The following is a 95,272-nucleotide window of genomic DNA, read 5'->3' as shown; positions in this document are numbered from 1 at the left end:
GATGATGTACGGTACGCCAACCTGACGTGAAAGCAAGATGTGCTCACGAGTCTGTGGCATTGGGCCGTCAGTTGCAGATACTACTAGGATTGCGCCGTCCATCTGTGCCGCACCAGTGATCATGTTTTTAACATAATCGGCGTGACCTGGGCAATCTACGTGTGCGTAGTGACGGCTGTCTGTGTCATATTCTACGTGTGAGGTGTTGATTGTGATACCACGTGCTTTTTCTTCTGGTGCTGAGTCAATAGACGCGTAGTCTTTGGCTTCACCACCAGAGGTGATTGCAGCTACGGTTGCGATTGCAGCGGTAAGGGTTGTTTTACCATGGTCAACGTGTCCGATTGTACCGACGTTGACGTGTGGCTTGTTACGTTCAAACTTGGCCTTTGCCATGGGTATTTCCTCTTTTTTTGGGGTTCAAGACTTAACTCATATAAATATGATTATTAAGACGATTTTGACCACATTAAGATAATTGTTAAAAGGTTGCACATACTAATGTGCAGATATTATAAGAAAATCGCGGCCAATAACAAGTCTTTTAACAAGTTATTGGTGTATTCTTTAGTGACAATACACAGACGTACTCTATATTGTCACTTTCAGTAAGCTTTATTTACTCGTCATCATCTTTAGAGTTGAACTTAGAGATGATTTCAGCAGCAACTGATTTTGGAATTTCAGCGTACTTTTGGAATTCCATTGAGTAAGTTGCACGGCCTTGTGACATAGAGCGCATTTGAGTGGCATAACCAAACATTTCCGCTAATGGTACTTCAGCACGAATCTGTTTAGTACCGCCAGGTAGATCTTCCATACCCTGTACCAAACCACGACGACGGTTAAGATCGCCCATGATGTCGCCCATGTAGTCTTCAGGTGTTTCAACTTCTACTTTCATTACTGGCTCAAGTAGTGCTGGATCAGCTGCTAAGAAACCTTTTCTGAAGGCCATAGAACCAGCCATCTTAAATGACAATTCATCAGAGTCAACGTCATGATAAGAACCATCATACAAGGTCGCTTTTACGCCAACTACTGGGTAGCCTGCAAGTACGCCGTTTTTCATGCGCTCTTGGATACCTTTATCAACAGCACCATGGAATTCTTTTGGTACAGTACCACCAACAACTTCTTCAGCGAATTCATATTCAGTGTCGCCAGCTGGATCAAGTGGCTCAAGACGTAACCATACGTGACCAAACTTACCACGACCACCTGTTTGACGTACGAATTTGCCTTCTTGTTCAACAGTGTTACGAATCGTCTCACGATAAGCAACCTGAGGTGCACCGATGTTTGCTTCAACGTTGAATTCACGCTTCATACGGTCAACAAGAATCTCTAGATGTAGCTCACCCATACCACTGATGATTGTCTGACCAGATTCTTCGTCAGTGTGTACACGGAACGATGGATCTTCTTTTGCCAAACGGCCAAGAGCGATTGACATTTTTTCTTGGTCAGCTTTGGTCTTTGGCTCAACAGCTAGAGAGATAACTGGATCTGGGAATTCCATACGCTCAAGAGTGATCACGTTGTCTTCATCACATAGCGTATCACCAGTAGTCACATCTTTCATGCCGACTAGAGCTGCGATATCACCAGTACGAATCTCTGCAAGCTCTTCTTGAGAGTTTGCCATCATCTGTACGATACGGCCAACACGCTCCCGCTTCATCTTAACTGGGTTATAAACACTGCTACCCTGCTTCATTACACCAGAATAAACACGTACGAAGGTTAAGTTACCAACGAATTTGTCATTCATGATTTTGAACGCTAGTGCTGAGAAAGGTGCTTCATCTGATGCTTCACGGCTGCCTTCGCTTTCGTCTTTGTCATCAAGAATACCTTTAATAGCAGGTACGTCGATTGGTGCAGGTAGATACTGAATAACGGCATCTAGCATCTTCTGTACACCTTTGTTCTTAAAGGCAGTACCACAAAGAAGCGGGATGATTTCGTTATCGATAGTTAACTGACGAATAGCACCGTGAATTTGTTCTACAGTCAATTCACCGTTTTCTAGGTATTCGTTCATCAACTCTTCGTTTGCTTCAGCAGCGTTTTCTACAAGATGCTCGCGGTATTCTGCTGCTTTTTCTTGTAGTTCAGTTGGGATTTCGCGCTCATCATACTGCATACCTTGAGACGCTTCGTCCCAATAGATAGCTTTCATGGTCACTAGATCAACAACGCCTTCGAAGTCATCTTCTTTACCGATTGGAATAACCAATGGTACAGGGTTACCGCCTAAGCGAGTTTTGATCTGTTCGATAACACGATAGAAATCAGCACCAACACGATCCATTTTGTTTACAAATGCAAGACGTGGTACTTTATATTTGTTCGCCTGACGCCATACGGTCTCAGACTGTGGCTGAACGCCGCCTACTGCACAGTAAACCATGCAAGCGCCATCAAGTACACGCATAGAACGTTCAACTTCGATCGTGAAGTCAACGTGACCTGGGGTATCGATGATGTTGATACGGTGTTCGTCAAACTGTTTAGCCATACCTGACCAAAAACAAGTTGTTGCCGCTGAGGTAATAGTAATACCACGCTCTTGTTCTTGCTCCATCCAGTCCATAGTGGCTGCGCCATCATGTACTTCGCCAATTTTGTGGCTAACACCGGTATAGAATAAAACACGCTCTGTAGTGGTTGTCTTACCAGCATCGATGTGCGCTGAGATACCAATATTGCGATAGCGTTTTAGGGGAGTTTTACGAGCCATAGTGTTTTCCTAGGAAAAGTCGTGTATATAATAATGTATTGTGTCTCTACCTCATACTCTATGACAAAGCGTTCAGCTTCGTAATATTACTTACTGATTATTGAGCCTAATACGGACAAAAAAAGAGCAAATACTAAGAATAGTGCGGCATCAAATTTGGGATGCTCTCCAGCAAAAACTGTATTTGTTAAGAGAGACATCTGGATAGATGTCCGCCACCTCAGTCATCAATAAATAACATTTATATATGACCGAATGATGATGGCGGCAATCAATAGAATAAACAACAATGTAAGATTAAATGGCTTGAGCCTCTAATCTCAGGCTACTATTAAAAAGTAGCTTAGAAACGGTAATGAGAGAATGCTTTGTTAGCATCTGCCATGCGGTGAACTTCGTCACGCTTTTTCATAGCAGCGCCTTTGCCATCAGCAGCATCATTCAATTCGCCAGCTAAACGCAAAGCCATTGATTTTTCAGAACGCTTAGCAGCAGCTTCAGCTAACCAACGCATAGCCAATGCAGTACGACGGGAGGGGCGTACTTCCATTGGTACTTGATAGGTTGCACCGCCAACGCGGCGAGCTTTTACTTCTACCATTGGGCGTACATTTTCTAGCACTTCTTCGAAGAAAGATACTGGATCTTCAACTTTACGCTTCTCACTTACTGTCTCAAGTGCACCGTAAACGATACGCTCAGCAGTAGATTTTTTACCATCACTCATTACATGGTTGATGAATTTTGCAACAGTTTGGCTACCAAACTTAGGATCCGGTAGGATCTCACGGGCAGCAACGACGCGACGTCTTGGCATAATAAATTTCCTTATCTTCAGGAGTGTCTAACATTCACAACATCTACTACTTATCATTAGGATATAGCAGTGAGTTATCAGTTAGCCTTACTGCATGGTGGTATGTTTTAAAAGCAAATCACAGATATATATTTATATAAAAGCGATATTACTACTGACACCAAACCCATGCACAGTTATTGGGTAGTGCAAAAAGCTTATCTAATAACGTTTAGTTATTAAACTTTAGGCTTCTTAGCACCGTACTTAGAGCGACCTTGCTTACGGTCTTTAACGCCTGCGCAATCTAATGCACCGCGAACAGTGTGATAACGTACACCTGGTAGATCTTTTACACGACCACCACGGATTAGAACAACACTGTGCTCTTGTAGGTTATGACCTTCGCCGCCAATGTAGCTTGATACTTCATAGCCTGAAGTCAAACGTACACGACATACTTTACGCATGGCAGAGTTAGGTTTTTTTGGCGTGGTAGTATATACACGAGTACATACACCGCGACGCTGTGGGCACGCTTCCAACGCAGGAACTTTTGACTTTTCCTTGATGGTTTTGCGACCTTTACGAATCAATTGGTTAGTTGTTGCCATAAGGCATCCTTCTCCCGTTTGGTATAAAACAAAAAAATGGGCCAATGCACCATCTATCTGACAATAATTGCAGATTTCGGGGCACCCATTTTTAGGACAGTGTATTATAAAGAGTTGTTGCTGCTATTTCAACCACTTATGAATGGTTTCGCTTTACAACATTTGACAGATATGCATTCAGCCTCTCATTGTATCACTTTATCGTTTTTTCGCCGAAAAATAGCGTAATAAATAAAGCAAACAAAGCGAGCTCAAGCATCATTAAGAAAAGATGTTTAATATTGAAATGGTACTTGATAGTAACTAAGTGGTGGTATTTATCCTAATTTTCAAGTCGTATTACTCAATCAAACTAAGATAAATCCCATCGTACTTATAAATATATAACCCAACTAGCAAATTATATGTCTATTACTTGGCTTTTTTATCAGACGTTTGCTTGTCTGCGTCTTTTTTACTGCTAGTTTTTTCTTTACTAGCTTCTTCTTTATCAGAGACCTTTTCTGAATCACTGCTTTTTTCTTTGCGCTCTGTGTCTTTTTTCGCCTCATCAGTACTAGTCTTTTCTACTTTAGCCTCACTGCTGCTGTCATCGGTAATGGCACGATTAGCCAATTTTGCTTCTGGTGCAAAGGTCGCCTGAGCAACGCCAATAACTTCGTCGATCAATTGGCTGTTATAGTGCATGCCGATCGCTACGGCGGTGACAGGAATAAAACGACGAACCCATGATAAATTGATCTGATCTAAATCTACACCTACTTGGCTTGCGACTTTGTCTATTTGCGCAGCATAGAAATTTACATTTTTATTTTTTAGACCGAGATTTTTAAGTTCACTATGTAATCCGTTGCTTTGAGCATTATCAAGCAAACCTTTACCAATACCTAGACCAGCTAGTAGCGCTTGTTTTTCTTGCATTTTGCTCAAATCAGCGTTTGATAGTAGTTCGTACGCCATCTTGACGCCTTGCTTACCTGTCAGCGGCTTATTATATACAGCAGCAATCTGATAAACTGTACGTAATGAAACCAATAATAGCCACAATGTATCAGCTAGCAAACCTGGTAGACCTGCCAAACCTGTCAAACCACCCATCATTGCAAGCGCGCGGTTTTGATTAGCGATATCAGTAGCTAGCGCATAACGCTCTTCGTCATCTAAAGTGGCAATATTGGCAAAACGATGTTCATTAGGTAAGTCTAGTTGACTCCAGTTGGCAGCGAGGTTGGCCACTTGGGCAAATGCGCCGTCAACTGTCGACTGGAAAAAACTATTCGGCACGACTTTCTTGGCATATTTACCATAAGTAGCAAAGCGTGGTCCTAATAATTGCTGCGTAGCCTTTAGCGTTTGCTCACGAAACAAGTCTTGTTGGTAGTCTTCATCGCCTAGGTCTACAGCTTTATATTGACGCGGTTTGCCCGTTTTAGCGTTTACGCTATCAATCATAGCCCCTACACGCTCTAGATTGTTTCGAGTAAAAGAGCCAATGGTATTGATGCTTTTAGAAAGAGTGCTACGCTTTGCCATCGTGATGTCCTTAATATGATGAGTTGGTTTTTTAATATAATTGTATTTTAATATGATAGTTAATTATTAATAATAATGAATCTATTATTCTAGCCAGTTATCGTAACTGGTGTCAGTGCGAACAATGTTATTAGAATCACAAATTTTGTATCTAAAGTATAATTCCGTCCATAGTCAGTAGCTAGTCTTACTTCTCATCTCTTTACTCAAAACTCAGTCATAAGTGTTATTTTGTCGTTATTTTACACTTGTCCGAAGATTTCCAGTGCTTGATACGTTATCATGTGCCATAACTGAGAGCATAATTGTACACTGAATTTATATTGCCTCTGATAGACCGTTAACAGAATTTCGTTACCTAAATTCATGATATCGTTATCTACATAGACTATTTTTTCATTATAATGCTCGAATTAACTCATAGTTAAACATCATATATAGATTTACCACGATTATTGCAACCAACTGCTAGCAAGTCGTTACTTATAAGGAATAGCATATGCGCCGCGTCGTTATTACTGGAGCAGGGATTGTCTCTTGTATTGGACATGATTTAGATACTGTCACCACTGCCCTCAAAGAGGGTCAGTCTGGCATCACATTTAACGATTCTTATGCTGAGCACGAGTTTAAATCACACGTGAGCGGTAGTATCAATCAATCAGAACTTGATACCAGTGGTATCGATCGTAAGCTGAAACGGTTCTTTAGTGACGCCAGTCTTTATGCTTATGTTAGTGCGCTAAATGCGATTGAGCACTCTGGCCTGTCACTTGATACTATCAATAACAACCCACGAGTGGGTGTAGTGGCAAGTTCGGGCGGCGCATCAACAGAAAATATCGTCAATGCTATCGATGCTATGCGCGAAAAAGGTCTACGCGGTGTCGGCGCAATGGCAGTACCAAAGACAATGGGCAGCTCAGTATCAGCTGCTTTAGCAACTGGCCTCAAAATCCAAGGCGTCTCCTACTCTCTCGCCTCTGCTTGCGCGACTTCAACACACTGTATCGGTCATGCTGCTGAGCTTATCCAATTGGGTAAAGCCGATGTGATATTGGCTGGTGGTAGTGAAGCTGAGCATTGGACGCAGTCTTGTATGTTTGATGCAATGGGCGCAGTTAGTACTCAATATAATGACACACCAAAACTTGCTTCAAGAGCCTATGACAAAGACCGTGACGGTTTTGTGATTGCTGCTGGTGGCGCGATGGTAGTTGTAGAGAGTCTAGAGCATGCTCAAGCACGCGGTGCCAATATTTTGGCTGAAATCGTTGGCTATGGTGCCAGCTCTGATGGTGCGGAAATGGTTGCGCCAAGCGGTGAAGGTGCTGTTCGCTGTATGCAACAAGCCTTGGCTGAAGCGGGACTAGAAAGCGTTGATTATATTAATAGCCATGGTACTAGTACACCACTGGGCGATATTACTGAGCTTAAAGCGATTGCTAAAGTATTCGATAATGACGTCAGTAAAGTACCTGCTATCAGCTCAACCAAATCAATGACAGGTCATAGCTTGGGCGCTGTTGGCGCACAAGAGCTGATTTATTGTCTACTAATGCTACAGGACGGCTTTATCGCTCCAAGTATCAATGTTGATAACTTGGATCCTGCTGCTGAAGGTTTTGATATTGTCACCGAAATGCGTGAAGCAAATCTTGAAACATTGATGAGTAATAGCTTTGGTTTTGGTGGTACTAACGCTACGCTAATTATCAAAAAGTTTGACGCTTAACCCATGCTTGTATCAAATCACAATACAACTGAGCAGACAGATTCTGCGCCATCGCTAGCTAGCAAACCTAGCTGGCGTTTTGGTGATTTGTCTGCTGCCGAACTGATGCCGCAGCTACAGCGTCACTTGCTCGACCAAGATATTAAAGCAAACTGGCAGCTTGTTTGGCTTAATAACGATGGTCGACCAGTAATCGGTTTCCTCCCAAAAGTCAGCTGGTCTGTTTATCCCAATGATAAGCAAGCTCTTAATAGTTCACCCAATATTTATAAGATGATTAAGAGTTGTCGCAATACTGACTTGAGTCGCGATACTAATGTAAATAGCGTTGATAATAGTTATGCTAGTACGACAGCTTATATAAGCTATCTAGAGTGGCAAGAAGAGCTAATCGCTTATAGTAATGCTCAAGAAGTTAATCACGACACCTCATATATCAATAACGAAGAAAGCCCAAAACCCAATTATCATCATGGGCTAATCGGTTTTATTGGTTATGATATTGCGGCTCATGAGCTAAGTCCTACCGATAGGATTGAATTGGCAATGCAGCCGTGTGCCTCGTTGGGACATTATGATATTTATCTAACGCCTACAGCACATGCTGATACAGGTTGGACGTTAAAGAGTCATCTGACCGATGCTGACGTTTCTGAAAATATTGGTCATAAGACAAACGATACTCTTATAAATACTCTTACCTCTTACCTAGACGAACTGGATCAAAAACTGTCTGATAAATATCTCAATCAACCACAGTTTAAAGATGCATCAAGCATCACTCCCCTAGTTTTAAGTCCGCGATGGAGTAAGCTTGATTATCAACAAGCATTTAATCGCACACAAGACTATCTACAGCAAGGCGACTGCTATCAGATAAACCTGACACAGAAATGGTCTGGCAGTTTAGCGTGTAAAAATAACGATGTTCAATCAGCCTATTCACTTATTGACTATTTGCCTGCGCTATATCGCAATACAAAAGCGCCTTTTGCAGGATATGTGAGCGTTGATATCAATGATGGTGATTACCTAAATAGAAGCAACAGCTTTAACGCAGACAGCAATCATTTTGAATTGTTAAGCTGCTCACCTGAGTTGTTTTTTACATTCACTAGAGAAATCGACACTGGCAAACACTCTATTCGCACCAAGCCTATCAAGGGAACCATGCCACGAGGTAATACTAACGAGCAAGATGAAATGTATAAGCAGCAACTGGTCAATAGCGAAAAAGACCGTGCCGAAAATGTCATGATTGTAGATTTACTGCGTAATGATTTGGGTAAATACGCTAAAATTGGTAGCGTTAAAGTACCACAGTTATTTGCGATTGAGAGCTTTAGCAACGTGCATCATATGGTGAGCACCATCAGCGCCGAACTCAAAACTGATACTCATCCGTTGGCTGTATTGTTTGGTAGTCTGCCTGCTGGCTCGATCACTGGCACACCAAAAAAACGCGCCGTCGAGATCATCGCTGAATTGGAATCTACACCACGCGGTGCTTATTGCGGCACTATGGGTTATATGAACTTTGATGGTAGTGGTCAATGGAATGTACTCATTCGTACATTGCAAGCCAATACTTATTCAAATGACGGCCTTAATAAAAAAAGACACATCAACCTGTGGGCAGGTGGTGGTATTACAGTCGCGTCTGATTGTGACGCTGAATACCAAGAATGCTTAGATAAAGTAGGTAATTTATTATCAGTGCTGGCTCAAAAAACCTAAGATAGCGAACTCAAACATTATTACTAATTTGAAATTAAAAAGCCTGCCAACGTTACGTTAGCAGGCTTTATTTTTAAGACTTATCGATAGTGCTTTACGTGATGAGTAAAGAGACTTACCTATTCACATTCTACATTAAGCTATCAATCTAATATTATTCAGCAGCAACGCTAGCATCGACTTGCAAGGCTTTTAAAGCATCAATCAAACGGTTGTTCTGCTCTGCCGTACCGATAGTAATACGCAAGTACTCTGCAATACGTGGCTTATCAAAATGGCGAACGATAATGCCCTGCTCGCGTAACGCACTCGCGACAGCACTTGCATCGCCATCTTTTGGACGAGCGAATACGAAGTTAGCATGTGACGGTAGGACCTTATAGCCCAATGTCGTCAACTCTGCTGTTAGCGACGTACGTAAATCAATGACTTGCTGACGGGTCTGCTCAAAATACTCAGTATCTAACACACTCGCAGTCGCCCCAGCTTGAGCCAACTTATCCAATGGATAGCTGTTAAAGCTATTTTTCATACGTGTTAGTGCTTCAATCAACGATGCATTACCAAAAGCCATACCAACGCGCAATCCAGCAAGCGAGCGTGATTTTGAAAAGGTTTGGGTCACGATAACGTTATCACACTCATTGATTAGGCTAACTGCTGAGACTGGCAGGTCTGCATTGCTTTCATCTATCTGAGCAAAATCGATATACGCTTCGTCAATAACAATGACCGCATTAGAATGCTCACTTGCAAGTTTACGAATATCAGCAAGTGATAATAGCAAGCCCGTTGGCGCATTAGGGTTGGCGATGATAATGCCGCTACAAGGCTGACGATAAGCATCAGGGTCAATGCTAAAGTCTTCTTCTAGAGGAATCTGTACAAGCTCTACACCGAACGTCTGTGCATATACTGGATAAAAACTGTAACCAATATCAGGTGATAGCAGCGGACGCTCTTTTAAAAAGAAGCTAGCAAAGACTAACGCCAAGACTTCATCTGAACCATTACCAACGAATACTTGATTGATATCAAGGTTGTATGACTGTGCTAATGCAGCACGTAGGTCATTAGATTCAGGAGCAGGATACAAACGTAACTCATCAGCTTGCTGTTCCAAGACCTTGGCAATAGCCTCCCCTACTTTTGGCGAGGGTGGAAACGGGTTTTCATTGGTATTTAGTTTGCATAGATTGTCGTGTTGCGGCTGCTCACCTGGAATATAAGGTGACAAGTTGCGCGCTTTAGACGACCACAATCTGGTGTCTATCTTTGACTCACTCATAAATTATCCTACTATTAGCCACAAAGACTATTAAAAATAAATATCAAAAGTAAAAGCTAAAAATTCAAAATCAATTACTGATAACGATAACGAGCTGAACGCGCATGGGCTTCTAAGTCCTCACGCTGCGCTAAAATATCAGCTGTCTCAGCCAAAGGCTTACTGCCGGATTCACTGCAATAAATGATGGATGATTTCTTTTGAAAATCGTACACACCTAGCGGCGAAGAAAAGCGAGCAGTGCCTGATGTTGGCAGTACATGGTTCGGTCCTGCACAGTAATCCCCAATAGCTTCAGGTGTATGACGACCCATAAAGATGGCGCCAGCATGACGAATATCGTTTAACAGTGCGTCAGGATTATCAACAGATAACTCTAAATGTTCAGGAGCGATACGATTGATAAGCGCCATACCTTCGCTACGATCTTTTACCAGTATCAGTGCACCGCGATTTTGCAATGAGTCACGCGCGATATCTGCTTTTGGCAGTTCAGCCAGTGCTTTTTCTATTTCTAGCGCTACTTCGTTGAGCTGCTTTTCGCTAGTCGTCACAAAGATAGCTTGTGCAATACGATCATGCTCAGCTTGAGACAATAGATCCATCGCTAGCCAGTCTGTTCTATCTTGTGCTTCGCCTTCTGCATATACCAATACTTCTGAAGGTCCAGCAATCATATCGATACCAACTTGACCAAATACTGCGCGTTTGGCTGCTGCGACATATTTGTTGCCTGGTCCTGTAATTTTGTCCACGGCTGGAATCGTCTTAGTGCCATAGGCCAAGGCTGCTACTGCTTGAGCACCACCAATAGTGAAGACGCGATCGACTTGGGCCAGATGGGCCGCTGCCAATACTAACGGATTAAGCACACCTTTAGGCGCTGGTACCACCATGATAACTTCAGTGACGCCAGCTACCTTAGCAGGAATGGCATTCATCAATACTGAAGAAGGATAAGAAGCTAAACCACCAGGCACATAAATCCCAACGCGATCAAGTGGTGTAACTTTTTGACCCAATCGGTTGCCTAGCTCATCCTCATACTGCCAGGTTTCTTGTACTTGGCGCTCATGGAATGTCTGTACCCGAGTCGCTGCTGTGGTCAACGCTGTCTTCACTTTTTCATCAAGATTGGCAAACGCTTCAGCAAGCGCTTCTTTAGACAACTCTAACTCTTGCATCGACGTTGCTGGATGCTGGTCAAACTGCTGAGTCAATGCCAATACGACGCTATCACCATCAGCACGTACTTGGGCGATGATATTATCGACGGTATGTAATAGTTCAGCATCATTGACTGTTTCAAAGGCAAGCAATTGTGTCAACTGGCTATCAAAATCGGTATCTTGGGTACTTAACTGGCGCATGACCTAATCCTATATCTGAGCATAAAATACTGCTAAAAATAAATGAGGTAAACATAACTAACGTATGCTTAATTTTTATAAAATTACGGCTTATTCGCTGTCTTCTACTGTAGAGTTTACTTATATTTTATTTTTTGACAAACCAAGACAACAAAACCAGTTTAGCACGCTGTATCTATCATAGAGCGCCAAACTGGTTTAAAAATTTGTATAACCGTGCTTTATATTACCAATGATTAACACTGGTATATTAGGCATTGGCAATACTGTCTTTAAAGCTGTCTAAAATTGGTTCTAGCAGGGCGAATTTGCGCTTGTAGCTGACCTGATTAACGATAAGACGTGATGAGACATCACAGATATGGTCGCGGGCTTCGAGCCCATTCGCACGTAGCGTATTACCAGTATCGACCACATCAACAATCAAATCACCCAGACCCACCAGTGGCGCAAGCTCCATCGAGCCATACAGCTTGATGACATCGACTTGCTGACCTTGACTGGCAAAATAAGCGCGCGCCACGTTGACGTATTTGGTCGCGATGCGTAGGCGACGATTGGGTAGCGGCGCATCTTTCACACCAGCGGTCATTAGCTTGCACTGAGCAATTTTTAAATCGAGCAGCTCATATACATGATTGGCACCATGCTCAAGTAGCACATCTTTACCCGCCACACCAAAATCAGCTGCCCCATGCTCGACATAGGTCGGCACGTCACTGGCACGCAAAATTAATACGCGTACATTTGGGTTTGATGTCGGAAAAATGAGCTTGCGAGAGGCTTCAGGGTCTTCTAGTAAGTCAACGCCAGCTGCACGTAAAAGTGGCATGGTTTCTTCTAGAATACGGCCTTTTGACAACGCTAAGGTTAGACCTGAAAACGCATCGTTTACTTCGTTTAATAAACCACTGGCTGGTAAAGGTTTGCTTGTCTCAGTCATAATGACATCATGTCCATGTACAGTTGATACCTCCCCCTAATTAAAAATGATAAAAAGGTAAGGAGATTTTAATTTATGGTGTAATTTGCCCAAAAGTTAGCATCAATCTGATGATGCTAATCGTTGGTATTCACACGCTGAATATTGACACCAAGGTTACGCAGCTTTTCTTCGACATGCTCATAACCGCGATCAATATGATAAATACGGTCGATTAAGCTCTCGCCTTCTGCAGTTGCAGCCGCCATTACCAATGACATAGAAGCACGTAAATCCGTTGCCATAACTGGTGCTGCAGTAAAGTTTTCCACACCTCGTACTACGGCAGTGTGACCGTCAACCTGAATAGACGCGCCCAAACGATTGAGCTCTGGTACATGCATATAGCGGTTTTCGAAGATATTTTCAATAAAAGTACTTGTACCGTCAGCTAAGCAAGCAATCGCCATTAGCTGAGCTTGCATATCCGTTGGGAAACCAGGATGTGGCTGTGTACGGATATCAACTGCCTTTGGACGACCTTTCATTTGTGCGCGAATCCAGTCATCACCACTCGTGATAGTTGCACCCATGTCTTCGAACTTCTCTAGCACTGGCGTCAATAATAGAGCGGATGTTTTTTTGGTCAATACGTCACCACGTGTCATCAAGGCACCAGCAAGGTATGAGCCTGTTTCGATACGGTCAGGGACAACTGAGTACTCACAGCCGTGTAGACGCTCTACCCCTTCAATAGTCATCGTTGATGTACCGATACCGCTTATTTTGGCACCCATTGCAACCAACATATTGGCCAAATCTACTACTTCTGGCTCTAACGCACAGTTGCCTAAGACAGTTGTGCCTTTGGCCAATGCTGCTGCCATGATGACGTTTTCAGTACCGCCGACGGTAATCATATCAAATGAGAAATTACAGCCTAACAGCTTGCCACCTTTTGGTGCTTGGGCTTTTACATAGCCATTCTCTACACTGATTTCGGCACCCATCGCTTCAAACGCTTTTAGATGCTGATCAACAGGACGTGAACCAATCGCGCAGCCACCTGGCAATGAGACTTCAGCTTCGCCAAAACGTGCCAGTAGCGGCCCTAGCACCAAGATTGACGCGCGCATGGTTTTTACCAAGTCATACGGGGCATAAAAGTTATCGATACTCTTGGTATCGCAAGTGACTGTATCATCTTGCTTTTGGATTTTGATACCCATACCACCGATCAATTCAATCAACGTTCGCACGTCTTGTAGTGACGGCACGTTATGCAGTGTCGTTGGCGTCTCAGCCAATATCATAGCTGCGAGTAACGGCAAAGCGGCATTTTTGGCGCCTGAGATGGTGACTTCCCCTGCGATACGACTACTACCAGTGATTAAAAATTGATCCATAAAGGTGACAACCTAGCGATGAGTATAGAAAATTATGAAAACCAGAATTACGACTTTCAACCATGCATATGGCCGATTCAGTAATATCTAGTCATATAGACAGCTATTTAATTAGCCTTTTGATTGAACGTCCCACTCAGCAGGCGTCAGCGCTTGGATATTGAGTGCGTGAATATCGCCACTCGCAATCTTATCATTAACTAACGCATATACTGCTTGCTGACGTTGAACCGCGCGTTTGCCTTCAAAGCTGGCATCGACCACGCGTACGTCAAACTTATTACCTTGGTTGGCAGCTTGAATAAAAGCGTCTGGGAAGTGAGTCTGTAAAAATGCGATCAAATCGTCAGCGTTCATGCTCATAGAATAGTCTGCCTTAAAGTTTAGAATAGGGTATAGATTTAAAGTGATGACATTATAACAAGAGTTTGCATATCTTACAGTACTGTCTTACTCAAGTGTGTTTAAGCATTAAGACAGTACTATCAATTAAATGGTCAAAAGTCGTCGATATGCATAGTGATAAGCTATTTGAGCGTTTTATCCAAGTAGGTCAATACTTGCGCACGTACATCATTGACCCAGCGCAGCGGCGGTGCCATCGCGCCAATACTGGTTGCATGACTGGCCCCTTCGATTTCGCCCGTTTCAACGGTGACGCCTGCTTTTTTAAACGCTTCTGTCATTTTGATTGTATTCGTCACATGTACAATTTTGTCTTTTTCTGCCGTTAATAATAAATATGGCGGCTGCGCGCCTTTAATCTGACGATCTGGCATCACCTCATCAGGTGTGGCATTAGGGCCAAACGCTGTTGCACTACTGAACTTGCGGAAATCATAGCTATAAGGGCCCGCAATCCCAATAACGGTTGCAATATCTGTTGGCTTAATACCATAAGGCGCCAAAAAGTCTTCGTTGGCAACGGCTGCTACTGCATTAAACGCGCCAGCAGAATGCCCTATCACCGCTAGGCGTGACGGATCAGCATGGAGACTGGTCGCATTTTCAATACTCCAAGCAATTGCCTGAGCCGCATCTTTGACATAATCAGGATAGACATGCTCAGGCGCTTTACGGTAATTAATCACTGCGGTGACATACCCTGCTTTGGCTAAGCTCTGACCGACAAAGGCGTATTGTTCTTTATTACCACTCTCCCATGAACCACCATGGACAAATACCACCATAGGATAGCTAGTATTAATAGCATTTTGAGATTTCATTGCTTGTGCTAGCGGTTTTGGATAATAGATATCTAAGTCTTGTGAAGGCTGATCACCGTATAAAATATCCTTACTCACTCCAACGCCACCACTAGAAGTAATCCCATTGACGATAGCCAATGGCGATAATGCCTGTGCGTTCTGCGTGGCTAACGCGATACTGCCCAATGCCAATATTGCCGCACCACCAAATCTCAACGTTCGTGTTTTCTTATGAGCAGGTTTATTGTGTATGCCTATATTACCAATGGCACTTGTCTCTTCATTTGGTTGTATATTTGCCTGTGCATCCTTCATGACCAGTATCCTATTATATTTATTTATCAATCAGTAGTAACAGGCTAACAGCGATAATGGTTCATCCATTAGCCAATGATGTTTTTGATATTAGTATCATTGACCAACACGCTGACTCTGCTACCTCTTGCTATTGATATAGTACTCACTGGCTGAGGATTTCTCGTGCCTTTACTGTTATTACTATTTAGGCTTATTGTGATTAACGTCATTTATCGCTTGGCGAACTAGAGTGCCTACTGGTTCTGATAAAGGTCGATATAAGGGCTTGAAGACGGCTGCGCAGTAGTGGCCTCTTCTTCCGTTATGACGATAGGCGTTGCCGTGCTGATAGTATTATCTTGAGCAGCTGGCGCTACTGCAGGATTGGCCAAATTATTCTCATACATGATGTCATCATTATTTATTTTCACCCCTCTATCGTCAACGACAGTTGTCAGCAATACTAACTCAGTGACCCCAACAGTACTATTAGCGATATCAATCAGATGACTCTGCTGAGTGGGTGTCATACGGCCCATAATGTAGACCACGCCATTATTAGTAACGGCTTTAATTTGTGACGCACTCACACCATCGCTAGCGGCTATTTTCGCCAGTAGCTTTGAAGTGATATAACCATCATGAACCGTTGAGCTATACCCTTTTGACGCACTCACTTCCATCTCATTGTAGACACGGCGTACATCTGGCATAGAGCTAACGACTTTTTCTACTTCTGCTTTGAGCGTTTCAGTTGGCACTTCACCTGTGAGCAGTACTTCGCTATTGAAGCTATCGATACCCATACGGCTGGTTTGCTGCAAGTCTTCTTTTAGCCCGTATATATTGATTTTGGCAGTATGTTCAATACTACGATCGAGCAGACGCTGCGGAATCGTGCGCTCAGTCATTGGCACACCATAAGTCCCTTCTGTACTGTTGGTCAGATAGTTGGTGGCACAACCTGTACTGACAACGCAGGCAGCAATCATAATGCCAGTCGTAATACGGCGTGATGAACCAAAAATAGCAGTGCGCAAATGCATCCGTGTCATTATTTACCTCTTAGAACATGGTTGTGACAATTTTATAAATTGAACAAATCTTAATCTAGGTCGTATCTTCATTGTAAAGAAAACACCCTCTAGTAGTGAAGAGCTAGAAATAGCTATAAGCTAATACTGTATCTAATTTATAGGAAGTTGACTATAACCGCTACTTTACTTAATTTTGGCCATCAGCGGTTAGCTTTTTAGTAACGAACCTTACTTATCAGATATGGTTAGATGCTTTACTTGGCAGCATCTATCTTACTTACTCTATTACCATGCACTGGCTATAAAAGCATTTTGAATCCATTCTGGCTGATTGTCTAACTGCTCACTTTTTAAATTTAACTTACTCATCGTGTTGTAAGCAATGACATCAAACCGGCAATCATAATGAGCGTACTCAGGATGCTGCTGCAAAAAGGACTGCGCTGTCTTAATAACTTTGCGCTGTTTGCTTGCTGTCACGCTGAGTGCTGCATCGCCATAATTCGAGGACTTGCGCTGGCGAACTTCAATAAATACCAGTGTTGGCCATGCTGAACCTGTCTCAATCATGACCAGATCCAACTCACCTACTTTTGGCTGTTGCCAATTTTGTGCGACCAACCTCAACCCTTGCGCTTGTAAATACTCACACGCCTGCTGCTCAAACCGACTACCTTGGCGTTGTTTTGGTGAAGTTAATATTAAGGGCTTATGATTCGGCATAAGGTTAATTGGTCTGATTAACATTTGAGAATTATCATAGCACAACATGCTAAACTAGCTACTTCTGCGCATTCTACTCTCAAAATCTATCGATTGCCTCATTCGTTATTTGACTGAAAAACCATAGATAACGACTGTACATACTAGCGCACTATTATTTTTTAATGTCTTTTTAACGACTCGAGGTTTTCATGTCTACCCCTACTGCGATGCCAGCTTGTCTCTATATCGTTGCCACGCCGATTGGCAATATGTCCGACATGACTTCGCACGCAATTGATGTCTTAAAGCAGGTCGCCATTATTGCCTGCGAAGACACCCGCACCTCAGGTAAGCTACTGTCGCATTTTGGCATCGATACCAAAGGCAGTAAAGGTGACGAGACAAAAGACTCAGAGACTCGTCCTGCCAAAAGCAGTATCGAAAATGATGACACGACTACAAAGCAAAAAGGCCACAATAAGCTATGGGCCTATCACGAACACAATAGCGCCATTCAAACGCCCAAAATTATTGAAATGATTGAGCAAGGTTATTCAGTTGCCTTGATTAGTGATGCTGGTACACCTCTAGTCAGCGATCCAGGTTATCAACTGGTGCAAGCCGCGCATGAAGCTGGCGTGACCGTATCACCTATCGTTGGAGCTTCTGCTGCCATTGGTGCATTGTCAGTAGCAGGATTGCCTTCTGATCGATTTAGTTTTATTGGGTTTTTGCCCGCCAAAACCCATGGTCGTCAAAAACAGCTGAGCGATCTAATCGCACGTACTGAAACTTTAATCTTTTATGAAGCGCCGCATCGTATCGTAGCTAGTCTAGAAGACATGGCAACGATATTTGGTGCAGACCGCGCAGTGACTTTTTGCCGTGAATTAACTAAAACCTTTGAAACGGTACACAAGAGCACCCTTGGCGAGTTGGTTGAGTTTGTCAAAGCAGATGACAACCAGCAACGTGGCGAGATAGTCGTGGTCGTCGCTGGCGTCGGTGTGGCAAAAGATACTGACGATATCAGTACGCATGATAAATTGCTACAGCGTTTGCTAGAGGATTTATCAGTCAAGAAAGCGGCCGCACTGGCCTCTGATATCACTGGCGTGAAGAAAAATGCGCTTTATCAGCGTCTGCTAGAGTTGCAAGCTGACTAGCTTTTAATCATAAAAAGATAACTGTTTATAAATGAATTGAGGAGAGATAAGCAATGTACGATGTAATGGCAATAGGTAATGCGTTGGTTGATCACGAATATGTGCTGTCAGATGCGGCACTAGAAGAGACCGAGCTGACCAAAGGTAATATGACTCTGGCTGGTATTGAGGAGCAGCAGCAACTACTGGCTTACTTTAAACTGGCTGAGATTGAGCCATCAAAACAAGCAGGCGGCGGATCAGCAGCAAACACCATGTTTACCTTTGCAAGCTTAGGCGGTAAGCCTTTTTATGCTTGCCGCGTTGGTGATGATGATCAAGGGGCGTTTTATCTCAGAGACTTGCACGAAGCAGGTGTCGCGACTTCAGACAAATCTATTTATGCAGGCGGCGTGACCGGCTCATGTGTGGTTGCCGTTACCGAAGATGGCGAGCGTACCATGCAGACCTATCTTGGCACCTCAAGTGAGATTGCCGCTGACAATGTTGATTTTGACGCGTTGACACAAGCAGATTGGCTATATATCGAAGGCTATCTGGCGATGTCTGAGAGCATCCAACCAGCGATGACTCAATTACGTCAACAAGCCGGTATCCATAATGCAAAAATCGCGGTGAGCTTTGCTGACCCTGCGGTAGTAAAATTTGCCAAAGATGGCTTGCTCAATATGCTCGGCAACAAAGTCGCAGTGATATTCTGCAATAGCGAAGAAGCCAAGCTATTCACCGATAAAAAACAAGTCAAAGCAGCGGCGCGCGCCCTGCTTGAATACTGCCAAATTGCCGTCGTCACTGATGGTGCCAACGGTGCGGTCATCGCCCACCAGCCTAATGACGAAGCAGAAGTTGAAGTCCATGACGTTGCAACGCCAGCAGTGGCCAATGTCATCGATACCAATGGTGCAGGTGATAACTACGCTGGCGCTTTCTTATACGCATTATCGCAGCAGTATAGTCTGCCAGAATGCGGTCGTCTTGCAAGCGAAATATCAGCACAAGTTATTCAGCAGTTTGGACCGCGTCTTGCCTCGCAGGATTATCGAGATATCGCGCAGCGTGTACTGTCTGCTTAATCGTTAAGTACATCTGTTGGACGCAAAACAAAAAGCCCATATCAAATCGATATGGGCTTTTTTTATATCATTCAGACTTGTTCAAACAGTTTGCTCAACTTAATAAGCGCTTGTTGTTAAGCAGAAGCTAATGCTTGGGCAAGATCGGCTTTGATGTCTTCGATATGTTCGATACCAATCGACAGTCGTACCATGTCCGTACTGACGCCTGCATTTTCTAGCTCTTGCTCATTTAACTGACGATGCGTGGTCGTCGCTGGATGGCATGCTAGTGACTTCGCATCACCAATATTTACCAGACGAGTAATCAGTTGCAGCGCATCAATAAAGCGCGCCCCAGCTTCCAGACCGCCTTTCACCCCAAAGGTCAAAATAGCAGAAGGCGTGCCCTTCATGTATTTTTTGGCAAGCTCGTGCTCAGAATGGCCAGACAGACCTGCATATTTAACCCAAGCAACTTTATCATGATCACGCAGATATTCTGCAACGGCTTGTGCGTTTTGCACGTGACGCTCCATACGTAGACTTAGTGTTTCCATACCTTGCAAGATACCAAAGGCATTTAGCGGGCTGAGGGCTGCGCCAGTGTTACGTAGTGGTGCAACGCGAGCACGGGCAATAAAGGCTGGCGCGCCTACGTCTTTGACGAAATTTACCCCATGATAGCTGTGATCTGGCGTGTTCAAGAGTGGGAAACGCTCAGGATAATCACCCCAAGCAAACTTGCCACTATCGACAATTGCACCACCGATTGACGTCCCCGTACCACTCATGTACTTGGTCAATGAGTGAATCACAATATCTGCACCGAACTCAAATGGACGACATATCGCAGGCGTCGCCACCGTATTATCAATCACGACAGGTACGCCGTATTCATGAGCGACATCACTGAGCGCTTGAATATCGACGATATTACCTAGTGGGTTACCGATACTCTCGGCAAATATCATTTTAGTTTTATCATCAATCAAGTCACGAATGGCTTCTGGGTCTTTATGATCAAAGAAGCGCACTTCGATACCTTGACGCGGCAAAGCATGGGCAAATAAATTATAAGTACCGCCATATAGCGTTGATACAGCGACGATATTGTCGCCTGCTTCACAAATGGTCTGAATCGCATAAGTAATGGCAGCCATACCAGAAGCTACGGCAAGCGCACCGATACCGCCTTCTAACGCAGCCACACGCTCTTCTAGCACCGCGTTGGTTGGATTCATAATACGAGTATAGATGTTGCCTGCGACCTTTAAATCAAATAGATCTGCACCATGCTGAGTATTATCAAAGGCATATGAACTGGTATGATAAATAGGCACGGCGACTGCTTTGGTCGTTGGCTCTACACTATAGCCGGCATGAATCGCTAAGGTCTCAAGACGTTGAGGGGTCTCTAATGGTTGGGCTGTCTGCTGGTCTGCTGATCCATCACTCATAGTACATTCCTTTATTTTGATAAAAGATGATTTGTTGACGACGTATCGCTCAAAAACCACCTTAAAAAACTGTCTGCTAAATCATAGCAATAAAAAAAGCTGAGTTCATCATAACTCAGCTTCTTTATTAAAAGAATAGCAAAATACTCATCTCTTCATGACAAATATTCATAAGCAGCAAACCAAACAGGCATATCTATAATAGAGATATGGTCACCTTTATAGCTGCCAATTGACTTTTATCTACTCTTATTTTTATTTGTAATAAGCATTCTCTGTACGAGTATGGTCAGTCTCGTCAACCACTTGGGTCAATTCTGGAATTTGCTGTTTCAACTGTACTTCAACGCCTTGGCGTAAAGTCATATCAACCGCTGAACACCCTTGGCAACCACCGCCAAACTTCAATACAGCGGTTAAACCAATACCTTCTTCATCAATCAGCTCAAGTAACTGTACGTCACCGCCATGCGCTGCCAAACCAGGGTTAATCTCTGACTGCAATACATAGTTGATGCGCTCTTCGACACTGGCATCAGCGCCTACTTTAGGTACTTTAGAGTTTGGCGCGCGGAAAGTCAGCTGACCACCGAAACGATCTTTATTATAATCAATGACCGCATCTTCTAGATAAGGTACTGACGCCGCTTCAATAAAGGCAGAGAAGTTTTCATACGTAAAACGCAAATCAGCGCTGTCTTCTTCGCCCGGCTGGTTATAAGCCATGCAACACTCTGCACGCGGTGTGCCAGGATGCTCAACAAAAATACGCACGCCGATACCATCGGTATCTTGCTTAGATAACAAATCTGCCAAGTAGCCTTGAGCTGACTCAGTGATAGTAATGTTACTTTTCGCTTCGACTTGCTCGGTATCTAGGGCTGATTCATAGCCAGCAGTTTGGTCTAGTTGGTTATCAGCTTGGTTTTGCTCACTCATAATGTTTCCTATGCGTTATGACACAAACGCTATATCTATTATGGCTACTGTGTCGTGAATTTGGATTTTTGAAATGTTTACGATTTATATAAGGCATGCAGACTGGCAATGATTAGTATTTATTATTGTATGACATTGGCCGACATGAGTATAAAGTTTAATCCATCTATAGCAGTCATTATACCTGAATCAAGCATCAATTCCGACCACGCTACTGTGAATTGAACTGAGGCTATTGTAAATGGTCGTCATTGGTTTTTCTAATGATGCTAACAGATGGCAAAGTAACTTTATATTTAGATGAGAAACCACAAACACACTAAATGATTAAGTCGGCTGCCAAGTTATTCTCTATATAAAGACAGCTGTGCCATTTATCAAGCGCGCTCAGCATTTTCGATATGCCATACCGTTCACATCTAGTCCGAGCAAGTCATCTGGTTTTGACGTAGTATTGATAATTTGAATGATTTTATGCATTAGCGTTATGAGCATAGTAGCTTTTAATCGCCTTGTATAAGTATAAGCTTGTATAAATATCAGCTTGTATAAAGATTATGTGTTTTTTGGATAGGATCATTTTATGATGATACGGACGTTGCACCTAGTAAGTACCAAGGACGATGAGAAAATTGCCGTTTGGAAAGTAGTTGATAATTCAGAAGAAGATACGATAGCTAACACATCAGAAAACAGCCTGCCTAACACTACACCGCAAAACATATTTTTGACGCATGGTACGTTTTCTGACAAGCAAACTTGCCTCAAAATCGCCGAATATTTTGCAGGGCTTGGTCATCATTGCTACATCATGGAATGGCGTGGACATGGTGATAGCTCGCTACCGAAAGAAAAATTCAACTTTGAGACTGTCGCCACTTACGACTATGAAGCGACTTTTCGCTATTTCTTTGAAGAATTAAAACTCGATAACCTGCACTGCGTTACTCATAGTGGTGGCGGTGTTGGCTTGACCATGTTTCTCGTCCAAAACCCAAGCTATATCGATAAGGTCAATAGCATCAGTATGTTTGCCTGCCAAGCTTTTGGCGCGGCGCAAGACTCGACCAGCTACGCGAAAATCCTTACGGCCAAGATAGTTACGCGACTGGTTGGCTTCATACCCGCTAAGCAGTTCAAGGTAGGCCCTTTTAACGAAAGCTACTATACGATGACCCAGTGGTATGATTGGAATTTGGGTAAAAACTTTAAAAGTAGCTTTTTGAACAAGGCTAATTTTGAGAAAGGTAGAGCGAATATAGACGAAATGAACGAAAGCATTAATCAGCAGAAAAGTACTGGCGATGACTTTATCGACTATCGTCATCATATGCCACAGATTACCATTCCTGTTTATTCTATCAGTGCGAAAGGCGATACCTTCATCTCCCCTACTCGTGGCTGTCGTTTGTTTTTTGATAGCTTTGATAATTCAACTAATATCTTTCGAGAGTACTCGCTCAGTAACGGCGATTTAGATGACTATACGCACAGTCGCATCATGATCAGTCGCAATGCTGCCACAGAGATTTGGCCAACGGTGACGGCATGGATAGAGAAGTATGCCAGTTAAAGTAGAGATTTCGTTTGGATGATTTCGATAATGACACACCCCTAAACATCTTTATACTTGTCAGAAAGTCATAGGCTGTGTCAGTATTAGCGTCATTAATTTTTAATCAATAAAAATAAGTCGTAGGAAGTTGGCGTCTATGAGTGAATTATCAGAGCAACAGTCAGATAAGCAAAACCTAGATCAAAAAAGCAGTAAACACTATCGTTATCTGGTCTTTATCGGACGCTTTCAGCCGTTTCATGCTGGCCACAAAGCCGTCATCGATGAGGCACTAAAACGCTCAGACGAAGTGATTATGCTGATCGGCTCAGCCAACCTGCCACGTAGCTTACGCAATCCGTTTAGCGTCGCTGAGCGTGCCGCAATGATCAAAGGCGCCTACTCTGAAGAAGAAGCCGCACGCATTCACTGTGTTGGTCTAGACGACGCACTCTACAATGACACCCGCTGGCTACAGTATGTGCAGGCAGGTGTAAAATCTGTCACTGGCGACTTGCAGACGGATATTGGTTTGATTGGTCATTCAAAAGACAGCTCATCGTACTATTTATCACTGTTCCCCAACTGGGACTCTGTGTCAGTGCCCAATTATCATAACTTATCAGCCACTCCTATTCGTGATAGCTATCTGATGGGTGCCACGCCGACGCCCGAGCGTACGCCTGAGTCGACGCGCAACGTCCTCGATGCATTCAAACAAACTGACGATTATCATCAGCTGCATGAAGAAGCAGACTTTATTGATAAATATAAAAGACAGTGGGAGTCCGCACCATACCCGCCTACCTTTATGACTGCCGATGCATTGATTGTACAGTCAGGCCATATCTTACTGGTTGAGCGACGCAGTATGCCAGGACGCGGACTGTGGGCGCTGCCTGGTGGATTTTTGAATCCAAAAGAGACGCTATTTGATGCTTGTATCCGTGAACTACGCGAAGAAACTCGCCTCAAGGTGCCTGAGCCAGTATTACGCGGCTCATGCCATAGCCAACATACCTTTGACGACCCATATCGCTCAGCGCGTGGTCGCACCATTACTCAAGCGTTTTATTTTCAACTCAAAAACGATCCAAAAGGTCTGCCAAAAGTAAAAGGTGGCGACGATGCGACCAAAGCATTTTGGTTACCCTTAGCTGAGCTCGATGCGAAGATGATGTTTGAAGATCACTATGCAATTATTACCAAGATGGTGGGCTTGTAGTTCGCTGCTAATCGCTTTTTCTAGTAGCTTTCTTTAGTAGCGTTTTTTAGCAGCTTTTTATAATAGCGACTTGAGCAAGTTATTATCAAAACAGCTATCACTAAATATCTCACTAATAACCTGATTCCAACGCCGATAGACGGCAATCAACCGCCGCCACTGCTCTTTTATTAAGACAGCTGCGGCATTTCAAAGCAGAGGAGTTCTGTGATGTATACCAGCAATCTAAACAACTTAATCTTAAATAGCGACAGCTATAAGACTTCACATTGGGTGCAATACCCAAGCGGTAGTGAATATCTGTCAAGCTACATTGAGGCGCGCAAGGGCGACTACGATGTGGTGTTCTTTGGTTTACAAGCCTTTATCAAAGAGTACTTAAGTACGCCTATTACTCATCAAGATATCGATGAAGCCGAAAAGGTCATTCAAGCGCATGGCCTGACCTTCAATCGTGCTGGCTGGGAACATTTAATCGAAAAACATGACGGCTATTTGCCACTGCGTATCCAAGCCGTACCCGAAGGCAGCATCGTGCCTGTGTCCAATGTAGTCTGCCAAGTGATCAATACCGATCCTGAGTTTTACTGGCTACCCAGCTATATCGAAACAGCGTTATTGCGTGCGATTTGGTATCCATCCACGGTCGCTAGTGTTTCTCACTATTGCAAAGACATTATCCGTCAAGCATTAGAAAAATCAGCGGACAATACAGAGTCCCTGCCTTTTCGCTTGCATGACTTTGGCGCGCGCGGGGCATCAAGTCAAGAAACGGTTGCACTTGGTAGCTTAGCGCATTTGGTCAACTTTGCTGGTACTGACTCGATGACAGCGCTTATTGCTGCTAGTCGCTGGTATCAGATGGGTGATGATATGCCTGCATTCTCTATTCCAGCGGCCGAGCACAGTACGATGACAGCTTGGGGACGTGATAGCGAGACTGCTGCTTTTCACAATATGATCGAGCAGTTTGGCGGTAAAGACAAAGCCTTTTCGGTCGTTTCAGATAGTTATGATTTATGGAATGCCATCGACAATATCTGGGGCGACGCCTTAAAAGACGAAGTCAAAAATATGGGCGGCACTTTGGTCATTCGTCCAGACAGCGGCGAACCTACCAAAGTCGTCCGTGAAGCGTTAGAGCGCTTGGCAGTGAAGTTCGGTACGACCATAAACAGCAAAGGCTATAAAGTGCTACCCGACTACGTACGCATCATCCAAGGTGATGGCATCAGCTCGCAAAGCTTAAGTAAAATTATTGATGTGGTCATCAAAGCAGGCTTTAGCATAGAAAACGTGACATTTGGTATGGGCGGTGGTCTATTGCAGCAAGTCAACCGCGACACCATGAGTTGGGCAATGAAATCTAGCGCTATCTCTATCGATGGCGCATGGAAGGATATTTATAAAGATCCTGTCACCAGCCGCTCAAAACGCTCGAAAAAAGGACGATTGGCACTGGTAAAATCCGATAGCGGCCAGCTAACAACCATAAAAGAAAATGAGATGAGCGACCCAACTGACAATCTATTACGTGATGTCTACGTCGATGGTAAATTGTTAATTGAAGACAGTCTTACGACTATTAGGGAACGTGCAGGATGGTAGATACTAGTAAGCTGACATCAGTCGCAAAGGACGTTTTACTTGCCCCTGTCTACCTCTATCAAGGCCGCAAAATCAAGCGTGATACAGTCCGCTTGCCTGAACCACATGGCGAAAGGCACGGCGTGATTGACCTGCCTCAAGCGAATAATGAGGTATCAACGCAAGACGCTAAAACCTTTAACCTTATGGTCGTCGGTGATTCGGCAGCAGCAGGTGTGGGTAGCCAAACGCAGCAAGAAGCGTTGGTCGGTAAGCTCATCCCGATACTGGAACAGAACAAGGCTATCCAATCAAATTTTGCTCGACTCAATTGGTCGTTGCAAGCGACAACAGGTCATACCAGCTTTGATATTCTACGCAGGTTATATGTCCTACCGGCTCCTGAGCAGCCTATTGATGTGATGTTGCTAAGCGTAGGGGTTAATGACACGACGTCCAATGTCTCTGTACATAAATGGCAACAGCAAATTGAAGACATTATCAATATCGCACAGCGCAAATTTGGCGTACGAGAATTGGTTTTTTTAAGTTTGCCGCCGATGGCGCAAATGCCTGCAATCCCTGCCCCGCTCAATAACTTTGTGGGCGCAAAAGCATCGATACTTGATGGGATATTACAGCAGGTCTGTGCGGCTCATGCTAGTGTCACTTATATGGCAACCGACTTTACAAGGATGCTAGAAGAGCATGCAAATGGTTCGGCTATAGATATCAATGTGATGTTTGCCAGTGATGGATTTCATCCTAGCAGTCTGATGTACGGCTATTGGGCACAGCAGATAGTAGAGACTATTATCCAATTATTAGATTCTATTCAGTTATTAGACTCATCTACCACTGAGTTTGAGCGCTAAACAGCCTGTTAGCTTTATTTTTAGACAATAGAAAATTAAACCAAAAAAAACCGCTGAATAATCAGCGGTTTTTTATTGCTTAGCGAAATATATTTACACCATAAGTGTAAATTATTCAGCAGCGTCTGCAGCTTTCTTGCTACGGCCACCAAATGCGCCAAAGCGTTTGTTGAAGCTTGCAACACGACCTTCAGTAGAAGTTTTACGTTGCTCACCAGTATAGAATGGATGCGACGCACTTGAGATATCAAGTGGGTAGTATGGGTATTCTTTACCTTCGTATTCACGAGTCGCTTTAGTCTTAGCAGTTGAGCGAGTCAAAAAGAACACGTCAGCGTTAGTGTCGTGGAATAAAACTTCTTGGTAATTAGGATGGATATCTTTACGCATAATATACTCTCTAGGTCCGATGTATGTACAACGTCTAAATACAGCATCAGCGATGATGTATCAAACAAATGATGACATACGTAACTGAGGCACTAAGGACATTACAAGTATGGCAACTGCGTCACTGGCTTATTCCAGCACCCAACACCACCCTTCTGTTCGCTTAGCCTTTCCCCAGCGGGAAAATTAAACCGCGATTTTAACGGTTTTTGACGTAAGACGCAAGGAGCAGTTGTGATAGAGATATGTGATAAGTTGTCAATAATAGAGAAATAGTGTTGAGATGTATGAGTTAACCCAGTACAATGTTTTGGTTAGATATATTAATCAATTACATTTTTATATGTAGTTAATCTAACCAAATATAGGTTGGCTGCGCTATTTATTTATCGCAACTCTAGGACACATAGCTACAATATATTTACTCATTTTTTACAAAAAATGTTTTCTTCTTTGTTCATCGGCGAGCACCAATACCCTAATACTATGTAAGGACTATTCAATGAAAACCACTACAAAAGCCCTATTGATCAGCTCAATACTTTCTATCACTACCATGGCAAGCGCTGCACTGCCGACTCAGTGGCAACTAGATAACTCTCACACTCGTGTCGGTTTCTCAGTTGATCACATGGGATTTTCTACGGTCATGGGACACTTTAGCGATGTAGACGGTACCGTTAAATTTGATCTAAAGAACCCTAACCAAACCCAGCTGAACTTTGTCATTGATACAGACAGTATCGATACTGCTTGGGCTGCCCGTGACAAACATTTAAAAACGGAAGAGTTCTTTAACGTTAAAAAATACCCTACTATGAGCTTTAAATCTACTCAGGTTAATTTTGTAAATCCGCAGCAAGCAAAAGTAACTGGGGACTTTACTTTACTGGGTCAAACCAAGCCGCTAACTCTTAATTTAACGCTGAACAAAATCGATAACAGCCCTCTGACCAAAGAGCCAGTCGTTGGCTTCCGTGCTACTGGCACTATAGACCGTGCAGCTTATGGTATGACAGCCTACTCTGCTGGTATTACGACCAATGTTCCTATCCAAATCGATGGCGAGCTAGTAGAAAAAAAATCAAAGTAAGCTTATAGCTCTCTAATAGCTTTCGACCAGAACGAGAAAAGCAGCCTACCCTCATTTATAGAGGCAGGCTGCTTTTTTATTTCCTATAGATTCTTCTACGCTCTAATAGTATATTCATTATTTTACATAAAAGGTTTTTATATACTTGAAGGCTTCATAATTTGTTGTTATATTCGTATATACGGATTTACGAATATATAACGCAACACTGAGGGAGCAGCAACGTGGATACAGTACAAGTTGATTACATAGCGATAGATGCTGAGTGGGATAAGAAGGTATCAAATCATCATTTTGATATATATCACTTATCTGGTTGGATTGCGGCCTCAGCTGTCATCGACAAAGGCAAGCCTCAAGGCATCATCGCTCACTATAAGAACAAGGAAGTATTGTTACCTATCATAGTTAGAGACATTGACTCAGAGCACTGGGATGCTACTTCCACTTATGGTTACGGTGGCCCGTTGATGGACAAAACCCTCACTGATGCCGAGTTAGACATCATACTGGATGAGATAAGAGCTTTTCTTTGCGAGAGAGGCTGCGTGTCTTTGTTTATGCGGTTGCATCCGATTATTAATAAAGAATGGATACCCACAGTTGGCAAAGCACTGACTCACGGGCTGACTCTGGTGTCTGATTTGAGTAAGTCAGAAGAAGAGCATTGGAGCGAAACACAAAATCGACATCGCCGCGGTATCAAAAAAGCCATAAAAATGGGTGTCGTGACAAAAACAGAATTCTTAACCCGACAGAACGCGATGGTGTTCTCAGACATTTATAAAGAGACGATGCGACACGTCAAGGCCAGTGATTATTACTTCTTTGATGATGATTATTTTTTTAATTTGCTTGAAAACCTTCAAGAAAAAATACTGCTGATAACCGCCTATCAAGACGATAAAGCAATTGGGTCTTCTATATATACGCTCTGCCAAGAGTCTGGCGTTATGCAGTTCCATCTTGGCGGCACGTTAAACGCCTATACACATCTGCAACCTTCTAAACTTATCACTCATGTCGCTCGCAATTGGGGACGAGAGAACCGTTATGAAGTGCTACATCTTGGTGGCGGCGTTGGCTCCAATTTAGATTCTTTATATGAGTATAAGAAAGGCTTTAGCTCACAAGAGTTACTATTTAAGACTTACAGGCTCATCGTCAACGTAGCAAAATATACAGAGTTAGTAGCGGATATCTGGTTCACGGAAAGTGATCTGCTCTCAGACTTTTTTCCTTTATATAGAAAAGAGCCTAGCAAAGAAGAAGTGTTAGAGACCATTCAGGTTGAGCCTTTAGCAAATGTGACATAGTACAGGTCACATCTATTATTAAAGAATATACGCACGGTAGTATTCTCGATAGCGGAAAATAGAACCAAACAAACGAAAAGCAGCCTGCCTCTATACTTGAGGATAGGCTGCTTTTTTACCTTAACGTTTTCGAGTCAGTCTATATCTAATGCGTACTATTTACTTGGGATAACGTGCCAAACGCCAAGTTTATCATCACCGTCTTTGTCACCAACTTTTGTATCGTTAGCATAGAAGTATAAAGGCTTACCGTTCATTGCCCATTGATATTTGCCATCTTCACGCTTAAAGGCAGCAAACTGACCTGAAGCTTTAGCATCGCTAGGCGCTTTGAAAATTGGCCACACAACTTGGCAAGCTGCACCGCAATCTGACTTGTTCATAGAGTCTTTATCAAACGTATATAACGTCATATGGTTGGTAGCATCCACCAACACCCCATTCTTGCTAGTGACTGGTGCTGTATTATTGCTCGTTGCCTGTACTTCATGCGTACCTGACATATCATTACCGACTACGTTTTTTAAGGTAGTACAGCCAGTTAGTGCCAATACACCTGTTAGTGCCGATAACATCATTATATTTTTCATCATAACTTCCTTGTAATTTTAGTCGTATTTTTTATAGCGATAAGCCTGTTGTCGTTTACTTTGTCGATTGTCCCTGTTGTTGATTTCAACATTTGTAATTTTGAACAGTTATCAAAACAGAACCTACGCTTCTTGTTAAGCAAAATAAATATAGCATATGGCTTTATATTATCTTGGTAATCAATATACACGCTTACAAAAGTGGTCGAATTTTACAAAACAATAAAACGAGCTTATTTTCGATTTCACAGGTTTGCCACTTCTCTCGTTTACTCTATTTTTAGACAGGCTCGTTTGTCTGAAAAACTTCACACATATAGCGACTCGTTGACAAAACTCATGCATCTTCTTACGTATTTCCCATCATATTGTCTGTAGTTCTTCGTAAAATAAACCTATAGAGATGAAGAACGGCTAAACAATAGAAAAGATGACTATTGAAGTTCAGATTTGTGTGTTGAACTTAATTACCTTCGCACGCATATCAAGAAATATGGAACATTGAATAAATATACCGAGCACGGCCTAATACAGATGCTATTAAGGATACAACGACGACAATGACTCAGTCTTTTGATAAAAACTACGCTCAATCCTTTAATCGTGACGCTCATTCTGGGGTGTTATCTTATGGGGCACTAAACACTCAACCTAAAAAACGTGTTGGCATTTTGGGCGGCGGTACTGCGGGATCGACAATTGCGATTCGACTTGCTGCATTAGGATTAGAGACCTACTTATTCGAGAAGAAAAAATCACTCATTGATGGACCACCTATGTGTCATTTGCACGCAGGTGGTAACTTGTATCGTGAAATACCGGACGAGGATTGCGTAGCACTGCTCAAGCAATGTATCGATATTTTGCGTTTATATCCGCACACTATTGACGTTCGTCCTACTGTGTTTGCTGTACCGACACGTGACGAAGGACTGCCTGAAGATTTACTACCGCGTTTAGACATTTTGACCGATGCTTATCAAGAATTGATCGAGCAAGATGCTAATAATAAGGTATTGGGTGAGCCTGAAGATTACTATCAACTCTACAGCCATGAGCAATTGATTGAGCTGTCTGAACGTGAGCAAGTCGCTGTACCAAGTACGGTTGATGAGTGGATGATTCCAGTCGCTAGATATTTGGATTTGAACAAGGTTAAATTTCCATTAATTGTCGTTCAAGAATATGGCTGGAATATTTTTCGTTTAGCCGCTTCTGCTAAGCTTGCGCTCGAAGAGTACGACAATGCGCACGTATTTACTGAAACTGCGGTACAAAAAGTCGTGCCGGTAGATTGTGAGAACTGTACCAACGCTGACCATCATGTCACTAAATGGCGTATCGACTATCAACAAATCCATAATCAAGAACACGCCTCTCAGCCTGAGTCTATCGAAGTTGATTATTTAGTCAACGCTTGCGGATTTCGTACAGGTGTCATCGACGATATGGTTGGTGTCGAAGTAACACGTATGGTCGAGTTCAAATCGTCTTATGTGACCCATTGGGGTGATGCTGGTGGACAGATACCAGAGATTATCGTTTATGGTCAACGAGGAACGCCAGAAGGCATGGCGCAGCTTACCCCCTACCCTGGCGGATATTTTCAGATCCACGGTATGAGCAAAGCCATTACTCTGTTTGATGATGGTCTTGTCGCATCAAGTGAAGACAGTGCGCAGCCCAAACTGCCACAGCAATATGTGCACTATATTGAAGATGGTTGGGATAAAGCGCCCCTACAGGCACGTAGTCAGCAAGCGATTGAGTATGTGGCGGAGTTTGTACCGACATTTAACAGCGCACGTACTGTTGGTAACGCGCTATACGGTGGGCAGCAGATTCCTGGACAGGATGATACGCTGCGAGTCGCTGATGTGAGTTTATACTCTAATATACGCTATGCCCGTGCAGAAAACGTCAAAGCATCTTCGACCTTGATTGCCGCTGATCAAATCGTTAATGAGCTGACAGATCTAGGTTTGATAGAGAACGATACGCCTATGAATCGTAGTCGCTATGCTCACGAGTGGTCGTACCTTGTCCATAACGATAGCCTCGCTGTCGATGAGGTTGCTCGTGAGCTCGCTGAGCAGCGTGGATTTCCAATCGCTATGGCTCATGTTAATCATAGTATTCGTGAAGTAGCATTGGACGATCTCACGCCTGCTGATGCCTAATAGACATGATTCGCTGATAGGTTGTTAATACATATAACAAAGGAGCAGATAACCGAGATTTGGTTATCTGCTCCTTTTTTCGTCATAGCTTTTAATATTTAAGCATTTGCTATGTATAAATAGCTATACGGCTTAACTATTACTGCCTGCCATCTTCTCCGTATCCACAGCATCATCTATGGTCACTACTGTCTGTAGCATATCAATCGCTTCGCTGATGGTATTGCACACTACTAGACGATCTAAATCTTCCTGCTTCATAAAGCCTTGCTCAGTGGTATATTTCAAATGCTCAATCATACGGTCATAAAAACCATTGATGTTCAAAATAATCATTGGTTTTTCGTGCTGGTACAATTGACGCCACGTGGCGATTTCCATAATCTCTTCTAATGTTCCTAGCCCGCCCGGTAGCGTGATAAAGGCATCGGCATACTCTGCCATGACGGTCTTACGCGTGTGCATAGTGTCAGTCAAATGCAAGCGAGTCAGCTGCTCATGAGCGATTTCGTGCTTGAGCATAAAGGTTGGAATCACGCCCACTGCTTGCGCGCCGCCATTGATTACTTCATCCGCAACTGCGCCCATCAGACCGATACTAGCGCCACCATATACTAGCCCCATGCCATTATTTGCCAAAGCACTGCCAAGCTCGCGTGCCGCCTGTTCATACACGTCGCCATTGCCCAAGCGTGAACCGCAATACACAGCCACGAGCGGCATTGATAGGGCAGACTTGTCGACTGCTTTTTCAATATTTGTAATGTCTTTGCTTGTGATTACGTCATAAGTATCATCGTTAATTTTCATTTGCATATAGCTTCCTTAATTACCTGTCAGTTTTTATTGAGTGCTTGTTATTAGTGAGGGCTGCATACTGACACCTATCATTTATATTGTCATGCACATGATTCATAAGACAAACTCAGCCAAGCTATATAAAACTTGGAAGTCATATTTGAGCAACTGTCTTGCCAGCATTTATCTTAACATAAGCAATGCTACCACATAGTCACAACGATTTATCACTACGCAACGACTACACTTTCAAGATGCGCATTTATTGTTCATCATAGTTCGATATTCATTATCTACTAATAAAAATACTAAGGTATACCCATGGATAATCATAACGCCTCTCATACTGCCGAGCTATCAAGCTCTGTGGTTAATAGCACTCTCACTAATAAAAGTAATGTGAATGACGCGAGTAATATTGACACTTACTCATTAAGCATCATGACTGATCGCAACCAAGCATTGGCAGCCACTGTCTATCGCCCTAAAGATGCGACAAAAAAAGCCGTCATGATGGCACCCGCCACAGGTATTAAGCGCCACTTTTATCATAACTTTGCGACCTACCTAGCAGAGAGCGGCTTTGGGGTGCTGGCCTTCGATAACGAAGGAATCGGTGAGTCATTATCGACCGATCTGGCAAAATGTAGCGCTTCTTTGATCAGTTGGGGTCGCCACGACATGCCTGCCGTACTTGATGCCTTACAAGATGAGTTTCCTGATGCCTCTTATCATCTTATCGGTCATAGCGCGGGCGGTCAGCTCATTGGCTTGATGCCTAACTATCAGGCGATTGGCTCAGTGTTCAATGTCGCTTGCTCGTCAGGGCGTATCAAAAATATGGGCATGCCATATAAACTCAAAGCTATGGGCTTTATGGATGCGTTTATTCCATTCACTAATTTAACACTAGGCTATACGCCGTCAGACAAAATCGGTATGGGTGAGCCGCTACCACGCGGAGTAGCGCGTCAATGGCGTGAATGGTGCAATGGCGAAGGCTATATCAAGACCGCATTTGGCAAAAGCATACACACGCATTTCTATGATGAGCTCAGCATGCCAGCACTGTGGCTTGGCTTTAGCGATGATGATATCGCCAACAGTGAAAACATGGACGATATGATAAGGGTATTTACAAAAATGCCCGTAGAAAAGCGTTTCTTGGACCCTGAGGATTTTGGTCTAAATCATATTGGTCATATGCGCTATTTTAGCAGTAAGACCAATATCAAAGCGCCGCAGCTATGGCAGATGGCGGTGACATGGTTGCACGACCAACCATAAGCTTAGCACCATGTCGCACCATACATGGTAGACCCTCGATAATTCAGGTTACTTTTTTGCATTTTCTGCTTCTTCCAGTTTTAAGCGTTTAGTCAGTGCCGAATACAGGGACGGCTGCATATTATGAATATTGCCTATCATCCATTTAACATAGCTGATGGGCACGTCTTTGATCGGCTTGCCTTTATGCTTACCAAACGGCATCTTGCTCACAGGGGTCGCTTTATTAGAAATAGCATGTGCTGCTGCAAAATCTGTCGGCGCAATTTCTAGACGCTCGCAGCATGCTTGATACAGCAAATAGCACATTCGAGCATCGCCAAGCGCATCATGAGCGGCAATCGTCATTGCACTCGCTTCACCCTTACCCAATAACTGTTCGATACACTTAGACTGACCGTAAGCACGCCATTCTGGAAAGGCGGCCCGCGCAAGTCTCACCGTACAAATCAGCTTAGCAGAAGGACTGCCAATCACTCGCCAATCAAAACGTACATTGTGACCAATCAAGTACTCTGGCAATTCAAACTGTTCTAGCTCAAAGCGCTCAAGTCCAGCCACATCAGCATCGGTAATACCATGCACCTTTATGACAATGGGTGAGATAGATCGACCACTGTTAAAGTATTTCATCCATTCAAAGCCAGTTGCTACATTGATAGTAGCAACTTGGATAGGTCTAGGATCACTGCCCTGATCTGTTTCAGTATCGATAACCAGCGCTGTTTCGCGCGTGGCAAAAATATCAGCAGGATTAAAAGCATCATTCATAAAATATTAACCATCAGTAGCAACTGTCTATGCTCAGCAGAAATGTTAAGTAGATAAAACTGTATTTGCTGTTTATTTCCTTAACCATAAGGATATCTATTGGGGTAAAAACGATAGATAACAATGCGATACATACGTTATCAGACGAAGCTTTTATAATAAAATCTCAAATGACATAAAATATATATGAGACATCAATGCTAGCAGATGGAAATAACCAGCCTCCCAGACCTTCTTTTTTTAGTCGTTTAATAAGCCTATTGATTAAGGCTATCGTATTGCTAGCACTGTTATTTGTCTTCGATAAGCTACTACCTAGTATTAGCCAACAGACGCAGTCATTTGTGGTTGCCAAATGGCAGCAATTGAGTCTATTGCAACAAGAACTGCCGACCGAAAACAGCTTGCCCAGTCCACTATCAGAACGAAACCTGACAGATACTTGGGGCGCGGCACGTAGTCAAGGCCGCTCCCACGAAGGTATCGATATCTTTGCGCCGCGTAATACTCCCGTGCAGTCGACTACGCAAGGCGTAGTAAGCAAGGTTGGTGAGAACACATTGGGTGGGCGCGTGGTTGTGGTGGTAGGGCCTGGTGGCGCAGGACATTACTACGCTCATCTAGAAGACTATGCTGACATCTCCCCCAATGACTGGGTCAATCAGGGCGATGTGATAGGTTATGTGGGTGATAGCGGTAACGCAAAAGGAACACCAACACATGTACATTATGGTATCTATATTAATGGCAGTGCGGTTAACCCTTATCCACTTTTGCAAAAGGATTAACGAATACAAAAAAGTATGTCGTTATCCTAATTTGAAGTCATGCTAGGTTTATATTAATCAAGAAACTGAAACCGAAAAACCAACGCTAATACAGACTAGAAATCGTATTAATTGGCAGTAACGGATCTGACATAGTTTGAAGGAAATACCACACTAAATGTCGACCCTTCCCCTTCTACTGAATCGATTTGCAATTGCGCTTCGTGCTGGTGCAGTACGTGTTTTACAATCGCTAATCCCAACCCCGTACCACCTGTTGCACGGCTACGACCTTTGTCGATACGATAGAAACGCTCTGTCAAACGGGCGATATGCTCTGACGCAATACCGATCCCATCATCTTCGACCGCGAAACGGCAGCCATCAGACGTCCTTGTCCAGCTGATAGTGATATTGCCACCCTTTGGCGTATATTTGATCGCATTGATTACTAGATTGGATAGCGCACTATTCAAGTACATCTCTGACCCGTACAGCCCATCATACGTATCTATATGCAAATGAATGATGTGTTTGTACGCTTGGTTGTAGGCCTGTGCATCGTCATAGATATTGGTCAGTAGCTTAGTCATATCTATGTAATGCAGCTCGTGTGACTCTTCGATTTCAATCTTAGACAATAGCAGTAAGTCGTTCACAATTCTGTTCATACGGGCTGTTTGCTGGGTCATCAGCTCAAAACCACGACGCCATTGCGGCGGCATATCTGGCTGATCGGAGAAATTTTCTAGGTAGCCCATCATTACCGTCAATGGTGTTCTAAGCTCATGCGAGACATTTGCGACAAAATCCTGACGCATTTGCTCTAAGTGCCGCAAGCGGGTCACATCATATACAAACAGCAGTTTTTCATCACCGAAAGGGGTCAGTTCACACTTTAAGTAGCGACTAGGATCTCGCCATGATTCTATATGGACGCCATCGTTGGGTATCGTTGTACCTTCATAATACTGACGGAACTCAGGTACAGTAATAAAGTCAAAAATGTTCTGACCTTTATCTTCTGGCTGTAGCAGCAATAAGTCTTGTGCCGCCTGATTCCACCATTCTAGTCCATCATTATTGTTGAGCAAAATCACTGCATCGCGCAAGGCTCGTAGTGCACTGCCGATTTTTTTGAGTTGCTCCGCTGTACTTTGAGTAGATATTTGCTCTAATAGAGCTGATTGCTCACTTTGTGCTGGCGCTATCTTGTCCATCTCTTATCCTTACCACTATCCGCGGCCTTTATATCGCTGCGGCATTATTTGTACAAGATTAACTTGGCTCAATCAGGCTAGAAAATCGGTAGCCTGTTCCACGTACCGTCTGTATCAATGTATCACAGTCATAAGGTCGCAGTAATTTACGTAGACGTTTGATATGCACATCGATGGTTCGGTCTTCGATGTATACATTGCCGCCCCATACCTGATCGAGCAGCTGCGTTCGTGTATAGGCGCGCTCAGGGTGACTCATAAAAAATGCCAATAGGCGATACTCTGTGGGCCCAACATCAACGATTTTACCGGCAGCTGTCACGCGCTGACTCTTAGTATCTAGACTTAACTGTCCAATTTCGATAGGTTTATCGCTGCTCATCGCGCTACTGCGGCGTAGTACGGCTTTGATTCTAGAAATCAGCTCACGAGTCGAAAAAGGTTTGGTCATATAATCATCTGCGCCTGCATCAAGACCGTGCACCTTACTATCTTCTTCGCTTTTTGCCGTTAGCATAATGACTGGTATTTCAGAGAGTAGCTCATCGTTTTTGAGCATACGACAAAAATCCACACCGCTCTTGTCACCCGGCAACATCCAATCTAATAGTATCAGTGATGGTCTATGATCGACCACTTGCTGATGCGCCTCTGACACGTCAGCTGCTTGCAAGCTATCAAACCCAGCCATCTCTAGCGTCATGACAACCATTTCACGAATCGCAGGCTCATCTTCAACAATCAAAATTTGCTCATTATACATAGGACATTCTCGGTGTTAGCGGACAAAATCTAGCATGTAAAAAGGCGATATATACTCACCAGTCTCTACCTATTAAACGGATTAATTATGACAGCTTGATGACACTCTAAAATCAGATTTCTAGTAAAAAATTAAGCGGCCCATCATTGACGCTCGACACTTGCATATCAGCACCAAACTGACCAGTTGCCACGTTCGGGTGCTTAGTTTTGGCATAATCGACCAGTTGTTCAAATAACGCTTGCGCCGCAGCAGGTGCCATTGCTCCACCAAAGTCTGGTCGGCGTCCTTTGTCAGTTTTTGCCATCAAGGTAAATTGCGAGACCAATAATAGCCCACCACCAATCTGCTGAACGTTTTTATCCAGTTTACCAAATTTGGCCGGATCTTCGTCATTTTCAAAAATGCGATAGGTCAGTATTTTGTCAATCATACGCTGTGCAGCGGCGAAATCGTCTTCATGCCCTAAGCCAATATATGCCAATACTCCATGCTCAATCTCACCAATACACTGTTGATCGACGACCACACTAGCGTGCTTCACCCGTTGTATGAGTGCTTTCATTTACTAATTCCTTAACAGATTATGGCCATACAATAATATACTGTCCATGATAAAATACCGTCATTAACTTAACTATTATTAGGGCGTGTTTGATATTCACAAATAGGTACTGCGGATCGCTAAAACTGTTCCAGACAAGGCGTAAAACGACGATAATGCTCATGCCTTATCTAGATTTACAACGTAGTATGGCGCAATTTTAGCCACTGCCAGTGCTATGGTCGAACTTCCAACACGCCCCTATTATATTACACCTTATTTTGGTAGCCTTATTATGAATGTATTTACCACCTTACAACAGCTTGTGCCGCAGCAAAAGCTCAGTAAAGTCGCTGGACGTTTGGCCGCCAGTCGCCACCCTTATGTCAAACGCACCTTTATCCGTAGCTTTGCCAAAGCTTATAATATCAGCTTAGACGAGTACGAACGCCAAAGCCTTAACGCTTATGAAAGTTTTAATGACTTTTTTACCCGTGAGTTAAAAGAAGATGCTCGTACTATCGACGCCACGGCAAACGGTATCGTGAGCCCTGCGGACGGTATTATCTCTCAGCTAGGACAAATCGAAGACCATAAACTACTACAGGCAAAAGGTCGTCACTATGATGTCGGCCAACTACTTGCTGATAGTGAAGATGGCAGTTATTTCGCTGATGGTAGTTTTGCAACTATCTACTTAGCGCCTAGTAATTATCACCGTGTGCATATGCCGTTTACTGGTACATTGACCAAGACTCGCTATGTACCTGGCACCCTGTTTTCGGTCAACAATACCACGGCGGCTAACGTGCCAGACTTATTTGCGCGTAATGAGCGTCTGGTCTGTATGTTTGATACCAAGTATGGCAAAGCAGCTGTCGTAATGGTTGGTGCTATGATCGTCGCTGGTATTGAAACTGTCGCCACTGGCAAAATTGCTCGTACTGACGACATATTCGAGTCCGATCATGATATGCAGTTTGCAGCAGGCGAAGAGCTGGGACGCTTTTATTTGGGCTCAACGGCTATCGTAGTATTACCAAAAGCAGCAAAGGCTGACTGGCTAGATAGTATGCAAGCCAACAGCGTTGTGCAAATGGGTCAATTGCTAGGAATGGCAAATGCTCAATAACACGCCTGTATAAGAGTACTGAAAATATCAGCCCAGTTAAGCGTAAATCATAATGCTTAATTGGGCTTTTTTTATGCCTGTTACTTACGTAGATTTATGCATCAATCAGCCAGCCTTGCTGAGTTGCGTATGCAATATTATGTGAGAGCCAATCATGGATAGGAGGAAAGCTGTCTTTGATAAATGCATGCGCACCCGCCACTTTCGAACGCGTGACACCAAGCTCAATCCACGTTTTACCGTTGGTATTCAGATTGAGTAAAAACGGCAATAAGCGATCAACCACTCTGAGCAACTGACTTTCTTTGCTATTTCCTGTTTCCTGCGCTTCCCAAACCTCGCTTAAATCACTAATGCCATTGCCTCGCTCACGTTGCAATCTAGCAATGCCTGCACGCTCTTCGACGTGTGCATCAGTACGCGTATCGGCATATAAAAAAGTATCACCCGCATCAATCTCACCCAAATCATGAACCAGTGCCATCTTCAGCAATTTTTCATGATTGACGTCTAGTGCAAATAATTCAGCAATTGACCAACAGGCCATCGCTAAATGCCAAGAATGTTCGGCAGAGTTTTCTTTGCGAGTGGTCTGTGTCACATAGCTACGGCGATTCACGCGTTTGAGCGCATCTAACTCCAATAAGAAATGAGTGACATCGTCGATGTCGATATGTGAAGTAGATTCGGAATGAGTGAGTGATATAGAGCTGGCTTGCGACATTGATTTTCTCTGGTTTTCTCTAGTTATTGGTTTTAATACTTATGAGTTCTAGCTATTTTAAGTTTCATTGCTCAAGATATTATAATTGGTTTGATATATAGCAATGGTTAAAAGAATATTACCGTTACCAAAAAAATAGCGCTTATTTTACCAAGCGCTATCTATTCTAAGTTAGAAGATAAATGGTCAAATTGACTCCCTATTTATCCAAGTTTTTAACCACCTACTTAATCAAATTGATAATCGTTTTAAATGCAGGGTCTTCACTGCTACGGCATAGCTCAAATAAGATTGATTCGACAGTGCTAATCACCCCACCTGCACGGCGAATACGGCGAATTGCTTGCTTTTTGTCATAAGGAAAACGAGAACCCACCGCATCCCCAATAATGACAGGCTGCATACCATTATCCAATAAATCCAGTGCCGTTTGCATAATACAAACATGAGCTTCAGCACCAAAAAGCAACACGGTACTACGGTTCTGCTGCGCTAGATGGTGCCATGAATCATTGTTATCGCAGGCACTAAACGTAACCTTTTCAAAGCTCTTGGCATTGTCTCCTTCGAGTACGTCGCGCAGCTCTGGTAAAGTATCGCCCAAGCCTTTTTTATATTGTTCATTGAGCATGATTGGAATATTGAGTGCCTGTAACCCTTTAATCAAGGTAACGGTTTTTTTGACAATATTTTCGTGGTCATAGATATGCGGCGTTAAGCGCTCTTGCACATCAACAATCATCGCTTGGGTATTCTCACGAGCGATTCGATAGGTGCGATCATTAATCATAGTAGACATAGTACACTCCTTGTACGGCTGACAGTTGCAACTAAAAACTATTTTAGAATTATCATAAACAGTGCCATGGTTCATCTTTCTCTTATTTAGTCATAGTTTCATGAATGCGTCAATGGAGATAATTTTTAATCGCCGTAATACTGTGTTTTTCGACTCTGTGATCTATTAGCTTACCAACTATTAATTTGACCCATAAAAAAACCTCTAGCCGTTATGACTAGAGGTTTTTCGTTAGCGAGTAGCTACTTGTTGAGTGTTCAAATAATCTTGTTTATACAAATAAGATTAAACACGCTCAATAATAGTAGCAATACCTTGGCCAAGACCGATACACATCGTCGCTAGACCAATTTCAGTATCTGACTGCTCCATTGCGTTTAGCAATGTCACTGTGATACGAGCACCTGAACATCCTAGTGGATGACCTAGAGCAATGGCACCACCGTTGATGTTAACGATATCTTGCTTATCAGATAAATTTAGACCTTTTAATACCGATAGACCTTGAGCAGCAAATGCTTCGTTTAGCTCGATGGTTTGCATATCATCGATGCTCATGCCAGCACGCTTCAATGCTTTTTTGGTAGCAGGTACAGGACCATAACCCATGATAGCAGCATCACAACCAGCCACAGCCATACTACGAATACGAGCACGTGGCTTTAGACCTAGATCTTTGGCTTTTTGTGCGCTCATGACTAGCATCGCTGACGCACCGTCAGATAATGCAGATGAGGTTGCCGCTGTTACTGTACCGCCTTTTGGATCAAACGCTGGACGTAGCTTTTGCATTTGCTCCATCGTTGCATCTGGACGAATCACTTCATCAACCGTACATAGTTGCAGACGACCAGCAGCATCATGACCTTCGATACCGATGATTTCATTGTCAAAACGACCTTCAGTGGTTGCAGCCCATGCACGGCGATGTGACTCAAGACCAAACGCGTCTTGCTCTTCGCGCGTGATGTTGTTCATACGACCTAGCATTTCAGCAGTCAAGCCCATCATGTTTGACGCTTTTGCATAATGCTTAGAAGCAGCAGGGTTTAGATCAACACCGTGCATCATGCCTACGTGACCCATGTGCTCAACACCACCGATGATGAATACATCACCTTGGTTGGTCATGATTTGTGCAGCAGCAGTATGTAGCGCCTGCATAGAAGAACCACATAGACGGTTAACCGTTTGGCCACCAGCAGTCTTTGGGATACCAGCTAGCAAACCGATGTTACGACCGATGTTCAATCCTTGCTCTAGCGTCTGGTTGACACAACCCCAGATAATGTCTTCGATATCATTGGTATCAAAGTCATTACGTTCTACTAGCGCACGTACTAGTTCCGCTGACATGCTGTCAGCACGTACATGACGGAACATACCGTTTTTGGTTTTGCCCATTGCCGAGCGTACGCCATCTACGATGACCACATCTTTTGGACTTAAAGTTGTCATACCATATTCCTTTTCAATTTTTATTGTCAGTGTAGTCAGCCCAATTTACGACTATTACCTTGTTAATCCCACTCAAAGTACAATAGGTACATTTTCGCTTGATTTACTCGTACTAGCATTAAACTGAACCAACTATGATCGTACGTTCGCTATTGGAGACGATTCATGTCTCAACTACTTTTATGCAAAATAACAAACGTACTGCACTTCATCCTAGTAATGACTGACTATTACGCTGTTGCGTAAAAAGTCTCGCCTGCGGCTGCCATGTCGCGAATCTTTTGTGGCGCTTCATAAGCTTTGCCAAGATGTGCGTATTTTTCACATAGTGCCAAGTAGTTATCTAGACCCATTTGATCGATATAACGGCATGGGCCACCACGGAATGGAGGGAAACCTACGCCCATAATCATCGCCATATCGGCCTCGCTTGGTGTGCTTACGATGTTGTCTTCTAAGCAGCGAACCGTTTCGTTGCAGAAAGCAATCATAGTGCGATCAATGATTGCTTGATCGTCAAAGGTTTGTTTTTCGCTATCGGTCGTGGCTTTTAGCAGCTCGTAAGTGGCTTCGTCAGCAACTTTCTTTGGCTTACCGCGCTTGTCCATTTCGTATTTATAGAAACCGATACCGTTTTTCTGACCCAGACGCTCATTGTCATATAGATGCTGAATCGCACCTTTATAATCAGGCTTCATACGATCAGGGAAACCATCAGCCATCACTGCTGCGCCATGTACACCTGTATCTAGACCGACCACGTCGATTAGGTATGCAGGGCCCATCGGCCAGCCGAATTTTTCCATAACTTTATCGACATGAGCAAAGTCAGCACCTTGCTTCAGTAGCAAGTCAAACGCGCCAAAGTATGGGAACAATACACGGTTTACCAAGAAACCTGGGCAGTCGTTAACCACTACTGGCACTTTACCCATTTTAGAAGCGAGTGCAACAGTAGTCGCGATGGCTTCTTCAGATGACTTCTCACCACGGATAACTTCTACCAATGGCATACGATGTACTGGGTTGAAGAAATGCATACCGACGAAGTTTTCTGGACGCTCAAGCGCTTCTGCTAGGAACGTAATAGAGATAGTCGAAGTGTTTGACGCTAGGATACAATCATCTTTTACCAAGCCTTCTACTTCTTTTAGTACCGCACGCTTCACGTTTGGATTTTCTACAACAGCTTCGATTACGATATCAGTCTCAGCAAAATCACCATAGTTCAAAGTAGGACGGATACGGCTTAAGGTTTCACCCATTTTTGCAGGGGTCATCTTGCCGCGTTCTACCATTTTGCCAAGCAGTTTGCTCGCTTCGCCCATACCAAGGTCTAATTGCTCAGACTTGATATCTTTCATAATGATTGGCAAGCCTTTGCTGGCTGCCTGATAAGCGATACCGCCACCCATGATGCCAGCACCTAGTACGGCGGCTTCACTGATGTCATGTGCTAATTTGCTATGCTGTTTCGCTAACTTTTTAACCAATTGATCGTTTAAGAACAAACCAACCAAGCTTTCTGCTTGTGGGGTTTTAGCCGCTTTTGCAAAACCAGCCGCTTCTACTTCGATTGCTTTGTCACGTGGTAGGTTAACGTGTTTTTCAATAGCTTCGATTGCTAGCGCTGGTGCTGGGTATTGCTTAGGATTGGCTTTAGCGAAAATAGCACCTTTGGCACTGTTGAACGCCATTGCTTGCTCAAGCTGGTTTAGCTTAACTGGCGCCAGTTTTTCTTCACGTTTTGCTTTCCAATCAAGCTCACCTGAGATACATTTTTTGACTAGATCAATCGCTGCATCTTGCAAATCATCAGCAGGTACAGTCGCATCAACCAAGCCTAGCTTCAATGCTGCCAATGCTTTCTTTGGGCTACCAGTCGCGATCAGCTCAAGTGCGTTATCGATACCGATGATACGCGTACTACGAACTGTACCGCCGAAACCTGGGAAGATACCTAGCTGAGTTTCTGGTAGACCGATGATGGCTTTGTCACTCATGACACGGTATTCACAAACCAAAGTCATTTCACAACCGCCGCCCATCGCCGCGCCATTGATAGCCGCAACTTTAGGGAATGGCAAGTCTTCAAAACGATTGAAAGCGTCATTGACATGAACGACCCAATCTTTGATCTCGCTTTCTGATTTTTTGAAAGAACCGACGAATTCTGTAATATCAGCACCAGCGATAAACACGCCTTTGGCTGAAGTAACGATAAGACCTTTTACGTTGTCGGCTTTTTCTAACGCACTAACTGCTTCACCAAACTGTTTGTTGGTTTCGGCATCAAATTTGTTCACGCTCTCATTTTCGGCGTTGTACTGCATGTTGGCGATGCCATCCTCTAGCATTGTCACCGTGATGCGATTTCCTTGGTATACCATTTGAAACTCCTTTCTATATAACGAAAGCTACGTTTTGAATTAAAATAAATAGCCAGTTACTGTTAGTAAAATGGGTAATAGCACTGTGCGCTTGTCATGTTATAAAGACAAACATATAACCAGCTCACAAGTGAAGATGTCTTTATTATCCAGCGTTCATCATGATGCACGTATTTTGCGTCTCTTGCATGACATCATATGACGCTTCATTTATATACTGCTGTTGCAGGTACTGATGTTCAAAATATTGACTGAGACTTGGTCTAACACTCGGTATCGACGATTGAACATCCTGAGAAAAAACCCAGTAGGGTCACCATCAGACCATTTTCACGTCAATTAGTGTAGGGGATTATGCCCCTAACTGTCACAAGCTAATACCATACTCGCAAGTCACTCTTAAATCACTTGCAGGCATTTACCTTACGCTAAAAGTGTTTTAGTGAATAAATGTATACTGAATTGTTAATTTAGATTTATTTCGTGTCGTTGACCCAATGTACGACAACTTCAGAATGACAGTCCGTTAGCGCTGCTTAATAAATGCTACTTAGTCAGTGCTAGCTATTCAGTGTCAGCATTCATTACCACTTTTCTACGGTAATAAGATTAACGTGCCAGCCTAGCTTGCTCTTTTATCAGAACATATTCAACCAGAGAGTGACATCATCCATCGGTAACGAAATCTTGTCGTTATATTGCAGCTAAGATTGCTCTACTTTCGAATAGCCTTCGGCAGAAAAATGCAAAAAACAATCAATTGATACCGTGTGTCACATAAGCGATATGACTGATCATGCTACACTAATAGCGTTTTTACCTTATCCCTAATAAGTTTTACTGTATCCCTGATAAATGGTTGGATTATGACTGTTTCCCTTACTTCTAGCACTACCTCTACTGGCTTCATCCCTTCTAACTTTGTCTCTTTTCAAAGCACTGAGCAGTTTCATGGGGCTGTACGCGAGCAATTGGCGCAAGATATCGAAGTCTTGTTCGCTTATGCCAAGCTCCCTAGCCCGCTGGTAGATGCCTGCCGTTATGTGATGACGGGTCAAGGCAAGCTGGTACGCCCACTGATGGTTGCCAGCGCTTTTGCCAGTATTAATAGCAGTAATAATGAACGTACAGACGAGCCTAATGACGATATCGATACTATCGATGCTGATCTGGACGCGCTACTAGAAAACGACTCAGACTATAATATGTCGCGCCGTGCCGCATTGGCCGTAGAGCTACTGCATACCTACTCACTGGTGCATGATGATTTGCCGTGTATGGATGACGACGAGCTGCGTCGTGGGCAGCCGACTGCTCATATTGCCTTTGATGAAGCAACGGCTCTGCTGGCAGGAGATGTATTGCAGACACTAGCCTTTGAAGTATTGACCGCGGAGATGCCAACTTTTGCGCCATTTAATGCAAATATCGCAAGTCAGCTCATGGCAATATTTGCGCCGCGCGCCAGACGCATGGTATCGGGTCAAATGCTAGACCTTAATGCCGAAGCCAGCATCAGTATCGCGCAGGATGATTTAGAAGCTATCCACCGTGACAAGACAGGGGCGTTGATTGAAGCGGCGATACTCATGGGCGGCGTCTGTGCTGGTGCAACGGCCCCACAGCGCATGGCATTGCAAGAATGCGCGCAATATATCGGTCTCGCCTTTCAAGTTCAAGACGATGTGCTAGACGTCACCATGACGACTGATACGCTTGGTAAGCCTGCGGGTAGCGATGAAAAATTAGACAAGTCTACCTACGTAAAACTAATGGGTGTCGATGACGCGACTAGTTACGCGCAATCCCTATTTAATGACGGACGTGCAGCCATTTCTCATGAACTAAATAATCGTGAGCTTAGCGACAATGAAGATGTCATTGGCACAAATAATGATGCGCTACTGGCACTGATTGAATGGCTCTGGTCACGTAAAAAGTAGCTTGTCGAATAGCAGCCGATAACAGATATCGTAGTAAATTTTATTACCCAAAACGGCAGTGAGTGGTCAACATGGACAGTTCCCCTACCCCGCGCATTTACCTTGGCACTGGTGGCTATAGCGATACCGACTTGCTCGGTACGCTGTATCCTACCGGTACCAAAAAGACCGACTTCTTACGTGAATACGCCAAGCAATACGGCGCAGTAGAAATCAACAGCACGTTTTATGCGCCCATCGGACAAAAAGCCTTTGCTGGGATGGTTGATAAAGCTTATGTACAAGCTGACAGTCAGTTGAAGTTCGCCGTCAAACTGCACCAAGACTTTACTCATGCACGCAAAGGCACTGCTGAACATTCACAGGCATTTCTAAACGCCTTATCCCCGCTTATCGAAGCAGATGCTTTAGCGCCTTTATTACTTCAGTTCCCGCATGGCTTTAATCGTACTCGCGAGCATCGACTCTATTTAGCAAACCTAGTTAGTTGGTTTCAAGACTATCCACTCGCCATTGAATTTCGTCATAACGGCTGGCACACGCCGCAAGTGGTCGATAGCTTTCGGCAGCAAGGGCTCATTTGGTGCAGCGTTGATTACCCCAAGGTCAGCGGATTACCGCCGTCACGGTTGATATTCACTGAACGCACTGGCTATCTGCGTATGCACGGCAATAATCTAAACTGGTGGGATGCGATGAGTGCGGCTGATCGCCATGATTATCGTTATAGCGAGGCTGAGATGCAGGACTGGGCGCAAGCGATTGCTAATCAGCGTCAGCACTTTGATACGCTCTATATTTTCTTTCAAAACACTGTAAATGCACACGCCTATTATAATATCGCGATGCTGCGAGAAGCGTTGGGTAATTTTGGGTTTGAGGTGCATTGACGTTAGTAAACCATGACTATTCAAATCTAAAAAATAGCATAACGTCAATTGAATTTTTCTAACATATATTTTATATAATCTAAGCTTAAGATATTATGTTTGTTCGAAATTTATATTATCGATAGTATAAGCATAAATAATTGGAGTCATATATAAATGGATATTTTTGAAAGCATTGCGAATGTTAGTCTATTCAAGCCTAAAGGAGTTACTATTGACTACTTAGCTGAAGTTGATGAAAGCGTAAGAGAAATTGATAAGCAACGTCCTCTAACTGCAGAGATAACTCATAAATTACAAGAAGAAATATTATTTGATAGGGTTCATGCCTCTGCAGTAATTGAAGGTAACTCTCTATCTAGAAGAGAGACTATCGTTGTTTTAAGCTCTGGTATCTTGGAAGCTGGATCTCGAAAAGATCAGCAGGAAGTAATTAACCTCGCCGATGCTTGTTTATATTTACAAGATTGTTTAGAAAATAAACTACCTTTGAGTGTTAAGTTGATTAAAGAACTACATCAGAAAATGTTGACCAATATTGATGATGAAAATGCTGGCCGTTTTAGAAATAAGGATGTAGCGATATCTGGCGCTAAGATAAGCCCTCCTTCACACATGGACGTTCAGTCGCTTATAGAAAAAATTATAGAGGTTGAATCTAGTCTAAATGTACATACTATCCAAAAAGCAGCTTGGATGCATTGGGCTATTGCTAGAGTTCATCCTTTTACAGATGGTAATGGAAGAATTGCTCGAATGCTACAGGACTATGTTTTGTTAAAAGATAGATATGTTCCAGCATCAGTACAACCTGAAGATCGTGAAAAAAACTACTATGAAGCACTTGAACAAGCTGACCTCAACAACGGTGAAGAACTCCTAGAAATTATTGCTAAAAATGTGTTAAGAATGAGTCAGCGTTACTTAGTAATTATAAGAGATGAAAAGTCTCGTAGTTCATGGGTCAAAGGTATTGCAAAAGCAGCCTCTGAAAAAGTAAGACAAACTGACCACCGTTCATTCCTAATTGCTCAGAAAACTTTTGATTTACTAAAACTAGAGTTTTCAAATCTTTGCAGCGAATTGAATGAAGAGTTAAGTGATATGTTTATTGGTTTCAAAGATTATGGCAGCATAGATTTTGAAAAATATCAAGATTTAAAAAATAAGGGAAGAGCCTCTCAGGCATGGTTTTTTGGCTTAAGATTTGCGTATGGAGAGGTAGATCAACGCTTCATTTTTTGGTTTGCTAAGCATTTCAAATCTTCTGATGACTATAAGAACTTTGGTAATTCTGTATGTATTCTGATTTCAATGCAAGATGGAGCAGGAAGTAATAAGAAATTAGACGACTATGAGTCTGAAGATCGAATCACATTACGCGAACTAGTTTTAGATGGTCGTGATTTCTCAAGAAGACGATATAACCCTGTTACTCAAGAATCCGAATGGGATTCTGAAGTTACACCGACAGAGATAGCACAAGGCTTTATTACTGAGGTTTTAGGTAAAATGGGGTTAGTATAAAGTAGTATAGCAATCCTATATCTACATACAAAATAAAACTCAAACCAAAAAAAAGGACACCTCACCGTGTCCTTTTTTCTTCCAAACTCTCAATAGCTAGAGACTAACTTTCCACGCCAACCTCTTAAACTCTACGCTTTACATCCGCATAGACACAATAGATAAATTTATCCAAAACAAGCCTACAGAATCGCTCTATTTATTGGTTTGGCACACTGGTAACTTATATCCTACTAATCAAGAGACATCAGTCAAAACGCCATATGCGCGTGCTGATATTCACTTATACTATTGGAGAAAGTATCGATGACAACACTAAAAAATAAAGTCGCGATTGTAACCGGTTCATCAAAAGGTATCGGCGCACAGATAGCCTTATCACTTGCAGAATCAGGGGCTAAAACCGTCATTAATTATGCAAATGATGATTCAGCAGCCAATAATATCGTAAGTCAGATTAAATCCGCAGGCGGTGAAGCCATTGCCGTTCAAGCTGATGTCAGCAATACCAAGCAAGTCGAAGCAATGTTTGATGCCACTATCAGCGCGTTTGGTAAGCCAGATATTTTGGTCAATAGCGCAGGTATAATGATTAATAAACCCATTGCCGAGACCACCGATGAAGACTTTGACCGTATATTTGCTATCAATGTAAAAGGCACGTTCAATACATTGCGTGAAGCTGCGACTAAACTCAATGACGGTGGCCGCGTTGTAAACCTCTCAAGTACGACCACTCGTATGCTACTACCTAGTTACGGCACCTACTGTGCGACCAAAGGTGCGGTCGATCAGCTCACCAGAATCTTTGCCAAAGAAGTTGGCGAGCGCAACATCACGGTCAATGCAGTATCTCCCGGCCCTACTGATACTGAGCTATTTCATCAAGGTAAAGCGGATGACACGGTAGAAAGACTTGCTAGCATGTCACCGTTTAACCGTATCGGTGAACCAGTCGATATCGCTCGTGTGGTAGCATTTTTAGTCAGTGAAGAAGCCGCTTGGGTTACTGGACAAAATATCAGCGCAAACGGCGGTATTGCCTAATAGCGTGATTGAAATGCTTTATTAAAGATATATGTTGATCAGATATCAAAATAGAAAGCTATATAGAAAGTTATCACAAAAAAAAGGACACCTCGCGGTGTCCTTTTTTTTAATCAAATACTTGGTCGTTAAAGATTACTCTTCAACGCCAGCATCTTGACCTTTATATTTTGCGTTTGCGTAGTCCCAGTTCACTAGCTTGTCTAGGAACGTGTCAACATAGTCAGGACGACGGTTACGATAATCTACATAGTACGCGTGTTCCCATACATCACAAGTCAATACCGCTACTTGGTCATGTGCAAGTGGAGTATCAGCATTAGCAGTTTTGGCGATTGACAATTTGCCACCGACTTTATCAGCGACTAGCCATGCCCAACCTGAACCAAACTGAGTCAATGCTGCATTTTTGAACTCTTCACGGAACTTGTCGTAGCTGCCGAAATCTTCTTCGATTTTTGCTTTTAGATCGCCAGTAGGTTCGCCGCCGCCGTTCTTTGGCGTCATGCAGTTCCAGTAGAACGTGTGGTTCCATACTTGAGCTGCTTGGTTGAACATACCTTGCTTACTGTCATCTTTAGCAGTCGCTACGATGATTTCTGGCAATGTTTTGTCTTCTAGACCAGAACCTGGCAACATGTCTTTTAGCTTGTTTACATAAGCAGCATGGTGCTTGTCATGATGATACTCTAGCGTTTCGGCACTGATATGTGGCTCTAGTGCGTCTTTTGCATATGGTAGGTCTGGTAAAGTAATGTTTGACATAATTATTTTATCCTTGCTGTTTAGCCGTTAGTTTATAAAAACTTGCTTATAGAAACTGAATTTTACGCTATTTTTACACCGCAAAAAACACTATAAAATAGCGGACTAAATTGGCTGAGTTTATTGTTTGAAATGAACTTTATTGCTTGATACACGGTACTGCTCAATACAATATCACGTATCATTATGAATCCAAAATTAACCTAGCAGTTACTTATTGCTATTATTCTTCGCCAAAAAGCCAAGTCTCTGACTTTATAGACTTTTATTAACTTAATATTCACAAGCTATAAGATATAATTCACTGTAGCTTGGTATCTATTATAGCAGTAGTGACCAATAATATCAGTTACCAAATGTTATAGCCCGTACAATCTGTATAGCGATTGGTTATTTATTAAGCAGTAACTGCATTCATTTTAAACTCATGCGTTATCATGATTAGTATAACTACTTCAATCGACAAATAATTTATCGGTTAACGCTATAAAAGATAAGTAAAACCTACTCAAATAATAACTCTTCATCATTTTCATATAACGGAATGACTCTATGAGCACCACTGTTAACTCGTTAACTGCTACCCATCCGACATCTGGCAACCAATGGGTACTGGCCAGTAACAATAAAGGCAAATTGGCTGAGTTTAAACGACTATTTGCCGAAGCGAACTTGGACGTGACGATTATCCCGCAAGGTCAACTCGATATCGAAGATGCGATCGAGGATGGTCTAAGCTTTATAGAAAACGCCATTATTAAAGCCCGTCATGCGAGCCGTATCAGTGGGCTGCCTGCAATTGCTGATGATTCGGGACTGTGCGTGCCTGTACTAGGTAATGCGCCAGGTATCTACTCTGCTCGCTACGCTGGTGAGCATGGTAACGATAGTAAAAATAATGCCAAGCTCGTCGCTGACTTGCAGCCTATCCGCGTAGCAAATCCGAATGCTCCGATCAAAGGTACGTTCGTTTGCGTACTGGCAATGGTGCGTCATGCCGATGACCCGCTACCGATTGTCGCCCAAGGATTATGGCATGGCGAAATCTTGGATACGCTACATGGTGACGGCGGTTTTGGCTATGATCCATTGTTTTGGTTACCTGACTTGCAAGCCAGTGCGGCTAGTCTAAGCGCTGCTGATAAAAACAGCATCAGCCATCGTGGTCAGGCAATCCAACAGCTATTGGCGCAGCTACCTTTATAAGTATTTGTAGCTGTTCTATCCATAACTATCCGTAAGCGCGCTCAATGCTCATAATGCGCTTGCAACCTTGCCGCTGTTTCTTGTCCGTTATCTGATTTATTGAATACGAATCTGGCTAAATTTTTATATAAAATTAAGCCATATAAGAGCAAGCAACATAAGGAAACATGCTGTCAAAGAGATAATTTTTACTTTAATAAACAGATAGATTATACTGTTCTACTTTTAAAATTTTGTTGAAATCCGTTATTTGGCTGTATAATTCACCAAAAAGCGTTATTATGCGGTGCATTAACGGTTTATTATCGATATTTGATAGCATGGACAACCTCAGCAGGTTCACCTTTTGGTATCAGCGGCGATTGCTACTGGCACTGAATTTGACGTTGTGCGCTATCGCTATCCCCTATTTATTTCAACGGCAGCCCGTCGTACATGCCCGTAATTTGAGGCGCGGTCTGTCTATTACAATTTAACCCTAAGTACTATTTCATTAATCAAACGTACTACTTAATCCTAAAGGTGTAATTAACATGGCTACAGATTTACAAGTCACAACCAACAAGCTATCTAATAAAGAAACCCAGCTAACGGTTAAAGTACCCGTTGAAAAAATTCAAAACAAAGTTGAAGGCCGTATTCGCCAAGTTGCGAAAACTGCCAAGATTGACGGTTTCCGTAAAGGTAACGTCCCTATGTCACACATCCGCTCTCAGTACGGTGCTGGCATTCAACAAGAAGTTATCAACGATGTGATCCGTGATACTGTGTTTGAAGCGATCAAATCTGAAGACATCCGTGCTGTTGGCATGCCTAACATCGACGACGTAAAACTTGAAGACGATTTCTTGGTATATCAAGCCACTGTTGAAATCTTCCCAGAAGTAGATGTACAAGGTATCGATGAGATCGAAGTTGAGCGTCACACTGCACAAGTGAGTGAAGAAGACGTTGACACTATGATTGAAAACCTACAAAAGCAACGTGAAGAATTCGTTGAGAAAAAGGGCATGGCTGCAAAAGACAACCAAGTGACTTTTGACTTTGAAGGCTCTATCGACGGCGAAAAATTCGAAGGCGGCTCTGCTGAAGACTTTAAACTAGTTATCGGTAGCAACCAAATGATTCCAGGTTTTGAAGCTGGTATCAAAGGCATGAAAGCTGGCGAAGAAAAAACTATCGACGTAACTTTCCCAGAAGATTACCAAGCTGAGAACCTAGCTGGTAAAGAAGCTCAGTTCAAAATCAACGTAAAATTGGTTGAAAAATCTAAGCTACCTGAAATTGATGATGCGTTCCTTGAGCTATTCGGCGTGAAAGAAGGCGGCGTTGAGAAGTTGAAAGAAGACGTACGCAAAAACATGGAACGCGAAATCAAAAACGCTGCGCGTAGCCAAGTTAAGCAAGCGACTTTTGACGCATTGCTAGAAAAGAACGAGTTTGATGTACCAAACGCTATGCTAGAGCAAGAAATCGAGCGTCAACGCAACATGATGATGCAACGTTTTTCTCAGCAGTTCGGCGCAAATGCTGATAGCTTCGATAAAGACATGCTGCCAAATGAGCTATTTGAAGAGCAAGCGCTACGTGCTGCCCGTCTTGGCATCATCGTTGCCCGTGTTATCGATACTAAAGGCCTAGAAGTAGATCAAGAGCGTGTAGAAACCTTCATCAAAGAAGCCGCTGAAAACTACGAAGATCCAGCAGAAGTTATCGAGTACTACACCAATGACAAGCAGCAGCGCGCTAACATTGAGTCTGTAGTACTAGAAGACCAAGTAGTAGATTACTTGATCGCTCAAGGTAAAGTAACTGACAAAGAAGTTAGCTACCAAGACTTGCTAGCTGCTCAGCAACAACAGCAGCAAGCAATGTAGTTGATACGACAAGCTGTCTTTTTAGATATGCTGTAGTCGGTTATCAAAACTAAAATGCGCCCCCGACCTTTTGATCGGGGGCGCATTTTTTATGGTGTTCGATAGCTAAGTAAGTTCAGCAGCAAACATCGTACTTGTACTATAAAGCGCGCTTTATACCAAAACAGGTGCAAATACGGCGCTCAATCCTAGCAGCACTAGCCCGCGCTGTAACCACAAGCTATCATTAAAGCGTTGCTGCAACTGCTGACTAACCAGCGTACCAACTGCATATAGCGCTAGCATCGTGACCATCATCCCTGCATAAAAACCTAGCTGACCGCTCATACCGACATTTGCTGGTACTTCCATTGCGTGTGCCATGCCATGAAACACTGCCAAACTACCAAAGCCAAATAGTGATAGCTGCTGAATACTTGGTGTGCGTGCTGTATGAGTCTGCGCAGAGAATGCTTCTTGTCTGCTTTTCTGGCTCATCAAGACCATAGCCAATACGACTACCGACAGTGATATCGCCACTTCAATCAGCCCAGATGATGCAGCAAATGCGATACCGCCAATCAGCACGCCAGCCGTGCCCAATATCGCGCCTAATGACAACCCTGCCGTCAATGACATCATGCCTAAGCGCTGCTTTTGCAGGCCATAAAACAACATGCCCATGCCTACTGCCAAAAACAGATGATCAAGGCCAGTGACTGGATGCATCAGTCCTGCTTGCAACGTACCTAAAAACGACGGTGCTTGCGTGGTAGTGGAGTGAATATGACCTGAATGCGCCTGCGCCAATGACGGCAGCATTAGCGATGTCATCATCACAGCCGAACCAGACACGATATGACGAGCTGAGAGCACTTGTGAGAAGCGAGAGTTTTCGATATGAAGACCTTTTGTATACTGTGTCATGCGGGTTTTCCTTATTCTTTATATTTTAATGGTAAAAGCTCATCTGCTCTTTAGGCAAGCATGCCATGTTCTTTAATAAAGGCGATAATCTCATTTAACCCATCGCCTGTTTTCATATTGCTAAATACAAAAGGTTTGTCGCCACGCATTTTTTTGGCATCGCGTTCCATCACTTCCAGCGAAGCACCAACCATTGGTGCAAGGTCGGTCTTATTGATAATCAACAAATCAGACTTGGTGATGCCAGGGCCACCTTTACGAGGTATCTTATCGCCTGCAGAGACATCGATGACGTACAAGGTCAAATCAGACAACTCTGGGCTAAATGTCGCGGCTAGATTGTCGCCACCTGACTCAATGATAATCAACTCCAACCCTTCAAAAGTCGCTTGTAGCTCAGCAATCGCAGTCAGATTAATAGAAGCATCTTCGCGAATAGCCGTATGCGGACAGCCGCCTGTCTCTACACCGCGGATACGCTCAGCAGGCATGGCATCATTGCGGGTCAAAAACTCTGAATCTTCTTTGGTATAGATGTCATTGGTCACCACTGCCATATTGATCGTATCACGCAGGTTTTGGCATAGTCTTAATGTCAAAGCAGTCTTACCACTACCAACTGGCCCGCCAATCCCAAGGCGTAAACACGATAAGGCAGAAGATGGTTTCTGGCTATCACTATCAGTCTGTACGTCTAATGCAGCGTGAGAATTTTTTGATTTGAGCGGAGTTAGAGACATATTAATTTCCTAAAACAGTTTGTATATTAATAAGTATAAATAGAAATAAAGGTACAGTTATGAGCGGAACAACCGACTGTATTGCTCCTCATGCATACTCGAGAGAATAGCCAAATTGGGTAAATTATTCGAGATATTAAGCGATTCATAGAGGTCTTGGCATAGCTGCTGACAGTCCGACTCTTCACTATTACCTAAAGTATTGGACGTGTTTGTCGATGTAATTAAAGTATCAAAGGCATGCTGCACATCATCGCTTAGAGCATCAACCTGAGCACCCAATTCGCTTTGCAATTGCCAAAGAATACGCTGACCCGCCATTTGTCCTAGCGGCACTGTCTTAACAGCGGCGAGCACCATGTTCTCTAATTGAGCAAATCCATAAGTAGTCATTGACTGCGCTAGTGGCAGCTGCCAATGCTGAGCAATATGTGCAAATAGCGGCAAAAATCCATCTTCAGGTATTTCGGCCGGTATGCCAAGACTCAATACTTCGTTGAGCCACGACACCATCGCCTGTGCCAACTGCTGCGACTCCAGAACAAACTCTTTACTCTCGAGGCCAGCGTGATAGTCGTGTGCTAGATTTGCCGCTATCGCTTCACGACCTTGGCTTAGTGCACACATGATCAGACCCAATATAGGCAACTCATAGCCAATGACTGCAAGCGCTAGATAGTCCTGCATAAATGTAAGCGTACTGGATTCATCAGAGACAACCCCTGACTCAATCGCTGACTCCACACCTTGCGAATAGGTATAACTACCAATCGGCAAATTGCTCGATGCCAGCATCAGTAGCTGTCCAAGTTGGGCAGATTGAGTAGGCTGAGCACTGGTATTAACCATCATTTGAACGACCTACAGGCGCATCATGATGACTATGGCTATGGTGATGTCCGTGGCTGTGGCTTTCGTCATGGCTATGACTTTTCTTATGACTATGAGAGTCACTATGCGAATGTGCATGGAAGTGAGCATGACCATGCGAATGCCCTTGTCCCGTTTGATAAGCGCCCGTTTCAGGCTCAAATGGCACTGAGGTAGACTCGATATGTAGACCAAGATTTTCTAACATTTGTGCAAGTACATGATCGTTTTCAAAATATAACGCATAGCCTGCATTACCCTGATCAAAACTGTGGTCAAACATCAATGGCACATGACGGTTGCCCAAGTGATAAGCGCCTTTCATTAGTAGAAAGTCATCGTCAGCCGTCACTTTGGTCACCGCTTGCGGCTTGGCGATGACTTGCATCAACTCCCCTGCTGCATTGATAAGGACATCATTTCCTTTTAGTACACCTGTACGAGGCAAGTCAACACCAACTGCCTCACCTGAAACAGTAATGGCTCTAAAGCGGGAATGCTGACGAGTATCAAAATCCAATAGCAGGTAATCATCGGCTTGATACTGTTCTACCAATTGTGCTTTTTGGGTATCGCTAAGCGTACTTAAACGGGTATTAAATATTTTCATTATTCTTCTCTGGCTGTTGTTGCTCAAACTATTGGTCAATAGTATTGATGGTAAAAGTATTGGGAATAAAGACGCGATCTCACTCAAGAAACCAACTGACTATTGGTGTACATAGTTTATGGCTCACTGTCCTAGAGCTCTTATAAACGTATATCATAAGCTCTAAAATAAAAAGTAACGCTGTGCCATGGGTAGTACATCAGCTGGCTCACAGGTCAGTGTTTTACCATCCGCACGTACTTCATAGGTCTCAGGATTGATATCCATATCTGGGCAGTAGCTGTTAAAGCGCATATCGCTTTTACGAATTTTACGAATACCGTGTACTGGCTGAATGACTTTGGTCAATCCAAGCTGCTTATCCACTTGTTTGTCGATCGCCGCTTGCGACATAAAGGTGATGCTAGTTTGGGCGACTGATTTTGGATAAGTAGCAAACATAGGACGATAATGCACAGGCTGAGGAGTAGGAATAGAGGCATTAATATCGCCCATCGGTACCGCAGCAATGAGCCCGCCTTTTATAATGCACTCAGGTTTTACCCCAAAAAACTTGGGCGACCATAGCACCATATCTGCCCATTTACCCACTTCGATTGAGCCGACCATATCGCTAATACCGTGAGTAATCGCAGGGTTTATTGTATATTTCGCGATATAGCGTTTGATACGAAAGTTATCGTTGTCCGTACTTTGGTCATAGTCTGTTAAAGTGATGTACTGTTGCTCATCTTCAATGGTCGCTGTTGCATCTGGCGCCAGATGGCCACGTTGAACTTTCATTTTGTGCGCGGTTTGCCAAGTACGAATGACCACTTCACCCACCCGTCCCATCGCTTGCGAATCACTACTCATCATCGAAATCGCACCTAAGTCATGCAAGATATCTTCTGCGGCGATGGTTTCTTGACGAATACGGCTCTCAGCAAAGGCCACATCTTCAGCAATAGCAGGGCTCAAGTGATGACAAACCATCAGCATGTCGAGATGCTCATCAATGGTATTGACGGTATATGGTCGAGTGGGATTGGTAGATGATGGCAAAACATGCGACTCGCCAATAGCCTTTAGAATATCGGGCGCATGGCCACCGCCTGCCCCTTCAGTATGAAAAGTATGGATACAGCGGTCTTTAAAAGCAGCAAGTGTACTCTCTAGATAGCCACTTTCATTTAAAGTATCGGTATGAATGGCCACTTGCACATCATAGTCGTCAGCGACGCTCAAACAGTTATCGATGGCTTGCGGCGTTGTACCCCAATCTTCATGTAGCTTTAGTCCCACGGCACCTGCTTCTATTTGTTCAGCAATGGGTTCTGGTACACTCACATTGCCTTTACCTAGTAGTCCAATATTCATAGGGATGCTATCAGTAGACTTTAGCATCGAGGCAATATGATACGCCCCCGGTGTACAGGTGGTGGCAAGCGTACCTTGAGCTGGACCTGTACCGCCGCCCAGCATCGTAGTTACCCCTGACATCAGCGCGGTCTCACACTGCTGAGGCGCGATAAAATGAATATGACTATCGACGCCACCTGCTGTCAGGATTTTGCCTTCACCAGAGATGATTTCGGTAGCTCCGCCAATAGGAATATCAATAGCAGGCTGGATATCAGGATTGCCCGCTTTGCCAATGGCACTGATACGGCCATCTTTGATACCGATATCCGCTTTATAGATGCCTGTATAGTCAACGACTAATGCATTGGTAATAACTGTATCGGCAACTTCCGCACCTAGTAACTGCCCTTGCCCCATACCATCACGGATGACTTTACCACCACCAAATTTGACTTCTTCACCTTTAATTTCAATAGGCTTGCTACTACTTTCACCACTTTGCGACGTATCTGCTTGATCAACAGCTGTATCTTTATGACTGGTTAAATCCGCCTCAACCTGTAGCCAAAGCTCAGTATCGGCAAGACGGACTTTATCGCCTGTGGTAGGACCAAAATGCTCAGCATAAATACGACGACTGACTCGCTTCTTCGAAGTAGCGGTTACCTTCTTATCAGTAGTGCTCTCTGATATTTTTTCTGGATGAGCTGCGCCCATGACGCGCCCAGCAAAACCATAGACGTCTTGCTTGCCAGCGTATGCTACCAATTCGACTTCCCGTGATTGACCAGGCTCAAAACGTACGGCAGTCCCAGAGATAATATTTAGGCGAAAACCCCGAGTCTGCTCTCTCTCAAAACTCAAGGCATCATTGACTTCATAAAAGTGATAATGCGAGCCAATTTGGATAGGTCTATCACCAGTATTACTCACACTGATCGTCTGTACCTGTCGCCCTTGGTTTAAGATAATATCGCCATCTTGGATATGGTATTCGCCTGCTTGCATGGTAGCCGCCTTATTTTATAGTGAGCATTTCAGTGCTATAACAATGGTATACAGCGTTACACGATGGGATTATGTACCGTGACCAGTTTGGTGCCATCAGGAAAAGTCGCCTCGATTTGCACTTCATCGACCATCTCTGCGACACCTTCCATGACATCATCAGCAGACAAATACGTAGCACCTTCACTCATCAGCTCGGCAACTCTTTTACCATCTCGTGCGCCTTCCATCAGCAGCATACTGATATAAGCGATGGCTTCGGGATAGTTAAGCTTAACACCGCGATTTTTGCGGCGCTCTGCTACCATACCGGCGGTAAATAGCATGAGTTTATCTTTTTCTGTTGGGGTCAGGTGCATGACAATTCCTTGTTGTACTTATCATTATATTTATAGCAGATTAGAGGTTTTCAAAGCATTTGATATCGATTAAAAACAGTCGCAATATATCTTAGTTTCATTGTTTAAAGTGGCCGTATTAGGTGTCCCAAATACGTGGACGACAAGGCTCAAGTTGCCACCAATGATTTCGCAAGACTTCTCTCAGCTGATAAAACGCTTCAAAACAACCACGTACATCTGAGCCGATGTAGCGGATATTGATCGCTTGGCAATTATGCGTGCAGTAGACAGGCAGTTGTGCTTGAGCAATGACTTGTCGTAATGCTGCTATGGTGTTATCTAGATAGCGAGTTAATGACTGCTTGATAGTTGCTTGGGCTGTTTCGGTCGATTGCGTGGTTTGTGACGCGGAGAGTGCAAGATTGTCATGGACATCGCTTAAGCTTGGTACTGCCCAAAACGATCCATAAATATGCTGGTTTGCTAATCCTAAATTTGAGGTAAACCAGCGATTTTGTGCTGCCTGCGCCACTCGCTCAGCAACGATAACCTTACCATCTCGGTAGATATTCAATCCAGTATGATAACGCCCTTGCAAAAACTGCTCGTCGTAAGCTTGCCGCCCAAATACGCTAATCTCCCATGTCAGTAGGCTAGATGAATCTGTCAAATCGAAGCGACTCACTGCATGCATATTGGCTTCGTTATAAATGATACTTTCTTGCGGCAGCCATTCTAAACGGGTATGTGCTGCGAGGTTGGCCTGTACATGTTGACTAGCATAATCAGCTATCTCGTCTTGACTCATACTTTGGTGAGCAACATCGCTGCCCAATGAAACTTTATGTTTTTGACTGACACTGTCCTTGCCGTACCATTTGCCTGCCCCTGGTGTAGTGATAACAGCATGGCTACCACTATTTAAATTTAGGTCTATGGACAGCGTATCACCGCCTGCGATACCTGCTGGCGGATACAGCATCAATATGTGACAAATACCCTGCTGCACGCTTGGCTCAGGATATAGAGCACGCTGTACCATCAAGGCACCTGTATGCTTACGATGATAAAGCCGCGTTTTTGAGTTATCAGCCGTACCTTCTTTGGCCGTACTTGTACTGCTAACAGTGTCAAAGCTTAATGCTAAAGAAGAGGCCCAACTCATTTTATATACTCATTTACCAATTAAATATGTTTCAGTATTTTGTATGACAGCTATCATTTGCTATGTGTTAAGAACCCTATTGCCAATCGTTAACTACAGTTCATTAGCGACAGTAATATCAGAATAGTAACGGAGTAATACAGCGTACATCATTTATCGTGCCCAGCGCACCATGATAAATCAAAGCGTCAATGTTTTTATTGATACAAGCATTGTGCCAACCCTTGATAGCAGAGAATTAAATAGACAGCCTTACCGGCTCAAAACTTTGATTTGTCTGTGCTTTTTTTTATTTAACTTACATGATAAAAATAACCGTATATTTCCAGCTATTTTCTAAACGTTTTTTGAGCCTTATCTATTTATAAAATCAGCAGATATTTGCACCAAAACAGTACATTTTGTCCATAACAGTGCATTTTTTAGCGTTATTGTTAGCGCAATACCCTCTGAGGACATTAGATAAGCAAAAATACTAAACACATAACTATTTGCAGACTTAGTCAGTAAGATAGGTGGATTGTAGGGCTATTAATCAGGTATTCTATGTTAAAAAGTCAGGTCAGACATGATTTACGCTATTTGTATCGATACAGATACTGTCGATACAGGTACTATCAATATCTGTACGACTTGATAATAGATAAGATAGTATTTATCTACTTCTAGACGTATTTTTAGTATAAGTTTTAATATAAGCAATGAGTCCTAGACATATCGGAGGGTCACTTTTTCACCTATTTTATGCACAAACCCGTTTTATAGGCTTGAATAGTGAGCGCAGCCCCCTTATAAACAACCCATTAGTCAAAAACTACTAGACAATAAAATCATTCAATCCATTTTTATTTTATACATTTATCGATAGGACTTTTCTATGACAGATTATGATCGCATCACTGCCAACCCGCATTTTGATATGCTGATGAGTGCGCACAAAGAAGTACAGACCACACAAGCGGCTTTAGTACCTATGGTGGTTGAACAGTCCTCACGCGGTGAACGCTCGTTTGATATTTTTTCACGCCTATTACGTGAGCGCGTTATCTTTTTGACCGGTCAGGTCGAAGACAACATGGCTAACCTTATCGTCGCCCAGTTACTATTCTTAGAAGCTGAAAACCCTGACAAAGATATCCATTTGTATATCAACTCACCAGGTGGTTCAGTAAGCGCTGGCTTGGCTATTTTTGATACCATGAACTTCATCAAACCTGAGGTGTCTACTATCTGTATGGGCGGTGCTTACAGCATGGGTTCATTCCTATTGGCTGCTGGTCAAAAAGGCAAGCGCTATTCACTTGCTAATGCTCGCGTTATGATTCACCAGCCTTCAGGCGGCGCGCAGGGTCAAGCAACAGATATCGAAATCAATGCTCGTGAAATCCTTAAAACTCGTGCACGTCTAAATAGTATCTTAGCTGAGCGCACTGGTCAGCCAGTAGAGAAAATCGAAAAAGACGTTGAGCGTGATTATTGGTTAGATGCTCAAGAAGCCAAAGAATATGGCTTGGTTGACGAAGTATTAGAGCGTCGCCCTGAATCTTTGTAATCTAAGCATTAACGTGATGCCTCTTAATTAAGAGTGCAATCATAAGACCTTTTATAGTTTATTTGCCGTACAGTAAACCGTTATCAATGTCATACCTGATCTATTGGAAGGTATGACATTGAATGGATACGATAATCGACATACTACAAATAAACTAACCAGTTTTAAATTTTAGGAGCGCCTTTTATGGCAGAAGATAATACCCCGCAGTGTTCGTTTTGCGGTAAAGCCAAAAGCGATGTACAGCAATTGATTGCTGCTGACGATGCCAATATCTGTAATGAATGTATTGAGCTATGTACTGACTTAATCGCAGACAGCGCAGAGCACGGTGATGACGATAGCGAAGTAGATACTTCTTGGGTTAATAAAAAATTACCAACGCCAAAAGAGCTGCGTGCCAAGCTTGATGAATATGTCATCGGTCAGGACGCTGCCAAAAAAGCATTGGCTGTGGCCGTTTATAACCATTATAAACGCCTAAAAGTTAGCCAGACGCTAGCCAACGACAGCAAAAAAGCTAAAATTGGCGCTGACGATGCAATGGTAGAATTGGCTAAGAGTAATATCTTGCTAATCGGTCCAACTGGTTCTGGTAAGACGCTACTTGCGCAAACCTTAGCTCGTCTGTTAGATGTACCTTTCGCGATGGCTGATGCCACGACATTGACTGAAGCTGGTTATGTTGGTGAAGACGTTGAAAACATCGTACAAAAGCTACTTCAAGCTTCTGACTATGATGTGGCCAAAGCTGAGCAAGGTATCATCTATATTGATGAAATCGACAAAATCAGTAAAAAAGGCGACAATCCATCTATTACCCGTGATGTGTCAGGTGAAGGCGTACAGCAAGCGTTGCTAAAGCTAATCGAAGGTACTGTGGCTGCTATCCCGCCGCACGGTGGTCGTAAGCATCCGCAGCAAGAGCTGATCCAAGTGGATACCAGCAACATCCTAATCATCGTTGGTGGTGCATTTGCTGGACTTGATAAAGTCATTCAGCAACGTACCGAAAAAGGCGGTATCGGCTTTAACGCTGATGTCAGCTCAAAAGATGACAGCCGTCGCAGCTCAGACTTGCTACAAGAAGTCGAGCCAGAAGATTTGATCAAGTTTGGTCTGATTCCTGAGCTGATCGGTCGTCTACCTGTACTTGCAGCGCTAAAAGAGCTTGATGAAGAAGCACTGGTACAAATCTTGACGGAACCTAAGAACGCACTGGTAAAACAGTACAAGTACTTGTTCGATATGGAAGGTGCTGAGATTAGCTTTACCCAAGAAGCCCTAGATGCCATCGCCAAAAAAGCAATGGAGCGTAAAACTGGTGCACGTGGTCTACGTTCTATTGTAGAAAATGCGCTGCTTGAGACCATGTATGAGCTACCTTCTATGGAAAATGCTAAAACTGTAATGGTTGATGCGGACGTTATCAATGAAGGTAAAGTGCCTAAAATTGCTTAAGTTATAGTTAGTTTAAATAGTCCGTTATCATTAACGGACTACTAAAAAGCGTCTGGCTAAATAAGCTGAGACGCTTTTTTTATGCCTATTATTTAACCAATTTATTTATTAGATAGCTTGCCTATTAGATAAGTTGCCTACCGAAAATTGGCGACTTTCATTACATCTACTTCGAAATGACAGCAGCGTTTATTAATCGCGAGTAAGCATCAGTGTAAACCATGCTAATGTAGATAGTCTGTTTTGACCTTTATACTTTATTTCTATGTATCGCAAGATATAGCCCGTACAACCCATATGATTAATAAGACAAAGGATTGTTTATTATGCTCACCCATGTGACTGCTATGGCGACTTCATTGCGCCAACATCTACCGTTTTATTCTAACCGTACCTCATTGGATGACTCAGACGGTGCATCCTACTATCGCAACCATGTCGCTGCCATTACAGGCGCAGGCTCTGGTATGGGGCGTGAGCTGGCCATTCATTTAGCAAAAATGGGCTGTCATGTTGCACTATCAGATATCAATCCTGAACAGCTGGCAGCGACCAAACAGTTACTTGCCAATTATGATGTCAACGTCACTATGACCGTACTCGATGTGTCAGACAATAAAGCCGTGGAAGCATGGGCTGATAACGTAATGAGCGATCATGGCAAAGTAAATTTCATCTTTAACAATGCAGGTGTTGCGCTCTACTCTACCGTCGAAGGCAGTAGTATTAGTGAGCTTGAATGGGTAATGAACATTAACTTTTGGGGTGTGGTTTACGGTACTAAGGCGTTTTTACCGTTAATCAAAAACAGCGTTAAACAAAGCCAATTTGGCGAGCATGGACATATTATCAATATCTCAAGTCTGTTTGGTTTGACCGCTCAGCCATCACAGTCAGCCTACAACTCTAGCAAATTTGCCGTACGCGGCTTCACAGAGAGTTTACGTCAAGAGCTAAATATCCAGAACTGCGGGGTATCAGCGACTTGTATCCATCCGGGCGGCATCAAAACCAATATCGCCAACAGCGCGCGCGGTAATGAGAGCATCCATGATATTGGCATGAGTACCGGACCCAAAGCCATCAGAAATTTTAATAAATTCTTAAAATTCGATGCCAATGAAGCAGCTTGGATTATCCTACAGGCAGCAGCGACCAACCAACAGCGCTGCCTGATTGGTAACGATGCCAAGATAGTCGATGCCGTTCAACGTGTATTTCCATCGCACTATAGCCAAGTGCTGAACGACTTCCATCAACTGTCCCGCAAACTAAAACCACGTCGTCATAAGAAGCTAAAGACCGTTAAATAGTATGTTATCAATATTCCCTATTTCATGGGAAATTGATGAATTTATATATAAAAAGCCCAGCTATAGTCGTAGCTGGGCTTTTTGAAAGTTGCCATTATCGATTGAGGATAAGACTGAGTTTGGAGACTGTTGAGGATATTTTAACTCAATACTTAAAAGATTAAGGAAGCTTCATATCACCAGCGACTAACCAACCCATACGGCGCATGATATAAGCCACTAACCCTGCAATCACCGCAGGCAATACAAACATCAATAGAATAATCGCTGTCCATAATTGTCCAGTGCTCATGATTTCTTGTGATGCCTCAATAACCCCAAACACACCGACCAAACCAGCAGTACCCATACCCGCACCTGTCGCGGTACAAGCTAATCCAAAACCAACGGTCGCGATCGGCCCAACGATAGCGCTAGCAATGACAGCAGGTAGCAGAACGATAGGTTTTCTGAGCACATTAGGGATTTGCAGCATACTGGTACCCAAGCCTTGAGAGATAACGCCACTAACGCCATTGTCTTTAAAACTTGCAACAGCAAAACCAATCATATGCGCTGCACAACCCACCACTGCTGCCCCGCCCGCCAATCCACCCAGTCCAATAGCAATACAAATAGCTGCACTCGACGTTGGTAGGGTCAATAAAATACCAACCACTACAGCGATGACGATACCCATTAACAGTGGCTGTAATTCAGTAGCGGCATGAATACCCTGACCGATAGCTGCGACCCCTGCTACGATAGGCGGATTGAGCAGTGCGCAAACTAATAGCGCGACGCCGCACACCACTAAGGGCACCAATAAAATATCAAGCTTCGTCTTACCAGCGACCCAACTGCCAGCACGATAAGCAAACACAGAGGTCAGATAAGCACCGATTGGATTGCCCGGTAGTGCTACAAAAGTTGCAGGCCCACCCACTTGCGGCGTAAAGAGCGTGCCTGCCATTAGTGCTTCGGAATGGGCACCAAGCATACCTGCCACAAGGCAGCTGAGCATCACTAGCGTTGGCGCTTTGAGATAGTAAGCGATACCTACACCGATGCCAGCACCCATTAATATCGAGGCAAGCTTTCCGACCGCGACCAATGCTGACAAATCTAACCAACCACCGATTTGCGAGATAATCAGACCTGCGATCAACGTGACAAATAGCCCGAGAGCCATACCAGTAAAAGCATCGATAAAGTACTTTTGAAAGAACGCTTTAATAATGCTTGCTTGCGGTGTTACTGAGTTAGATACGGTCATAACCATACTCTTAATGGATATTTAATAGGATAAAACAGCTAGAAAGCTTTTAATAAAATAAAGAGATAAAAAAAGCGCCATTACGACGCTTGTTTTATAAATACAATAACTATAAACGACTGAACCTAGCGACGCTGTTCAACGATAATAGAGTCTATACCATTGTTCTGTAGGCGCTGCTGTGCTGTCGTAACTGCTTGACGGTTATTCAAAGGACGCGAGATGACTTGATAAATTGGCAAGCCATTGCCCGTCGTGTTTTTGACCACACGAGCATCGACACCCGCCATCAGTACTTGCGCACGGCGACGATCCGCTTCATCTGCATCACTAAAGCTATTGATCTGCAAGATGTAGGTCGCCGCAGGTTTGGCAGCTTGGATGCTGGCCGTCCCTGCTGCTGTATTATTGTTGCGGGTTGTAGCGTTGCTAGTAGCAGGCGGCGTACCATCATAAGTTGCATCTTCTTCAACAACGACGATATCCTCACTCGACCCAGTATTATTAGCACCAGCAGGTTCGACAGTCGCATTCTCCGAACCGCCAAAGCTTCCCGTTTCTGTACTGCCTGCATCACTCTCTGGTTGAGTCACGACGACGTCTGGTTCAAATGCACCGATATCACCTATTTGATCATTATCAATGTCAGCGATATCTTCATCAGGGATGGTTGCCATCTCTTGATTTGGCAAAATATCGTAGAACTCATAATCCCCATTGTCGGTATCAGTATCCACACGTGGCTGTACTTGGCGATCAGAATCGTTCTCAGCACTACCATCAGCGGGGCTGAAATTAAATAATGGTGAGAGGTAGATAAACACCCCGATCATAAGGGTCAATACGGCCCCAACAAACATCCACAATAAGCCTGATACGCTACTTGATTTGCGCTTTTCTGTTGCGCCTTTAGGTTTTTTGGCTAGCATGGATCTCGTTCTCCCTACTGAATTTAACTATCATCATCGAATTAATGCTATCAGCTGTCTATACTCATGTCACATATTAGAAAAGTACTACATGCTAGACGGTGCAGACAAGCCTAGCAGACTAAGGCCATTTGCCAATACCTGTCTAACGGCTTTTGACAAGCGCAAACGTGCTTGCATTAAGTCTAGCTCATCCTGACTTGGCGTTTCACCTGATGTCAGGCTCATAGGCAAGATACGATTGGTGTCATACCAACCATGGAACAATGCCGCGAGCTCTTTTAGGTAGTTGGTCAAGACATGCGGCTCGTAACCAGTCGCTGCGCGAAGTAACGTGGCTGGATATCCTGCTAACAGTTTAATCAGCTCGTCTTCATTGGGCGCACTTAGCAAGTCCTGATGTGCCAGACCAACAGCATCATCTACGGTCAAATCGTAAGTTGCCAGTTTTTCTAACACGCGGCAAACGCGCGCATGAGCATACTGGATATAATACACTTGATTGTCTTTGCTTTGTGATTTAGCAAGTTCTAAATCAAAATCAACATGCACTTCAGGCTTACGCGCTACATAGTAGAATCGTGCAGCATCGTTACCGACTTCTGCACGTAGCTCACGCAAGGTCACAAACTGACCAGAACGCGAAGACATTTGTACTTTTTCACTACCGCGCCATAACGCGACAAACTGTACAAGCACTACATCTAGACGTTCTGCATCTATACCAAGAGCTAGTAGAGCGGCTTTTACGCGTGGGACATAACCATGGTGGTCTGCGCCCCAAACGTTAATGACTTTATCAAAGCCACGATCAAACTTGTTTTTATGATAAGCGATGTCAGAAGCAAAATACGTTGATTGACCATTGGCACGGCGTACAACACGGTCTTTCTCATCGCCGAAATCAGTCGATTTAAACCAGATGTTGCCGTCTTTTTCATATAGATAGCCTTTGTCACCTAGTATCTGTAATACAGGCTCAATCTCGCTATCGATAGATCTCTCGCTAAACCAGCATTCGTAGCTCACACCAAAGTCGTTTAAGTCGTCTTTGATATCCGCCAAAATGCTGCTCAATGCTGCGTTTAAAAATAACGCGTAGCTGTCACCTAGCAATGATTTGCTATTGGCAATCAAGCCATCAATATGCGCTTCTTTATCACCTGAGATAACGGTTTTTTCGCCATCAGCATTAATCTCAAACTGAGCATCTTCTGGCACATCTTTGGCAACGTCTGCAAAGCTATGTACGTAGCTATCGCCATGCTGTGTTTTTAGCGTCTGGGCGATGTCACTGACATAATCACCTTGATAGGCGTTGACTGGGAAAGTTATCTCTTCACCATTTAGCTGTAGATAACGCAAATATGTACTGGTGGCTAAGATATCCATTTGTCGGCCAGCGTCATTGACATAATATTCACGCGTGACGTCATAGCCAATAGCTTCTAGCAGGTTAGCGACGCTCATGCCAAATGCAGCCCCGCGACCGTGACCGACGTGCAGACTTGACGTTGGATTGGCAGAGACGAATTCAACTTGGACTTTTTGGCCGTCAAACTGATTACTCAAACCAAAGCGATCTTGCAATGTAAAGATATCGTCCAATACAGAAAACTTAGCTTCCGAGTTTAAGAATACGTTGATAAACCCTGGTCCTGCGATTTCTACTTGGCGAATATCTTGATTGTCAGGCAATGCGCTGACGATTTTTTCAGCAAGTTGACGCGGATTGGCTTTGGCTGCTTTCGCTGCCGTTAGCGCGATATTACTGGCAAAATCACCGTGGCTTAAATCTTTTGTACGGGTGATTTGACTGTTATTTTGCCAATCGCTTGGTAGCGTACCATCTGCTTGTAGGGTTTGAATTGCATCGTTAAATAGGGATGCAAGCGTATCAATTTGGGCTTGTGACATAGGAATTTGAACTCAATTAAATAAACAACAAAAACGGTGCGAATGCGAGCAATCGATAACTGCTTATTATAATAGCGACCGACATTGCAGGGATAGAATAATGTAAAAAGATAAGTAACCTGTAAATATAACAATCTTTGCGCTTTATTGCACCATTTGCGCCAAAATTAGCACTAAAATCTTACCGTTATCAGGATTTGGGCTGACTAATATCAATGATGCAAAACTGATAAATAACTCATAACGTGAATTGTAGCGTTACTGTTGCTCAATACTGGGCAGTCGTTTATACCTGACTGCTTCCACGTTATAATAATGGTTTGTACGGCTCTTCTAAAATATAGAAGGCACGTTACTACTCTATTATAGGATTACGCCATGTTTGCTATTGCCGCCAGTACTGTCACCAGTTGGGGACTGTACGTCTTGTTGCCGATATTCATCGCTTTCTTGTTTTTTATTATGTGGGATATCTCTAAAACGTCTGATGCTGGGCGCGCTGGTACTTTTTGGATATTCTTAGCTCTAGGCGCAGGTTCTGTTGGTTTTATTCTAAAGATAGTCATGGAAGTTGCTTTCAAAAAATGGTTAATCTAATTAGTCATTTTTATCACTATCCTTTGATATAGGTTAGGACATAAGTAGCAAAACTAAAAACGTAATATATGGCTTATGACTGCTGCGCTTTATAAGGTGTCAGTCATTTAAATCAAGGCTTTTGAATCAAAGCCCCTTAGATCAATGCCTTTTTAAATCGAAAAAGCTACTGAGCCTTAGCATCGTTTCTTATAACCTGACTCACATACGTTGGTAGGTCCCACGCTCCACCAGCAAAGCCTCGGCACATTCCTGTACTAGACTCTTCGCTCTTAGCAAATGTTTTACCATTCCATATCCATGCAGTACGATTCCAGCAGTCACCAATGCCTCGGTCTTTGTGAGTGGCGGAAATCTCACCATCAAAATAATCATTCCCTGCTGTTGTGATAAGCATAGGCTTGCTAGGTTTTGCATTATCAATGAGCCAATAGCCATTACTAAAATTGTAAGCGCCTAGCCAGCAAGTATGCGTGGCTAACATATAACTATCATCAACCGGTATAAAGTCCCAATCAAGCATCGTAGAACCATACTCTGACATTCGCTGATATGTTTCAGTTTTTGGGTTGATTAGCTCACAGTCGCCCATCACGTCCTTAGACCCTATAAGCTGCTCGGCATTAATATCGACCCAGTTATCAATATTTTTCTGAAAATACGCCAGCTTTGATGGAGCAAGTGTTTTGTTGTCTTTTGCTGAATACGCAAATGCTTTTTGAATGATTGGTTTTGGTAGAGCTGCTTTAGGAAGTTGACGATTTGGGTGGTTCTTACTAACCAATGCTATCGGCGTCCCTACTCGACCTTGTACATCGTCTAGTTTAAGCAATACTGCCGACATACCTTTATCGCTAATCTGCCAGTAGTTATCACCCGCTCTAATCGCTATCTTGGTCGCGATACGAGCATGATCAACCAGTGCTTGGGTCTGCTTGGCTGATAAGTCGTATAATAGACTGTCTTCTTTGTTGGCTTGCAGTACACCATAGTTTTTATTATTTAACCAGAGCTCAGCCTTATCTTTGGACGCTTTTGAGATAAACTGAATTTGCGCTTTTGGCAGAGCTACTTTTGGCAACGCTGTGAACAATATTGAGGCAGGCTCATCTATGAGTGCTTCAATAGCGTAACCAGCCGCTCGACAAGTCCGCGTATTATCACAAACCACCTGCCAGTCGTCTTGTACAAAGCCCCAGCCTTCGGATACAGTTCCATAACCTGCTATAGCAGGTAGCGATAGCAAGCTGATGGTAGCTACAATCAAAGTCTTTAATGTCTTCATAGTGTTTTCCTTATGTTAGCTACCACCATCAATGCTACTTTTTGGCAATCAAAGTCGCACGCATGGGAGCAGGATATCCTTCGACGGTCTTAGTAGAATCATTAGGATCTAAGAAGTCTGCTAACGAATGATAGGCCATCCATTCGGTTTGTCGTTGTTCTTCAGTCGAGGTGACTGCCACATCGACGCAGCGCACATCTGAAAACCCTGCTTTCTCTAGCCAGCCAATTAATGCCGCCACCGATGGCAAGAAATAGACATTATTCATCTGCGCGTAGCGGTCATGCGGCACCAGTACAGTATTGGCATCACCTTCAATCACCAACGTCTCAAGTACCAACTCACCACCTTTGACTAACTGTCCTTTAAGCTGTTGTAAATGCTCAAACGGTGACTGACGATGATACAGCACTCCCATGCTAAATACGGTATCGAACAGCTGACTGTGCTCAGGTAACGCTTCAAGCGGTACAGGGATATAATGCGTCCGATAGCTACCTGTATCACTAGCGTCTGCAGCACCAACAAAGTGACGAATCGCCATAAACTGATGATAAAATAAACATGACGGATCAATAACAATAACGGTATCCGCACCAGCCCCTGCCATACGCCAGCCATGATAGCCAGAGCCCCCGCCTACATCCAATACGCGGCGACCGTCCAATCTACTTAAATGCGGCGCAACACGTTTCCATTTCCAATCACTATGCCACTCGGTATCAATCTTAATACCTGACTCATCATCGCCGATTTGACCGCCAATCTGAAATGGGCCTTTACGCCATGGCATCAATTGCTTTAATAGTGCCGTTGTTTGTTTGCGCTGAGATTCATTTAGATCTGCCTCAATCGTCAATGTATCACTATTTAGATCGACATGATTGACAGCTAGGTTTGGCAAACGAGCGACTGACGCTTGGTAGGCAGGCGCATGCGCATAGTTAGCTTTGTCTTTTATATCACCTAGCCATGTTGGTAATTGCTTGAGCCATTCATAAGCGCTCGGCTGCTGCTGTGCCAGCTCTAGTAGGGTTAGATATAGTTCGCGTTCGGCATTGATAATAGTATCATTGAGCATAAAAGCAGGTTACCGTATTGATTAAGAAATAACTGTGTTAAAGGTAAGGATTATTTAAACGCCACAATAGAGACAAAATTCAAAAACTGAAACCATGTCAAATGACGCGCAAACCCAACATTACTCAACCGTGCATGATGCTCATCTAATGTGTCAGTAATGAGGACGTTTTCTAACGCATTACGCTTGCCACTGATTTCCATTTCGGTATAACCATTGGCACGTTTAAAGTCATAATAACGCTCAACCAACCACGCATCATATTGCTCATCAAACGCATGGGTTTTTTCAGTCAGTACCAATATGCCGCCTTCGCTCAATGCCGCATAAATCTTCTCTAATACTGCTACCCTATCAGCAGCTGGCAAAAACTGTAGCGTCAAGTTCAAAATCACCATATCACACGGCTCAAACTCAATATCGCGGATATCTGCAGTGATTACTTCGATATCGTGCTCAGGATAATTCTCACTCAATAACGTGGTCGCCTCGGTTGTCATCGCAGGCGAAATATCAATTGCTTTAATCTGCAAGTCTTGCGGGTCGAACTCACCAGCTAGCGTCATGCTGGCTGCACCCAATGAACAGCCCAAGTCATAAACGCGACTAACACGCTGACCACTATCGCTCTGCTGACGATACTTGCAATGACGACGGGCGAATATAGGCAGCATCGCCAGTACCTGACCATAACCGGGTACACTGCGGCGAATCATGTCAGGGAAACAAGCGACCACTTGCTCATCAAATGAAAAGCGTGCGGCCTTATCCAGTGGCGTAGTAAACGGTTTATCAAATAGGGTGTCATGTTCGATAGCAGGCTGGGATTGGCTCATGGGACGACTCATTTTTTAGAATAGAACTGAAATTAAGAATTACTTGGTGAATTTTGCTTGTCATTATCAGTTGATAAAGAAGTAAGATAGCAAAAGCCCATTATAACATTACTGTTTGTTACTTATCGCCTTTGGCTTGCCTGCTAAGCTGAATAAATAGTGCCAAGGGTAATGAGACGTTTGAAAGAAGCATTGAAAAACGAGAGCATCACTACCAAATATAGCGCTTAACCCATATTTATAATAATAGGAAAAAATTATGCAAACGATCGTATTAGGTGGCGGCTGCTTCTGGTGCACCGAGTCTGTATTTTTATCAGTGAAAGGGGTGCAATCTGTCGTCTCAGGCTACATGGGCGGCGATGCTGTTTCTGCCAATTATGAAGCTGTCTGTAGTGGTACGACTGGTCATGTCGAAGTCATCAAAGTCGAATTTGATGAGTCTATTGTCCCGTTAGAAGTAATACTCGATGTCTTTTTTGCCACGCATGATCCCACCACGATGGATCGTCAAGGCAATGACGTCGGTAGTCAGTATCGCAGCGTGGTCTTTTACACCGAAGATAGTCAAAAACCGACCGTTGACCGTACCATCAATAAGTTACGCGATATGGGTGTCGATGTAGTGACGGAAGTACATCCTGCCGTTGAGTTCTATCAGGCAGAAGACTCACATCAAGATTTCTTCAACAGAAACCCAGGACAAGCTTATTGCAACTTTGCAATACCGCCAAAGCTTGCCAAACTGCGCAAAGAATTTAGCAAATATATGGTTAGCTGAATTGAATAAGACATTATTTATTCAAAATTTTCTTAGCCTAATGTTAGATACCAGCCAAACACTTATATTATAGGTGTTTGGCTTTTTATTATTTACTCCTTAGATATATCAGATAAAAATCAGAACCTCACATATAGAAACTTGCAAATAGAGGATTGCAGTATGAACCCTGAATTTTGGCAAAAACGTTGGCAAGAAGGTCGCATTGGATTCAATCAATCTACGGTCAATCCCTTGTTGACTGAGTATATTGATCACTTAGATTTAGCAGCGGGTAACCGTGTCTTCGTTCCGCTTTGTGGTAAATCTATTGATATGGTTTGGCTAGCGACGCAAGGCTATGACGTGGTGGGCGTTGAATTGGTCGAAACAGCCATACAAGAATTCTTTGCTGAGCAAAACATCGAACCTACTGTCTATCAACAGGCAGACAATCCAGCGATTAGATACTATCAAGGCCAGTTGTCGGGACAGACCATCACTTTATGGGTCGCTGATATTTTTGCACTGACTTTTGAAGATGTTGGCTCTATTGATGCAGTATATGATAAAGCGGCATTAATCGCCCTGCCAGCCGATATGCGTGTGAAATATAGTGAGCAAGTGCGGAAACTTAGTAGCGATACCAGTAAAGCTGATGGTGCTAACAATGAAATAACACCGCAGCTTTTACTCACGCTAAATTACGATCAGCGTAAAAAGAATGGACCACCCTTCTCTATTAATAACGAACAACTAGAGCAGTATTATAGCGCTCACTACCAAATCTATGAGCTAGCAAGCGTGCCTTCTTCTATAGGTTCTGCACCGTATATCACCGTCACAGAACACGTTTGGCTATTAAGCAGTAAATAAAAAACTCATATAACCTTTAACAAGCTGCTAAATGGCAATGGAGAAATTGAATGAAAATGATAGTCGGTCTAATGAGTGTAATTGCTATTCTATTAGTCGCTCTGGCAGGCCCAATGTACAAGTTTGGCATTGTAGAATTAGGGACTGCGTTTACAGGGTTTAAATTTGGATTATTTGCTGGTATCGCAGCATTGGTATTGTTAGCTATACAGCTATTATTTAAACGCAATACAGCCAGTATTGGGAGCGCACTAGCCTCAGCCGTACTTGCTGTCGCTGCAATCGCTGTCCCGCTCAGTATGATGAATACGGCCAAAAATGTACCGCCTATTCACGATATTTCTACCGATTTGATGAATCCGCCTGAGTTTGTCGCGACTGCTCCACTACGTGCAGATGCACCAAATCCCGTAGCGTACGCAGGTGCAGAAGTGGCTGAACAACAACGTACTGCCTATCCTGATTTGCAGACACTGACCCATGCTCAGTCAAAGCCTGAATTGGTTAAGGCATCCAAACAAGCCATAGAAAATTTAGGGTGGGAGCTTGTAAATACTGATACAGACAAAGGCATCATCGAAGCAACAGACACGACTGCTTGGTTTGGCTTTAAAGATGATGTGATCATTCGTGTGACTGACAACGATAGCGAGCGCTTAGTTGATATCCGCAGTAAGTCACGAGTTGGACAGAGCGATTTGGGCAAAAATGCGGCGCGGATTCATAGCTTTATAAAAGAGCTAGATAGTGTGCTAGCCGAATAAACAGGTTATACCTCCTAAAGATAGTCCTCGCGATAAAGTACTGTTTAACGCTTTGCATTTTCAGCTCTATAAAATCCTCTTGTAATCTCACGGCAGCGTCAATTTATCGTAACCATTTATAACCTTGGTACTTCGACAGCTTTTCTTTACTGTTTAGATTGGTTACTCTACGTTAATATCATTTTTTGCCTTTCGATAACTATTTTAACGTTTATAGGATATTTTCATGCGTTTGACTCCTTTTTCTACTTTGTCGTTGCTTAGTGTTGCTGTCGGCATCAGCCTTGCTACCACTGCTCAAGCCGCACAGCCGCCAGCACCTGATTTATCCAATAGCGAGTTTCAGCAATGCTTGGACAATCTAAAGAATTCTAACAAGTTTAGCGGTGTTGATGGTTATACCTTTAATAACTATCGCCCAAGCCAGCCTGATCCTAGTGTCATTCAGTCACTGAATTATCAGCCAGAGTTTCAAAAAGACGTCTGGGACTACTTATCAGCATTGGTAGACAAAGAGCGTGTCGAGGACGGTATCCGAGCCAAGCGTCAATGGGGCTCAACTCTACGTCAAATCGAATCGCGTTATGGCGTAAAAGCTGAGCATGTGCTCGGTGTCTGGGGCGTAGAGTCTAACTTTGGTCAAACGCTAGGTAAAAAGCCATTATTTGAGTCTCTAGCGACATTGTCTTGTTTTGATCGTCGTCAAAGCTACTTTCAAGGTGAGTACGCCAATGCGCTAAAAATCGTGCAAAACGGTGATATCGCACCAAATGATATGACAGGCTCATGGGCAGGTGCCTTTGGACAGACGCAGTTTATGCCAAGCACCTTTTTAGAATTGGCAGTAGATTTCGATGGTGACGGTCGTCGTGACTTGGTCAATAGCGTACCTGATGCACTCGCTTCTACAGCAAACTTCTTGGACAATCGCGGCTATCGTACTGGCGAGCCTTGGGGCTATGAAGTCAAACTACCTGATGGATTTTGGGCCGCATCTAATCGCAAAGACAAAAAATCGATAAGCCACTGGCGTGAACAAGGTCTGACATTGGCTAATGGCAGTCCGTTACCATATGACTTGAGCAGTGCAGGCTTATTATTACCTGCTGGAATGGAAGGCCCTGCTTTCTTGGTCGGTAAAAACTTTGACACTTTTTACTCTTATAATGCCTCAGAGAACTACGCGCTGGCTATCGCACACTTATCAGATCTAATCACTCGCGAAGACAGCAGCAAAACAGACTTTATCACTGCTTGGCCGACAGATGATCCTGGTATCAGCCGCCAGCAGGCCAAAGACATTCAGCAAGCGTTGTTAAACGCAGGTTATGATATCGGCGGTGTAGATGGCATCATCGGAGACAATACTCGTACCGCTATCCAGCAATATCAGACTAGTCGCGGCATTTTCCCAGCTGACGGACGCGCAGGCCAGAAGTTCTATCGCGCCATCGTTGGTAATGCAGCACCGAGTCAAACTCAATACGGCCAGCCTGCAAACAGCCAACCTCTGAATCCTGCACCTGCCGATCGCATGGGCCAGTTGATTCAGCAGCAAACGACTGCTCCTAGTAGCTACTCATCTCAGCCATCAGTGAGCTCATCAACTTCTGGCAATACACGTTATCGCCGCGTTACTGATGCCGATGGCACTATCAAACTTGTTCGTATAGACCAAGGTTCATAGTAGCAAGATAAGTGATGCTATTTAGACGCATCAAAAAAGCCACGCTAACGATAGCGTGGCTTTTTTATTTATAGATAGTGATTAGAAGAACTTATCCAATTGACTCAAAATACGTATCTAGACAATAGGTGGTGGCTTAGGCTGACCATTGTCGCCATTCCAATTTTCACGAGCTTTGTCATCTAGATCGGCAGCCGTTTTTGGCTCCCACTTACCATTTTCTTTCCAAGTCGCATCGCCCCAATCTTCATCTTCTGCTTTACTGTCTAAATCTTTGTAGGCCTTGCTAGGATCTATACCGCGACGTTTCATATCTGCTACTTGCTCTTCTAACGTATGAAACTGATCAGCATCATGCATAGACTTTTCTAGACCATCAATCTCTCTTTTTAACTCGTCATTTTTAGCATTGCTCATCGTACGCTCTCCCTAATTATTAATATTATAGTTGTCATTCTAAAATAGTTAACGTTGTTAATACTGCTAACTAACTGACTTTATTATTACGGGTCTGAGGAAGATTCACAAGCATTGCACGTATGCTTTGTATTACAAAACGTAGTCGTGATGCCAAAATGGACGTTTTAGATGGCTATTTTTGAACGCGCTAGCGAATAATTACTAGTCTTGTTTATTCGTATTTGAGGTATGATTTTGCAGTAGGTTTTTTGCGTAGAAGGTAAGCTTCCATAGCTCTTGTGATACTCGCGTACCATAAGTCATTAGTTGTATCCAATTTGCACCGACTAGCTTACGTTGCAAATTATTGATATCAGCTTGAGAGATTTGGCAACGTGAGACAGCATGAACGTTTGGCATCTCTTTTTTGATGTCTACTTCCGCTTTAGAAGTAATCAAACGATTAATGGCATTTTGCAAGCCATAGCTCGAAAAAGTACACGGTATTCTCATAAGTGTCATGAGTATCTCGTGCCATGAGAGGGTTAGTGATCGGGTCACGTCCGTTAAATTGCCGCCCTCATAAGCTTGGGCACTATATTGAATCTCAAAAAACTCCGTTAACTCAATTGGCTCGCTAACCTTATCCGCTATAAAGTCTTCTTCATCAGGACTGTTTTTCTCTACCTCGGTAGTACTAGGTAATACATCGACGGTCTTCTCATACACGACCTTTTTACTAGTCGTATTCTCTTCGTCATTCGCTCTAACCCAGCCACCTATCATTTTATTATTGGCGATTGCATTATAATGAGCCTGTACCAGTAATGGCTCAATATCTTCTTCCGTATCATAGTAATGTAGCTGGTTATCTTGCTTGGTGACTAACTTAATAAACTCTTGAAGTTGTCGGCTGATGTCGGCGTCTGGAGAATGGTTTTTGACCAGCACAATTAGCGGCTTAAGCTTCGCTTTGGCATTTAGATAACTTAAATGCATCTGGCTGACACCGTTTTTTTGCACAGTCCCGTAGCTGTCGCCAACGATCATGACTGCGTAATCACAAGAATCAATACACTGGCGCCCATAAAAAGAGGCTTTAGATAATTTACTAGAAACATCATAGGTCAGAAATGCGCGCGCCTGAAAAAATATCGCTAAGCTGTCTAGAACCAACAACTGGTCATTGTCAGCGCATATAATATGAATATGATAGCGACGATTCGGCACAATTACCTCTAAGCGTAGGTCGTGACATAAAAAGGATAGGATGTAAAATAGAACACAAAAATCTTGTCTTGTTCAGCCTAGCATACTCTTAGCTTAAAAAGATGCACTCAATTTATTTTAACTGAGTCAGCGTTGCATACAGCGTATTGATATCACTAACTTTGATAATAACTAGAGAGAGTAGTATCGCAATGCCATTTCTGTACCGAGTAAGCGCTCAACTAAAGCGCATAGTCTATCACTATATTTAGTGGCGTGAAAAGTTAATGGCGGTCTAGTAATGGTATTTTTATTACTGGTTTTTTGTGTCAGATTTTCTCGTTTTTCACTCATCAATGATGCAGACAAGTTGTTTGCAATCAATAGCTGTCTAACCCGTTCAGCAATCGCTTGACCAGAATCAATAACTTGTATTGACAGCTGCTGCTGTGCAATCTCATCCAATAAAAATGTCTTAAAAAACGGATAATGCGTACATCCCAGCACCAACTGATCGACACCTTCATTAGCAAATATTCGTACCTGTTGACGTAATCTTTGGGCTGTCTCGTCTTGTTCTGACATACCTGCTTCTACCCAAGGTACCAGTTGCGGATCAAAATACTTAGTGACTACTGTGTTATTAGGTTGAGCAAAATTGGCAATGACATCGTTTAGCAAGGTGCCATTCAGCGTCGCTTTGGTTGCCAGCACCGCTACATGACCACTCTTACTCGCCAGTACCGCAGGCTTTAATGCAGGGACAAGACCCACAATAGGTATATGTGGATAGCAGCGTCGAGCAGTATCTAGCGCATATGCTGAAGCACTGTTGCATGCAATAACTATTAGCTTACAGCCTTGCTGATGTAACCACTCTACGGCCTTTAGCGTTAGCGCTTCAATATCTTCACTGTCACGATTACCATAAGGTACATTTAATGTATCAGCATAATATACATAACGCTCAGTAGGCAGCTGCTGTGTTAAATGCAAATAAACAGACAAACCGCCAACACCAGAGTCAAACACGCCAATGGGCGCGCTACGGTTTTTATCGCTTATAACTGTGTTACCAACATGTTTATTGATATCTACTAGATCCATAGCTTTGAGACTCTGGTCAACAGATATATCGACACACGGTCTGAGTTTTTCGACTGTCTGGTTTTTGATATCCATCTTTACGCTAATGCCATTATCATATTATTCATCAATCTTATTACCCCATTAAATGCGCTATATATGTTGTATATGGTGTTACTCTACGTCGGCTCTCTATCGACTACCTTTTGTACGATAAGAATTTTTTAAACCAACAGAATCAGGCTACATTATAAAATTATAGCACTCATCGGCAAACAGCAATTAATAGATAGACATAATACTTACTCAGTAGGCATCGATAATGAATAAGACTGGCCACCACTCTGTAGCGTCAATATCGTCTTACCATTGTCTTCTGATAATGCTCCAATTTCAGTCAGGTGATAAAAAGTATTGCGACCGATAAGTGCGGTTAAGCCATTTCTAACCATCATGTATGGGCGTACCTGTTCTGTAGACGCTAATTCCTGAGAATCTGCAACATCGTCAGCGGTACTCATTTGATTCGCTTTATCACTGTTATTAAAGTCGCTTTCACTAAAGTCGCTGTCATTAGAATCGCTCTTATTAGAATTATACGCCTTTAATACAATCGGATGCTCATCGTCTAAGCGAACCACATCTCCTGTCGTCGTTGTAAACTCCAACCAACTCATATCATCTTCGTGGACAATACCAACATCATTGATAAGCAGTGGTGCATCTTCTACTTGGATACGGATTTTCTGTACAGGGGTTTTCAGGAAGTACTCAGTAATGCCATTATTTTCTTCTTTCCATAGTATTGTGGCAAACAAGCTCACCAATGACTCACGGGTCATTTGCCCGCCTTCATGCCACCATTCTCCGTTTGCTTTGATAGTCAAATCCATATCAGCAATATCTTCAGGATGCCATTTTTCAAGTGGTGGTATCGGACGCCCTTCGCGAGTGCCTTTCGTAGACTTAATATACTGGCTTAGTGCATCTAAATTATCTAAGCTGTCTAGGCTAGAAGTCTTACTGGTCGGTGCTTCCGCTATTCTCTCATGGCTGTTTTCAGTGCTATTATTATCGTTATTCATTATTAATCCCTTTATTTAGTATTCAAAGTTTGGCTTATCTATTATTACTATAAATTTTTGTTTCAGGTATGATGAAACTTTATCGTTATAACAACCTCATTTTCTTAACATTACCTTAGCATCGATACTCATAAATGCGTATCGTGTTTGTAGGACTTTTCTTTTATAATGAGTAACGATTTTTTATTGAAATGGTCAAGTGGGTGTTGTATTGATGACACATCTTACGTTATGCGTTGATATCCTTAGATAAATCAGTATTAACCATGACGGATCAATTGATGCCGCAAAGACAGTTTTATCGGGCAGCCATATGTCTGAGTGACGTTAGCGCCGCAAGTCTATTATTCAGTTGTTAAGCTAATGATGCCCTGAGATAAGCCACTAAAAGTTTAGGAGTAGGTATGCAAGAGCAAGACAATCAAACGCCAGTTATCGATGGTAATACTGTGAATGCTGACGCACCAGTAGCGACAGAGACCGCAACGCTAGATAAAGCAGAACCAGTCGTAGCGCCAGTTGCCGCGGAACCTGAAGTCGAACGCGAATCAATGGAGTTCGATGTCATCATCGTTGGTGGTGGACCTGCAGGTCTGTCAGCTGCCATCCGTTTGCGCCAGCTCGCTATTGAAGCTGGTAATGATGAGTTTATGGTTTGTGTGGTCGAAAAAGGCTCTGAGTTTGGTGCCCATACGTTGTCTGGTGCAGTCATCGAGCCACGCGCTCTAAATGAGCTAATCCCTGACTGGAAAGAAAAAGACGCACCGCTTAACGTGCCAGCGACAGAAGATCGTTTCTATTATTTAAACTCTGCCACACGCTCAACTAAAGTGCCTGACTCTTTAATTCCAGGTCCGATGCACAACGATGGCAACTATATTGTCTCCCTAGGTAATGTCGTTCGTTGGTTAGCCGTACAAGCAGAAGAGCTTGAAGTCATGATGTTCCCAGGCTTCCCTGCCGATGACATCTTATACAATGACGACGGTTCGGTAAGAGGTGTATTAACGGGTGATATGGGTGTGGCCGCCAATGGTGAAGCCAAGCCAAGTTTTGAGCCTGGTTATGAGCTCCTTGCCAAATATACTATTTTTGCCGAAGGTAGCCGTGGGCATTTAGGCAAACGCTTAATCAGCCGCTTCGATCTAGATAAAGATTCTGATCCTCAGCATTATGGTATCGGTCTAAAAGAGCTATGGGAAGTTGAGCCTGAAAAGCATGAGCAAGGCGTTGTCATGCATGGTCTTGGCTGGCCATTGACTGAAACTGGCTCTACTGGCGGCTGGTGGTTATACTTTGATGAAAACAATCAAGTAAGCTTTGGTCTTGTGGCTGATTTGTCTTACCACAACCCTTACATGTCTCCATTTGATGAAATGCAGCGCTTGAAAACGCATCCTGTTATCAAAAACGTTTTAGAAGGCGGTAAGCGCATTTCTTACGGCGCACGTGCTCTGACTAAAGGTGGTCTAAACTCATTACCGAAGTTTACTTTCCCAGGTGGCGTGTTAGTAGGTGATGACGCTGGCTTCTTAAACCCAGCAAAAATCAAAGGCACACATACTTCGATGAAGTCAGGCATGCTAGCAGCCGAAGCTATTTTTGAGGCGCTGCAAGCTGACCGTCAGCATGATGAAGTGGTTGCTTATAGCACAATGTATAAAGAGTCATGGTTATATCAAGACAATTACGAGTCGCGCAACTTCTCACCTGCGATCCACCGTATGGGTCTGTTTATGGGCGGTGCTTTCACCTTTATCGAGCACAACTTGCTAAAAGGTAAAATGCCATTCACCTTGCATGACAATATCCCAGATTACGATCAGTTAGAGCGTGCTAACCATGCTTATCAACCAACCTATCTCAAGCCTGATGGTAAGTTGGTATTTGATAAATTGTCGTCAGTATTTATCTCTAATACCAACCATGCAGAAGATCAGCCAACGCATCTAAAACTTACTGATCCAACGGTACCTATTTCAATCAACTTACCGTTGTACGCTGAGCCTGCACGTTTATACTGCCCAGCGGGTGTATACGAAGTGGTTAAAGATGCTGAGGGTGCTAAGTTTGTCATCAATGCGCAGAACTGCGTGCATTGTAAGACCTGTGATATTAAAGACCCTTCACAGAACATCACTTGGGTAACGCCAGAAGGTGGCGGTGGTCCTAACTACCCAAACATGTAAATCAGGATAATTCTGATTTAATCTGGTACAGTTAATATCATTAAAACTGTGCTCCAATAAAAACCGCCCTTCTCTGCATAAGAGTCGGGCGGTTTTTTAATGCTTAGAACAAGCTAGTTTTACCAATCAATTCTGCTTAATCTGTCCAAGCATCACGGTTGGCTTCATCTCTGAGTTTCACAAAGTTATCAGGATCAAACTTAATCTGATCACCTGTTTTACCCTCTTTTACCTGACGCTCATAGTCACGTAGTATTCTTAGCGCTACAGGAGACAAGAGCAAGATGGCCACTAAGTTGACCAAAGCCATCAGACCCATAGATAAGTCAGCGAAATTCCATATAGCAGGTAAACTAGCAACCGAGCCAATAAATACCATACCTAATACTAGGAAGCGGAAAATCATAATCATCACTTTGGCATTTTTGGCACCAGAGATAAACTCAAGATTTGACTCACCGTAGCTATAGTTGGCGATGATAGACGTAAATGAGAAGAAGAAAATCGCAATCGCCACGAACACCACACCTAGGTCACCCACATACTGTGATAAGGCCAACTGAGTTAACTGAATACCTTCTTGCTCGACATTAGGGTCGACCACACCAGACAAAATAATAATCGACGCCGTCGCGGTACAAATGATAAGGGTATCCATAAATACGCCTAGCATCTGCATAAAACCTTGCACTGCTGGGTGATCAGGATGACTCTTTGCCGTTGCTGCAGCATTCGGCGCTGAACCCATACCTGCTTCGTTAGAAAACAAGCCACGTTTGATACCGTTAATCATTGCCTGCGCAATACCATAACCGATGACACCGCCTGCTGCCTGCTCAAAGCCAAATGCTGATTTTACAATCAACGCGATCGCTGCTGGGAATTGACTGAAATTAGTCACGATAATGAATAGCGCTAGCAAGATGTACAAGATAGCCATCACTGGTACGATTTTACCTGCGATACGAGCTACTGAGCGTAAACCACCGAATACCACTGGCGCTACCAGTACTACCAGTACCAAACCTGTCATCCACGTTGGCACACCAAAGGCTTCGTTGGTCGCTTGAGCGATGGTATTGGATTGTACGCCATTAAATGCCAAACCAAAGGCCACTAACAAACATAATGAGAAAAACACGGCAAGCCAGCGCTTGCCTAGACCTTTTTCGATGTAATAAGCAGGGCCACCGCGGTACACATTATCGTTGTGCGGTACTTTATATGCCTGTGCTAAGGTTGACTCGATAAAGCTGGTCGACATACCGACCAGTGCCGTCATCCACATCCAGAATACAGCACCTGGTCCACCTAGATAGATTGCAATTGCCACACCTGCCAAGTTACCAGTACCAACACGCGCGGCCAGCGACGTCATCAATGCTTCAAACGAGCTAATACCACCATCTTTGCGTCCTTGATTGGACACGCGTAGCAACTTCCACATATGACCAAAATGACGAAATTGAATAAACCGTGTCGCGACGGTAAAGTAAAGACCCGCACCAATTAGTAAGAACATCAGCAATCCATACCAAGGGTTACTAGCAATCAGCCAGTCATTGTTACCCCAGATAATACCGACACCATAATTTACGATGTTATTAAACCAACCTACTATCCCTTCGTTCATATGGGCTCCTTATTCATTCTTTATACGCGTTACTTAAATTTCATATCGATATCATATTTTGATTGCCATGGACTATATAAGCCTTTGCGCAAAATACCTGATACCAAAAAGACACGTGCATGATATAGATATTGAGCGACATGCGACCATCACGTTTACTTATCGACTTCATATAACTATTTTTAAAATAAATAATGATTATATTTCATCTTATATAGCATAGATTAAGTGATAATTTAATCTCATAAATTCACGGTTGCCGTACCATTTCCGTAACGTTAGGTTTTTTAATAAATATTAAGCAAACTAATTTTTAGTGACTTACTTATTATTCATGCGCAGTAGTTTGCAATTATATTTATTAAACCGTGCTAATATGGATTCCATATCCGTTTAGACTGTTTTATAGTTATCGAAGCTATTAATCAGTACAAGAAGCACAACAGGTTAGCGTGTTAAAAAGATTAAAACTCTTGTCAGGAAGACGAGATTGTTAAAAAGACACTGGATAGTCCACCCTTCTGTCTTCCTCAAGAAACGTTATTTTTGCCATTCGATGGTTTAGGTCAATGCGATGCTTAAATAGTTAATTACTTTTATTTGAAGTAAAGAACTACCGAGCATTAAACGTACTATCACGCATCATCGTTTTCACTATATAAAGCAGTACCTGATTATTTTTTATCCTTTTTATGGTAAGAAATAATCGCAGTTCTTTTTATATTGTTGGTATTTTTTAGGGAAGACAAAAGGAGTTGTCCTATGAAAGATCATAACGATCCATCCGGTTATTGGCGTGCCAATGTCCGTCTCATCTTAGGTAGCCTAGTAGTTTGGGCACTATGTTCTTATGGTTTTGCTATTTTATTGCGTCCTCTTTTGGCCGATATCAAAGTCGGCGGCACTGACTTGGGTTTTTGGTTCGCCCAGCAAGGCTCCATCGGGGTGTTTATCATTTTAATTTTCTTCTACGCATGGCGTATGAATAAGTTAGATAAACAATATGGCGTAGATGAGGAATAGACCATGAGTCAGTATTTAGTTAATATTATTTTCGTAGGCCTATCTTTCGCTTTGTATTTTGGTATTGCGATCTGGGCTCGGGCTGGGACAACCAGTGAATTCTATGTGGCGGGCGGCGGTGTACATCCAGTAGTTAACGGTATGGCGACAGCTGCTGACTGGATGAGTGCAGCATCTTTTATTTCTATGGCAGGTTTGCTTGCTGCTGGCGGTTATGGCGCATCGACCTACTTAATGGGCTGGACAGGTGGTTATGTACTACTAGCCATGCTACTGGCGCCTTACTTACGTAAATTTGGCAAGTTTACGGTGCCTGATTTTATCGGAGATCGCTTTTATTCAAAAACGGCTGCAATGATTGCCGTAGTTTGTTTGATTATTGCCTCTACCACGTACGTTATCGGTCAGATGACAGGTGCTGGGGTCGCATTTTCACGCTTCTTAGAAGTAGATAACAACACAGGTCTTATTATTGCGGCGGTTGTTGTATTCTTTTACGCAGTTCTTGGCGGTATGAAAGGGATTACCTACACGCAGGTTGCGCAGTATGTGGTTCTGATGATTGCTTATACCATTCCTGCTGTCTTTATCTCACTTGAATTAACTGGCAATCCAATTCCAGGTTTGGGCTTATTTTCAAACCATATCGAATCTGGTGTTCCCATCCTAACCAAGCTTGATCAAGTTGTGACTGATTTGGGATTCACAGCATATACGGCTGACGTACCTAACAAGCTAAACATGGTACTGTTCACCTTATCACTAATGATTGGTACCGCTGGTCTACCTCACGTTATTATTCGCTTTTTCACCGTTCCTAAGGTTGCCGATGCACGTTGGACCGCTGGTTGGACATTAGTATTTATCTCATTATTGTACTTCACAGCACCTGCTGTTGGCGCAATGGCACGTTTAAACCTTATCGATACTATCTATCCACAAGGCGTTGCAGAGCCTGCTATCGACTATGACCAACGTCCAGATTGGATGAGGACTTGGGAAGATACTGGCCTGATTAAATATACTGACCTTAATAACGATGGTCGTATCCAGATGTATAACGATAGTGGGCTGGGCGCTGCAGAAGTTGCTCTAACCAATGCACAGACTGAAGGCGGTGACGTAGGCGCTGCAACAACTGCGGTTGAGACAGCACGTGCTGCACATGACCTAGAACTTGATGGCCGCTTTGCAGATGCAGGTTGGGCTGGTAACGAGCTCGACGTCAATGCTGATATCTTGGTATTGGCTAACCCAGAGATTGCACAACTGCCATCTTGGGTAATTGGTTTGATCGCCGCAGGTGGTCTCGCTGCTGCACTATCAACTGCTGCTGGCCTATTGCTCGCTATCTCGTCAGCAATTAGTCATGATTTAATCAAACGAAACCTCAACCCAAACATTACTGACAAAGGAGAGCTCAAGGTCGCACGTATCACGATGGGTATTGCGATTGTGGTTGCTACTTACTTAGGTATGAATCCACCAGGGTTTGCGGCACAGGTAGTTGCATTGGCATTTGGTATCGCTGGTGCGTCCCTCTTCCCTGCATTAATGATGGGTATCTTCTCAAAACGTATCAACAACCTTGGCGCAATTGCTGGTATGTTGACAGGTTTGATCAGTATCTTGGTTTACATCTTCGTCTTCAAAGGTTGGTTCTTTATCAGTGGTACTGCTAACTTCCCTGATACAGCGGAGTACTGGTTATTTGGTATCTCACCACTATCATTCGGTGTGATTGGTGCACTGCTTAACTTTATCGTTGCATTCATCGTTTCTTATGCAACTAAAGCGCCACCGCTACATATTCAAGAGTTGGTTGAAAGCGTTCGCTCACCGCGCGGTGCAGGCGGTGCGGTCGACCATTAATCTGACGAATGATGATATGTCTTCTGTTACTATACATCACTCACTGGCAGCCACTGCTGGTGAGTGATTTTTTATCTAATACTTATTAAAATAATAGTTAGATGATGGTTTTGCTTTGTCCAATTGAACATACCTGACTAAAAGTGTCTAGCGCATTAAGGAAAATTTTATGCTTTTTGAGTTTATCGCTACTATAGCTGCTGCATTTGGCATGGCTGGATTGGCACTGATCATAACTCACCTCTGTAAACTGTCAGGTAAACGCGCGCCAAAGTGGCTGATTCCCTTATTTGCTGCGATTGGTATTTTTGGGTTTCAGGTACATCAAGAATATAACTGGTACGGTCAGCAAGTCCGTCAGCTGCCGGATGGTGTTGAGGTCGTGAAAACTGCAGAGAGTACAGAATGGTTTCGCCCATGGTCTTATGTTAAACCACAAGTCTTGCGCTTTATTGCTGCAGATACGGGCAATGCTAGCATGCATGCAGACAATCCAGACATGCACTTAGTTAATTTATATTTGTTTGAAAGACGCAGAAGCGTGCAAAAGATTTTACAGGTAATAGACTGTACTACACCTGCCCGAGCAGACTACGTAATACCAGAAAAAGGTAGCACACTGACGGTGGATGAACATGTTAAACAGACCACTGCATGGCGAGAACTGACTACAGACGATCCTTTATTTATCAAAATTTGTACTGATGCAAGCGTCTGATCCAATAACGCTTAGTACGACGATGCTGATCCATTAAATGCTGATATCCAGTTGCTTTTAATAGCGTTGAGAAGCTGCTGAATAAGTATGCTTTGAATTCGCGCCTAGCAATAGCCCAGCACACAAACCACCAAAATGTGCCGCAAACGAGATGCCTTGTTGCGGCATCAACCCTTGCTTGATGGTCAGCCAATAGCCAGTTCCCATGACAATACAAGCAACCAGATAACCCCAACGCCGCGCAAATATAGCCCCGCCTATCATATAACCTAACATTGCAAAGCAAAGCCCTGATGCGCCGATATGGATAGAAGATGGCGACCCGATAACCCAAGTGACCAGTCCTGAGGCGACCACCAGTTTAATTACCGTGCGATAAGCATTCTTTTCAAACAGTCCAAACAAAAACAAAATCTGTAATAGCGTCACTGTATTGCCAGTCAAATGCGATAAATTGCCATGCATTGTCCACGAAGCAAATACCCCTATCATACTACCTACATCTAAAGCACGTGGCACGATACCAAAGATGTTCCACATACCAAATAAGACCACTTCATTTAGAAAAAACATGCCCCACATCGGTATAAGCACAAAAGCATACAGTCCAATGACCTGCTTTATCCGCACGACAATTAAGTTAAGCAACTGCTGCCAATTCATATACCATCCTATCCTTATTACCTAAATTTTTTATACCTACTTAATGATTTACAGCAAATAGTGGGTGCACAGCAGGTTTGAATGATAACAATGATGCATCCTCATCAGCAGTGAGATAGTTGTCACCATGCAATAATGACGTCGAATGATAAGGAACCAAGGCCGTAGGAATAAATCGACGTGCTGCGTCAATGTGCTTGATTGAATCATCAAAGAAGATATGCGGCGCAAATGTTCTGAGTACCGCTGTTTTCTCTAATCCTCCCAAAAAAAATGCCATATCAACATTCACGCCCCACTCTCGTAATGTCTTGATAGCCCGTAAGTCAGCTGGTGCATTGCGCGCGGTCACCAGCGCAATTTTTATTGGCGAGTATTTTAAACCAGCAGGTAGGCGCTCTTGCAGATTTGACAATTTAATCAATAATTCAGCATAAGGGCCTTTTTCAATTGGCAAATCACGCATTTGTACTTCACGATCATGAAAGGCTCGTAGCCCTTTTTGTTTGTATAGCAGTTCACCTGAATCATCAAAAAGCACTGCATCCCCATCAAAGGCAATGCGCAGCTGCTCAGTATCTAACTCATAAGTGTTCACAGGCGTAGCGTCTAGTATGGCACAGGCACAGATATTAGCATCCGCAACTTGCTGGGCATCGTCGCGATTGGTGGTCAAGAATAGGTCCACATTAAAGTCTTTGATATAAGGCGCAACAGAGCTACCTGAAACAAAAGCAGAACGGGAGATATTAATATCATGTTCTAGAATTGCATTAAGTACCTGAATACCTGTATCTGGACTACTTTTTGAGACGATAACGACTTCGACCAATGGTGTTTCAATGTCTGATTCTTGTCCATCGTTATTATCACAATATTTATTTAGGTTTAGTAACGCTTTAATTAGCGGATAACCTGCACCAATATTCAAGGGGTCATTTTCACGCTCGGTCATGTACTCCCTAAATTCTTTTATAGCACTTGCAGGTCGTTGCTCTAGCAGCTCTAGCAAATAGTTTTCTGACTCAGTCAAATCAAAAAGTGCCGTCGCAGAAATTGCGACGATAAGCGTATTACTAAAATCGACAGCCATGACTATCTCTACTTATAAAGTTATATAGGAAAATGGATGAAAACCAGTTTACTACATTCACAGGCCTTTATAACACTAAGAAAAGTTATCACCATGCAGCGTCATGGATTGTGAGTTTGTAAAATGTTCCTCTCTTAATTCTTAGACAAAATATCAGATACTAAAAAAGCCACACTGCTTTATTAGCAATATGGCTGTATACAATAACTTATAAGCTATGGTTTAAGTTTTAGTTTAGGTTCAGCCTACCCGAGCAGCACAAGCGAGATCGCAGGGAACATCACCAAGATAACCAAACGGATCACATCAGAGACAATGAATGGTGCCACCCCGCGGAACATATCGCTCAGCTTAATGTGCGGTGCCATCGCCTTAATCACAAAGATATTCATCCCCATCGGCGGCGTAATCAAACCAAGCTCCACCGTCAATACCGCAATGATGCCAAACCAGACCGGATCAAACCCTAACGCTAGAATGATGGGATATACCACAGGTATGGTGATTACCAGCATCGCTAAGGCATCCATGAACAATCCCAATAGGAAGTACATGAACAGAATACAGATTAGGACAATCATTGGACTGACTGCCAACCCCCCGATCCAAGATGCCAAGGTATAAGACAAGCGTGAGACTGAGATAAAATACCCCAACGCCTCTGCACCTAATAGCATAAAGAACACCACTGCAGAGAGTGCTAGTGTCTCAATCAATGACTGCTTGAGACCGTCTAAACGCATGCCTTTAGCAAAGGCATAAGCCCATGAGACAAATGCCCCTACTGCGGCGCCTTCTGTTGGGGTAAATAACCCAAAGAAGATACCGGCAATAATCACAATAAAGATAAAGCTAAATGGGATCAGACCAGTCAGCGACAGTAGCTTGGCTTTCCAAGACGTTTTCTCACCACGTTTTGCTAAGTGCGGTTTCCAGCGTACCATCACCATGACGGTAAGCGAGTACATCACCATACCGAGCATACCCGGTAAGAAACCAGCGATAAACATATCACCAACTGACTGCTGGGTTAAGATGGCATAGACCAGTAAGGCAATACTGGGCGGAATCATAATACCAAGCGTACCGCCAGCAGCTAAGATACCGCAGGCAAAGCCTGGCTGATAGCCGTACTTCTCCATTTGCGGTAACGCCACTTTGGTCATGGTAGAAGCAGTAGCAAGCGATGAGCCTGAGATAGAGGCAAAGATACCGGATGAACCAATACCTGCAATACCAAGACTACCCCTTACCCCGCCAAATATAGTTCGGGTGGCTTCAAAGAGTTTACCTGCCATGCCTGAGTGAGTGGCAAACACGCCCATGAGAATAAACAAAGGGATGGCACTAAAGTCATACTTTGCTAAGACATCGACTGGGATGTCTTTGAGCATTTGCAGGGCACCACTAGGCGCGGTGACCGCACCAAAACCGACTAATCCTACCCCTAACATGGCAAGTGCGACGGGTACGCGTAGGACGACAAGCAGGATCATGACCACTAGGCCAATCGCACCGATAATTTCTGGACTCATGCGCCTGTCTCCTCGGCGTCAAAGAATTCGCCTGTCTTAAAGATGTTGATGGATTCGATCAATGAGCGAATGGCCAGTAGGATGCTTAAGAATGCACTAACCATATAGATAGGCATCATAGATATTCGAAGGTCTTGGGTGACTTTGCCATACTCTAAGGCGTCAATGGCGCTCTCGTAGAGTCCCCATGAGAAGACAATGCCGATGACAAAGAAGCCCATCATAAAGATACCCATAAGGTAGCCTTTGATAGACTGTGGCATTTTCTGGGTGAAGACGTCGACGATGATTTGTGAGCGTTCGACAAAAGCGGCAAAGGCAGCTAATAATGCAAATAGCATAAAGTAGGAGACAATCTCTACACTGCCTTTGACGGTAAAGCCAAACTCACCACCGGTGAGTTTGAATATGTAGCGTGCGACGACGTCGAGCATGGTGGTTAGGACGATGATGATGAGACTCACCCCACCGATAAACTGGCATAATCTAGAGATTAGGACACTGAGCTTGACTAAAAATGCCATGTGACACCTCCAATTAGGTTAGACCTTACAGGCAGCACTGGCAGCTTTTGCTTTTTCATAGACGCCATCAGCATCCAAACCCAAAGCGTTAACATCACTTAGATATTTTTGGGTACCTCTTTCAAGTGGCCCTTTCCAGTCTGGATCATTTAATGGATCAGGAATTTCGATAATTTCATCACCTTTATCTTTAGCAGCTTGAATTGCCATTTGGTCATGTTTATCAAACACTTCACCGACCTTATTAGCTAATGCCATCCCTGAGTTTTTATCCAAAACTTGTTTTAGATCATCAGGTAAGTTGTCATATTTGTCCTTATTCATCGTGACCATAAGCGCTGAACTATAGAAAGGAATATTGGTATGATACTTGGTAATCTCATCAATTTTAAACGCTGTTACTGCTTCCCAAGGGAAACTCAAACCATCAACAACGCCGCGCTGTAACGAGGTATACATATCATTAGCAGGTAAACCTACTGGCGAAGCACCAGCGCTTTCAATAATATCACCAGCAACAGCTGAAGGACGGCGAATACGCATACCTTTCATGTCTTCAGGTGTTCGAATTAGCTTATCAGTTGTATGAAGCGCCCCAGGTCCAGCCCCGTACATAAATAATAAATGTGAGTCTTCGTATTCACCTGCTAAAGTACCGTCATCATATAAGGTCTGTAGCATACAGCCCATTTGGGTTGCTGAATTTGATAAACCTGGAAGTTCAGTAATCTGAGTCAAAGGAAAGCGACCGTTGGTATAACCATGCGCTTGTGAACCGATATCGATCGTACCTTTAGCAGCAGATTCATAAGTAACGTCTGCTTTAGCAAGACCCGCTGATGGATAAAGCTCCACTTTTAGACGACCATTAGAATCTGTTTCTATCTGTTTTGCCCAAGGCTCGAAGACTTCTTTACTGATAGATGAGGTTGCTGGCCAAAAATGTGAAAACCGTAGTACGGTAGTTTCTTGAGAAGTCGCTGATGAGCCATCAGTCGTATCAGCAGATTGGTTAGAACAGCCAAGAAGACTAATAGCGGCTAAAGCACCAATTGAAAAAAGAGGAGCTAACTTCATTATCAATTCCTTTTGATAATTATGAGAATAGGAGTAAGGTATTACGAGCAGACAATTTGATTCCTCCTAGATTAAATTGGCTACAAGGTGTAGATATATTTTTTACATACCTGTAATAAAAGTACTGTTTAAAATTAGCAGCTATAATGATAGAAGTCAAATCATTTTGAGCAGATTATGAAGGATATATTCATATTATAGATATATTTCTAATACTTGAATTGTCTGCATAAATAATGATAAAAAGTAAGCAGACTAAAATAATTTCTCATAAAAAAGCTCTCAGCCTGTTATCCAGTTGAGAGCTTTTTTGTGTAAATATTTTATGAGCTTATAGAAGCTGCTCTAGGCAGTTGTACAAATAATAGTAATGAAGCACTACTCTTCCATCTGCCACTTATCATCTACCCACACAGCATCGTTATCATCTAGATGCACATGCCATTCTGCATCAGTTACCGTAAGGCGAATCTCGGTCAGACACTGTAGCCAATGCTCTAGGGTATACATAAGATCTCCTACATCCATACTAGCAGGCAACTTCGTAGCTCCTGCTAGTATTACCTCTGACTCACTATCATCATATGCATAGAGATCGAAAGTCTCTGCATCATCTGCATGCTCGAAATTTTCATTATATTTATCGACTATTGATGCAACCTTTTCTTGCTCCTGTTGAGTCAAGAGAGTAGAACGTTCAGCAGTATAGTAGAGTGAAACGCCCATAATGTGCTCCAAAATAAATGAGAGATTGTAGATTCTAGAAGTGAATAAATAATATCACATCAAAATGGTACATAGGAAAGTTTGAATTCTTGACCGAAGCATCTAGCTCTAAACTTTCTGACACCTAGATCTGTCACCAAACCGCACACAAAGAAAAGCCCCCTTAGCAATTAAGCAAAGGGGGCTTTATCTAGAATAGAGAGCTGACGATGACCTGAGCGCCGTAAAAATTGCATGCCAATTTTAGGCAGCGCAAGAGCAAATCCTTTAGATAGGATTTGCTACGTAGGTCACTAGGAATAAAAGATAAAAAAAGAGCCACCCAATTAAGGATGACTCTTTTTAAGTATAAGGAGCTGACGATGACCTACTCTCACATGGGCGAACCACACTACCATTGGCGCTACGATGTT

83 protein-coding genes are annotated in these 95,272 nt (G+C 43.2%); 32 read left to right on the top strand and 51 right to left on the bottom strand.

The window, feature by feature from the left end:
* The 5 genes from FQV37_RS12460 to FQV37_RS12440 all read right to left on the bottom strand — a co-directional run.
* A partial coding sequence (locus FQV37_RS12460; RefSeq protein WP_160023420.1) for a GTP-binding protein occupies positions 1 to 396 on the bottom strand: 396 nt, incomplete at its 3' end.
* A 223-nt stretch (positions 397 to 619) separates the two neighbouring features.
* On the bottom strand, positions 620 to 2,746 hold the full coding sequence (gene fusA, locus FQV37_RS12455) for an elongation factor G (RefSeq protein WP_101205359.1): 2,127 nt from the start codon (positions 2,744 to 2,746) through the stop codon (positions 620 to 622).
* A gap of 343 nt (positions 2,747 to 3,089) precedes the next feature.
* Entirely contained in the window at positions 3,090 to 3,563 is a 474-nt protein-coding gene (rpsG, locus tag FQV37_RS12450) for a 30S ribosomal protein S7 (RefSeq protein ID WP_057761735.1), read from the bottom strand.
* A gap of 218 nt (positions 3,564 to 3,781) precedes the next feature.
* Entirely contained in the window at positions 3,782 to 4,156 is a 375-nt protein-coding gene (rpsL, locus tag FQV37_RS12445) for a 30S ribosomal protein S12 (protein ID WP_011281154.1), read from the bottom strand.
* A gap of 411 nt (positions 4,157 to 4,567) precedes the next feature.
* Complete coding sequence (locus tag FQV37_RS12440) at positions 4,568 to 5,689, bottom strand: EcsC family protein (protein WP_160023418.1); 1,122 nt, start codon at positions 5,687 to 5,689, stop codon at positions 4,568 to 4,570.
* 499 nt (positions 5,690 to 6,188) lie between these two features.
* Here FQV37_RS12440 and FQV37_RS12435 point away from each other — a divergent pair, with 499 nt between their 5' ends.
* Both FQV37_RS12435 and FQV37_RS12430 read left to right on the top strand, forming a co-directional pair.
* On the top strand, positions 6,189 to 7,424 hold the full coding sequence (locus FQV37_RS12435) for a beta-ketoacyl-ACP synthase II (RefSeq protein ID WP_102091614.1): 1,236 nt from the start codon (positions 6,189 to 6,191) through the stop codon (positions 7,422 to 7,424).
* A 3-nt stretch (positions 7,425 to 7,427) separates the two neighbouring features.
* Complete coding sequence (locus FQV37_RS12430; protein WP_160023416.1) at positions 7,428 to 9,161, top strand: anthranilate synthase component I family protein; 1,734 nt, start codon at positions 7,428 to 7,430, stop codon at positions 9,159 to 9,161.
* A 154-nt stretch (positions 9,162 to 9,315) separates the two neighbouring features.
* On the opposite strand, the gene hisC is transcribed toward FQV37_RS12430, so the two are convergent.
* The 8 genes from hisC to FQV37_RS12390 form a co-directional block, all read right to left on the bottom strand.
* Positions 9,316 to 10,449, bottom strand: a complete 1,134-nt coding sequence (gene hisC, locus FQV37_RS12425; RefSeq protein ID WP_160023414.1) for a histidinol-phosphate transaminase — start codon at positions 10,447 to 10,449, stop codon at positions 9,316 to 9,318.
* Between the two features lie 74 nt (positions 10,450 to 10,523).
* Positions 10,524 to 11,819, bottom strand: a complete 1,296-nt coding sequence (hisD, locus tag FQV37_RS12420; protein ID WP_160023412.1) for a histidinol dehydrogenase — start codon at positions 11,817 to 11,819, stop codon at positions 10,524 to 10,526.
* A gap of 250 nt (positions 11,820 to 12,069) precedes the next feature.
* On the bottom strand, positions 12,070 to 12,762 hold the full coding sequence (hisG, locus tag FQV37_RS12415) for an ATP phosphoribosyltransferase (protein ID WP_102093978.1): 693 nt from the start codon (positions 12,760 to 12,762) through the stop codon (positions 12,070 to 12,072).
* A 116-nt stretch (positions 12,763 to 12,878) separates the two neighbouring features.
* Positions 12,879 to 14,147 (bottom strand): UDP-N-acetylglucosamine 1-carboxyvinyltransferase, encoded by a 1,269-nt coding sequence (gene murA, locus FQV37_RS12410; RefSeq protein ID WP_102091609.1) that lies wholly within the window; start codon positions 14,145 to 14,147, stop codon positions 12,879 to 12,881.
* Between the two features lie 111 nt (positions 14,148 to 14,258).
* Positions 14,259 to 14,510 (bottom strand): BolA family protein, encoded by a 252-nt coding sequence (locus FQV37_RS12405; protein ID WP_102091608.1) that lies wholly within the window; start codon positions 14,508 to 14,510, stop codon positions 14,259 to 14,261.
* Positions 14,511 to 14,674: 164 nt separating this feature from the next.
* Entirely contained in the window at positions 14,675 to 15,670 is a 996-nt protein-coding gene (locus tag FQV37_RS12400) for an alpha/beta hydrolase (protein ID WP_160023410.1), read from the bottom strand.
* 236 nt (positions 15,671 to 15,906) lie between these two features.
* Positions 15,907 to 16,707 (bottom strand): BON domain-containing protein, encoded by an 801-nt coding sequence (locus FQV37_RS12395; protein ID WP_160023408.1) that lies wholly within the window; start codon positions 16,705 to 16,707, stop codon positions 15,907 to 15,909.
* A gap of 267 nt (positions 16,708 to 16,974) precedes the next feature.
* Positions 16,975 to 17,460, bottom strand: coding sequence for a YraN family protein (locus FQV37_RS12390; RefSeq protein ID WP_160023406.1), 486 nt, complete (start codon positions 17,458 to 17,460; stop codon positions 16,975 to 16,977).
* A gap of 143 nt (positions 17,461 to 17,603) precedes the next feature.
* Here FQV37_RS12390 and rsmI point away from each other — a divergent pair, with 143 nt between their 5' ends.
* Both rsmI and FQV37_RS12380 read left to right on the top strand, forming a co-directional pair.
* Positions 17,604 to 18,560, top strand: a complete 957-nt coding sequence (gene rsmI / locus FQV37_RS12385) for a 16S rRNA (cytidine(1402)-2'-O)-methyltransferase (RefSeq protein WP_160023404.1) — start codon at positions 17,604 to 17,606, stop codon at positions 18,558 to 18,560.
* Positions 18,561 to 18,613: 53 nt separating this feature from the next.
* Positions 18,614 to 19,633: an adenosine kinase gene (locus tag FQV37_RS12380; protein ID WP_160023402.1), complete on the top strand. Its 1,020-nt coding sequence runs from the start codon at positions 18,614 to 18,616 to the stop codon at positions 19,631 to 19,633.
* Positions 19,634 to 19,749: 116 nt separating this feature from the next.
* On the opposite strand, the gene FQV37_RS12375 is transcribed toward FQV37_RS12380, so the two are convergent.
* Positions 19,750 to 21,072, bottom strand: a complete 1,323-nt coding sequence (locus FQV37_RS12375; RefSeq protein WP_160023400.1) for an O-acetylhomoserine aminocarboxypropyltransferase/cysteine synthase family protein — start codon at positions 21,070 to 21,072, stop codon at positions 19,750 to 19,752.
* Positions 21,073 to 21,327: 255 nt separating this feature from the next.
* Positions 21,328 to 22,011 (bottom strand): Fe-S biogenesis protein NfuA, encoded by a 684-nt coding sequence (gene nfuA / locus FQV37_RS12370; protein WP_057761762.1) that lies wholly within the window; start codon positions 22,009 to 22,011, stop codon positions 21,328 to 21,330.
* A gap of 583 nt (positions 22,012 to 22,594) precedes the next feature.
* On the opposite strand from nfuA, the gene FQV37_RS12365 reads away from it, so the two are divergent.
* The 4 genes from FQV37_RS12365 to FQV37_RS12350 all read left to right on the top strand — a co-directional run bounded on the left by FQV37_RS12365 (position 22,595) and on the right by FQV37_RS12350 (position 27,253).
* Complete coding sequence (locus FQV37_RS12365; RefSeq protein WP_160023398.1) at positions 22,595 to 23,584, top strand: alpha/beta fold hydrolase; 990 nt, start codon at positions 22,595 to 22,597, stop codon at positions 23,582 to 23,584.
* A gap of 139 nt (positions 23,585 to 23,723) precedes the next feature.
* Positions 23,724 to 24,791, top strand: a complete 1,068-nt coding sequence (locus FQV37_RS12360; RefSeq protein WP_057761766.1) for a bifunctional nicotinamide-nucleotide adenylyltransferase/Nudix hydroxylase — start codon at positions 23,724 to 23,726, stop codon at positions 24,789 to 24,791.
* Positions 24,792 to 25,001: 210 nt separating this feature from the next.
* A complete protein-coding gene (locus FQV37_RS12355; protein ID WP_160023396.1) occupies positions 25,002 to 26,399 on the top strand; it encodes a nicotinate phosphoribosyltransferase in 1,398 nt (465 codons plus the stop codon).
* Positions 26,393 to 27,253 (top strand): SGNH/GDSL hydrolase family protein, encoded by an 861-nt coding sequence (locus FQV37_RS12350; RefSeq protein WP_160023395.1) that lies wholly within the window; start codon positions 26,393 to 26,395, stop codon positions 27,251 to 27,253. Before FQV37_RS12355 ends, FQV37_RS12350 begins: the two co-directional genes overlap by 7 nt.
* A gap of 111 nt (positions 27,254 to 27,364) precedes the next feature.
* Here the strand turns inward: FQV37_RS12350 and FQV37_RS12345 are convergent, their stop codons facing one another.
* The gene (locus FQV37_RS12345; RefSeq protein ID WP_057761772.1) at positions 27,365 to 27,643 is read right to left on the bottom strand and encodes a type B 50S ribosomal protein L31; all 279 of its coding nucleotides are present in this window, start codon (positions 27,641 to 27,643) and stop codon (positions 27,365 to 27,367) included.
* Between the two features lie 502 nt (positions 27,644 to 28,145).
* Here FQV37_RS12345 and FQV37_RS12340 point away from each other — a divergent pair.
* On the top strand, positions 28,146 to 28,736 hold the full coding sequence (locus FQV37_RS12340) for a YceI family protein (protein WP_102078195.1): 591 nt from the start codon (positions 28,146 to 28,148) through the stop codon (positions 28,734 to 28,736).
* 224 nt (positions 28,737 to 28,960) lie between these two features.
* Positions 28,961 to 30,052: a peptidoglycan bridge formation glycyltransferase FemA/FemB family protein gene (locus FQV37_RS12335; RefSeq protein ID WP_160023393.1), complete on the top strand. Its 1,092-nt coding sequence runs from the start codon at positions 28,961 to 28,963 to the stop codon at positions 30,050 to 30,052.
* A gap of 155 nt (positions 30,053 to 30,207) precedes the next feature.
* On the opposite strand, the gene FQV37_RS12330 is transcribed toward FQV37_RS12335, so the two are convergent.
* Positions 30,208 to 30,645 carry a hypothetical protein gene (locus FQV37_RS12330; protein WP_227526638.1) on the bottom strand — a complete coding sequence of 146 codons (438 nt, stop codon included), beginning with the start codon at positions 30,643 to 30,645 and terminating at the stop codon, positions 30,208 to 30,210.
* Positions 30,646 to 31,202: 557 nt separating this feature from the next.
* Between FQV37_RS12330 and FQV37_RS12325 the strand changes: the two genes are divergently transcribed.
* Positions 31,203 to 32,822, top strand: coding sequence for an FAD-dependent oxidoreductase (locus tag FQV37_RS12325; RefSeq protein ID WP_160023380.1), 1,620 nt, complete (start codon positions 31,203 to 31,205; stop codon positions 32,820 to 32,822).
* A 132-nt stretch (positions 32,823 to 32,954) separates the two neighbouring features.
* Here the strand turns inward: FQV37_RS12325 and FQV37_RS12320 are convergent, their stop codons facing one another.
* Positions 32,955 to 33,638, bottom strand: coding sequence for an LOG family protein (locus tag FQV37_RS12320; protein WP_057761780.1), 684 nt, complete (start codon positions 33,636 to 33,638; stop codon positions 32,955 to 32,957).
* Between the two features lie 423 nt (positions 33,639 to 34,061).
* On the opposite strand from FQV37_RS12320, the gene FQV37_RS12315 reads away from it, so the two are divergent.
* Positions 34,062 to 34,907 (top strand): alpha/beta hydrolase family protein, encoded by an 846-nt coding sequence (locus tag FQV37_RS12315; RefSeq protein ID WP_338104012.1) that lies wholly within the window; start codon positions 34,062 to 34,064, stop codon positions 34,905 to 34,907.
* A gap of 48 nt (positions 34,908 to 34,955) precedes the next feature.
* Here the strand turns inward: FQV37_RS12315 and FQV37_RS12310 are convergent, their stop codons facing one another.
* Complete coding sequence (locus tag FQV37_RS12310) at positions 34,956 to 35,678, bottom strand: putative quorum-sensing-regulated virulence factor (RefSeq protein WP_160023376.1); 723 nt, start codon at positions 35,676 to 35,678, stop codon at positions 34,956 to 34,958.
* A gap of 197 nt (positions 35,679 to 35,875) precedes the next feature.
* Between FQV37_RS12310 and FQV37_RS12305 the strand changes: the two genes are divergently transcribed.
* Complete coding sequence (locus FQV37_RS12305; RefSeq protein WP_160023364.1) at positions 35,876 to 36,466, top strand: M23 family metallopeptidase; 591 nt, start codon at positions 35,876 to 35,878, stop codon at positions 36,464 to 36,466.
* Between the two features lie 107 nt (positions 36,467 to 36,573).
* On the opposite strand, the gene phoR is transcribed toward FQV37_RS12305, so the two are convergent.
* The 3 genes from phoR to dtd form a co-directional block, all read right to left on the bottom strand.
* The gene (phoR, locus tag FQV37_RS12300; RefSeq protein WP_057761783.1) at positions 36,574 to 37,665 is read right to left on the bottom strand and encodes a phosphate regulon sensor histidine kinase PhoR; all 1,092 of its coding nucleotides are present in this window, start codon (positions 37,663 to 37,665) and stop codon (positions 36,574 to 36,576) included.
* A 58-nt stretch (positions 37,666 to 37,723) separates the two neighbouring features.
* Positions 37,724 to 38,428 (bottom strand): phosphate regulon transcriptional regulator PhoB, encoded by a 705-nt coding sequence (gene phoB, locus FQV37_RS12295; RefSeq protein WP_057761786.1) that lies wholly within the window; start codon positions 38,426 to 38,428, stop codon positions 37,724 to 37,726.
* A gap of 112 nt (positions 38,429 to 38,540) precedes the next feature.
* On the bottom strand, positions 38,541 to 38,993 hold the full coding sequence (gene dtd / locus FQV37_RS12290) for a D-aminoacyl-tRNA deacylase (RefSeq protein WP_101205333.1): 453 nt from the start codon (positions 38,991 to 38,993) through the stop codon (positions 38,541 to 38,543).
* A gap of 274 nt (positions 38,994 to 39,267) precedes the next feature.
* Between dtd and asd the strand changes: the two genes are divergently transcribed.
* Positions 39,268 to 40,104 carry an archaetidylserine decarboxylase gene (gene asd / locus FQV37_RS12285; protein ID WP_101205332.1) on the top strand — a complete coding sequence of 279 codons (837 nt, stop codon included), beginning with the start codon at positions 39,268 to 39,270 and terminating at the stop codon, positions 40,102 to 40,104.
* Positions 40,105 to 40,198: 94 nt separating this feature from the next.
* Here asd and FQV37_RS12280 read toward each other — a convergent pair whose 3' ends face one another.
* From FQV37_RS12280 to fadB, 4 genes are all read right to left on the bottom strand, one after another.
* Entirely contained in the window at positions 40,199 to 40,828 is a 630-nt protein-coding gene (locus FQV37_RS12280; protein WP_160023362.1) for an HD domain-containing protein, read from the bottom strand.
* 223 nt (positions 40,829 to 41,051) lie between these two features.
* Positions 41,052 to 41,627 carry an isochorismatase family protein gene (locus FQV37_RS12275; protein WP_101205330.1) on the bottom strand — a complete coding sequence of 192 codons (576 nt, stop codon included), beginning with the start codon at positions 41,625 to 41,627 and terminating at the stop codon, positions 41,052 to 41,054.
* A gap of 285 nt (positions 41,628 to 41,912) precedes the next feature.
* On the bottom strand, positions 41,913 to 43,085 hold the full coding sequence (fadA, locus tag FQV37_RS12270) for an acetyl-CoA C-acyltransferase FadA (protein ID WP_160023360.1): 1,173 nt from the start codon (positions 43,083 to 43,085) through the stop codon (positions 41,913 to 41,915).
* A gap of 230 nt (positions 43,086 to 43,315) precedes the next feature.
* Positions 43,316 to 45,475 (bottom strand): fatty acid oxidation complex subunit alpha FadB, encoded by a 2,160-nt coding sequence (gene fadB / locus FQV37_RS12265; RefSeq protein ID WP_160023358.1) that lies wholly within the window; start codon positions 45,473 to 45,475, stop codon positions 43,316 to 43,318.
* Between the two features lie 866 nt (positions 45,476 to 46,341).
* Between fadB and FQV37_RS12260 the strand changes: the two genes are divergently transcribed.
* The 4 genes from FQV37_RS12260 to FQV37_RS12245 all read left to right on the top strand — a co-directional run bounded on the left by FQV37_RS12260 (position 46,342) and on the right by FQV37_RS12245 (position 50,882).
* Positions 46,342 to 47,418, top strand: a complete 1,077-nt coding sequence (locus tag FQV37_RS12260; RefSeq protein WP_160023356.1) for a polyprenyl synthetase family protein — start codon at positions 46,342 to 46,344, stop codon at positions 47,416 to 47,418.
* Between the two features lie 71 nt (positions 47,419 to 47,489).
* Positions 47,490 to 48,308 carry a DUF72 domain-containing protein gene (locus FQV37_RS12255; RefSeq protein ID WP_160023354.1) on the top strand — a complete coding sequence of 273 codons (819 nt, stop codon included), beginning with the start codon at positions 47,490 to 47,492 and terminating at the stop codon, positions 48,306 to 48,308.
* 156 nt (positions 48,309 to 48,464) lie between these two features.
* Positions 48,465 to 49,835, top strand: coding sequence for a Fic family protein (locus FQV37_RS12250; protein WP_160023352.1), 1,371 nt, complete (start codon positions 48,465 to 48,467; stop codon positions 49,833 to 49,835).
* A gap of 306 nt (positions 49,836 to 50,141) precedes the next feature.
* On the top strand, positions 50,142 to 50,882 hold the full coding sequence (locus FQV37_RS12245) for an SDR family oxidoreductase (RefSeq protein WP_160023350.1): 741 nt from the start codon (positions 50,142 to 50,144) through the stop codon (positions 50,880 to 50,882).
* Between the two features lie 135 nt (positions 50,883 to 51,017).
* Here FQV37_RS12245 and FQV37_RS12240 read toward each other — a convergent pair whose 3' ends face one another.
* A complete protein-coding gene (locus tag FQV37_RS12240) occupies positions 51,018 to 51,647 on the bottom strand; it encodes a superoxide dismutase (protein WP_160023348.1) in 630 nt (209 codons plus the stop codon).
* Positions 51,648 to 52,199: 552 nt separating this feature from the next.
* Here FQV37_RS12240 and rdgB point away from each other — a divergent pair.
* Together rdgB and tig are read left to right on the top strand one after the other, a co-directional pair.
* On the top strand, positions 52,200 to 52,853 hold the full coding sequence (rdgB, locus tag FQV37_RS12235) for an RdgB/HAM1 family non-canonical purine NTP pyrophosphatase (RefSeq protein ID WP_160023346.1): 654 nt from the start codon (positions 52,200 to 52,202) through the stop codon (positions 52,851 to 52,853).
* Positions 52,854 to 53,386: 533 nt separating this feature from the next.
* A complete protein-coding gene (gene tig, locus FQV37_RS12230; RefSeq protein ID WP_160023344.1) occupies positions 53,387 to 54,730 on the top strand; it encodes a trigger factor in 1,344 nt (447 codons plus the stop codon).
* A gap of 153 nt (positions 54,731 to 54,883) precedes the next feature.
* On the opposite strand, the gene FQV37_RS12225 is transcribed toward tig, so the two are convergent.
* The 7 genes from FQV37_RS12225 to FQV37_RS12195 all read right to left on the bottom strand — a co-directional run bounded on the left by FQV37_RS12225 (position 54,884) and on the right by FQV37_RS12195 (position 61,714).
* Positions 54,884 to 55,636 (bottom strand): HupE/UreJ family protein, encoded by a 753-nt coding sequence (locus tag FQV37_RS12225; protein ID WP_160023342.1) that lies wholly within the window; start codon positions 55,634 to 55,636, stop codon positions 54,884 to 54,886.
* Between the two features lie 50 nt (positions 55,637 to 55,686).
* Positions 55,687 to 56,376 carry an urease accessory protein UreG gene (ureG, locus tag FQV37_RS12220; RefSeq protein ID WP_160023340.1) on the bottom strand — a complete coding sequence of 230 codons (690 nt, stop codon included), beginning with the start codon at positions 56,374 to 56,376 and terminating at the stop codon, positions 55,687 to 55,689.
* 57 nt (positions 56,377 to 56,433) lie between these two features.
* Positions 56,434 to 57,228: an urease accessory protein UreF gene (locus FQV37_RS12215; protein ID WP_160023338.1), complete on the bottom strand. Its 795-nt coding sequence runs from the start codon at positions 57,226 to 57,228 to the stop codon at positions 56,434 to 56,436.
* Positions 57,218 to 57,856, bottom strand: a complete 639-nt coding sequence (gene ureE / locus FQV37_RS12210) for an urease accessory protein UreE (RefSeq protein ID WP_160023336.1) — start codon at positions 57,854 to 57,856, stop codon at positions 57,218 to 57,220. Before ureE ends, FQV37_RS12215 begins: the two co-directional genes overlap by 11 nt.
* Positions 57,857 to 58,018: 162 nt before the next feature.
* A complete protein-coding gene (gene ureC / locus FQV37_RS12205; protein ID WP_160023334.1) occupies positions 58,019 to 60,208 on the bottom strand; it encodes an urease subunit alpha in 2,190 nt (729 codons plus the stop codon).
* Between the two features lie 56 nt (positions 60,209 to 60,264).
* A complete protein-coding gene (ureA, locus tag FQV37_RS12200) occupies positions 60,265 to 60,567 on the bottom strand; it encodes an urease subunit gamma (RefSeq protein ID WP_057761815.1) in 303 nt (100 codons plus the stop codon).
* A gap of 118 nt (positions 60,568 to 60,685) precedes the next feature.
* A complete protein-coding gene (locus FQV37_RS12195) occupies positions 60,686 to 61,714 on the bottom strand; it encodes an urease accessory protein UreD (RefSeq protein WP_160023332.1) in 1,029 nt (342 codons plus the stop codon).
* Between the two features lie 925 nt (positions 61,715 to 62,639).
* Between FQV37_RS12195 and clpP the strand changes: the two genes are divergently transcribed.
* The 3 genes from clpP to FQV37_RS12180 all read left to right on the top strand — a co-directional run bounded on the left by clpP (position 62,640) and on the right by FQV37_RS12180 (position 66,040).
* Positions 62,640 to 63,266 (top strand): ATP-dependent Clp endopeptidase proteolytic subunit ClpP, encoded by a 627-nt coding sequence (gene clpP, locus FQV37_RS12190; protein ID WP_197411852.1) that lies wholly within the window; start codon positions 62,640 to 62,642, stop codon positions 63,264 to 63,266.
* A 186-nt stretch (positions 63,267 to 63,452) separates the two neighbouring features.
* A complete protein-coding gene (gene clpX / locus FQV37_RS12185) occupies positions 63,453 to 64,727 on the top strand; it encodes an ATP-dependent protease ATP-binding subunit ClpX (RefSeq protein WP_160023330.1) in 1,275 nt (424 codons plus the stop codon).
* Between the two features lie 326 nt (positions 64,728 to 65,053).
* The gene (locus tag FQV37_RS12180; protein WP_160023328.1) at positions 65,054 to 66,040 is read left to right on the top strand and encodes an SDR family NAD(P)-dependent oxidoreductase; all 987 of its coding nucleotides are present in this window, start codon (positions 65,054 to 65,056) and stop codon (positions 66,038 to 66,040) included.
* A gap of 160 nt (positions 66,041 to 66,200) precedes the next feature.
* Here FQV37_RS12180 and FQV37_RS12175 read toward each other — a convergent pair whose 3' ends face one another.
* The 3 genes from FQV37_RS12175 to argS all read right to left on the bottom strand — a co-directional run bounded on the left by FQV37_RS12175 (position 66,201) and on the right by argS (position 70,141).
* On the bottom strand, positions 66,201 to 67,295 hold the full coding sequence (locus tag FQV37_RS12175) for a PTS sugar transporter subunit IIC (protein WP_160023326.1): 1,095 nt from the start codon (positions 67,293 to 67,295) through the stop codon (positions 66,201 to 66,203).
* A 125-nt stretch (positions 67,296 to 67,420) separates the two neighbouring features.
* Complete coding sequence (locus tag FQV37_RS12170; protein ID WP_160023324.1) at positions 67,421 to 68,224, bottom strand: SPOR domain-containing protein; 804 nt, start codon at positions 68,222 to 68,224, stop codon at positions 67,421 to 67,423.
* Positions 68,225 to 68,311: 87 nt separating this feature from the next.
* Positions 68,312 to 70,141, bottom strand: a complete 1,830-nt coding sequence (gene argS / locus FQV37_RS12165; RefSeq protein WP_160023322.1) for an arginine--tRNA ligase — start codon at positions 70,139 to 70,141, stop codon at positions 68,312 to 68,314.
* Positions 70,142 to 70,519: 378 nt separating this feature from the next.
* Here argS and FQV37_RS12160 point away from each other — a divergent pair, with 378 nt between their 5' ends.
* Entirely contained in the window at positions 70,520 to 70,738 is a 219-nt protein-coding gene (locus FQV37_RS12160) for a DUF2788 domain-containing protein (protein WP_071002875.1), read from the top strand.
* Positions 70,739 to 70,904: 166 nt separating this feature from the next.
* Here FQV37_RS12160 and FQV37_RS12155 read toward each other — a convergent pair whose 3' ends face one another.
* From FQV37_RS12155 to cmoA, 3 genes are read right to left on the bottom strand one after another with little or no spacing between them, the layout of a single operon-like run.
* Positions 70,905 to 72,023 (bottom strand): DUF1176 domain-containing protein, encoded by a 1,119-nt coding sequence (locus FQV37_RS12155; RefSeq protein WP_160023320.1) that lies wholly within the window; start codon positions 72,021 to 72,023, stop codon positions 70,905 to 70,907.
* 34 nt (positions 72,024 to 72,057) lie between these two features.
* Complete coding sequence (cmoB, locus tag FQV37_RS12150; protein WP_160023318.1) at positions 72,058 to 73,104, bottom strand: tRNA 5-methoxyuridine(34)/uridine 5-oxyacetic acid(34) synthase CmoB; 1,047 nt, start codon at positions 73,102 to 73,104, stop codon at positions 72,058 to 72,060.
* Between the two features lie 50 nt (positions 73,105 to 73,154).
* Positions 73,155 to 73,952: a carboxy-S-adenosyl-L-methionine synthase CmoA gene (gene cmoA, locus FQV37_RS12145; RefSeq protein WP_160023316.1), complete on the bottom strand. Its 798-nt coding sequence runs from the start codon at positions 73,950 to 73,952 to the stop codon at positions 73,155 to 73,157.
* A gap of 247 nt (positions 73,953 to 74,199) precedes the next feature.
* On the opposite strand from cmoA, the gene msrA reads away from it, so the two are divergent.
* From msrA to FQV37_RS12125, 4 genes are all read left to right on the top strand, one after another.
* Positions 74,200 to 74,721, top strand: coding sequence for a peptide-methionine (S)-S-oxide reductase MsrA (gene msrA, locus FQV37_RS12140; RefSeq protein WP_160023314.1), 522 nt, complete (start codon positions 74,200 to 74,202; stop codon positions 74,719 to 74,721).
* Positions 74,722 to 74,883: 162 nt separating this feature from the next.
* Positions 74,884 to 75,576, top strand: a complete 693-nt coding sequence (gene tmpT / locus FQV37_RS12135; RefSeq protein WP_160023312.1) for a thiopurine S-methyltransferase — start codon at positions 74,884 to 74,886, stop codon at positions 75,574 to 75,576.
* Positions 75,577 to 75,626: 50 nt separating this feature from the next.
* The gene (locus FQV37_RS12130) at positions 75,627 to 76,340 is read left to right on the top strand and encodes a DUF1499 domain-containing protein (protein WP_160023310.1); all 714 of its coding nucleotides are present in this window, start codon (positions 75,627 to 75,629) and stop codon (positions 76,338 to 76,340) included.
* A gap of 226 nt (positions 76,341 to 76,566) precedes the next feature.
* On the top strand, positions 76,567 to 78,027 hold the full coding sequence (locus FQV37_RS12125) for a lytic murein transglycosylase (RefSeq protein ID WP_160023308.1): 1,461 nt from the start codon (positions 76,567 to 76,569) through the stop codon (positions 78,025 to 78,027).
* Positions 78,028 to 78,144: 117 nt separating this feature from the next.
* Here the strand turns inward: FQV37_RS12125 and FQV37_RS12120 are convergent, their stop codons facing one another.
* The 4 genes from FQV37_RS12120 to FQV37_RS12105 all read right to left on the bottom strand — a co-directional run bounded on the left by FQV37_RS12120 (position 78,145) and on the right by FQV37_RS12105 (position 81,806).
* A complete protein-coding gene (locus FQV37_RS12120) occupies positions 78,145 to 78,444 on the bottom strand; it encodes a hypothetical protein (RefSeq protein ID WP_057761845.1) in 300 nt (99 codons plus the stop codon).
* Between the two features lie 204 nt (positions 78,445 to 78,648).
* Complete coding sequence (locus tag FQV37_RS12115) at positions 78,649 to 79,656, bottom strand: DUF4062 domain-containing protein (RefSeq protein WP_160023306.1); 1,008 nt, start codon at positions 79,654 to 79,656, stop codon at positions 78,649 to 78,651.
* Positions 79,657 to 79,827: 171 nt separating this feature from the next.
* Complete coding sequence (murI, locus tag FQV37_RS12110; protein WP_205962096.1) at positions 79,828 to 80,742, bottom strand: glutamate racemase; 915 nt, start codon at positions 80,740 to 80,742, stop codon at positions 79,828 to 79,830.
* Positions 80,743 to 81,023: 281 nt separating this feature from the next.
* Positions 81,024 to 81,806 (bottom strand): DUF1285 domain-containing protein, encoded by a 783-nt coding sequence (locus FQV37_RS12105; protein ID WP_160023302.1) that lies wholly within the window; start codon positions 81,804 to 81,806, stop codon positions 81,024 to 81,026.
* Between the two features lie 551 nt (positions 81,807 to 82,357).
* Here FQV37_RS12105 and FQV37_RS12100 point away from each other — a divergent pair.
* Positions 82,358 to 83,995: an electron transfer flavoprotein-ubiquinone oxidoreductase gene (locus tag FQV37_RS12100; protein WP_160023422.1), complete on the top strand. Its 1,638-nt coding sequence runs from the start codon at positions 82,358 to 82,360 to the stop codon at positions 83,993 to 83,995.
* 136 nt (positions 83,996 to 84,131) lie between these two features.
* Here the strand turns inward: FQV37_RS12100 and FQV37_RS12095 are convergent, their stop codons facing one another.
* Positions 84,132 to 85,628 carry an alanine/glycine:cation symporter family protein gene (locus FQV37_RS12095; protein ID WP_114701883.1) on the bottom strand — a complete coding sequence of 499 codons (1,497 nt, stop codon included), beginning with the start codon at positions 85,626 to 85,628 and terminating at the stop codon, positions 84,132 to 84,134.
* A 762-nt stretch (positions 85,629 to 86,390) separates the two neighbouring features.
* Between FQV37_RS12095 and FQV37_RS12090 the strand changes: the two genes are divergently transcribed.
* From FQV37_RS12090 to FQV37_RS12080, 3 genes are all read left to right on the top strand, one after another.
* Positions 86,391 to 86,651, top strand: coding sequence for a DUF4212 domain-containing protein (locus FQV37_RS12090; RefSeq protein ID WP_160023300.1), 261 nt, complete (start codon positions 86,391 to 86,393; stop codon positions 86,649 to 86,651).
* Between the two features lie 3 nt (positions 86,652 to 86,654).
* Positions 86,655 to 88,523 (top strand): sodium:solute symporter family protein, encoded by a 1,869-nt coding sequence (locus tag FQV37_RS12085; protein ID WP_057761858.1) that lies wholly within the window; start codon positions 86,655 to 86,657, stop codon positions 88,521 to 88,523.
* 169 nt (positions 88,524 to 88,692) lie between these two features.
* On the top strand, positions 88,693 to 89,241 hold the full coding sequence (locus FQV37_RS12080) for a hypothetical protein (protein WP_160023298.1): 549 nt from the start codon (positions 88,693 to 88,695) through the stop codon (positions 89,239 to 89,241).
* 57 nt (positions 89,242 to 89,298) lie between these two features.
* Here the strand turns inward: FQV37_RS12080 and FQV37_RS12075 are convergent, their stop codons facing one another.
* The 6 genes from FQV37_RS12075 to FQV37_RS12050 all read right to left on the bottom strand — a co-directional run bounded on the left by FQV37_RS12075 (position 89,299) and on the right by FQV37_RS12050 (position 94,859).
* On the bottom strand, positions 89,299 to 89,904 hold the full coding sequence (locus FQV37_RS12075) for a rhomboid family intramembrane serine protease (protein WP_160023296.1): 606 nt from the start codon (positions 89,902 to 89,904) through the stop codon (positions 89,299 to 89,301).
* A 40-nt stretch (positions 89,905 to 89,944) separates the two neighbouring features.
* Positions 89,945 to 90,997, bottom strand: a complete 1,053-nt coding sequence (locus FQV37_RS12070) for a 5'-nucleotidase (protein WP_160023294.1) — start codon at positions 90,995 to 90,997, stop codon at positions 89,945 to 89,947.
* Between the two features lie 245 nt (positions 90,998 to 91,242).
* A complete protein-coding gene (locus FQV37_RS12065) occupies positions 91,243 to 92,532 on the bottom strand; it encodes a TRAP transporter large permease (RefSeq protein ID WP_102093493.1) in 1,290 nt (429 codons plus the stop codon).
* Complete coding sequence (locus FQV37_RS12060; protein ID WP_057761870.1) at positions 92,529 to 93,056, bottom strand: TRAP transporter small permease; 528 nt, start codon at positions 93,054 to 93,056, stop codon at positions 92,529 to 92,531. The genes FQV37_RS12065 and FQV37_RS12060 overlap by 4 nt, the downstream gene beginning before the upstream one ends.
* Before the next feature lie 18 nt (positions 93,057 to 93,074).
* Positions 93,075 to 94,133 carry a TRAP transporter substrate-binding protein gene (locus tag FQV37_RS12055; RefSeq protein ID WP_160023292.1) on the bottom strand — a complete coding sequence of 353 codons (1,059 nt, stop codon included), beginning with the start codon at positions 94,131 to 94,133 and terminating at the stop codon, positions 93,075 to 93,077.
* A gap of 378 nt (positions 94,134 to 94,511) precedes the next feature.
* Positions 94,512 to 94,859, bottom strand: coding sequence for a hypothetical protein (locus FQV37_RS12050; protein ID WP_160023290.1), 348 nt, complete (start codon positions 94,857 to 94,859; stop codon positions 94,512 to 94,514).
* Positions 94,860 to 95,272 lie beyond the last annotated feature (413 nt).

It is taken from the genome of Psychrobacter nivimaris, assembly GCF_009812035.1.
In the GTDB taxonomy this organism is placed as follows: Bacteria; Pseudomonadota; Gammaproteobacteria; order Pseudomonadales; family Moraxellaceae; genus Psychrobacter; species Psychrobacter nivimaris.
Note: the sequence above shows the minus strand (reverse complement) of the source record. Positions and strands in the feature narration are given on the sequence as shown.

Excerpts from the sequence above, each read along its gene's own strand:
- fusA (WP_101205359.1), bottom strand. The coding sequence starts at position 2,746 with ATGGCTCGTAAAACTCCCCTAAAACGCTATCGCAATATTGGTATCTCA.
- rpsG (WP_057761735.1), bottom strand. The coding sequence starts at position 3,563 with ATGCCAAGACGTCGCGTCGTTGCTGCCCGTGAGATCCTACCGGATCCT.
- rpsL (WP_011281154.1), bottom strand. The coding sequence starts at position 4,156 with ATGGCAACAACTAACCAATTGATTCGTAAAGGTCGCAAAACCATCAAG.
- FQV37_RS12440 (WP_160023418.1), bottom strand. The coding sequence starts at position 5,689 with ATGGCAAAGCGTAGCACTCTTTCTAAAAGCATCAATACCATTGGCTCT.
- FQV37_RS12435 (WP_102091614.1), top strand. The coding sequence starts at position 6,189 with ATGCGCCGCGTCGTTATTACTGGAGCAGGGATTGTCTCTTGTATTGGA.
- FQV37_RS12430 (WP_160023416.1), top strand. The coding sequence starts at position 7,428 with ATGCTTGTATCAAATCACAATACAACTGAGCAGACAGATTCTGCGCCA.
- hisC (WP_160023414.1), bottom strand. The coding sequence starts at position 10,449 with ATGAGTGAGTCAAAGATAGACACCAGATTGTGGTCGTCTAAAGCGCGC.
- hisD (WP_160023412.1), bottom strand. The coding sequence starts at position 11,819 with ATGCGCCAGTTAAGTACCCAAGATACCGATTTTGATAGCCAGTTGACA.
- hisG (WP_102093978.1), bottom strand. The coding sequence starts at position 12,762 with ATGACTGAGACAAGCAAACCTTTACCAGCCAGTGGTTTATTAAACGAA.
- murA (WP_102091609.1), bottom strand. The coding sequence starts at position 14,147 with ATGGATCAATTTTTAATCACTGGTAGTAGTCGTATCGCAGGGGAAGTC.
- FQV37_RS12405 (WP_102091608.1), bottom strand. The coding sequence starts at position 14,510 with ATGAGCATGAACGCTGACGATTTGATCGCATTTTTACAGACTCACTTC.
- FQV37_RS12400 (WP_160023410.1), bottom strand. The coding sequence starts at position 15,670 with ATGAAGGATGCACAGGCAAATATACAACCAAATGAAGAGACAAGTGCC.
- FQV37_RS12395 (WP_160023408.1), bottom strand. The coding sequence starts at position 16,707 with ATGACACGGATGCATTTGCGCACTGCTATTTTTGGTTCATCACGCCGT.
- FQV37_RS12390 (WP_160023406.1), bottom strand. The coding sequence starts at position 17,460 with ATGTTGTGCTATGATAATTCTCAAATGTTAATCAGACCAATTAACCTT.
- rsmI (WP_160023404.1), top strand. The coding sequence starts at position 17,604 with ATGTCTACCCCTACTGCGATGCCAGCTTGTCTCTATATCGTTGCCACG.
- FQV37_RS12380 (WP_160023402.1), top strand. The coding sequence starts at position 18,614 with ATGTACGATGTAATGGCAATAGGTAATGCGTTGGTTGATCACGAATAT.
- FQV37_RS12375 (WP_160023400.1), bottom strand. The coding sequence starts at position 21,072 with ATGAGTGATGGATCAGCAGACCAGCAGACAGCCCAACCATTAGAGACC.
- nfuA (WP_057761762.1), bottom strand. The coding sequence starts at position 22,011 with ATGAGTGAGCAAAACCAAGCTGATAACCAACTAGACCAAACTGCTGGC.
- FQV37_RS12365 (WP_160023398.1), top strand. The coding sequence starts at position 22,595 with ATGATGATACGGACGTTGCACCTAGTAAGTACCAAGGACGATGAGAAA.
- FQV37_RS12360 (WP_057761766.1), top strand. The coding sequence starts at position 23,724 with ATGAGTGAATTATCAGAGCAACAGTCAGATAAGCAAAACCTAGATCAA.
- FQV37_RS12355 (WP_160023396.1), top strand. The coding sequence starts at position 25,002 with ATGTATACCAGCAATCTAAACAACTTAATCTTAAATAGCGACAGCTAT.
- FQV37_RS12350 (WP_160023395.1), top strand. The coding sequence starts at position 26,393 with ATGGTAGATACTAGTAAGCTGACATCAGTCGCAAAGGACGTTTTACTT.
- FQV37_RS12345 (WP_057761772.1), bottom strand. The coding sequence starts at position 27,643 with ATGCGTAAAGATATCCATCCTAATTACCAAGAAGTTTTATTCCACGAC.
- FQV37_RS12340 (WP_102078195.1), top strand. The coding sequence starts at position 28,146 with ATGAAAACCACTACAAAAGCCCTATTGATCAGCTCAATACTTTCTATC.
- FQV37_RS12330 (WP_227526638.1), bottom strand. The coding sequence starts at position 30,645 with ATGATGAAAAATATAATGATGTTATCGGCACTAACAGGTGTATTGGCA.
- FQV37_RS12325 (WP_160023380.1), top strand. The coding sequence starts at position 31,203 with ATGACTCAGTCTTTTGATAAAAACTACGCTCAATCCTTTAATCGTGAC.
- FQV37_RS12320 (WP_057761780.1), bottom strand. The coding sequence starts at position 33,638 with ATGCAAATGAAAATTAACGATGATACTTATGACGTAATCACAAGCAAA.
- FQV37_RS12315 (WP_338104012.1), top strand. The coding sequence starts at position 34,062 with ATGACTGATCGCAACCAAGCATTGGCAGCCACTGTCTATCGCCCTAAA.
- FQV37_RS12310 (WP_160023376.1), bottom strand. The coding sequence starts at position 35,678 with ATGAATGATGCTTTTAATCCTGCTGATATTTTTGCCACGCGCGAAACA.
- FQV37_RS12305 (WP_160023364.1), top strand. The coding sequence starts at position 35,876 with ATGCTAGCAGATGGAAATAACCAGCCTCCCAGACCTTCTTTTTTTAGT.
- phoR (WP_057761783.1), bottom strand. The coding sequence starts at position 37,665 with ATGGACAAGATAGCGCCAGCACAAAGTGAGCAATCAGCTCTATTAGAG.
- phoB (WP_057761786.1), bottom strand. The coding sequence starts at position 38,428 with ATGTATAATGAGCAAATTTTGATTGTTGAAGATGAGCCTGCGATTCGT.
- dtd (WP_101205333.1), bottom strand. The coding sequence starts at position 38,993 with ATGAAAGCACTCATACAACGGGTGAAGCACGCTAGTGTGGTCGTCGAT.
- asd (WP_101205332.1), top strand. The coding sequence starts at position 39,268 with ATGAATGTATTTACCACCTTACAACAGCTTGTGCCGCAGCAAAAGCTC.
- FQV37_RS12280 (WP_160023362.1), bottom strand. The coding sequence starts at position 40,828 with ATGTCGCAAGCCAGCTCTATATCACTCACTCATTCCGAATCTACTTCA.
- FQV37_RS12275 (WP_101205330.1), bottom strand. The coding sequence starts at position 41,627 with ATGTCTACTATGATTAATGATCGCACCTATCGAATCGCTCGTGAGAAT.
- fadA (WP_160023360.1), bottom strand. The coding sequence starts at position 43,085 with ATGACAACTTTAAGTCCAAAAGATGTGGTCATCGTAGATGGCGTACGC.
- fadB (WP_160023358.1), bottom strand. The coding sequence starts at position 45,475 with ATGGTATACCAAGGAAATCGCATCACGGTGACAATGCTAGAGGATGGC.
- FQV37_RS12260 (WP_160023356.1), top strand. The coding sequence starts at position 46,342 with ATGACTGTTTCCCTTACTTCTAGCACTACCTCTACTGGCTTCATCCCT.
- FQV37_RS12255 (WP_160023354.1), top strand. The coding sequence starts at position 47,490 with ATGGACAGTTCCCCTACCCCGCGCATTTACCTTGGCACTGGTGGCTAT.
- FQV37_RS12250 (WP_160023352.1), top strand. The coding sequence starts at position 48,465 with ATGGATATTTTTGAAAGCATTGCGAATGTTAGTCTATTCAAGCCTAAA.
- FQV37_RS12245 (WP_160023350.1), top strand. The coding sequence starts at position 50,142 with ATGACAACACTAAAAAATAAAGTCGCGATTGTAACCGGTTCATCAAAA.
- FQV37_RS12240 (WP_160023348.1), bottom strand. The coding sequence starts at position 51,647 with ATGTCAAACATTACTTTACCAGACCTACCATATGCAAAAGACGCACTA.
- rdgB (WP_160023346.1), top strand. The coding sequence starts at position 52,200 with ATGAGCACCACTGTTAACTCGTTAACTGCTACCCATCCGACATCTGGC.
- tig (WP_160023344.1), top strand. The coding sequence starts at position 53,387 with ATGGCTACAGATTTACAAGTCACAACCAACAAGCTATCTAATAAAGAA.
- FQV37_RS12225 (WP_160023342.1), bottom strand. The coding sequence starts at position 55,636 with ATGACACAGTATACAAAAGGTCTTCATATCGAAAACTCTCGCTTCTCA.
- ureG (WP_160023340.1), bottom strand. The coding sequence starts at position 56,376 with ATGTCTCTAACTCCGCTCAAATCAAAAAATTCTCACGCTGCATTAGAC.
- FQV37_RS12215 (WP_160023338.1), bottom strand. The coding sequence starts at position 57,228 with ATGATGGTTAATACCAGTGCTCAGCCTACTCAATCTGCCCAACTTGGA.
- ureE (WP_160023336.1), bottom strand. The coding sequence starts at position 57,856 with ATGAAAATATTTAATACCCGTTTAAGTACGCTTAGCGATACCCAAAAA.
- ureC (WP_160023334.1), bottom strand. The coding sequence starts at position 60,208 with ATGCAAGCAGGCGAATACCATATCCAAGATGGCGATATTATCTTAAAC.
- ureA (WP_057761815.1), bottom strand. The coding sequence starts at position 60,567 with ATGCACCTGACCCCAACAGAAAAAGATAAACTCATGCTATTTACCGCC.
- FQV37_RS12195 (WP_160023332.1), bottom strand. The coding sequence starts at position 61,714 with ATGAGTTGGGCCTCTTCTTTAGCATTAAGCTTTGACACTGTTAGCAGT.
- clpP (WP_197411852.1), top strand. The coding sequence starts at position 62,640 with ATGAGTGCGCACAAAGAAGTACAGACCACACAAGCGGCTTTAGTACCT.
- clpX (WP_160023330.1), top strand. The coding sequence starts at position 63,453 with ATGGCAGAAGATAATACCCCGCAGTGTTCGTTTTGCGGTAAAGCCAAA.
- FQV37_RS12180 (WP_160023328.1), top strand. The coding sequence starts at position 65,054 with ATGCTCACCCATGTGACTGCTATGGCGACTTCATTGCGCCAACATCTA.
- FQV37_RS12175 (WP_160023326.1), bottom strand. The coding sequence starts at position 67,295 with ATGACCGTATCTAACTCAGTAACACCGCAAGCAAGCATTATTAAAGCG.
- FQV37_RS12170 (WP_160023324.1), bottom strand. The coding sequence starts at position 68,224 with ATGCTAGCCAAAAAACCTAAAGGCGCAACAGAAAAGCGCAAATCAAGT.
- argS (WP_160023322.1), bottom strand. The coding sequence starts at position 70,141 with ATGTCACAAGCCCAAATTGATACGCTTGCATCCCTATTTAACGATGCA.
- FQV37_RS12160 (WP_071002875.1), top strand. The coding sequence starts at position 70,520 with ATGTTTGCTATTGCCGCCAGTACTGTCACCAGTTGGGGACTGTACGTC.
- FQV37_RS12155 (WP_160023320.1), bottom strand. The coding sequence starts at position 72,023 with ATGAAGACATTAAAGACTTTGATTGTAGCTACCATCAGCTTGCTATCG.
- cmoB (WP_160023318.1), bottom strand. The coding sequence starts at position 73,104 with ATGCTCAATGATACTATTATCAATGCCGAACGCGAACTATATCTAACC.
- cmoA (WP_160023316.1), bottom strand. The coding sequence starts at position 73,952 with ATGAGTCGTCCCATGAGCCAATCCCAGCCTGCTATCGAACATGACACC.
- msrA (WP_160023314.1), top strand. The coding sequence starts at position 74,200 with ATGCAAACGATCGTATTAGGTGGCGGCTGCTTCTGGTGCACCGAGTCT.
- tmpT (WP_160023312.1), top strand. The coding sequence starts at position 74,884 with ATGAACCCTGAATTTTGGCAAAAACGTTGGCAAGAAGGTCGCATTGGA.
- FQV37_RS12130 (WP_160023310.1), top strand. The coding sequence starts at position 75,627 with ATGAAAATGATAGTCGGTCTAATGAGTGTAATTGCTATTCTATTAGTC.
- FQV37_RS12125 (WP_160023308.1), top strand. The coding sequence starts at position 76,567 with ATGCGTTTGACTCCTTTTTCTACTTTGTCGTTGCTTAGTGTTGCTGTC.
- FQV37_RS12120 (WP_057761845.1), bottom strand. The coding sequence starts at position 78,444 with ATGAGCAATGCTAAAAATGACGAGTTAAAAAGAGAGATTGATGGTCTA.
- murI (WP_205962096.1), bottom strand. The coding sequence starts at position 80,742 with ATGGATCTAGTAGATATCAATAAACATGTTGGTAACACAGTTATAAGC.
- FQV37_RS12105 (WP_160023302.1), bottom strand. The coding sequence starts at position 81,806 with ATGAATAACGATAATAATAGCACTGAAAACAGCCATGAGAGAATAGCG.
- FQV37_RS12100 (WP_160023422.1), top strand. The coding sequence starts at position 82,358 with ATGGAGTTCGATGTCATCATCGTTGGTGGTGGACCTGCAGGTCTGTCA.
- FQV37_RS12095 (WP_114701883.1), bottom strand. The coding sequence starts at position 85,628 with ATGAACGAAGGGATAGTAGGTTGGTTTAATAACATCGTAAATTATGGT.
- FQV37_RS12090 (WP_160023300.1), top strand. The coding sequence starts at position 86,391 with ATGAAAGATCATAACGATCCATCCGGTTATTGGCGTGCCAATGTCCGT.
- FQV37_RS12085 (WP_057761858.1), top strand. The coding sequence starts at position 86,655 with ATGAGTCAGTATTTAGTTAATATTATTTTCGTAGGCCTATCTTTCGCT.
- FQV37_RS12080 (WP_160023298.1), top strand. The coding sequence starts at position 88,693 with ATGCTTTTTGAGTTTATCGCTACTATAGCTGCTGCATTTGGCATGGCT.
- FQV37_RS12075 (WP_160023296.1), bottom strand. The coding sequence starts at position 89,904 with ATGAATTGGCAGCAGTTGCTTAACTTAATTGTCGTGCGGATAAAGCAG.
- FQV37_RS12070 (WP_160023294.1), bottom strand. The coding sequence starts at position 90,997 with ATGGCTGTCGATTTTAGTAATACGCTTATCGTCGCAATTTCTGCGACG.
- FQV37_RS12065 (WP_102093493.1), bottom strand. The coding sequence starts at position 92,532 with ATGAGTCCAGAAATTATCGGTGCGATTGGCCTAGTGGTCATGATCCTG.
- FQV37_RS12060 (WP_057761870.1), bottom strand. The coding sequence starts at position 93,056 with ATGGCATTTTTAGTCAAGCTCAGTGTCCTAATCTCTAGATTATGCCAG.
- FQV37_RS12055 (WP_160023292.1), bottom strand. The coding sequence starts at position 94,133 with ATGAAGTTAGCTCCTCTTTTTTCAATTGGTGCTTTAGCCGCTATTAGT.
- FQV37_RS12050 (WP_160023290.1), bottom strand. The coding sequence starts at position 94,859 with ATGGGCGTTTCACTCTACTATACTGCTGAACGTTCTACTCTCTTGACT.